This is a genomic window from Fulvivirga marina, assembly GCF_016775155.1.
GTDB classification, from domain to species: domain Bacteria; phylum Bacteroidota; class Bacteroidia; order Cytophagales; family Cyclobacteriaceae; genus Fulvivirga; species Fulvivirga marina.
Genome location: NZ_JAEUGD010000019.1, coordinates 57,672 through 150,087, shown reverse-complemented (window position 1 = coordinate 150,087; position 92,416 = coordinate 57,672). Strand labels below are relative to the sequence as shown.

Below are 92,416 nucleotides of genomic sequence, written 5' to 3'. Positions count from 1 at the left end.
AAAACATCTAAATCTGTTGAAAAAGAAAACCGTCCCAAAATGACTTTTGAGACGGCCTCTTTTTTTATAACAAGTCTTCCTTTTTGCTTAAGGAATAGGCAATGCATTACCTGCATAGTCATTTGGATTAGCAAATGGGATTAATGCATTAAACTTTGCATTGATAGCTTCAATGAATTTGTTAGCAATAAATGCATTTCCTCTGGAATTGGGGTGCACCCCATCCAGTGAGAAGCCTCCAAATGGAGGAGTAACGGATGCATTTAATGTACTGCCGTTGATTACAGTTCCATTTTCTGCTAAATCTTCTAGAATAGAATGAATATCAATTAATACAAGTCTATCGCTATTAGCTGTTACAGTGTTTGCAATAGTCTGGTTAAATACTGCAGTTCGAGACTGTATAACGCTTAGCTCAGCAGGAGTTAATAAATATTGATCTCCCATGGCTACACCTACTCCATAAACAGAGGTAGGATCATTTGGATCTTGCAGTGTACCTAATACAGATCCTGCTGTTAGGGGAACAAGGTCAGTACTTTCTGCATGCCTATAGTTAGGAAGTACTACTGACCCAGGAGGGAAACCGTAGGCTGCGGAGATATCCGCAGTTGTAAGTTCATCATCCTCAACGATAAAGCCATTTTGACCTTCTACAAACTCTACTAGCCTTCTGTCGTGTTCAGCCTGATCAATTTCTCCTAGGGCTAAAGCTGCTGCTAAACCATCGTTGTAATCCTGATATGAGCTATTGGCAAAAGCGGCTGTAGCAGCATCCAATGGTATAGCATTCCAAGGCACTAGTTTGAAAAAAGGAACAGATAAAACATTAGGAATATTTGCAACTGCACCTTTTGCACTGGTGTTAGCCTGAAGCAAAGAGCCTAGAGCACCATTAAATCTGGTTTCAAAATCTCCTTCACTGGTTAATATAGCTTCATTGGCAGCACCTCCAATAGCATAACCTAATACGTCGTTGCTACCTAACCAGAATAATAGGAAGGTGGCTCCGTCAGCAAAAGCTGTTGTAGCATCTCCAATTATTGTTGATGTTCCAGGATTAGATGCTATTCTTGCATAATAAGGATTAAATGCAGGGTTTGCTGGATCTGCAGGAGCTCCTGCTAAAGGTGTTAATGCTGTAGCCAGTGTAATGCCTGGTACGCCAAAATTATTTAATGCTCCTTTATCTCCACCGTAAGGTGCCAGAGCATTTGGATCTCCAGGCACAGTTGGACTTGGAGTCGGATCTTCTAATCCTTTAAGCACTAAACGACCAGCAGTACAACCCTCAGAAGGGTTGTAGCACCCTACGGTTGACCCTGTCATTGGGGTATTAAATGTTCCTCCACCAACAAGTTGCATTTGCGTAGATAAAATAGCAGCATATGAGGTGCTTTGACCTGCATCATAAAGTGCGCCATTCATGAAGCCAGCAGTAAGTGAATTTCCTACTGCTACTACTTTTGAGAAATCTGCGGTTCCTGAGTTAGGCTCAACCTGTTCTGGTGCGTCATAGGTACAAGACCATAGGAGCGCAACAGACAGACTTAACCCGATATATTTTTTGAAGTTTTTCATAATCGTCAAATTATTGTCTTTCATTAATTCATCAACTGGTCAAAAGTGATAGATACGTAGTATATAGCACCTATTGTTGGTCCTCCATAGTTAAGCACATAACGTTCATTAGTAATATTAGATCCTCCTAATTTTACAGATGACTTAATGTTTGAAAGTTTGTAGCTTACTTGAGCATCCATGGTGCCTATTGAAGGAACTGTACCTCTGGCAAATGAACTTTCCCAAAGGAATTCGTTCTGCCACCTGTAAGTCACGTTGAAGCCTAGTTTGTCGGTCAACTTTCTGTTGCTTAACGAAACATTGAACTTATGCTCAGGAGTGTTGAACTCACTTAAAAAACCTTCACTCAACTCATCTTTAAGTTTATTCCAGTTATAATTACCACCAATTTTATATCCTTTTCCAAGGCTATATTCAGCACCAAAAGCAACACCATGTGCAGTTACTGTCTCATCCACATTGGTATACGTTTGGAAGGTGTTTTCCTGACCAGGAGTTGAGATAGGAGTAAGGAGAGTTTGAGCGTTTCTAATGTTTTGCTCCGTAACAGTTGTAGCGTCAAGATCGATAAAACCTGCTGCTTTTCTCAGCCTCACCTGCGCAATAAAGTCATTGTAGGTATTGTGATAGTAAGCAAAGTCAAGCAAAAGCTTTTTACCTAACAAACTTTTGTAACCAATCTCGATAGACCTTACTTCTTCAGGTTTCACAGGTTCGTAAGTATCAGCCCTCTCTAATAAAGCCAGGTTAGCAGGATTACCTAAGGCAGCTGCTCCAGAGGGGTCGGCAGCAACTGCTGCAACAAAAGCCTCAACTGAACGAGCGGTGAAGGCATTCTCATAAATATTATAAGCTTGTGCATATTGAGGCAAACCTCCTATTAATCTGGCAGAAACTACGTTCAAGTCAATATGTTGACCTTGAGTTGTTGGGTTCCTGAAACCTGTTTGGTATGATACACGAATGTTATTGTTATCGGCAACGGTAAGTACACCAGATATTCTAGGGTTAATCTGGGCATCAAAGTTTTCGTTTTTATCATAACGGGCCGATCCTGTTAATTTCAGTTTATCATTCAAAAGCCTTTTTGAAAGCTGCACAAAAGCACCTACTTCCTGAATGGTAATGTCATTACCTGAAGAGTCCGCAAATACAGTTCCGTTAGATTGCAGATCGTAAAGCTTGTAACTGGCACCTACCTGTACCCCCATGAAATCAATTTGATTTTTGAAGTCATACTGACCTTCAACATGGTACATGTTAGTAGCATCATCAAAAAGTGATCCTGTAGGAATAACTTCGTTTTCTGCTTGTTTTTTTGCTGCTTTGAAAGCATCAGTTCCTGGCTCTAATCTTCCAACATCTGCAAATCCTCTGGCAAACATGTGGGCAGCCATTTGCTGAGCAGTAGTAGGAGAACCTGGAGTTGCACCTTGCTGCGCAAGAGATGTCAGGTATGCTGATGTATATTCACCATACCACTGAGTATTACTCTTCCAGCTGTCATTAATTAATACACCGGTTAAATCAGCAATATAAGAATCTCCTGAATTTTCACGGGTGGTATAACCTCTAACGAAGAAATTATCACCTTTTAATTCTAATTTATGTTGGGCAACACTAAAATTTTTCAAAGAATATCTTTGAGCACCTGTATAGACTGTTGTTCCATAACCATAGTTGAAACTATAAAGGATTTCCATGCGGTCGGTAAGTCTATAATGAAGGCTGGTATTAACCTTCATATTTTCAGCACCATAATCAACAAGGTACCTTTCTGCGTAAGGAGTACGGGTTACTACCTGGTTAGGTATATCACCAGCATTGTAGTAAGTTTCTAATGGAGTACCTGCTATGCTACTTTGAAATGTAGAGGATAGACCAACGAGTGCAATATTGTTAGCTACTTCGTCACCAAAGGCATGTACTTGGTCTCTTCCGGGGTTAAAGTCAAATCCACTTGGTTGTCTAGTACTTGCCTGATCAGACAGGTTAGTGCCATACCAGTCTTCGGCTTGGCTGTACGAGAAGTTAACTTTAAAAGCAAATTTATTATTAAAGGCCTTTGCGTAACGAACGGAAACTTCGTGCATTGGCTGAGCACTTCCCGGACCTATTTCGCCTTCTCCTTCACTATCAAGGTCTGAATCGCCAAGGTGGTTAACACTAGCCTTATACATAGCACTTAATCCTTGGTAATCAAATGGGCTTTTGGAGTTTACTAAAAGAATACCGTTAAAAGCATTAGGGCCATAAAGCGCTGAAGATGCACCTGGGATAAATTCTATGCTTTCAACATCCAATTCAGAAGGACCATTTAGGTTACCTATTGGGAAATTTAGAGCAGGGGCCTGAGTATCCATACCATCAGTTAACTGAACAAAACGAGTATTACCTGTTGAGTTAAACCCACGTGCATTGACAATTTGAAAGTTTATACTACTCGTAGTTACGTCAACCCCTTTTAGGTTTCCTATACCTTTATAATAAGAGTCAGCAGCAGTATTTTGAATGGCTAGTACATCCATTTTTTCTATAGAAACGGGTGACTCTAAAATACTTTCCTCTACTCTGGAGGCTGATATTACGACTTCCTGACCTAACAGAGATGCTTCTATCATTGCAACATCTAGGGTTGTGTTTGCCTCTGTTATTTCAATCTCCTGAGTATCAAATCCAATAAATGAGTACACCAAAGTAAGTGGAGGAGGACTACTGACAGTGAGTTCATAGCTTCCATTTCCATTTGTTATTGTACCGATAACTTTACCTTTTACCACAATATTAACGCCTGCAAGGGGTTCACCTGTGCCAGAATCTGTCACTTTACCAGAAATTGTGGTTTTTTCCTGGGCAAATGCAAAACAGACACACCCTACTAAAAATAGGGATAACAGCGTTGCTTTCGTAAAAATTTTCTTCATAGTTTTAAGTTGATTAGGACAAATAAAATTCTGTATATGTCATATGCTTTGATAGAATTATTAAAAATATGCACAATGTACGAGATTTTATTTTAAATATTAAGCATGCATACCTTTTTTTCGAAATCGGTTGCAAAGAGCTGATAAGTGGTTATTGGCCGCCCTCAGATTCTTTTCTTAAATATTCAGCCAGTTTTTCGCAAAGGTCATTCATTTGATTGGCCATAAATTCATCTCCTGTGCTGTTGAGTATGGTTTGGGCCATACCTCCAAGACAGTCGACATAAAATCTTTTCATTTGATCTACGGGCATTTCCTTGGTCCACAGATCAATGCGCATGGTGTTCATTTGCTCATGGTCCCAAAGAGAAACGGTTATTGATTTTGTTTCTGAAAGGTTCCCATCAGGTTTTTCTGTTGCATTCCAGGTTATCTTTTCCGGAATATTGTCGTTGTCTAATTCTACTGTAAAATTTATTTCTGACTTTTTCATTTAAATTCTTGTTTTCTGGTTACTGTCCATGGTTAGGTTGTGGTTTAATCGTAACCGGAGTCATTCTATATGGGAGTCTGAGTGGGGTGGTAAATTGGTATATCAGGTATTGGCTACAATTTACCATCCCGCTCCGCCATATGATGATTATAAACTATGGATTTAGATTACCATCTCAGGAATATCGCCCTCCACGATTAGCTTGCCTTCTGTTGCTTCTTTGATTTCTTCCACTGATACACTAGGGGCTCTTTCTAGCAGTTTAAACCCACCTTCAGGCATTACTTTTAGTACTGCAAGGTCAGTAACGATTTTTTTAACACACTTTATGCCTGTAATAGGGAGTGTACATTCTTTTAACAGCTTTGATTCGCCGGATCGACTTTTGTGTTGCATTGCTACAATGATATTCTCTGCAGAGGCTACAAGGTCCATTGCACCTCCCATACCCTTTACCATTTTGCCGGGTATTTTCCAATTGGCAATGTCACCGTTTTCAGAAACTTCCATAGCTCCGAGTATGGTCAGGTGAACATGTCCGCCCCGGATCATGGCAAAACTCTCCGAAGAGTTGAATAAAGATGAACCAGGCAACATGGTGACCGTTTGTTTACCTGCATTGATTAGGTCTGCATCCACCTGTTCTTCATGAGGAAACCTGCCGATACCTAGTAAGCCATTTTCTGACTGGAGTACTACTTCTATATCATCAGGAATATAGTTGGCTACCAAGGTGGGGATACCAATACCTAGGTTTATATATGATCCATCTTTAACTTCCTGAGCTATTCTTTTTGCTATTCCTATTTTATCTAGTGCCATTGTTTTGAGTTTAATTTCCGGGAGTTACAGTTCTTTGTTCAATTCGTTTTTCATAATCTTTGCCTTCAAAGATTCGTTGAACATAAATACCTGGTGTATGGATGTGATTTGGGTCCAACTCACCGGTGGGTACAAGTTCTTCCACTTCTGCAATGGTAATTTTTCCGGCTGCTGCCATCATGGGGTTGAAGTTTCGGGCAGTCCCTTTAAAGATAAGATTGCCTGCAGTATCTCCTTTCCAGGCCTTTACTAAGGCAAAATCAGCTTTCAACCATTCTTCCATCAGGTATTTTTTGCCATGAAACTCCCTTACTTCCTTACCTTCTGCTACCTCCGTACCGTATCCGGCAGGGGTAAAGAATGCAGGGATTCCGGCACCACCTGCTCTTATACGTTCAGCAAGTGTGCCCTGCGGTAACAGGTCAACTTCTAATTCTCCTGCGAGTAATTGTCTTTCAAACTCAGCGTTTTCGCCCACGTATGAGGATATCATCTTTTTTACCTGTCGGGTTTTTAACATCAGGCCAATTCCGAAATCATCTACACCGGCATTGTTAGAAATGCATGTCAGGCCTTTTACTCCTGTTTTTAATAACGCACTAATGCAATTTTCAGGGATACCACACAAGCCAAAGCCTCCTAGCATAAGCACGGCATTATCTTTAATGTCTTTAACGGCTTCGTCGGCGCCGCTCACAACTTTATTAATCATAACCTGGGGTTTTAATTATGAACTAAAATTTACTCATTTAATATTTTAATTGCCAAAGATTTGTCCGAGGCCAGTTGTTTCTTTAGCTCTTCTACGTCACTAAATTTAATTTCATCTCTTATTCGTCTAATGAAATCGATACATATAGTCTCACCATAAATATCCTCATTAAAGTTGAAAAGATGAGCTTCAATCGTTCGGGTTTTTCCATTTACGGTTGGCCTGTAACCAATATTTAACATTCCTTGATAAATTTGATCTCTATGATGCACTTTTACTGCATATGATCCGTCAGCAGGAATGAGTTTATGTTGCGAGTCTACTTCGATGTTGGCTGTAGGGAATCCAAGAATCCTTCCGATTTTTTCTCCTTTGATCACGCGTCCGCTGATACTGTATGGACGACCCAATAGTTCTGTGCTTGTAGCTGCATCACCCTCAAGGAGGGCCGTTCTGATTTTTGTTGAACTTACGCCAACATTATCTATATCCTGTCTTGATATTTCTTCAACGTCAAAACCATAAATGGAAGAGTTTTCCTTCAAGTGTTCAAAACTTCCTTCGCGATTTTTTCCAAAACGGTGGTCATACCCTATAACAAGTTTTTTGGTACCTATTGTATTTACAAGGATATTTTTGATAAACTCTTCGGATGTTAGCTTAGAAAACTCTTTGGTAAAGGGTATCCTGAGTAGATGGTCTATACCCTGTTTACGGAGAAGATCCGCTTTTTCTTCAAAAGTGTTTAGTAGTTTAAGGTCAGTTTGTTCGGGGTACAGGACAAACCTGGGGTGAGGCCAAAAGGTGATGAGCACAGTTTCTCCATTATTTTTTCTAGCAATTTCTTTTAAACGGCTAAGAATTTTTTGGTGGCCTACATGTACACCATCAAAAGTTCCACTTGTTACAACAGCGTAATCCAAGCGTTTAAAATCTTCTATGCCGTGATAGATTTTCATGTTTTGTTGGTCAACTCTTCAATAGTTTTGGCTTCTTCAACCCTATACTCTCCGATTCTCGTGCGTCTGAGTTCGGACATGTAAGCTCCAACACCGAGAGCAACACCAAAATCTCTTACCAGGCTTCTGATGTATGTTCCTTTGGAGCAGGTCACTCTAAATGATATTTCAGGAAAATTGATATCCGTAATCTCAAAAAGTGATATTTCAACCTCACGGGATTTTAGCTTAACTTCTTCGCCTTTTCGCGCACTTTCGTAGGCTCTTTTACCTTTGACTTTTATTGCTGAATAGGCAGGAGGAGTTTGACTAATAATGCCTGAGAATTGGCTAGTTAATTCATAGACCATCTCATTTTTAAGGTGGCTAATGTCAGTTTCACTGTCAATTTCTGTTTCCAGGTCAAAGGAAGGAGTTGTTTTTCCAACAACCATTTTACCTGTATATTCTTTTTCCTGAGCCTGGTAAGTTTCAATTTGCTTGGTCATTTTGCCTGTACACAAGATCAATAGTCCTGTGGCTAGTGGGTCCAGTGTACCTGCATGACCTATTTTTTTTGTTTTCAAAGCATAGCGCAATTTCTTCACCACATCAAAAGATGTCCATTCTAAAGGCTTGTCAACTAAGATTACGCTTCCTTCTGGTTGTTGAGATGTCATTAGAAAAGTTGTGCTATTAGTACTGCCGATGCAATGATAAAGCAATATATGGCGAAATAGATTAATTTTCCTCTTCTTACAATAGCTATCATCCATTGACAGGCCAGTAATCCTGCAATAAAAGATGCTATAAAACCAGCTGCCAATGTTAGACCGGAAATATTACCGGATGCTATTTCTGGCGCTTTGGCGAACTCAAGTGTTTTTAATAAGGCTGCACCAAGAATGGGGGGGAGTACCATCAAAAATGAAAACCTTGTGGCTTTATTTTTTTCAACGCCCAAATATAGGGCTGTAGCAATGGTAGTTCCTGATCTTGAGATTCCTGGCAGAATGGCAATGGTTTGGGCAATTCCGATAATGATAGCTTTGGTAAAAGTTACTTTGTTATCCTGATCTTTGGTGTAATAGGTAATCGTCAGGAGAATTCCTGTAATCAGTAACATGCAGGCTACAAAGACAATATTACCACCGAAAAGGGCTTCTATTTTATCTTCAAACAAAACACCTACAACGCCTACAGGGATCATACTTAACACAATTTTACTAGCAAACTGTGTCGATTCATTCCATTGAAGTTTGAACAGGTCCCTGATGATCTCCCAAATGGTCTGTCTGAAAACCACAATTGTACTTAGAGCAGTAGCGGCATGAACAATGATGGAAAATAACAGATTGTCACTACTTTGAACATGAAGAAAGTAGGAACCGATTTCTATATGCCCACTACTGCTGACAGGTAGAAATTCTGTCAATCCCTGGATTATGCCAAGGATTATTGCCTCAAAAAGACTCATTTATTTTTCTTTTGGGTGATGGAGAAGGGCTAATACTTCAATGATAAATCCTACAAAAACAATGAATGGCCCCAGCGTAAGACCAAGAAAGCCAAACCCAAAAGGTTCAGAATCCAGGCTCATGATTACAAAACCAAGTACCAACACTGCGAGGCCGGCGAGCATCATTATATAATTCCTTTTTCCAAAGGGCATATTATTGTTCTTATTCATATGTCTAGTATAATTCGTCTAATGACAATTTAAGATATTTATTTATGGCTCTGAAGGTGCTGCTAAAGCCTATAAATACACCTAATACTAACAATAAAGCAAATAGAATTAGTATTTTGTCAGCATCCTGAAGAGTTTCCAGGTCTTGAATTTTTCTGTTTGCAAAATTCATTAACGCATATAACCCTGCGGATGCCAATATTCCGGCTAGAGCACCATGCATTGAGGCTCTGAATAAAAAGGGTTTTTGTATAAATGATGCTTTTGCTCCTACCAGTTGCATGCTTCTTATCAGGAACCTTTGAGAAAACAGAGCTAGTTTAATTGTGTTGTTAATAAGTATAACCACGGCAATTAATAGTATAACAGCAAACCCCAAAAGGAAGACGCTAATTTTTGTCATATTATCATTGATAGAGTCTACCAAGCTTTCTACATAAACAACCTCAAAGACACCATTAATTTTTTCTATTTCGGCTTTAATATTTTTCAGTTTGTTGCTGTCATGAAACTCAGGAGTAATTCGCAACACATAGGCGTCCCTCAATGGGTTTTCACCTAAAAAATTGGTGAAATCTTCGCCTGTTTCTTCTATAAATTTTTTTGCTGCTTCTTCTTTGGAAACGTAGCTTATTTGCACTTCATCATTCTTTTCCACAGCATAATCTTTTGATGACAGTGTTTTTTGAATCTGTATTCGTTGGTTGTCTGTTATGCCTTTGTCCAGATAAACTTGAATTTCAATGTTTTCCCGAATAAGCTGGGTGAGTTTCGTGGTGTGCAGAAGGAGCATCCCAAAAAGTCCAATAACAAATAGGGCTAGCGTAATGCTGAAAATTACACTTAAATAAGGGTAGCTTCCGAGTTTTTTCTTCTTTCTACTTACAGATTCTTTTTCCACGTGGCTTTAAGTTCAGCCAAATTTAGCAATTGTTCATTAAGTTTTAAACCTTAATTACGAAAATAAAGTGGAAGTTGCTGGTAGCAGTTTTTTGTAGATTAATTTTCTGTTTTCTTAATGCTTGGCTAATTATTTAGTGTAATGGGTAGGGAAAGCTAACTGGCTGAGAATAGCACATAAAATCCATGTACTCACTGCGAACTTTAGAGCCATAACTGTAAGTCTTAAGAAATGAAAAGCCCCTGGTTTGAAAGGCGGTATCAAAACAGGGGCTTTAACACAAAAGTTATAAACTAACCTTTAACCTTCTTCTCTTGCCTTCTCCAACTTTTCTACGAGTGAAGATTCTTTGACAGGCTCTAGAGGTACTATTTTTACTTGATTAGTTCTCAAAGGATAAAATTTGCCTTTGTAATAAAGGAATAAAGTTTTTGAACCTTTACTATTTATCTCTAATATCTCATAAAGACCTTTGTCAAAAGAACCATACAGGTGAAGTTTGCCACTTTTGAACTTGTAGTGGAACGAGAAGTTTTTATGAGTATTGTCTATTTCAACATCTAAAGTTGTGTAGTCTTCATCTGACTTGGTGATAAGGTTACCACCAGGAGCCTCAAGACTGTCATTCAGGTCTTCCTGGGTATCAAATGTGGGAACAGGGTCCGGTTTGTTGATCTCAGGTTTAGTCACTGTTGAGTTATCCGTGCTGCTCTCTGTTTCGTCCTTAACTACTTTTTCAGAAGTCTGGTTGGTTTTAGCCACTGTTTCCTTTTTATTCTCAGCTATGAGAGGTTTTTCCTCTTCATCTGTTGTTTCTGATTCCTGGGCTTGTGTATCCTCAATAGGATTAGTTACAGTTACATCAGTTTTAGGGGTGGTTTCAATGGCAATGTTTTCTTCAGGCCAAAAGTAGTAGATTCCCAATGCTACCATCCCAATAACGGCAGCGGAGGATAAAATTTTACCTATGGTGCTACCGGTTCCGCCACCAACGGGTACTTTATCCAACATAGCTTTTAGTTCGGCGGCACGTTCTTTTTTGAGTGCATCTACAATATCCCTCTGGAACTCAAACTCCTTGTTCAGCTCAGGCTCTTGCTGTAGACGCTTTTCAAAAGCTTGCTTTTCAGCAGCTGTCATTTCGTTGCCGAAATAAGCATCAATTAATTCTAAATTGCTCATACTCATTTAGTCAAGAAAGTCGCTCTCTGAATACAGAGATTTGACTAAGTCATCAAGTTTCTTTTTACACTTATATTTTTTTGTTTTGGCGGTGTTCGTATTTGCAAAACCTAACTTATCGGCTATGTCCTGCATTGATAAACCGTCAAAGTAATAATACATTAGCACTTTTTTACACGTATCACCTAATTCATTGATACACCTGTGTATAATTTTGGCGCGTTCCTTTGAGTCAATGTCGGTGTATTCAACACCATCTTTTTCTTCATGTGATAAACGCTTTTTTCTATCTAGTTCTTTTCTCCACAGGTTTTGGCAGATACTGTAAAGATAAGTACTGATCTTAGATGTAAGGACCAAGTTGCCACTGGTGGCCTTTTGCCAAAATACAACTAAAGCGTCTTGATAAATATCTTTTGCTTCCTGCTCTGTTCCGCTATTGGAGATAACCAGCTTGGTCATCATCCGATAATATTTCTTATATAGATATTCTAAACTCTTCTCGTCGCCCTGGCATATTTTTTCAAAAATTTCCTTGTCCTTCATTTGAGCTCTGCTGTTTTATACAAGTATTATATTGTAGGTAACCCTCACCGTCAGACGGATACAGAAAATATTCGCTTAAACGACGATTGGCTGGATAATTTAAGGAAAAATGTCTCTATTCAGTTTTTTCCCAAGTTTGGGTTCGGTATAAAAAACCCCAATATCCACGAACTTTTAATTTATTGTTTTCCAACCATAGCTTACATTTATATATTCTTCCTTCGTCAGGTTTTAGTACAGTACCTTCAACATATTCTTCTCCATCTTTTTTTAGGTCTTTGATGATCTCCATGCCAATTATTTTTTCCTTATATCTGGGATCATCCTCCGGACAATCATCACAAATAGGATCCGGATCTTCTCCGGAATCCCGGAACAGCCTGACAATTTTCCCGTAGTATTTTCCTTCTTTCTCGTATATCTTGACAACCGATTTTGCCTCTCCGGTTTCATCATCAATGGTTGTCCATTTTCCTGTTATGCTGTTGTTGTCTTGTGCAAAAACACACACTGGCATTAGCAACCAGATCCATATATAGTATTTCATAGTATATTAATTCAAATAAGTTGTTAAATCAAATATATTCAATTGAATGAAAACAAAAAAAGCTCCGTTTTTTACGGAGCTTTTTTATTCTATAAAAAGTTGAGCTTATTGTTCCTGAACTTCTTCAGTTTCAACTTTAAATTCTTCCTCTGTTGTGGTCTCTGCAACAGGCTCCACGTCTGTTTCTGTGGCTGTAACGGTTGTAGTTACTTCTTTACCCTCTTCAACAGTAGTTAATATTTCTGTTTTGACATTTTCTGCCTGAGTATGCTCGATATTGCTGTATACCTCTCCTAGGATAGGAGCAATAACAAGACCTACAAGGCAAGTAAGTTTAATAAGAATGTTCATTGAAGGTCCTGAAGTGTCTTTAAAAGGGTCACCAACTGTATCTCCTGTAACAGCAGCTTTGTGGGCATCAGAACCTTTGTAAGTCATTTCCCCGTCTATCTCAACACCAGCTTCGAATGATTTTTTAGCGTTATCCCATGCACCTCCAGCATTGTTTTGGAAAATAGCCCAAAGTACACCTGAAACAGCAACACCAGCCATGTAACTTCCCAGAGCTTCAGGTCCCATGATGAAACCTACAAGTATTGGCGTAATGATAGTGATAGCACCAGGTAACATCATTTCTCTAAGTGCGGCTTTGGTTGAAATGTCAACACATTTCCCATACTCAGGTTTGCCTGTTCCTTCCATGATACCAGGTATTTCTTTAAACTGTCTTCTTACCTCTTTTACCATTTCCATTGCAGCTTTACCTACAGAGTTCATGGCTAGGGCGGAAAATACAACAGGTATCATTCCTCCTATAAACAAGGCAGCCAATACATCAGCTTTGAAGATGTTAATCCCATCTATACCTGTAAAGGTTACATATGCAGCAAAAAGAGCAAGTGCTGTCAATGCCGCCGAAGCAATAGCAAACCCTTTACCTATAGCAGCAGTAGTATTACCTACTGAATCGAGGATGTCAGTTTTCTCTCTTACATCTTTAGGAAGTTCACTCATTTCAGCGATACCACCGGCGTTATCAGCAATAGGACCGAAGGCATCAATAGCCAACTGCATGGCTGTAGTAGCCATCATAGCTGAAGCAGCAATTGCTACACCATAGAAACCAGCAAATTCATAAGCTCCCCAGATGGCACCAGCGAATAGCAGAATAGGAGCAAAGGTAGATATCATACCTGTAGCTAGACCGGCAATAATATTGGTAGCAGCTCCGGTGGCTGATTTTTGAACGATGTCAATGACCGGTTTTTTACCTAGTCCGGTATAATATTCTGTAAAGTAAGAGATCAATCCTCCTACAGCCAGACCAATAAGTACAGCGTAGAATACATCTAAAGAAGTGACATCAATCAAGCCTTGGCCGAAGAAGTTCATTTGCATTGTTGCAGGAAGCATCCAGTCAATAATGAAGAAAGCAGCGACACCGGTAAGTATGATAGAACCCCAGTTTCCTCTGTTGAGCGCTCCCTGCACCTGTGGCTCTTTTGCGTTATTATCGCTGATGTTAATGAAGAAAGTTCCAATAATAGAAAAAACTATACCAAGACCAGCAATGACCAAAGGAAGGAGGATAGGGCCTATGCCTCCGAATTCGTCAGTGATGGAGCCTCCCATGTCACGGATTACATAGTTACCTAACACCATAGAAGCTAAAACGGTAGCTACATATGAGCCAAAAAGGTCAGCACCCATACCGGCAACATCACCCACGTTATCACCCACGTTATCAGCAATTGTAGCGGGGTTTCTAGGATCGTCTTCAGGGATACCAGCCTCTACTTTACCTACAAGGTCAGCTCCAACGTCAGCGGCTTTGGTATAAATACCTCCACCAACACGGGCAAAAAGTGCAATTGATTCAGCACCCAAAGAAAACCCTGCAAGCGCTTCCAATACGATAGTCATATCATGAACTCCATTGGCTGTCCACTGCCCGCCCATGAACCAGGTAAAAAGAATAGTAAACAACAAACTAAGGCCAAATACAGCAAGGCCTGCTACTCCCAGCCCCATTACGGTTCCGCCGGTAAAAGATACTTTAAGTGCCTGTGGAAGGCTTGTTCTTGCGGCCTGAGTTGTTCTTACGTTGGCAGCAGTAGCTATACGCATACCAATGTTTCCTGCAAGGGCAGAGAAGAAAGCCCCTATAACAAAGGCTATGATAATAAACCAGTGAGTTGTGGCAACTAATGATGAAATAACACCTAGAAGTATACCTGCAACTATTACGAAAATGGTTAATACTTTGTATTCGGCGTTTAAGAATGCCAATGCTCCTTCTCTAATGTGGTTGGCAAGAACTTGCATTTTTTCATCTCCGGCATCCTGTTTTTTAACCCAGGAGGATTTTACTGCCATAACAATGAGCCCTAAAAGCCCAAGCAGTGGAACTACGTAAATGACGTTATTCATTTTTAATTAATATGGTTTAGTTTAATTATTATTCGCTTTAAAATTAAAAAGGGCGAAAAGCCCCTTATTAAAAACCTGCGCAAAGATAGAAGAACATATATTATTTAAAAATAAAATAATTAAAACATGATATAGGTAAGATTATAGAAACATCTTTTGTAGCGCTGTCCATAATAGCTTTTTTTGAGAGGGATCACTCGCAATAGTTGCCAATGCGGAACAGATTAATACTTGCTTGTTATTCCCTATATCCATGATTTGGTAGGGGGGGAAGTTACCTTTGAGTAACTTGCTGTCGTCTATACCAAACATAAGGTATCTGGTGGCGCTAAAGTCTAATAAAAGCTCTTTGTTCAACTCACTATTATTGGAAAAGTTGATAATGGCAATGTCGTTGATATCTAGCTTGATAGCTCCCATTATCTTGCTCAAAAAAGACTCGTCAGCAGCGTTGATAAACTCTTCTCCGGGCTGGTCTACGATTACTAATATTTGCTTCTTGTTGCTTCCTTTAAATGTCACTTCCTTAGCCTTTTTCTTGGTGGCTTCTTGCGACTGATATATTGCAGGAGCCTCTTCTACGATGGCTTCAGCTTTTTCCTCCCTGGACCCGGTAATAGAGGCAACTAATTCTTCTCCAGGGATTACAAATACAGGTTCGGTAATAAAATGTTTAAGAAAACTATTGTCACCCATTACTCTCTTCAAATTTGAATATTGATTTCAACTCAACGGCCTCTTCAGGCTTCATTCTTCCCGCAAGCACTAGTCTCAACTGTCTTCTTCTTAGTGCGCCTGCATATAGGTCTTTCTCTTCATCAGTTTCAGGTACGGCTTCAGGTACATCAATAGGCTTACCAGACTGATCCACGGCAACAAAAGTAAAAAAGGCACTATTGCTATCAAATTTTTTGTTCCCAGGAATGTCTTCAGCTTCTACCTGGATATGGACCTCCATGGATGAATTGAATGATCGTGTAACCTTGGCCTTCAATGTGACCACATTCCCGAGTTGGATGGGTTTGCCAAATGATACGTTGTCTACTGAAGCTGTTACTACAATTCGGTTGGAGTGTTTCTGAGCAGCAATGGCAGAAACAATATCCATCCAGTGCATGAGTTTTCCTCCCATGAGGTTATTCAGTGTATTGGTGTCGTTGGGTAACACAAATTCAGTCATAGTTACGAACGACTCTCTTACGAATTTTTGTTTTTTGGACATATCTGGATGTTTGTAGATAAATTAGAAGTTAGAAACAGTACATTAGGTTTTGGAATGAGAGGTTGGTCGAATTTCCACTCTTAGCCTTCCTATTTTTCATTTTTCAAATCACCGTCCCCAACCTTCTTCACCTTTCAAAGGTACAAAGCTGAAGAAATCAAACTCCTCTTTTTTTATCTTTTTCTCATCTATTCGGGTGATCCTTAGCATCTTTTGTCTTTCGTTGTTCCCAACGGGAATGATTAATATACCATTGATATTTAACTGTCGTATCAGGCTGTCAGGCACTGAAGGTGCTCCTGCAGTTACTATGATTCTGTCAAATGGTGCATGCCTTGGGAGACCCTTGGATCCATCTCCTTGAAAAAAATGAGGCCTATAGCCCATTTTTGGCAGGAATTTCCGTGTTCTTTCATAAAGGATCTTGTTATACTCTATGGTATACACGTTAGCACCCATCTCGAGAAGTACGCAAGCCTGATAGCCGCTTCCGGTGCCTATTTCCAGCACTTTGGAACCTTCTTTTACACTAAGTTTTTCTGATTGAAATGCTACGGTATAGGGTTGAGAAATGGTCTGTCCTTCGCCAATAGGAAATGCTTTATCCTGATAGGCATGTTCCAGTAATGCATTGTCAAAAAAGAAATGCCTTGGTACCTTTCCTATCGCAGCCAATACTGCTTCGTCAGTAATTCCTTTTCCCCTGAGTATTTTGAGTAGGGAGCGTCTCATGCCTCGGTGTTTGTAGCTGTCTTCCATATTTAATAATTACAAGCGTGAAGTTATAAAAGAATTTTGCCACATAGAATTATCATGAGAAAGATGGAATAAAAAAAATGCCAGGTATTTTAAGCTAATAATTTTAGTAATTAACTTGTTTTGTATTTTTTAACTTTTTATGTTTACTAAAAAAATTAGTAAACGCGGGATATGGTACGAGATTATAAATTGAAGCTGTACAGTAAAAAGCTAAAATCAGGAAGGTGTCAGATCAAGTTTTATGTAACTTCTTCTACTCAACCACACCTGTATGGTTATATGTTAGCGAAATCCGGTTCAACATTGCGTGAAGTAGTGCGCACTATTGAACATGAAGTAAGATATATTGAGCAGGGGGATAGTTATTATCATTCTCATTTATATAATTTAGCAGCCAGTCATAAACGCAAAGACCCTATTTTAATATTTAATAATTGAATCCGATATGAGTCTTATCAGTGAAAACATTAAATACCTGAGGAAAAAGATAGGTTTAACTCAGGAGCAGTTTGCTGAAAGAATAGATATAAAAAGATCGCTGGTTGGTGCATATGAGGAGGGAAGAGCTGATCCCAGAATTAGTAATCTCATACGAATGGCCGAAGTATTTGGTACCTCTGTAGACATTCTTATCAATAAAGATGTAAGCCGACTTTCAGAAGAAGAGCTTAATGTAAGCAAATTTAAAAGAGGGAAGGAGGTGTTGGCTATCACAGTAGATGAGCATCAACGAGAAAACATTGAGCTTGTTCCTCAAAAGGCTGCAGCAGGCTACCTTAATGGCTATGCAGACCCGGAATATATTCAGGAGCTTCCAAAGTTTAAGCTCCCCATTTTACCTTCCAATGCAACTTATCGAGCTTTTGAAATTTCAGGTGATTCCATGCTTCCAATTTTGCCAGGTACTATTATCATAGGTGAGTACATAGATGATGTAAGGGATATTAAGAATGGTAAAACTTATATTCTTGTTACAAAATCTGAAGGCATTGTTTATAAGAGAGTTTTTAATTATATAGATGACAACGGAAAGTTGTTTTTGGTCTCCGATAATCGGCAGTACTCTCCTTATCAGATAGGTATAGAAGACGTATTAGAGGTGTGGGCAAGCAAAGCGTATATCAGTGTCCAGTTTCCAGACGCTGATGATAGCAAAGAAGTATCGACTGAGCAGTTGGCTTCAATAGTGCTCGATTTACAAAAGGAGATTATCAGGTTAAAAGAAAATAAGAAATGAAATAGCAACTTTTGCAATGCTATACTGTCTTTTTTGTTATGCCATTCGTCGGTTGAAGACCTGTCTTATTTTGGCCAAAACGCTGATTCAAAACAAAATATCGTTAATGCTTGTTTCTTTGGTCAAGTAAGTTTGAATTAATGGGCAAAATAATTGAAATTTGACAACAACTAAAATCAATTAAATTCATGGACAGTATATTAAAGAAATGTTTATTGCTTGCCTTATTGTCTGGCGTCAGCTTTTTGGCAAAAGCTCAAGGGTTTGGGCCAAACCCTGGTATGAAGCAACTTAACTTTGGTTTGGGTGCTTCTGTATATGGGGTTCCGGTATATGTTGGTATGGACTTTGGGGTTTCAGATAAAATCACCATAGGACCAAGAATTAGTTATCGAGGCTATAGCGAGAGATATGGTATATACGGTAAAATCAGATATTCAGTAACAAATATTAGCTTTAGAGGCGACTATCACTTTGGAGGGCATATCAGTGGTTTGCCATCTGAGCTTGATCTGTATGGAGGACTTTCTGCGGGTTATACTATATGGAGTGATAATTATAGTGGTCCTTATGCTGATTTAATAGATATAGAGTCCTCAAGAGCATTTTTAGCAGCACAAGCAGGGGCTAGATGGTATTTTCACCCTAATTGGGCCGCCAATGCGGAGTTTTCTGGTAGTTATTTAGCAGGCTTGGAAGTAGGCCTTTCCTATAAATTCTAATTAGACAAAAGATGCAATAATAAGAGCAAAACGCTCCATCTCAAGCGAGATGGAGCGTTTTTTATTGGTGAAATACCACTATTACTACTAGCTAGGTTATTGTCTGGCTACAGTAGTTTTTTTATTGTTTCTCTTCTATTAACCTTTCCTGTCGGTGTTTCGGTAAATTGAGGTACTAATGTAATGTCTTTAGGCACCTCATATCTGCTTAATTTCGCTTGAAGTAGGGAAAGTATTTTCTCCTTGTCATTATTTAGGTTATCGGGAGACTCCATGACCAGATACACTTTGTGGCCAAGTTTTTCATCCGGTATACCAGTGACAAAGAACCTATTGGAGAGCCCGAGCTCATCGAGAATCTGAGCCACTGCTTTCTCCACTTTTTCACTTTGCACCTTGACTCCTCCGCTATTGATGATGTTATCAGCCCGCCCAAGCCACTCGAAGTGGTGATCACTTATCAGCTCAACGCGATCATTTGTTGTTAATGTCTCGTGATTGGTAAGGGCTGACTGGATAGTGAGACAGCCTCTATCGTCAAGAGCAAGTTTTACTTCTTTAAAAGCAGTAAATGTTGCAGACCTTTCAGGGCCGTTAAGCCTTTTGAGGGCAACATGAGAGACCGTTTCCGTCATACCATAGGTGGCGTAAATAGGGGTAGATACTTGTTGGAGCTTTCTCTCCAAAACTGGACTTACTGGTGCTCCACCGACGATAATTGCGCTCATTTTGTTGAGGAGCATCTTGGTTTTTTCGTTGTTGAGCATTTCTTCGAGTTGCAAAGGTACTACAGCGGCAAAGTCTGGCACCTTGTCCAGGTTCGTTAGTGGGTTAGAGGATGGAGCAATTGCTATAATGTTCATATGATTGATCATGGCGCGCACTAGCATCATTTTTCCTGCAATGTACTCAGTGTCCAGGCATACAAGGGCTGTTTGTCCAGAGTTGATTTTTAGTGCATCAATAGTTAATCGGGCACTGATTTCCATTTGCAGCCTGGAGATGTTTATTTTTTTTGGTTTGCCGGTTGAACCAGAAGTATGGATGTTGAACTCCTTCACTTCGGATAACCATTGCTGTATAAAATCAATAGTGCTTTTTTCAAATGGAGTTGACGGTTTGAACTGGTGAAGTTTAGCCCAGTGAACCAACTGGCCGTTGATCTGAAGTAAAGATTTCATTTTTAAAGTACCTTCAAATAGTGCTGCTGTCTGTTAATGACCAAATCTTTGTCCTGTTGTTTAGTGAATTTCTGTTTTCCAACTGTTGACATACTATTTGGGGTTCAATATCAGTTCGATCCGAGCTTCTATATCCTTCAGGTGATAGGTCGTTATTTTATCGGTAATTGCCGATCTTCTGATCCTACTTTTTAATTCTGTTAGTTTAGCTCTGGTCAGGGACCTGATGTCAGATTGATTCACATTTACATCAATGCGGTTCATGTATTTTCTCCAACGCTTAGGCAATGGACGTTGTTCTTCTGTCATTAAATATTCAAGACGTTCCACATAAGCTTTCTGGAGAGTTCTTCTGTAAACATTAATAGCCTGGTTCCTTTTTAGCTCGGACCATAGGCCATTTTGCAGGTCATCCATCATATTAATGGCTGTATAGGTGTTTTTTCCAAGAAATGCTTCAGCTTCAATTAGTCTTTGAATAGTTTCGAAACTTAGCAAGTCATTCAGATGTCTTACCTGTAGACTGCGAACTCTTTCAATAGCTCCTGCATGTTCGATCCGTCTTAAAATATCTTGTCTGATAAGCCAATCCGGAGTTGAAAAGGCTTCAGAGAGCAGGAAGTTCATGGCTTTTTGTTGATCCTTTTTAGGAACAATTTGATAAACTACACCTGGCTGATCGTGTGTTTTAAGGGTTTCAATCACACCACCAATATTGGAAGTTACATGCCCTATATACCTTCCCCAAACACTTATAAGCTCTCCATATAACTCTTCCAGTTCACCATAGTTTTCGTTTTCATCAGTGGTCCAGGCTATTAGATTTGGAGCTACAATTTTTAAGTTAGCAAGCCCATACTTGCTGGCTTTAACAGGGTCGGCCCCTATGCCCTCTGTTTGTGAGGTAGGGTCATAATCTCCATATCCGCTGCCAAACTGGTATGTTGGATCACCCGACTTTTCCTTTATCCATTGTTTTAAGGTAGCTTTTTCCTGTGTGGCAGTGTGTGCACCGGGTATTACCCTGTAACCCCAGTTTATGGCATAATGGTCATATGGGCCGAGCTGACGAATAAACCTAATGTTTCTGTCTCCGGGTTGGGCAACATAATTATATCGGGCATAATCCATAATAGTGGCAGCGATACCATACTTTTGGGTAAATTTCCCTGATCTAAGGGAGTCGGTAGGGTAGGCTGCACTCGCTTTCATGTTGTGCGGTAAGCCTAAGGCATGGCCCACTTCATGGGCAATTACCATTCTCATCATTTCACCAATATCTTCTTCAGGAGTGTCTAGTGTACGGGCTTTTGGGTTGGCTGCGCCTGTTTCCAACAGATATCTGTTTCTATATGATCGTAGGTGATTATGGTACCAGATGATGTCACTTTCTATAATTTCACCAGAACGGGGATCTGATACGCTCGGGCCGATGGCATTTCTTGTGGTGCTTGCTACATAGCGAACTATAGAGTAACGTACATCCTCAGGGCTGAAATCGGGGTCCTCGAGAGGAGAAGGAGGGTCTTTTGCAATAATGGCATTTTTAAACCCAGCTGTTTCGAAGGCTTTTTGCCAATCTTCAATTCCCATTTTAAAGTATTTCCTCCATTTCATTGGGGTCGCCGGATCGAGGTAATACACAATAGGCTTTACAGGTTCTACTAACTCCCCGCGTGCATAGGCCTCCAGGTCTTTGGGTTCCAGCCTCCATCTTCTTATAAAACTCTTGGAATCAGCTTTGAGAGCCTCCGATCCGTAGTCGATCTGGCTAACAGTAAACCAGCCTACACGTTCATCGTATAACCGTCCCATCATAGGTTTTTTAGGCAGTAAAATCATGGACTGGTTCATGATCATGCTGATTGTGCCGGTTTTCGTGTAAGAGGGAGGCTCGTCAGCAACATATGTCATTTCATGTTTTACTTCAATGTTGAGAGGGAAACTTTTAGCACTTTCAATGAATGATCTTTCAGCGTCCAGTTTTTTAATTTTATACTCTTTGCGCATTTCTGAATTAAGAGCACTAAGGCTGGGGATGTCTGAAGTGAAGAGGTCGGTGGCATCAATAACTACAGAGGTTGAGTCAGGGGAAAAAGCCTTTATCTTAAAGCTTTTGAGTGTAGGAGCATAATTGTTTGATTCAACAGATAAATAAATAGGGAGAGAATCACTGGCAATAGCATTGTAGGATATTGATTTTAAAAGAATGTTGTTATGCTTTTTATACCATCGTACTATCATCTCGCCGGTTTTTGAGCCGGCGTTGATGTATCCACCTTGAAAGTTTGGGGCTATTTTGGATATTCTGCTAACGAGCAGCATATCTCTTCCTAAAAGAGAGTCAGGTATTTCATAATATACCTTATCATCATTTTGATGTAATAGAAAAAGCCCTTCGTCAGAGATTGTATTGTTAGTAACAATCTTATCATAGGGCCTTGTTTCTTTCTTTTCTTCTTTTCCTTCGCTTGAACGGGTTTTTGAAATCTGCCTGGTGGATTGGCAGCCTATTAACTGGGCTATAGCAAATACAATGAATAGAATTCTTTTCATGCTCTAAACTACAAAATTAACAGGCTGCCTTATATTAAAACTGTTCCAATGGCAACATAGTTTTGTTAAGGGAATTTAGGGTATTTCTTGAAGTCAGGGTCACGTTTTTCCAGGAATGCGTTTTTCCCTTCCTGAGCTTCTTCCATCAGATAGAACATCAAAGTGGCGTCTCCTGCAAATTCCATCAGTCCTCTTTGTCCGTCAAGCTCAGCATTAAGACCTCTTTTGATCATCCTTAAAGCCATAGGGCTTCTCTGCATCATGATCTTACACCATTCAACAGTTTCATCTTCTAAGCTTTCTAAAGGAACCACTTTGTTTACCATACCCATGGTCTCTGCTTCTGCTGCTGTATACTGTTTGCAAAGGAACCAAATCTCTCTTGCTTTTTTCTGCCCAACGTGTCTCGCAAGGTATGATGAACCAAATCCAGCATCAAAGCTGCCAACTTTAGGCCCTGTTTGTCCAAATCTTGCATTTTCAGAGGCTATGGTCAGGTCACATACCACATGCAATACATGCCCTCCGCCGATGGCGTATCCATTAACCATGGCAATTACGGGCTTAGGCAATTCCCTTATGCGTTTGTGAAGGTCAAGCACGTTAAGTCTGGGCACACCATCTTCACCAATATAACCACCACTACCTTTTACATTTTGATCTCCTCCAGAGCAAAATGCCTTGTCCCCTTCTCCCGTAAGCACAACCACGCATATATCCTGTCTTTCACGGCAGATGTCCATGGCCTCAAGCATTTCTATATTGGTTTCGGGACGAAATGCATTATAAACCTCAGGTCTGTTGATAGTGATCTTTGCGATGCCCTCAAAGAACTCAAATTTTATGTCGTTAAATGATTTAATGGTTTCCCATTTTCTATTTTCTGCCATAGTATTTAGTTGTTTTGATCTTTGTCTATTTAATATCTTTAAATGTGTTTTTAAAAGCTTTCAATGTGTTAGCATTTTCTTCACTTAGTGTCTCCAGTTCCAGTATCTTGGGCCTGTCGCTATCTTCATAAAACTCTTTTAGATAATTTGTTAGCTTACTTCTTTTGTTGCAGTGGAGGTATTCAAAACCAAATTCTTCGGCTGTTAATTTGGCTGTAAGTTTTTGGTGGGTTTCAAAGAACTCTTCCAATTCAGGTAGTTTATTGGGACCTTTGATTATTCTGAATATGCCTCCGGCATGGTTATTTACCAGTACCACTCTAAGGTTTTTTATGTCATAGTTATGCCAAAAAGCATTTCTGTCGTAGAAGAAAGCCAAGTCTCCGGTAATAAGTATATTGAGCCTTTCTGAAGAAAGGCAGTGCCCAACTGTGGTGCTATTACTGCCATCGATGCCACTGGTGCCTCTGTTTGCGAATACTTCTACTGTAGGGTTTTCAAGACCGTTGAAGTTAGCATACCTCACGGCCATACTATTAGCCAGGTGAAGGTTTGAATTATCGGGAAGGGCATTAATGACTTCTCGAATAAACTCAAATTCTCCAAATGGCTCGTTCGGGAAAAAGGTTTGTAGTAGCCGTGTTGATTTTCTTTCCTCTATTTGCCATATATGGTAATAATTCTCCTGCTTCTGATTGTCGAAGGTAGGGGGGAGTTCAATTTCAGCTATCTTTTTGAAAAAGGTATCTGGTTCTACTCTTATAACCTTTGTTAGTGATTTGAAGGTGTCTGCCACATATCCGCTAGCCTGGATGTGCCAATGCTCCTGTGGCTGATGATTTCTTAATAACAATTTTACGTTTTTTGAAATTGTAGAATTGCTAAACGTTACTAATAATTCTGGTTGCAAGCTTGCATGTAGGCCGGTTTTATCTTGCCCCAAAAAGAGGTCAGCATGTTTTATCAGGTTTTCAACAGGGTGAAGGTTGGATATAATGTCACCAATAACTGGAATTTTCTGTTCTTTAATAATCCTGTTTATAGGCGTAGTAAGTCTGTTATCAATGTTGCCTTGGCCACCAATAACCAGTATTCTGTTGAATCTTTTCCATTTCTCGATTAAAACCTCCCAGTCTCTGTTACTTAAGTCTTTAATGGAGTTGGTTTCTGTAATGGTTTTTATGTCTTCATCAAACTTAACCTCAGCTTGGCTTGTTGGGTAAAAGGGCTCTCTTAACGGAACATTGACATGAACAGGACCAGCGGGAAACTCTTCAGCAGTGTTTATGGCTTCTGATATCAGGCGCTGCGCGTGCCACTGGGAATCGTTATGGTTCAGGTCCGCAGGGAGGTTAAAGCTCTTTTTTATATGCTTTCCGTATAATTCAGGTTGTCGGATGGTCTGGCCATCTAGTTGATCAATCCATTCAGGAGGTCTGTCTGCAGTGATCACCAACAAGGGGATCCTTTGGAAAAAGGCTTCTGCTACAGCAGGGGCATAGTTGTAAGCCGCTGAACCTGATGTGCAGACCAGCACTGTTGGCTTTTGGAGTTGTTGCGCTATTCCCATCCCGATAAATGCAGCGGACCTTTCATCTGCAATAGTGCGGCAGTTGATTTTTGGGTGTCTTGCAAATGCCAGTGTTATGGGTGCACAACGTGAGCCTGGTGACAGTACGGCCTGGCTTATACCATGCTTACTGCAAATTTCGGCTATATTATAAATTGGTTGGAGGTTCAATTATTTAATGATGTTTAATAGGGTGTTCATTTTAATTTCGGTCTCCTCCCATTCTTTTTCTGGCTGAGAGTCTTCTGTAACTCCGGCACCTGCAAAAACTGTTGCCTTATCCTCTTCAATATGCATACATCTGAGGTTTACGTAAAGCTGGGTACTGTTATCAAAATTGGCTGGCCCTAAATAACCCGCAAAGTATTTTCGGTCATAATGTTCATGTTGAAGAAGAAACTCTCTGGCCGGTGAGAGGGGCATTCCACAAATGGCAGAGGTTGGGTGGAGTAGTTTTAACATAACTTCACCAAGGTCGGTGAAATTAGTAGCAACCATATTTACTTTATATTCTGTTTTAAGATGTAGCAGGTTGCCGGCGATTACAGTTTTTGGGCCAACTTCTTCAAACTCCCTCAGTCGTATTTTCTTAAAGCAGTTAATAATGTACCTGCTTACTAAGGCTTGCTCTTCTATTTCTTTCTGAGTCCAGGCTACGTTAGACAGACTGGTTCCATCTTCATATTTTTGTGTGCCGGCAAGTGCTACGCTTTTGAAAATATTGTCCTTAACACTGATCAGTAACTCTGGAGTTGCACCCATCCATATGCCCGCCTGAGGGACAAATACCAAAGAGATAAAGGCTGAAGGGTATGCTTTGGTTAGTCTTAAAAAGTTGTTGCCAACATTTAGAGGTTTGTCAAAGTGGATTTCTTTTTTTCTTGAAGGGACAACCTTTTGGAACTGACCATTCTGAATAGCTTTTACAGAAGAGTTTACCAGTTGAATAAACTTGTCTTTATCTTCTTTGCTTTCAGATACCCCGATGTCAGAATAAGAAGTTTTGGGAGACTTTTCCTTTTCCAGGAAGGTTAAGAGTTTTTCTGTTTTTGTGCTGACACTGTAGTCAGGCCGAGTTGTTATTTGATGATTTCCAAGGTTGATGTGCAAGTCTGCCTTAACCAGGTAAGTGTCTTCTGAAATATCGAAAGGTGCAAATACAAATCCCGGTGCCTTTGAGTCAAGTGGATCTTGAGTAGGCTGTAACTCTGCCGAAAAATCAACGATCAGTTGAATGTTGTCCTCCCCTGGGGTTCTCCAAACTGCTACTGCACCACCTTCTTGCTTCCCAAAAGCAATGGCATTATTAATAACTTGCTCTATGGGTTGGATCTTTATTTCTTCTGAGATTGTCAAATTTTCTGTTTTTTTTGTTCCAGAACTGCCATTGTTATTCTGCTAACACATACCAGTTCATCCTGTTCATTGGTTATCCTTATTTCCCAAACCTGGGTAGATTTTCCAACGTGTATTGGTATTGTTTTTCCAAAAACATAACCTGATCTAACCCCTTTTAGGTGATTTGCATTGATTTCCAGTCCAACACAAAAGTATTTTGAGGTGTCAATAGAGCAATGTGCCGCTACACTCCCCAAGGTTTCTGCCAATGCGACACTGGCACCGCCATGTAACAGCCCGTAGGGTTGGTGGTGTCTGTTATCAACTGGCATCTTTGCGGTAATGTAGTTCGGGCCAATCTCTGTAAACTCAATACCAAGATGTTCCATCATGGTATTCTTGTTCATTTTATTGATATCCTCAAGGGTTAACTCCGGATTGATCATGCTAATTGGTAAAAAAGGTTATTTTTGCAGGCCAAAAATACAGACAAAATTGAAAAGCAAAAAAATATATTTAATACGACACGGACAGACTGATTATAACCTGAAGAAAATCGTTCAGGGGAGTGGAATTGATGCTCCATTAAATGAAACCGGTAGGAAGCAGGCTGCAAGTTTTTATAGAACATTTCAGAACATTCCTTTTGACAAGGTTTATACCTCTACACTTCAAAGAAGTATTCAGTCTGTAGAAAAGTTTATAGAAAAGGGTATCCCTCACCAGACTCTCAGCGGGCTGAATGAGATTAACTGGGGCACTAGAGAGGGAATGGAGATTACCCCTGAAGAGGATGCATACTATCATGATGTGATCCATCAGTGGCAAACAGGTAACATTACTTTACGAATAGAAGGAGGGGAGAGTCCTCAAGATGTATATAACAGACAAAAGGAGGCGCTTGAGGTGATACTGTCCAATAGTGATGAAGAAAATGTATTGATCTGTATGCATGGCAGAGCTATGCGTGTATTGCTTTGTCAGATGCTTAATTACCCGTTACAGTGTATGGACCTGTTTTCTCACTCTAACTTGTGTATGTACAAATTGGTTTATACCGGAGAGATGTTTCTAATAGAGAGTTTTAATGATGTAAAGCACTTAAACGGTTATTATTCATAATTGGCCAGGGCTGCTTTGGCTTTGTTATCCAGGCTTGTTTTGTACTCGTGGTGTTTGTATCCCAATACTTCATTGAAATAGTATTTGGCTAGAGCCGAATCTCCTGTTTGATGATATATGTACCCTAGTTGCAGACAGGAGTTTGGTGCGAAATACCAGTTTTCCCCTGAAGTTTCATTAATAGTGGTAGCATATAATTTAATGGCTTCTTCTATATCTTCTGTCTTGTGAAACAGTCGCGCCTTTCTGTAGGAGAATTCAATCTTGTCTTTTTTTGAAGAGAATTCATAGTCTTTTGAAACCAGTGTTTTTGCTTCTGTATAAAACCCACCATCGGTGAGTAGTCTGATTTTCATTATGACTTTATTGGGGAATTGAGGCTGACCTAGGCTTTTTGATGCATGTTTATCTGCTTCTACTTTTGTTTGTCCCGTTAGTTGAGCTTTTAGGTGCGCTTGAGTTGCTTTATTTTCTTTGTTATCAAGCCAATAAGTTAAAAATAATTTGTATTGAGCATCTTTGGTGAAATTCTTCCCTTTGGTATTGTTGATAAATTCTGTGAAATACGTTTCTGCTAAGTCGTATTCGCCTTTTTGAAGGTATATTTCCCCAGTAAGGTAATTTAAAAAATTAAATTCAAGGTAGCCCTCTTTGAACTTTTTCAAGTGTTGGTAGGCTTCCAGGGCTTTTTGACTTTGGTTATTTTTGATAAGTAGTGACATATACAGATAACCAAAGAGAAGGTTGTTTTTGTTGTTTTTATAGAGGTTAGTGAAGTTTATGACAGCCTCATCAGCCCTGTTGAGAAGGTATGCTTCTAGTAAATAGCTAACAACAAGAGCCTCTTTGTTAAAGAAGTGATCTGAATTAGCTATTTTCTCAATTTCAGCAAGTCCTTGTTTTACGGAACCTTGCAAGCCTAGCAGGCCAACCAGCCATTGGTGTCGCTCAGGAACTGAACCAATCATAACATGAAGCAGACCCATGGCTTTGTAATTAGGGAGGAAATCGGGATACTTTTGGGTGTTGGTGTCAATCAGTTTGTAAGCGCGGCGGAAATCCCATGCTGCGGTCCAATCATATCCCATTTTCAGGTTAGTGAAGGCCCGTTGCAGGTATAGTTCGGCCATATAAAATTTCTTAAAACCATCCTTGCTTTCTTTTGATTCTATAAAGTCGAGCCGGTCATTGAACGCGTCTTCATAATCCTCAAAAAGGGAAGGGTCTTCGGTAATGATCAGGCGTATAGATTCGCTAAGGTTCTTGAGGTATGCGGACGCCGGACGTTTGTCATTCAGTAGCGGGGTGGCTTTGTCCAGTCGTAGAGAGATAATGTGGTTATAGGCCTGTTTTTCATCGTTATTAAAATCCCAGTCGGAGCTACTGCCTAGTATGGTGCCAGGCAGTAAAAAGCATAAAAAAAGGTAAGTGAATAAACTTACCTTTTTTAAGAGAATATTTTTGTTTAAAGCCAATATTAAGCTTTTTTCTTTCTTCTCGTGGTTCTCTTAGGCTTTTCTTCGGTCATAGACTCCATGTCTACATCCGCTAATATTCTGCCTGAATGCTCGTCAATTACAATCTTTTTCTTCTCTCTGATCTCGGCGATTTTTTGAGGAGGGATAACGATGTTACATCCTTCAGCCGCACCTCTTTTTACAGTTACTACAGCCAGACCGTTTGAAAGGTTAGCTCTTAGTTTTTCGTAATATTTAAGGAGTTTAGGCTCAATCTTCTTTGTAGCCTTTTCTCTATCGTTTTTTAACTGGCTTTCTTCCTCCTGGCTGTCTTCCAGAATCTCTTTTAACTCTTGTTGCTTGCTCTCCAAGTCAGCACCTCTCTCATCTATCAGGGCCTGAATGTCTGCAATCTCTTCCTTCTTTCTTTCAATAGCCTCTTGAGCTTCTCTGGTTTTCTTTTCCAGTATCTGTATCTCAAGTTCCTGCAACTCAACCTCTTTGGTGATAGCGTCGAATTCCCTGTTATTTCTTACGTTATTTTGCTGGTCGTTGTACTTTTGGATTAGCTTTTCAGCTTCTTTAATTCCAGTCTTATTATCTTTTATAGATTGTTCCAGTTCTTCCAGTTCAGTGTTAAACCTTCCATGCCTGGTTTTGTACCCTTCGATTTCGTCCTCTAAATCTTGAACCTCATCAGGAAGGTCACCCCTTAATTTAATTATTTCGTCAAGTTTCGAATCAATAGATTGTAATTTTACGAGAGCTTCGAGTTTTTGTGCAACACTAGTGTTTTCCATGTAATCTATAAGTAACTAATTGGATTTGTTACAGTTTCTGATAAATTGAGTGCAAAGGTAGTAAATTTTTTACTTAATATCTCATTAATTAATTCTTTTGTAAATACCTCGCTTTCATAATGCCCGATATCTGCTATTACTATCTTGTCTTCAGCATCAAAAAACTCATGATATTTAAAGTCAGCAGTGATGAAAATATCGGCTCCTTTGCTTATAGCATTAGCTAGTAGAAAGCTTCCAGACCCTCCGCAAACGGCTACTTTTCTAATGCGCTCAGGCAGTATTTTTGTATGCCTGATACATGTTAAACCCATACTACCCTTTAAATGTTTTAAGAATTCAAAAGATTCCATTTCTTCTTCTACTTCTCCGATCATTCCGGAGCCGACTTCCTGGTTGCTGTTGCTTATTGAAGTCATAAAATATGCTACCTCTTCATAGGGGTGAGCGAGCTTCAGTGCAGACAGTACTTTTCCCTCCATGTGAGTGGGTAAGATCATTTCTATACGATCTTCAGCGACTTCTTCCTGCAAGTTGGCTTTGCCAATGTGTGGGTTGGCCTCTTCATTAGGCTTAAAAGTGCCAGTGCCCTCAACTTTGAAGCTACAATGGGTGTAATTACCAACATGGCCAGCACCTGCCCGATGTAATGCTTCCAACACATGAGAAGTATCATTTTTAGGAATGAAAGTTACCAGTTTGGAGAGTGTTTGTTTTTTAGGCACTAAAACCCGAGTGTTTTTAAGTCCGATCTTGTCAGATATCTTCTTATTAACTCCGTTAAAGACGTTATCCAGGTTGGTATGAATAGCATAAATGGCAATGTCATGCTTTATGGCTTTGATTACAGTGCGCTCAACATAGTTCTTGCCGGTAAGGGACTTCAATCCCTTAAATACTATAGGGTGGTGGGCAACAATCATGTTACAATTTTTGTCGATGGCTTCTTGAACCACATCTTCTGTAACATCGAGTGTAATTAACAGGTTGGTGATAGGGGTATTGCTGTTGCCAGTGATCAATCTGGCATTATCGTAACTTTCCTGATAGGCAGCTGGAGCAATGCCTTCTAAATATTGGATTATGTCTTTTATTTTAGTCATAAATAACCAATTTTGCGGTCATTCAAAGTTATATAAATTATTATACCTGATAAGCTATTCATGAATTTTTTAGGGATTTTGCTCTTTCCATTTGCTTTGATTTATGACCTCATCACCAGGTTTAGAAATTACCTTTATAACAGCGGGTATAAACATTCATTTGAATTTGAGGCTAATGTTATATCTGTTGGCAACCTGTCAGTAGGGGGGACTGGTAAAAGCCCTATGGTAGAATACTTGATTCGACTGTTTAATGATAAAAAAGTAGTGACGCTTAGCAGAGGATATGGCAGGTCAACCAGAGGCTTTCGTCTGGCTAATGACGATGATTCTCCAAAAACCATAGGTGATGAACCTTATCAGTTTTTCAATAAGTTTAAAAATATTCATGTAGCGGTTGGCGAGCAAAGGGCAATAGCCATACCTTTTATTCTTGCGGAACAACCACAAACAGAGGTAATATTGCTTGATGATGCTTTTCAGCACCGTCCGGTGAAGCCTAGTCTTAGTATTTTGTTGACAGATTATAATAAGCCATTTTTTAATGACTTTGTGTTACCGTCAGGTAGATTAAGGGAAAGCAGGAAGGGAGCTCAACGAGCAGATATGATTGTGGTTACTAAATGCCTTGATAGTGTTGATTTTCAGTATTATGAAGATAATATCAGGAGGTATAACAGCCGCGCTCATATTGCCTTTGCTTCAATCAAATATATGGAACCCGAGCGCATTTCCGGAAGCCGCGAGTTCAGCAATGAGGTATTTCTTTTTAGTGGTATAGCTAACCCAGCACCTTTGAGAGCTTATGTTTCATCACACTATCGTTTGGAGGGGGAACACCATTTTAGAGACCACCATCGTTACAAGCTGGAGGATATTGCCATGTTAATCAATGCTTTTGAAGAGGTTGGCAAGGCCAAATGCCTGATTACTACAGAAAAAGATATGGTTAAATTATTGCCTTTTATTAAAGAGGGGCATTTTAAAAATATCCCTGTATTTTATTTGCCAATAGAGACAGTGTTTATTAAAGGTGGCAAGAGATTTGATGAAACGATTTTGAATTCCCTGAAGGCTTATTCATATTAGTTGTTTTTACTTAGTTTTGCGTGTGGACTTTAAAAAAGTAGTACTTATTTTGACAGGCCTTAGCCTGGTTGTTAATATTGGTTTTTCCCAAATTGTAGTTCCTGAGGAAAAGGAAGAGACCGAGCGTATTGGATCTGGTATACTTGACGATTCTACTAAGCAGGTATATGGGCCAACTACCAGTCGTTTTACATATGAAGGAAATATAAAATACAATAATCCGCAATATTGGAATATTGACACCACTGTACTAAATCTTCATAGGTATCAGTATGTGGCCAGAGAATCGAACTTATACCAGGACCTGGGTAATATTGGTACAGCTATTTCCCCTATCTATCCCCAATTACCGCATCGGATTGGAGCTACTTCCGGTTTTACAGTTTATGATATGTATTATGAAGGTCCGGAGGAGGTCAGGTACTTTGATACTAAATCTCCTTACACCATGTTTGGTGTTATATGGGGAGGAGAAGGCCGGGCCATAACGGACGCCAAATATTCGAGAAATATTGATGAGCGAGCAAATATTGGTTTTGACTTCAAAGGCTTGTTTATAGATAAGCAGATACAAAGGGTAAGGAGAGGGGACAGGCATGTGGAAGGTATTTATTACAGAGGTTACGGTAGCTATAGCACCAAAAATGGTAAATATACTTTGTTGGCCAATTTTATTCGTAACAGGCATAAGGTAGATGAATATGGGGGGATATTACTGGAATCGGATGACTTGTCTCGAGCTGCTTACTTTGATGAGAACAGGCAAACCATACTCACTAAAGCTAAGACGGATGAGCTTCGTACCAATTATCATTTGTATCACCAATATAAGTTGAACGATTTTATTCAGTTGTATCATTCATTTGATCGTTATAAGCAACAAAATGATTTTCTCGATGAGCCTGATACTACATCTTCTTTTTACGACTTTTATGAGGTTGACTCCTCTGCTACAAAGGACCGTTCAAAGCTAACGTATATACAGAATGAGTTGGGTCTGAAAGGTGATATTGGTAAGACCTTCTACAACTTCTATTACAAAGTTCGCAAGGTTGATTTTAAGTATAAATACATCAACGAAGATACGCTAGGGTTTGATACTGATTACCTGGAAAACTATGCAGGGTTCAATTTGCGTTTTGGCAATGACTCTGTGAGTTATATCAGCGCTTATGGAGAGTATTTGCTGGGAGGAGAGTATAAACTGGGAGGTGAAATAAGGAACCGATGGTTTTTTGGAGAAGTAGCAAGTGTTAAATATACACCCGCATACATCCAAAGGGCGTATAGAGGAAGCCATGATGTGTGGAGTAATGACTTTGATTCCCCTATTTCATCGAGCTTGAGAGCAGGGTTGAACCTCAAGCTTGGCCCTGTTAGGTTAATACCTTCTGCTGAATACATGTTACTGACTAATTATATTTACTTCAAAGAATATGATATTACGGAAGGACAGCGTGTTCTGCCAACACAAACATCAGGGGACATCAATGTGCTTAAGGGGCAACTTGACTTGAACATTGACTTCCTTAAGGTCTTTAATTTTAATACCAAGTTGATATATAGCAATTTGTCTGGAGGTTCGTCAGAGGCTGTTAGTATCCCTGAACTATTTGGTAATGCACAGATCTCCTATCATGAAATACTGCTGGATGGAAATCTGGAATGGCAAATAGGGTTTGATTTGCATATGCGTAGTGAATATTATGCCCAAGCTTATGATCCGATCACTATGCAGTACTACATCCAGGATCAGTTTAAAGTTGAACCCTATCCGGTGTGGGATGTTTTTGTGAATGCAAAGATCAATAGGGGCAGGTTCTTCCTGAAATATAACAACATTGTCAGGGCGTTTCGTCCAACGGGGTATTTCATGACTCCGTACTATCCTGCGCAGGATGATATTTTTGATTTTGGATTTAGCTGGTCTTTTTACGATTAATTAATCATGGATAAACACGTACTAGGTTTAGAACTTCCCACCGATCCGAGGTGGGTAAATATTGCCGAAAAGAATATTGAAGAGATATTAATTGATCACGCCTATTGTGAGCAGAAGGCAGCCAGTTCGTGTATTTCGCTCATTATTAAATTTCCTGAAAAGCAGGAGTTAGTAGATATGCTCACACCTGTGGTAGCAGAAGAGTGGAGTCATTTTGAGCGGGTAATTGAGGAAATGAAGAAGCGAGGCTATTCTTTGGGGCCAATGAGGAAGGATGAGTATGTAGCGCAGCTTAGTAAAGTTGAGAAAAAAGGAGGGAGCAGGGAAGAACAGCTTGTCGAAAAACTATTGTTTAACGCGCTGATTGAAGCAAGAAGCTGTGAGCGATTTAGATTACTATGGAAAAACATCGAAGATGAAGAGCTTCAAAAGTTTTACTATGAGCTGATGGTTTCAGAAGCAGGTCATTATAAGAGCTTCCTTAAATTGGCCAAGACTTACCTTCCAGAGGAAACTGTAATGACCAGGTGGCGTGAAATACTAGCAGCCGAAGCGGAAATCATTGAAAACCTTGAGGTAAGAGGGGACAGGATGCATTAGACAGGTAGCTGATAAATTAGCCATCATCAGGTTTTTTGTTTCTTCTTTTTAGCAGCAGGGAACAGAATATTATTCAGGATCAGGCGATAGCCTGGTGAGTTGGGATGAAGGTTAAGATCTGTCGGCTCTTCATTGACGAGGTGCTGATAATCTTCAGGATCATGACCACCGTAGAAAGTCCAGAAGCCTTTGCCAAATACACCATGAATATATTTTACTTCTTTTATTGATTTGTTTTCTCCCATGATCACCACATCAGGTTTTACAAGCTTCTTTTTATATCCTGTAGTTTGCCCATAGAAACCTTTGATTACACGGGTATGGTTCTGAGTAAGCATTGTGGGGATTGGGTCCCATTTGGCGGAAAACTCAAACAAGTTAAAGTAATCATTCTCCTCCCGAAGTCCTCTTTCTGAGAATTGATTGTCAATATTGGAGAATTCGTATTCGTATGGGTCTCTGGAAATTTTGAAGTTGTCAAAAGCGAAAGTATTTTCAAAGTTCAGCTTTTGCTGTGCCGTAGGGTCGGCAGGGTCGCCGTCATACATACGTTCTACAATATCCAGGCCTTCCGCAGCCAGAGCTATATCGTATGTGTCAGTAGCGGAGCACATAGCAAATAAAAAACCTCCACCGCTCACAAACTCTTTGATTCTTTTGGTAACTACCAGTTTGAGGTGGGAAACCTTGTTGAAGCCATGTTTTCTTGCAGACTCCTCAAACTCACGTTGCTGTTCTATATACCAGGGCATGTTTTTAAAAGAGCGATAGAATTTTCCATACTGCCCCGTGAAATCTTCATGATGAAGGTGAAGCCAGTCATACTTTGGAAGTTCTCCGGCCAAAACCTCGTCATCAAAAATAACGGTATAGGGTATCTCTGCATAGGTCAAAACCAGGGTCACGGCATCATCCCAGGGCAGTTTGCTTTTGGGAGAGTAGACCGCTATTTTGGGAAATTTCTCCAGTTTCATAATGTCCGTGTTGGACGATGGGCTGGCTATTGACTCAATGATAGAATTTGCTTGGGCATCAGAGATTACTTGATAGCTTACACCTCTGATAATCAGTTCATTTTCGAATTTTTGGTAATACTTACACATGAAGCTTCCACCTTCGTAGTTCAAGAGCCAGTCGACTTCTATGTCGTTTTGCAATACCCAGTAAGCTATGCCATAGGCCTTTAAATGGTTGGCCTGCTTTTCATTCATAGGGATATATATATAGCTGGCATAGGTATAACCAAAGATGATGAATACTAAAAGGGTAGTGAAAATGGTTCTCTTCATAAAAGTCTGACTTTTCCTTGATACCGGTATAGAACTAATAGTTTATATACTTTCAGTGTTGTGTTGAATTGTTTAAATATGCTTCTGCCTAACGGTCAAAATTTCAACTTTCTAAATTACCGATAAAACGCCATATCAACTAATCAGATAATTTGTAAATGTATCAACGATTTAATTAATTACTTTAGTTTCACAAAAGTAGGATTTTCATGGATTTACAAGAAAATATAAAAGAGGGATTAAAGTCAATCAACGCCAACCTGCTGAGAACTATACTTACCGCATTGATTGTAGCGATAGGTATTACCAGTCTGGTTGGAATCCTAACGGCCGTTGATGGTATTCAGTATTCGGTTAAAGATAGTCTGGCAGAACTGGGTGTGAATACTTTTGATATTTATTCCAAAAGAAACCGTGGAGGGAGGAATCAGGGAAGAACAGAGCGGGTGGCTCCACCGCTAACCTTGAAAGAGGCAGTAAGATTTACAGAGGTATATGCATACCCTTCCAGTGTTAGCCTTTCTACTTCTGCATCCTGGAGTGCGGAACTAAAGCATAAGTCTAAAAAGACCAATCCTAATGTATGGGTAGTGGGGGCTAATGATGAGTATGTGGCCCTTGAAGGGCTTAACCTTAAAAAAGGGAGAAATTTTTCTAATATAGAAGTGGAGTATGGTACCAATGTTGCTATTATTGGCCCTGATGTGGTGGAGGCACTTTATTCTAACGATGAAGAACCTCTTAATACTGAAATATCCATATTGGGTAGCAAGTATAAAGTGATAGGCATACTGGAAGAGAAAGGGCAGATAGGAGGAGGTAGTGGTCCTGATAATTCAGCGATTATTCCGATTATTAATGCTAGCAGGATGTCTTCTGACAGGCAGCTTAAATATAGTCTGACCGTAGGTATTAATAATCCTGCTGAAATGGATATGGCTATGGGCGAGGCTACGGGTATTATGAGGAAGATCAGGCAGGACAGGCTGGGAGATCCTAATTCTTTCGAAATCTCTAAAAGTGAGTCGCTTGCTGATACCATGGGAGAGTTGTCTGGCATATTGAGGGTTGCTGGATTTATAATAGGATTTATCACTTTGTTGGGGGCATGTGTTGCTCTGATGAACATCATGATGGTGTCCGTTACAGAGAGAACCAGAGAAGTAGGGGTGAGAAAAGCTCTTGGAGCAACTCCACTAAGAATCCGTCAGCAATTCATTATTGAAGCTATAGTAGTATGTCTTTTAGGAGGTCTCGCAGGAATCATACTGGGCGTAGGTATTGGTAATTTATTTGCCAGTATTCTTGGTATTGATGGTTTTGTTATGCCTTGGCTTTGGATTGTAGTAGGTCTGGTAGTTTGTGTGGCTGTAGGGTTAATTTCAGGCTATTATCCAGCAAATAAGGCTGCTAAGCTTGATCCTATTGAGTCCTTACGTTTTGAATAGGCCCTTGAGCCGCCCTTATACATTTTATAGAGAGACTTGAGGCTTCGGTTTTTTGCATATTTGATATCCTGTCTTTTTGCTTAACACGGGATTATTCATTAAATAGTACCTGACTATTGATGAAAAGGATCGTTTTCTTTAGTATCTGGCTTTTAATAAGTGGTCCGCTTTATAGCGGGGAAATTGTGCTTTCTGGTACATATCAGGGTAAGTCTGTATTTGTTCAAAATCCTTTCAATCATAGTAAAAATACTTTTTGTACCAAGGAGGTGTTCGTTAATGATAGAAAGCTGTTTGATGTCCCTCAAATATCGGCTTTCAAAATTGACCTGAGCCATTTGCAACTTAATGATCTTGTAGTGATTAAGATTACTTTCGATGATGGTTGCACGCCCAGGGTTGTTAACCCACATGTCATACAAAACCCAAAACAGTTTAAGTTTATTTCAAGTCAGTCGGATAATCAGTCGATTAGTTGGAATACGGCGGGGGAGAAGCCTGGCGGGCAGTTTATTATAGAGCGGTATGAGGCTAAAAGGAAACAGTGGGAAGTTATAAGGTCATTGCTGGCTAAAGGCCGTGTCGATAACAATCAATATGCCATACAGGCGGAGCATCAAAACGGAGAGAACACGTACAGGGTTCGCTATGAAGATGCCGAGGGTAATATTGTTTATTCCCTGGAGCTTGACTATACATCAACCGATGAACCAATTACATTTTATCCTTTAGTTGCAACTAATAAACTTACACTTTCCGATACTACCAGTTATGCCATTACTGATTACTATGGAAAACTTGTAAAGCAGGGGGAAGGGAAGGAGATCACAGTTTCGGAACTGAGCCCTGGAGAATACTATTTGAATATCCAAAATAGAAAGGAAAAGTTTGTCAAGAGATAAACATGGTGTGCTGACAATGATATGACCTACAATCAGCTGATCACCTGAGTTCCAAAGGTTGTACTTAATAAAACCTTTGGAGATATCTTATGGTGTTAATACCTGAGTTTAAGTGAATATTATGAAAAAGGCTGTTCCAAATTCGGAACAGCCTTTTCTTTATATCAACTTTTGTTGTCGGCTTTAGTTATGAATAATCAACACTCTTTTTCTTTCAAAGTATCCATCTTCGGTTTCTACTTGTACATGGTACATACCTGCTGCCATATTTTTAGTGTCTAGGTCAAACCTGTTTTCAGTTGCCTGATTGTCAAATATAACCTTGCCAAACATATCAAAGACCTTTATTGTTGGTTGTTTCAATCCAACCGGTAATATAATCGTTAGCTTGTCATTGGCAGGGTTAGGGAAAAGCCTGAAGCTAACCTCCAAAGGAGAATTGTTTATGCCTGTTACTTTATCAGGTAGCGTAAAGTTGTCAACAATACTTGACTGATAAACTTCACGGGTATCTTCATCCTGAATGAATGCAATTATTGCAACAGAAGCAGGGTTATAAAAATCCAGTTGAGGTATCCACGAATGGTTGATGTTTATGGTTTCTCCCTGAGCTATGGAGCTTGAAATTTTTGTGCCCGATGCTGAAGGCAACATTTTTCTGAGCACATACTCAAAGTTTTGCTCGCCACTAGCAACATTGGTAAGGCCTGTCTGGGCGAGGTCAACCGACTTTTCTACAACAGCTATATGTACCACTGAATTTGGAGCAATATCTACGAGAGCCTTGAGAGCTACCGATACATCCAATGCGTCACCATTTACTGCCGAGGTTATGCTGATGTCAAAAGAAGCATTGCTTAATGTTCTGGTGCCATACTCTTTGTCACCCCACTCTGAGAATAACGTACCCAGATCTTCCCTGATTATACCATCAAGTCTTGCTCTTGGTGTATGAGCAATGTTATAATACAAAGCTCTGGCACTAGGGTCGGCAGTATTGGTACTATTAAAAGGGTCATCTCCAGGGAATGCAGTATGGTAATTTATTTTAACCAACTCAGTTGACCCGCCAAGGTTAAAAGTTTTGAGGTAGTCGGCTTCTGTTTTTGTATTTTGAGTTTGCGCAGTATTGGTAAAATTCTCAACCAATACTATTCTGGTTCTGTTGCCGATGAATACATTATCAATAGCAAAACCATCTGGTTTGCTTACTTCAGCCGAACCTGGTGTACTTTTAAAGGTAAACCTGAATATAACATTTGACCTGTCAGCTACCGGAATATTATCAAGTTGATGTTTAGAGTTAATCCATCCGCTATTAGTCCCTGACCAGCCATAGAAACCCACAGATTGGTTACCTGGGTTGGACGATATATCACGTTGATTATACCAGTTTATACCTGATTGGATACCATCATCAAAATTACCTAATCTGGTCCAAGGGCCATTGATGCCACCAACTGAGTACTCAATAATAACCCCATCTTCTTTATCTGCTGTATTCGTCCAACTGTCAAATGAGATCATTGGTCGGTCAATACCTGATATGTCAAAGCAAGGGCTGTACAGGTATGATTGCTCATTTTTGTTGTATGACCCATCAAGACCGGTTATCCAGATGATGTTACCGTTGTTATCTCCGAGTACGATATCCTGGTTGGTTGGAGTTCCATACTCCCAGCTGGAATTGCTACCATTAGCGACCCAACCACCTCCATCATTTGATTCGAAATTTTGGAAATAGACATCAGCATTGCTTGCCACTTTCTGAGGTGTGATGACTACGTTTTTGCTAAGTTCATTAATACAGCCATTTTGACTTTCTATTTCTAATGCTACAGCATATAGGCCTGGAGAAGTAAAGGGGTAGCCAAAATCATCTACAATACCCGGGGCAGTTTGAGTACTTTCTATGCTTCCGTTAACTTTCCATCTGATACTTTCCAGGTTGATACCTGTGGTATTTTTGGTAAAGGTAATCGGTGAACCAGATTCGATACAGCTGGTATTAACGGCAAAGTCAAAAACATCAAGTTTTTCCACAACGACTTCCACTGTAGGGCTGAAGCAGTTGTTACCTCGGAATGCCTGAGCTACATAGAACTGATCAACGGTGCTTACTCCTGCAATGATATTTTGATCCAGAACAGGACCAGTCCATATCGGTGTCCCATCAGTGCCGTTTGTTTCAAACCATGCAAAATCCACTCCTCCGGGAACCGTACCCGTTATGCCTTCAGCCCTGATTTCAGGTAAACTAGCTTCTATTATACATGCACTTACTGATGGAGACATATCTCCATTAACAGATGGAGCAGTAGGTTGATTAAATATATCAACCTTTAAAGTGTCGCTGTTCGAGCAGAATTTTGAACCTCCGATATTTTGGTCGAATGTATAGACCAAAAATAGTGAATCTACATAGGTGTTGACATTCATAGGGAAATTGCCCGGGTAGAAAAAGAAGTTACCACCTTGCTGGATAACAGTGTTTGTGCCATCATTAACATCGAAGTCAGAAGTGAAATTAAAGGTGTTTGTACCACTGGCCAGGTCATTGTTTGGAGTTAGTTGTACTTCAGCATCGGTAGAGCAATAAACCCTTTGATTCCCTTCAATAGAAAATAGCGGTGTTGGTGCTTTGTATACCGTGGTTTTTTGGCTTCTAGCCTGAATGCTACCGAGACTGGTCGTATACCTGTAACGAAGCTCCAACTCGATGGAACTCGCAAGTTCAGGAATACTATCAGCGGCATTACCAGGTGCAAAAACAAATGGACCCAGATCTGTACCACTGGTACTGATCAGGCCTAGTGCTTCAGCTTCAGGGGTTCCTCCTGCATACCTTTGTGAACCTGTAGTGTTGATTCTGATATGCATGGATAAAAGTGTTTCCGTGGGATTTAAAAAAGGAGTTAATGTTGCTGTTTGAGGCTCGTCTTCACAATATTCTGGATCTAGGTTACCAATGAGACTACTATTGTCAAACACTTCAAAGGTTTCACTGCCTGTGGTTGAGCATCCGTTATTATCCACATATATATACTCAACAACATAGCTGCCTAGATTCAGGTCTTTTGAGTCAAAGTACCACTTTCCATTTTCCCTGATGATACCACCATCATTGCTATAAAATTCAATATATGGAGCTACATTTAAGGTTCCCTCAGGGATGGTATCAGTATTGGCCGGTGGTTCCAGAAGAGCCAGACGATACTTGTTAGTTTCTCCTTGAGCATGGTTGATTTGAGGGGTGAAGGTCACAACAGGTTTATTATTAACTGTAACGGGTAAAATAATAGGATTACTCTGACAACCATTGGCATCTGTTTCAACCACCTCAATGCTTTGGTTACCTGAGGCTGTACCCCAATCAACAATAATGGTACTCGTACCCTGGCCAACAAAGCTGGTTCCACCGGCTGTAGGTACAGTCCATGAATAAGTACTTCCTGTATTATTACTCACTTTGTATGGTACTGATGATTGTGCCAGACAGACCTCATTGTTAACTGGAGGTTGGAATGAGTTGGTAGGCAATGGTACAAGGTTGATTACGAGGTTGGAGGTTACACCGGCTCCACATGTTCCTCCTGTTGGAGTAAGAGTAACTTCTGCCGTTTGGTTAGCCTGTTCTGTTGAACTGAAGGTGTATACCGGATTAGAGATGGTCTGGTCAGAAAACTGGGTATTGCTTGTGCCCGTTACCGTTTCCCAAAGGTATCCGGTGGAGTTCCCTGATACGGAACCATTGAGCTGAATCTGGGCTGGATTTGATCCGTCCCAGCAGTAATCCAGTACATTGCCAAAACCTCCTGGATTAGCTGTAGCATTGGAAACGAAATTAATGGTCAGTACATCAGTAGCTTCCGAGCATGCCGTTGGGTTTCCGGTAGTTGTGATGGTCAGGTTTACTGTATTATTAAAAATGTCTTGGGTACCGACATGGTATACAGCATTGAGATTAGTACTGGTATTGAAGGTTCCATTGCCATTGGTTGACCAGACTATACCTCCGGCATTCGCACTGAATGAAGGGCCTGTGCCTAAGGTGGCAGCATCTAAAGTAATGTCAACACCATCGTCAAGACAATACGTCAACTGTCCTGAGGCATCACCGCCGGCTTCGACGGTGGGCCTTTCATTTAAGGTGACATTATAAGAGCCGGTGAGTTGTCCTGTGGGGACATCACAACCATTAGCGTCTGTTACGGAAACCAGTGTATAGGTGTTGAGACCAATTACCGAGGGGTCTATCGTGATGTCTGTGCCGCTGGTGTAGCCTGTTGTACTTCCCAGAGAGTAGACAACGTCATATGGGGCTGCACCACCTCTGATATCCACTTTTATAGTAGATGTTTGGGTTGCCCCACTTGTACAAACTGTACTATTGTTGATACTACCTACAGAGAGTACGGCCTCAGAAGGTCCTATCTGAACAGTTTGAGTTGTTGTGATGGTCACTTCAGGGTTTGAGCCAACAGCGCTACCATCATCCTTAGAGAGATCCAGGGTGCCGCTTAGAGAGGTTATAGCTCCGGAGTAGGATGGTACTACAACCGTAAGTTGTGTGTCACTGTTTGTAACTATTGATGGAGAATTTAGACTCCCGCCGGTGCCATTGAAGGTTACTGTGGTTACACCGGTAAGGAATGTTCCTGAAATGGTAATCGTACCACCAACACACCCGAATGGTGAAATGCTGGTGACTTGAGGGGGAGCAAATGTGGTGAAATTCCAGCTTGTTTTATCACTGATACCAGCAAACGCATTCCCTGCAAAATCGTTTACAACACCTGGATCCATTTGTATGTAATAACCTGTACCCTGAGTAAGTGGTAAGGTTGGTGTGGCAGTGAACTGGTTTTGTGATTCGAACAACAACGACGAAATATCAAAGGCTTGCACCAATGCATCTGAGGCATCATATAACCGGACAAATCCTGACCCAACCTGAACATTTTCGTTAAATTTGAATACCAGTTTAGAGCCTGTCGGGTTGTTGAACGAATTATCAGCAGGGCTTAGTGTTAAGAATAATGGAGGCGCGCTATCTACAATATAGCTTTCGCCACTATTATAAAGTGAATTATAAGTATTACCTGCGAGGTCTTTAATGTCCGCAGCTACCGGCACGGTCAATTCAAGGGTGCCTGTTAGTCCGGTAAGGTTATCTACTGTTACGGTATAGGTGGTTCCGCTTCCTGTTATCGTACCCACCGTACCTAGTGTGGCAACAAAATCCGAGGCGTCGACATTGACCACACTTTCGTTGAATATTACTTCAAAAGACACACTGGCTGCATTTGTAGGGGAGGGGTCCAGTCTGTTGATCTGAGTCACTATAGGAGGACTGTTATCAATAATATAAGTTGTTCTTCCCGTAGTAGTTGAGACACTGTTGCCGGCTTCATCGGTAGCCGTAATAGTTACCGGAGCGGTTTCATTGATAGCTCCGGGAACATTCCAGAAATATGTCCAGGTTTTATTATCAACTTTTTCCATAGTGCCATTAGTTACTACAGAACCAATAGTTATTACCGGAGGTACGGCTTCATCAATATTGTGGTTTTCCGTAAATGTTATGGTGATATTAACATTATCAAAATTGCGAACAAGGTTATCACTTTGGTCGTCTGTTATATTTACCGTAGGAGCTTGCCCATCTATAAATACATCGTTGCTTACTGCATTAGCTATTGTACCGTCAGCAACGGTCAAGGTTCCGTTGTTCGGCTGGTTGTTATTAAATGAAGTATATTGAAACCCCGCAGGGAAAGTAAGACTACCATTGGTAAACGCTGTTGGCGTATTGACCATGGTCAGGCCATCGGTGTTTGTTACTGTAATTGATGAATTGTAATCAAGGTCCATGATACTATTGGCGTCCCGGGCTTCCAACTGTGGCTGTGGGGTTACATTAACATTGGGCCTGAACAAAGCAGGTGGCTGAGTAGTGAAAACAAGTTGTGTGGCAGTTACCTCAATAGTATTGTCCCCAGTTGTGAGTGACGATGTAGCACCACCGGCATTGGCAGAGCCAAAGTTTGATGATGCTGGGTTTGCCGTAGCAGAGGATACCGTGAAAGTTACCTGGGTATTATCAACTACGGTGGTAGTAAAGCTAACCCTCAAGGCAAAGGTAATCATGCCGTCCGAAGGTGCTGTAACTGATAATGATGAGAAAGTCACCGTGTTGCCAACAGGAGCTGCTTCAGCAATTTCATCATCAAAATTACCATCGAGATTATTGTCAGCATAAAGAGCGACACTTCTGATAAAAGTAGGGTTATTGATAGTGAACTCAATGTCTGTTAATTCGGTTGCAAAAACGTCTCCGTCTGAGGCGGTGCTACCTCCATCTCTTATGTCAAATCTGGCTATTTCAAGGCTTGTTGCAGCCGTAGTTATATCTGCAGCCTGGTAGTTGGTGTAAAGAATGTCTGTAGGAGGTGTGAAGGAACCGTTGGCAAAAATATCTGATACTGCTGCTGGTCCGGTAATGTCAAAAGTTGTTGATGTTGCATTACTCAGCGCAGGTGAAGAATTGGTGGTAGACAATTGAAGACCTGAGCCTGAGGGGTTATGTACAATATTGTTGTAGGTACCCAGCCCTGCGCTGAAGCTTGCTGAAGGAGTTGATGCCAGCGTGCCTGTCGACAACAGGTCTACGGAACCTGTATAATCCAGATCGCGATTGCTATTGGCATCTGCGGCCTGTACGGTAACGGCCGGGGTCATTGACGACAGTACAAAAGTATTGCTAGGCTGACTGATGAATTGCAGCTCGGTGGCGACAACAGTCACCTCATTGTTTGTGCCACCACTAGTGTTGGAGTTTGTTGTAGTACCAGCCCCGGTACCAGGTTGCATGCCTGATTGATTGGCATCGGTAACTATATCAACATTAGACAGCGAAAATGCAAAATGAAGCCCGTCTATAGTTACCGGTAGGGATCCTCCCATATCGGGTTTTAGCCATATGTACAATGTATAATTTTTTGTGCTGTTATCAGATACTTCACCCAGCGCATTATTAAAATTAATCTCGATATTGGGAATTTCAATACTGTTGCTACTGATAATAGCAGGGGCATGAACCCCGTATGCATTACTATCACCATCTCCCAATTTTGCTCCTGCTATGGCCTGAGTCCAGTCTGCTACTTCATTGCTACTCCCAACAGCCCTAAAGGTCATTTGGGATATGTCTGTTTGTTGTCCATCGGGTCCTGTATCAGAAATCGTAAAGGTAAAGGCTGCGACTCGTTCAGCTTCTGTATCTGCCAGAGAAGAGATGGTTGCGACGCCGGAACCATTGGTGATTGTTGTACTGTTATCAGCCGCGGTGGTGGCCTTGTTTCCACTTGCGGGACTAGTAAGATTATAACACTGATTAGTGCTGTTGTACTCATAAATGGCAAAGTGATAAGTAGTGCTTGATTTCAGTCCTGTTACGATTACAGAAGAACCAGCCCCCTGGAATACAGCCCATGTTCTGCCTCCTCCTGATTCAATGTCTGGCGCCGACGCTATGTTCGCATTGGCAGTGTATGAATTTCCATTGGTCGGATCAATAGGTGTTGCTGCCTCTTTTACCAATACCAAAGCTCCACTGGCTGTGCCGGAAGGGGTCCAGTCAACCTGTATAGAATTAGCATTAATAGAGGAAAAAGTAATGCCACTGGCCTGGCCGGAAGGTGCTGTACAGTCAGTAGTGCCAGATGTTTCAGGAACTGTTCCGTTGGTCTTATAATCTATATCGCTGGCGTAATTGGTGTACGGGTAAATTCTGAAAGTGTAATCAGTCAACTCGTCCAGTCCAGTCCATGTGTATGTATTGGTGCCGGACTGGTGTAAAACTGTAACTGCACCGTTGGCACTGGCACCGGAGAAATCAAAGTCATCAGCAACGGGGGTTCCATCAGAAACACCTGCAAATGTACCACCAGATGTCTTTTTGGCTACAATCAGATAGTATTCAGGTAACTGATTTGATGTTGCGCCAGTCCAGGTCAGTTCTATTGATGTGGTGGTAATGTTGGTAATACTGAAGCCAGTAGGGTAACTGGCAGGCTCACTCAGTAGAGCAGTCGTGATAGTCGTATTATCGGCAGGAAGGTTTATACTGGCAGTCTGAGTTTCTATCACATTACCTGCAATGGCTACATAATAATTTCTGGATCCAAAAAAGTTGTTGCCGAGATTATTATCTGCAGGATTTATAGTAACTATCGTTTTCCCACCATCAATTGTTGCCGTGAAAGGGATGTCTGTACCAGATGCATTATCATATTTTAAAGTGAGCATAGCGGCAAGATCACTATCTGTTAGTGGTGATCCTCCTGATTTCTGCATGGCCTCACTGAAGGTAAGGGTAATATTGGCAGCAACAGAGGCTGCAGCAACTGTGCCTGAGGTTACACCAAAAGCTACAGAAGGAGCGTCATCGTCTGTAATGCTGGCAGAGACTTGTTGTGTGCCGCTTTCCGTGCCATTATTTACTGTATTGATGTCAACTATAATGTTTTCACCACCTTCAACATTGCTATCGTCAACACCCGTTATATCTATGCTGCCAGAAGTAACCCCTGGGTTGATCACAATGCTGTTGCCAGTCACCGAATAGTCTGTACCTCCTCCTGTTGCGGTACCTGAAAAAGCGAGATCAACCGTTATTACCCTACCTGATACAGCGGCCAGCGTAGCAGTTACTGTAGCTACACCACCATTTTCAGCCAATGGAGACCCTGAAATACCTAAAGTGACTTCTACAGGAGGGTCGTCATCATTGATCAAAGCGGTTACGGATTGAGGTGTTAACTCTGTGCCGTTGGTTACTATATCTACATCTACAATTACACTTTCGTCGCTTTCATCCAAAGCATCATCCACTCCGGTGATGGTCATGCTTCCGGAGGCATTACCTGCTGTAATAACAATACTTGTGGCAGATGCGGTATAATCACCTGGTGATGATGCTCCGGAAAAAATTAGGTCAACGGTAACATCAAGTTCTGATAGAGGGCTTATGGTAGCCGTTACAGTAGCTACACCTCCATTTTCTGCCAGAGGACTCCCGATAAGGCCCAGGGTTACGTCTGGCGAGGCCTCATTATCGGTGATAGCAACGTCCGCCGAAGTTGTTGTTCCCAGGGTAATTCCGGCACTGGGATTTGAAATGCTAATAGAAGCCGTTTCTGCCCCTTCATATACCGCATCATCTACAATAGTAAAGGTTACAGATCCAGTACTTGTGCCATCTGCTATGGTGATCGTTGTGCCGCTTAGGGTGTAATCTCCTGCCGTAATATTGGTTCCGGAAATAGCTACGTCGACGGTCTGGTCTCCGGTAACATTTGCCGAAGCTGTGGCTGTAACGGTAATTGCCGTTGTAGAAGCTTCCGTTCCGCTGCTGGCCGATAAGGAGAGATTTACCGTTTGTGCTTGTAAAGTTGCAGAACAGAAAATCAGAAATACGATAATGTAATTTTGTAAAGCCTTTTTCATATAAACACGCGTTGCTGTGAAACACAATTAGATAGAGTTGAAAATTGTCAACTCAAGTTGATTTTATTATTTTAAATATTTCCTTGACTATCAGTTTTGATCAGTACCATCGTATCAACATTTCCAAACTTGGTGGAGCCCAGTATAAGAATATGACCGGTGGAAGTTTCCAGTACTGTACTTCCTGCGTCCATATTTACACTACCAAATATTTTCCCGTCGATCCCAGCACTTTCTGTCCAAATCGGGGTGCCAAACATATCGGTTTTGATCAGGTAAAAATCACGTTCGCCTCGTCCGAAGCTATCCGTTGAACCTAGTATTAATAAACTCCCGTCTTTCGTAACCGTTAAGGCATCGCCAGTGTCACTTTTCAGACCTCCAAAGGTTGTACTTCCCAATAGCTTACCGTTTTGGTTTACTCTAGTCAATAATATATCCAGGTCACCAGCGGTGGTGTTATTAGTAGATCCGATTATGGCATAACCGAACGGGGTTCGCTGAATATCAAATCCCAATTCATTTTTGCCATTATTCAGGCCAATGGTTTCATCAAAAAATGTGTTTTTCGAATCTGCAGGAGTAGTTATTACTCTGATATCATTTTCCCCATTTCTAGAAGTGGTACCACTCCATGTTACATGGTTGTTTTCGTCAGTTAGAATCGTTTTGGAAATGTTGACATCATCACCAATGCCATAGGTCTGACTCCATACCACACTTAGGTCTGCACTGCTTATCTCAGCCAGATACATGTTCTCAGGAGTAGCGTTGCCTTTGATGGTGGCCAGAACAAAGTAATTGCCCTGATCATTCGGGGTAACGGTGTAACCATGCAAAGACGCATTATTGAAACTAATGCTGTTACCTGCAATGGTATTGCCGTTTTGGTCTACGGTTAGGATGAACATGTTGGTTAGGTCTTGGTTGTTTTCCTTATAGATACTATCGCCTACTACCAAGTAACCGTTGTTGATCTCAATTAATGATCTTCCTAAAATACTATTATGTATACCTTCTGTCTGAGTTTCAGGATAGGTTTTATCCCACATCACGTTGCCATCAATATCGGTTTTTAGCAATCTTATTTTTGATATCTCTTCTTTACTTGCAGTTTCTGCCACGGTTGTCCCCAAAATGATATAACTACCATCTGAGGCCTCTTTCATGTCCGAGGAGATGTCGGAATTAATGCCGCCATAATACTTTACAAATGTTTCTGCTTTGCCAGCGGAAACATCCTCTTCATTAGCACATGATGCAACCAAGAGGCTTAAAATCAGGGTGATAAAATGTCTGTTCATTGAATCTTAGTTGAGTTTTTTAGGATTATATTTTGGTAGCAGGTAACCCAGTGAGATTGAGATGCTATTGAGCTTGAAGTCGTTGTCTACATAACCATAGTCAAATATAAGCTCCTGATTTTTGAGCCTGTTTTCTTCCTTGACCTGATTAAGGATACCGTAGTTAAAGCGAGCTTCTGCTATGAAGTGGTTTTTACCTACTTTTATTTTTATTCCCGCCCCGGCAATTGCTGAAAAATTTATCTTGTTTCGTTGGTCCAGGAGACTAACCGTGGCACCTTTAAAATTTTCTATGCTGGTTTGGGTTTCTCCTTTGAAGGATGAGGAGAGCAGGTAATTAGCTGACCCTCCTAGTAGCACGTAGGGGTTTAATTTACCCTGGGCAAATTGATATTGAACTGTGACAGGAAGGGCAATACAGGTTTGTGTTTCTGTAATATCTTGATATTCAATAAATCGGTTGATGGAATCTACATTAGAAAAGGCATTGCTGTAATCCAGATAATAACCTGCCAGTGTAAGCTCTCCGCTAAGCGTCAGGTTCTTTTTGAATATAACCTCTATCATTCCTCCTATAATATATCCGGGGGCAGGCGTGTATTTACCCATGGTGATGCGTTGGTCGTGTACACCATAATTACTCGTGATGTTAACCAGCGAAACGTTTCCTCCACCTTTCACTCCATAGCTGAAAATGGGGTTGGTCCTGAAACTGTTATATAAATTGATTAGTTCAGCGGGGTCTGCTTGCGGGTTGATCTGAAACTGGTTGTTGTGACGAAGCAGTGCCAGCATCACTTCATCAGCTTTCACTGACTCATCGAGGTATAGGTATGCCAATGCCAACAGGCGATAGGCCTCTGTTTTTTCATCATCTGTGAAGCCATTTTTAAGGCAGCTTTCCAGTAAGGCGGGAATTTCATGGATGCGTCCCTCGTCGTATACGGTTCGCGCCTGTCTTAGGGTTTGTGTACACACAGTCTGTGCTGTTGAGTACAGACTTACTAAACATAAAAATGTTGTTAATGGTAAAATTTTATTCATACGTTTATTTTTTGGATGGGAGGTTTTCGCAGGTTCTTTCGTATTTTAGATCAGGGTCATCTCCCACATAAGTTTTCCATTCTTCATCATTCATATTACGATCAATCTGTTCGCAGATCTTGTCGGCCATGGTTTCAATTTTTGTCGGCCATGCCCGTACTACAGTTTCCTGTGTTCCGGCCAGTATTTGCCCATCGTCAGGGCTAAAAGCTATTGTCCATACCCAGGTAGGGTGATCGGATAAAGTTATGGGCTGGGCATTCAGGTTTTCCCGATTCCAAAGCCTCACAGTCTTATCTTTCGAGGCACTGGCAATAAACCTTCTGTCCTTGCTGAATTTGATATCATTGATGGGCGAGATGTGGCCAATTAATGATTTGACTGGCTCGTTTGAAAAGAGCTTGAAGGTTTTTATCAGGCCCGACTCGTCACCAATGGCAACTACATGGTCAACCGGACTTATGGCTACAGCCGAGAGCGTGGTGTTATTGCTATAAATCTCTGTTGCCTTGAAATTATTTTTAACATCATAGAGCATAACCTTTCCATTGTTGGCCACACCTACCAGCCACTTACCATCACTGCTTAGGTCTATATCGTTAAGCCTGAACGGAACAGAGGCCATTTCCCTAACAGAGGTCAGGTCACTATACTTTATGCTTCTACCTTCATTATCCAAAATAATGAGTCCCTTATTGTCCGGCGTGAAGAGAAGGTTCCACACATAATCTTCAAAGCCACTGATCTTTTTAGGTGTCTCTCCCGGATTGTTGAGGTCAAATAGTTCAATGAATGGACTCTTATTACCACTTTCAAATTCTCCTCCTGCGGCAAGCCACTTGTTATCACTGCTTACAACAAGGGTTCTAATAATTCGTCCTGGCTTATTCGATCTTAAGGTATCAGCAACTCTATTCACTCCTTTTAAATTCCATCTCAGGATTTTTCCCTGGGTGTCAGAGGAGTAAATGTAATTGCCATTTTCATTGGATACGATCGCGCGTATCCCTTTATCGTGTCCGCCCAAACTTTTTACAAGAGGGTCTTGCAGAGATTTCAGTGCTTCATACAGACCATCGTATATATCATGGTCATACTTATCGCCTTCATTGTTGGTGTTGAAAATGTAGGCCTGTTGGGCCAGCAAACCTTTCAGTGTGGCTTGCTCATCCCTCATTTGCGTAGATTTAATAGCCATGGCTTTGGAAATAGCCAGGTATCTCAACCGGTCAGCCTTAGCTTTGGCAGCAATGGCTGTCTTTTCATTTTCATTGGCAATGATGGCATTATCCTCAGCTATTTTTTGAGCATCAATCGCAAGCCTTTCATTGTTTTTAGCTAAAGCTTCTCCTGCTTCTGCACGCTGTCTTTGTTCTTCAGCCTCTATCAAAGCACTTTCAGCTCTTTCCTTTTGAGTTTCGGCTCTTTCTTTTTCCTGTTCAGCTCTTTCTTGTTCCTTTCTGGCTAGTTCTTCATTAACCTTTGCTCTTTTTTCATTTTCCTTAGCTATGCTTTCTTGTGCCAAAGCCTCGTTCTTGTTTTGTTCTGCTTTCAACCGTTCCGAATCAGCTTCGGCTTTTTGAATGAAAGCGTAAATGAGAAACATAATGGAGATTACGGTGGCGCTTGCCAGAATCAAAGCTGTTATACGGGCATTTCGAAGTCGTCTTTTTTGTTGAAGCTCTTTAATACGTTGCTCGGTCTCGAACTCTTTCTTTGAATATTCGAGAAAAACGAGTGTCCTTTCAAATGCCGGGTGATATCTCTGACCCCAGATAAGTGTAGGTTTATGCTTAGCTTGCCAATTTAGAGCTAGTTGTAGGTCAGGTGGACGCCAGAGTCCTGCTTTTCCGACCTGATACATACTGGCTGCTTCGGAAAGCCGAAGGTACATCTGAACAGCTTCTGCCTCATCATCTACCCAGTTTTTTAGCCTGACCCATATCCTCATTAAGCTTTCATGAGAAATGTCGATAATGGATTTTGTGTTGAGTTCTATGTGGTGGGCAGGGGTTAGCAATGACCGGCTGGGTTCACGGAATTTATCAATTACATCGATCACCTCCTGCTCGGAAACACCTGAAATTGCAGCTATCTCACCTAGCCTGGTAGGCCTTCTGATACCAAAGTTTTCTCCACGTTTTTCAGTTATGGCCTTAAAAATGGACTCGCAAATATGCTTTTGGTTATCATTTAGCTCATCGTAGGCTTCATTTGCATGCATTGATAAAGCTTCTGACATGGTGCCAATAGCTTCGTAATGCTTTATATCAACAGGTTCTCCTTCATAATCCCTGTAATTACTCCAGTAGCTCCAGGTACGCATGAGAGCATGCTGTAATATGGGAAGTTGGTCTGGGTTATCACCCAGGTCATTTAATAATTGCTGGGTGAGCCTTTGGGTGATTTTGGCTCCACCAACTGCTACAGGGCCTTCTATGGCTCTCCTTTTCTGCTCCCGGGTCATCTGTGGGATCAGATAATGGCTGTCGTTGATTTTTTTTGTGAGGTCAGGGAACTGGGCGCAATCACCAATAAAGTCTGAACGCATAGTGATGCCAACATAGATAGGTATGTCTACATAGTTAATGGCTTCTATCAGCAGATTGACAAAGGCCAATGTTTCATTTACAGTTCCTGTATCTGCGCTATCTTTAAAGCGGAATAGTTCTTCAAACTGGTCAACCAGGATCAGGTAGTTTTTGTTGCTGGTCCTTTTGGATTGCTGTACCGCTTCTACCAGGCCCAGGGAGCTACTTCTTAGCAAAGTAGTTACTATGGTTTTCTTTATTTTTTTTTCCTCCACATCAGCTACCCAGTATGTGGGGTCTGATTGAAGTAGCGACTCTGCAAGGTTTTCAATAGGACCTGCGCCAGGTCTTGTAACGATCACTTCCCAGTCGGGACTGGTGTCAGTAAGGAAGCCTCCATATAATATAGGTAGCACGCCACAATATATAAATGATGATTTACCACTTCCTGAAGGACCGATAACACCCACGAAGCGGTGCTTCGACAGTTTAAGAAGCACTTCGTCACTCTGGCCTTCCCGTCCGAAAAAAAGGTGACTTTCTTCAATTTTGAAAGGCCTTAATCCCGGAAATGGGTTGACTGAAGTAGTAGTGGATCGAGGCGTTAGATTAAATTTTTCTTCAGCAATATCGCTCATCGTGCTACACTTTAATATCTTCCAGGAATATTTTTACATCATTGAGGGCGTCTTTTCCAGTGCCGTCAATGACCATGATGTTGTGGTTTTTGTAGGAGCTCCAATCCATCTGTTTATCCTTGTTGCTCATGATTGCTTTGCCTTGAATAGGCTTGCGTCTTCCAAAGCCCGGAGCCTTTAACAGATCAAGTAGCTTCATCCTTACCCACTGGTCATTCACATTGTTTTGGAAAACTATTGCGGCATCAAAGTCGCGTAAATTAGCAATATGGTGTTGCCGCAGGTTGAGCAGTTCACCTTTGAAAGAAGGTATCAAAACGTTATACCCAGAACCATTGATGAATTTTTTGAGAGGAGCAGCCTCTTTTTCATCTGTTTTGTCATAGAGCAAATAGACATTGGCTTTTCCGTTTTGCTCTACATTTCCGGTTTCGCGGCGGTTAAGTTTTTTATCTATTCCTATTTCTATCAACTCTTCTCTTACAATGTTTTTGAAGTCTTCGAGGGGTGTTTGCAGTATTTCAGCTCCTTCAATGGATGAAAGGTCCCTTTTGACACTTTCAATGAAGGCAAGTTGCTTTTCACTGGCGTTTTGCAATTTTGGGGATATCCAAATTAACCGGGAAAATTCAGATTTATCTTTTAGTGTGCTGCTCTTTTCCGAAGCGATCTGGTTTTGAATATCTACGATAGAGCGGTCAGAACCTCCGGGGATCTCGCCATAGGAACTCCCTATCAGGTGTATTGACAAGCTGCTTTCTTCTACATCTTTCTTGATTTCATCTTTTAGTTCGTTAATGTTCTGTGGTAAGTTACGATCGGGAAGCACTTTATACCCATGTCTTTGCAACTCACGCTTAATAATGTTTCGCTGAATAGTAAGGTCATGTCCTGTTTCTGCCAGATAGATCGACCTTCGTGAAAAGATCGGTTTTATACCTGCTCCGGAATCTTTTTGCTTTAGCAGGATCAACCCCTCATGGATATCGTAAGCCAGATCAACCATTTTCATCCAAAAATCCTGTTCAGCCTCCAAGCTAAAAAAGTCTTCATAGTCAGTGGCCTCACCTGAATCCAGGTTGATATTATACAAATTAAAGCCGATCAGGTCTCTTAACTTTGTAGGTTGCTCTTCTATAGTCAACGGCTTTTTGATGACCTTAAATACACGCTGATGTTCTGTATTAACGGTGTTGTAAAATTCCTCCAAAGTATCGAGGCACTCTCCTGATTCAATGAATGCGGGTGATATGATAGGTATAAGGGTACCTACTTCCTTCATATCTGATGCTGCTATGCTGTCGTGTTCTGACTTTAGTAATATATTGGGCTTTTCACCCAGCACTTGTATAAGCATCAACTCCAGGAATCTTTTAAATTCAGTAACCCACTGTTTGCCATGATCGTTGGGCTGGTTGTCTGCATCAGCGTAAATAATTAATATATCAATCTTAAAGGTCATGTGAGCTTTAATTTTCTACGTTTAATGAAAAAGATTTTTGATGATTATAATTAATGTTTTTTATAAGCCCTTGTGCCAGCTCATGGTGATTGGCCATTACATTATAAAAATTATAAACTGATAGATGGAAAATTACCGCATCACCGAAAGCCATAATGTGTGTAGCTTCACGGTGGTCATCCAGGTTAAAAATATGACCAAAAACTTCACCGGTTTTTAGTCTTTGCACTTCACTTTCTTCTTGCATTACTAAAGCTTCTCCTTGAGCGACAATGATAATTTGCTCATCATCATTATGCTGTATAGAAAGCGATTTGCCAGCTTTCAGATGTGTGGAGTACATTTTGTCCACCAAGTCGCAAAGGAGTATACCTTTTATATTTTTGAATACAGGCAGGCGTTTAAGGAACATGACCATTTCTATGGATAGAAAGAACCCATCTTTCATACCTTCATGCACGCTGTTGTTTTCTATAGACTCATGTATGAGTTTTAGCCTTTGGTCGGGCAAACGTTCAGATATTTTTTCAAAGGCTTGTTGGTCTTTGTGGTACATAACCCAGCCGGCAACTTCATGCAGTAATCTATCCTGGTTAAACAGTTGGGCTATCAGCCCTTTGCTTATTCTGAATTCGGGATAGTGAACCAGGCTATAGATCGCACATGCTTTAGTCCAGCGGTTGATCTGATTATAGTTTTTGTTAAGGATAAAGTTCAAAACTTGAATCAGGCTGTAATCTTCTCTGGGGAAATGAACCTGGAGTTGATGTACCTTGTCATGAATAGGTATGTCATCTATTAATGGAAACAACTTTGGTTTTAACTCAGGGTCAAGAAAAAGGTCAAGAAGTTCTATGGCAAAAGCAATACCATCACTGGTACCAGTTTCTACGTTTTCACGCACCAGTTGTACTGACTGGGGATCATACATGATAGATAAAATCATGTAGATGGTGTCTTCATTGTTACTTATTTCTTCTTTAATGGCATTTCGAAGTTGCTCAAAACGTGTTTCATTTCCGGGAATTTCGATTAGCGCGGCAAGATTCCATATTGCTTTTCCAATCTCATTTTCGAGAAGGTTGGTGAGGTTGGAAATCTCCCTGCTTTGGGCCTGGTAATTAAAATACCGGAACGAAAGCAGTATTTGTTTGACAATCCGTTTATCAGGATACTCTATTTTTTTCCATAAAAGCTCTATAGCCTCTGGACCACCAATTCTGCCCATGATCTGCACGATTTTAAGCATTACCTGGTCGCTTTGACCTGATTTATGAAAGGCTGTCTCAAGAGTAAATAGCGCAGCTTCTCCACTTTCATATAAAGCTGAGGCTGCAGCATTGCTGTATGTAGGAGAATCTAAGAGCTCGATCAGGATGGTCCAGGTCTCGGGCCTTTGTACTTTTCTGGCTGTAATGATTGCCTCCATCTTCACCCTCGGGTCGATATCCCTTAGTAGTTCGAGTAGAACAAAAATATTGTGGTCATTGATCAGTTTTCGGAGTAGCTTGGCGGCCAATGTCCGGTCTGTTGTTTTTATTGATTTACTAAGCTTGGCTAGTTTATTAGCAGGAACGGATATTACTTCGGAATCTTCTGAATCATTGGCGGCTTTTTTTGCAAGCTGGTGGAGTTCTTTATTTCTGTCAAATTCAATATCGAGGCTTTTAAGTTTTTCATTAGCATAAGCCTTTACTTTTCTTGAGTCGCTTTCTGTCAGCCTGATGATAGAAGACTCAAATAGAGCAGGCTCAAGTTTTTCCATAAGCTTCAACCCATATATTATACTTTCGTCAGCTTTGCTGTTGATTTCATTTTCAAGGACCTTATTTATAGCATACTCTTTTTGAGATACATGTTTACCTTTATTTTTTATTAATGTGGATTGCAGTGTTTCTTTGTAATTATGGTGCATTTTTCTGGTTATAAAGTACCAGATGGCGAGTATAGGTAATGTAAATATGGTAATGTGGATTAGGCTGAATATCTTGACATTGTTGATCAGGATGATCAGACCCCCTGCGACAAGTCCTGCAAAAGCCGTAATAACACCCTCTATCTTGGTTTGTACATCAAAGCGAACGGCACTGTCGATAGGCAGGAAGTATAGTTTAAATGCCGGACCGTCCAGAGCGTCCTTGAGTGAAGCTATAAATAACTTGCTCATGGATATAATTACGAAGAAGATCACAAACGTTTCACTAACTTCTGAATAACCAAAGGTGTAACCGATTGGAATGGCCATCAGGGTAAAAATGGTGATCAGCAGAGGGTTGATCAATAATGATACTTTCAAGCCATAAATGGCGATGATCTTATCGGTGACGAATGTTTGAAAAAGAAAGCTAAAAATAACTACAGTGGCTTCGAAGTAGCTTAAAAATTTAGGTAGCTCCTTTTCATTGAACTGTGTTGTTGTTACGTTCAGAAACGAATAGTCAACAAAGTTCATGGCAATCATAGAAATGATCACAAAAAGCGACATCAGCCCGATGTACTTGTCTTTGATGATCATGCCGTAGTTTATGCTTTGTGCTTTTTCATGCTCCTTTTTTATAAACAGGTTCTTTTGTGTTATAATAAAGAACATCCCAAGGTTACCTACGATGCTTACCAGACTTATGAACAGCAACTCCTGGGTGCTGATGTACTTTAACATAAGGGGGATTGAAAACAGAGCTATAATAGATGCTATGAGTTGACCGGTATCAACACTGCCTATAACTCTTTTAGCCTTACGTAGATTAAACATCCGGCCAAATGAACCCCAGAAAATAAGAAGTACAATGAAGTTCGAGGGAACAATGAAAGTAAAAGCGAAGAAATACAGGGGTTTAAGGTTTTCGGTGGTTCTAAAACCAAACTCTATACCTGCCAATATTAATGTTATTAAAAATAGTGAGCCGATAGCCAGCTTTCTAAAAGAAACCTTGTTTTGGAAATAGTTGTATATGGCTGTTGTGACGATGCCCAATATACCGGAGACTAATATAGCTACCGGTAATTCTTCTTTTTCATCAAAGTTATTCAGGAATAGGGTAGAAGCTCCAACATCCAGAGTAGCCAGGAAAATGCCAATGAAAAACCCCATACCAAGAAGTAAGAATATCTTGACGGCATCATTTTCCTCGACATTTAAAACCTCAAGAAGTTTTTTATTAAAGCCCATACTATATTTCTAAAGGAAATTACAATTTAATATTTAATAATTAGAATAGAATAGAATAGCAATTAAATAAAAAAAATGAGCAATTAGGGGAAGATTATCATTTGCAGTTAACCACTGATTTGCAGCGAAATTACAATTCTTTTGGTGATTAATTAAATAAACTGCTTGGTTATGTTAAAAAATATTGGAATAACATGTTAACAGAAAATGATTAAATTTGTATGTTAAGGCCCCATAGGTATTGCTTTATTATTGAAAAAAATTGAAATACAATTGAGAGGAATGGAACGTAAAAGATCATCAGTTACCTTATTATTAGTGTTTATGCTTTTGGGCATAACTACCGCATTTGGTCAGGATGTGGATAAAAAAGTGTACGATGCTGACAAATATTTTAAAATAAGAAACTATCAGGAGGCATTGTCCTTATATCTGGAAGCTATTGAGGCTGGAGTGGACGATCCCGTGGTTTACTACCGCACTGCGGTTAGTTACCAAAATATGTTTGAAATTAATGAACAGGTCAAGGCTATCCCTTACTTTGAGAAAGCTATAGCTAAGGGGATGGACCAACTGCCTGCCAATGTATATTATGATCTGGCTGAGGTTTACCACAAAGATGAGCAAATAGAGAAAGCCCTGGATTACTATGGTAAATATAAAGCAGCATTGAAGGGAAATCAGGGGGAAATTTCCAAGGTGAATCGGGCATTGGAAGTAGCCAATAATTCCCTTTCTCTGATGAGCAGTCCTAAGGATATTACAGTTGTTAATCTTGGACAAGTGATTAATTCGCAATATACTGAATATAACCCTGTGGTATCCGCCGATGAAAGTGTAATGGCTTTTACAGCTTTACGCCCTAATACAGGTAAAACCAGATCGAGTGATAAATTTATTGAGGAGGTTTATATTTCTTATAACACTTCCGGCAACTGGTCGCAACCGAAACCTATTAAGATAGCGTCCAATTATAATGTAGGAACTGCAGGAATTTCTGCTGATGGCCAGAAAATGTTGATCTTTATAGGAGGAGCGGATGGCACTGGCAATCTTTATACTATCGATAAAGCTGGTGATGACTGGTCTACACCTGTAACTATGGGAAATAAAATCAACTCCAGATCCCATGTAGAGACTACCGGTAGTATTACTCCTGATGGAAAAACATTGTATTTCGCGAGTAACAGACCTGGAGGCTATGGAGGACTTGATATTTACAAATCGGTTAAAACTGAGGCTGGAGACTGGGGTGAGCCTGTAAATGTGGGGCCTGAAGTAAACACTAAATATAATGAAGATGCGCCTTTCATTCACCCTGATCAGTGGACGTTGTTTTTTACATCAGATGGACATAATACCATGGGGGGAAGAGATATTTTCGTTACCCGCTTGTTTAATGGTAAATGGACTGCACCGGAGAATATGGGATACCCTATAAATACCACGGCAAATGATAATTATTTCACACTTACTGCTGATGGTAGAAAGGGATATTTTTCATCTGACAGAAAAGGTGGACAAGGCGGACAAGATATCTATTCAATTAATATGCCTGAAGAGGAGGCCAATATTCCACTTACCATGATCAAAGGGCGTATCCTGAATGGTGAAAATAATGAACCTATTCCTACAACTATTTATGTGGTAGATGTGGAGTCAGGTAAGAAGTTGGATTTTGTATACCAACCTGACCCTAAAACCGGTAATTACCTGATCATTTTGCCTCCTTCGAAAAATTATGATATGATTATTGAGTCAGAAGGCTTTTTGCCTTATACGCTGAATATTAACATACCCGGACAAACCTACTTTTATGAGTTATATCAGAAGATATATCTTAAGACTATTAAACAGTTTGAAGTGGTTGTAGGCCAGGAGGTAGAGGTTAAAAATGCTTTTTATGATACCCACGAGGACGCAGTTACAGATATCAGAAAAACACATGAAGCAACACTGGTAAAAAGTGACAGTATTGATATGTATGACCTCATGAATGATCTGATTGAAGCACAAGATCAGGAGGGTATCGACTATTTGGTTAGTCTTATCAATATGAAAAATCCTATTGAGGATGTGAACTTTGATGACGCTCGTGCATTGGAATCTGCTGCAAGAGTTTATTATTATGATGAAAGTGACGAGAGTAAGTTCGAACAGAAGGTAGTGAACGGGAAAACCATATTCTCGCTGCCTACTATGTATGTAACAGAGGAGGCTGAAAAACAGAAAAACAGAAATAAGGGGAGGTCTACCACATACGACCCTGCTTTGCTAAAAGCAGTGATAAAAGTCTATTTTGATGTGGCAAAAAGTGAATTGAAGCCGTCATATCATCAACAGCTCAATGAAATATTAGAAACGTTAAACAAATACCCTGAATTAGGCATTCAAATATCTGGTTATGCTTCTGCAGAAGGCGACGAGAAGTTTAATAGGGAGCTTTCCAATAAAAGAGCGATTGCTGTGCTTGATTATATTAATCATAAAGGGGTGGTTCGAAGGAGGATCATAGCCAAAGGGTATGGTGCTACAAAAACTGAAAGTTCAAACAAAGAAGAGAGCCGTCGTGTGGAGATTCAGATAGTTGATCTTAACGAGCACGGAAGAGAAGTGAAATAGTTAAAACAAGAATAAGTGAAAAGCCTCATTCTGATTTCAGAATGAGGCTTTTTTGTGAGCTTGATTGGGAAGCGTTACTTCCTTCCAATATATAAACTTTGTATGCTCGTGCTATTCAATGTGATCCCAATAAGTTGATTTATTATTTAAAAGTTAGCTTTGAGTGATAGGATGAAGTTTCTGCCCGGGGCTACAATTCCTGAACTATAAGGACGATACCTTTGATCTGTAATATTTTCTAACCCCGCACTGATGGACAGGTTATCCGCAAATGCATAGTTCGCCTTAAAGTTTAGGGTATACCAGCCTGGTGACCAAGGGTTGCCATCGTCATCAATAGCGTAAATATCCGTTTTTCCTTTCTCTTCCTCCGGAAGATCATCAAACACTCTTTTTCCACTGTAATGGGTATAAAATTGCATGTTAAGCTTATCAAACTTGTAGGTCAGCCTGGTTACTCCAAACCATGGAGCAGCATGTCTGGAAGGACTTTCTTCTCCATTGTCAAGCTCCTCAGTGCCTTTTTGGTAACTGAAGTCAGATGACAGTTCGAAACCATCTGACAAATTGAGTTTAAAACCGGCCTGTATACCATAAACCTGTGCGGTAGCCGCATTTTGTATAGCTTGTACCTGGCTCAGCTCGCCATCATACATGATACTGTCCTGACCATTTAGGGTATAATCACGGCGAGTGAGTGCATTTTGCAAACGGGTATAGTAGCCACTAATGTCGATTTTAAGCAGATCATCGAAGGTTTTGGCTATACCCAGGTCAAGGTTGTAGGCATACTCGGGGTTGAGATCGGGGTTGGGTATTACTATTGAACCTGGCTCTGAGTCAAATACTTTGCCCATGTCGTCTACATTAGGCGAGCGGAACGCGGTTGCTGCGTTAAGGCTGATCACCAATGTATTGGTAGGGCGGTAAACAGTACCTATACTCCCAGTTAAAGCTCCATTATTCAGTTCAGCATCGGAAAAAGGGAATGGGTAGAAGCGGGTATCAAACGAGGCATCGATTTTAACCTGATTATACCTCAGACCAGCCTGTAGCATCAGATCATCTGACAGGTCATGTTGGTCAGAAACATATAAGCCGTATGACGACCATGTGGCTTGTGGGTATCTTGCAGGCCCCGGAGAACGCTCGCCTGTGGAGATGTCTTCATTAATACCGGTTGAGGTAACATCATTTCCCACTATCTCGATGCCATAGTATAACCGGTTTTTGTCATGGATAGATTTAATGAAATCAAGGTTGGCCGAGTAAGCCTCTACTTCTTCAACACGTGTTTCTCTTATATTATCATTAAAGTTACGGCTAATACGGCTTTCCTCAAAGGATTGCCAGGCTAGCCTTAAGGTAGCTTCATCAAAGAATCTGCCAACACTGGAATAGCTAATATTCAGGTTGTTCATCAGCCACTTTTGAGGACCATAGCTCCATTCTCCATACCTGGGGAGGCCTTTCTTGTAGCGGATGTGTCTGTCATAGCGAGCATAATCCGAAGTCTCTGAATAGTGGAGGCCGTATTCAATATCCCAGTGATCATTGGGGTTGAACCGTAGCTTTTGCATCATATTGATTTGCGTATAGCCAGATGGAGCCTGTACCTGAGGATCGTTATTGGTGACCACTACATCCATACTATCTTGTCGTTGTACATAAACCGGCCGTAGGTACTCATCAGGGCCGTGGCTACCCATACGAAGGTCTCCGTAGTTGTTAGCACTGATACTCGTTACCGACGCCCACTTTTTCCAGCCTACATTGATATCAAAATGCCCCGTTTTTTCATTGTTGGCTGATGAGTATCTCGTTACCGCTTTGCCGGTTATCAGGTGCTTGTCTGAAATGGACAGTTGAGGTTTCAAGGTTTGGAAGCTCATCACACCACCAATGGCATCACTACCATAGATGATCGATCCGGGCCCAAAGAGTACCTCGGCATTTTCTATGGCAAACGGATCCAGTGAAATGACATTCTGCAGGTTTCCTCCTCTGAATATGGCAGTGTTCATTCTTACCCCGTCTACCGAGTATAGCAGCCTGTTGGTAGCAAACCCGCGGATCATGGGACTGCCTCCACCTTGCTGGCTTTTTTGGATGAAGACCTTGCCGGATATGTTAAGCAGGTCGGCCGCTGTTTGCGGGTTTTGTAAGGCAACTTCTTCCGGTGAAATTGCAATAACCTTAGAAGGTACTTCAGTTGACGATTGGTTCCACTTGGTGGCTGATACAACCACTTCTTCCATAGTGAATTCCGAATGCGCAAGGTTTAAATTAAATGATTCATGCTGTAGTTCATCATAGCTTTTTGTTACTCTTTTATAGCCAATCAGATGGATGATGATTTTTTCTGCTCCCCGGAAGGAAGAAATATCGGCTTTCCCTTCTGCATTAGTGGTGGCATAGGCTTTAGGTTGTTTACTTATTAAGGCTACCATCTCCAGTGGTTCGCCTGTTTGTTGATCTTTAATGGTTATTACCTGAGAGTATCCAAAGTATGATACACCCAGTAACAAACACAATAAAATTATTCTGTTCATTATAATGTTTTAGATAGGTAAAAAATTACGAGGCTTTCAAGTCCGTTATTTCATAAACAGCGCGTATCAATCATAAAATGAGTGAGTATCTGTTATTAAACGGTAGCCTTTAGTGCAGAAAATATTGCTGCACAACTATATCAGGCTCTTGAAAAGTCTCTAAGTACCATTGGGTAATGGCGATAATTAGCATGTTAAAGATCAGACTGCTTTAGGAGGAGGTATGGGAGGAGAAAGCGTATGAAAGTATGCTTCCCGTGTATAAGTGTAGTGCTTTTCTATTTCTTCACCATTGGATTGGAATAATAGCGCTGTATTTTGGCTGAAAAACAAAGAACTGTAAAAACGAATTGTTTTACCTTTCCTTTGCTCACGTTCCATATCCCCACCCAGGGCGTTTGCCAGTAGATTTTGCAGCTTTTTGTTGAGTTGAGTTTCTTCATGGTCCCACCAACACCAATAATGTATAACCCCGTCTATTGTATCTTTGGCAACAACATCATACATCTGGCCATTGAATTCAAACTCTTTTTCATGCTCCCAGTTCAGCTTACTGTTTTGCTTTGGTGTGAACTTAAGAAGCACAAGTTCGCTTTTGTCAATGCCAGCTATCAACTGTTTTTTTAGCTCTTTTCTTACCTGTTTTTTTTCATAGCTCAGCCACGTGAAGGTTCCGAGAAACGGAGCCACCATACATAGTAGAAGTGCTATTACAAGTAATCGTCGTTTCAATGCATCAACTTAAAGATGCAATATAAGTATAAATGATTGATTAGTAATGAGGAAAGCATCGAGTGGTGTATAGCTTATTTAGTTGGTTTATATGTAAAGCTAATTACAGTTTCACTCTCACCACCGGTTTTCTTGTAAAAATCCAGGGCGTGTTGATCTTCTGCGTGGGCCATTACGAATATTTCTCTGGCGCCAATAGACCGGCCATATTTTAAAATTTTCTCTAGCAGCATTTCCCCCAATCCTTTCCTTTGGTGTTCGCTTTTGATGGCGATATCGTAGATGAAAATTTCCGGTATCCCTGAGTAATAATCAGCCAGTTCATAAGCTGTAAGCCCACCGAGGACTTGCCCGCCATCCAGGATGACATAGACTATAAAATCAGACCTTAACAAAGGGGTGTATTGTTCCTGCTGCCCAATCCAGGGCTGGTTGTCTTCAAACACTTCACGAAAGAGTTCGATAAGTTTTTGGAATAAAAGGGTATCATGCTTACCTAGCTGTTTGATCTCCATATGGTGAAGTGATATAGTTAATAGATCTCCATTAGGTTGATTCTACCACCTTGTTTTCTTTAGGCTCGAACATTAAGACCACAATTATGCCGGCGGTATAGGCTATTAGGTCCAGCCATTCGAAAGATACTCCAATAATTATTCTGGCAATCTTATACTCTTCGAGGCCTAAGATGTAGACCAACCTGAAGTATTGAGCAATTTCTACTGCATATGCAAAAAGAAGCACAGCTAAGGCCAGCTTGAAGACAGGTACGTTGAGGAAGGTTCTGAAAAAGCTATAGATCAGTATAACCACCAATAAATCCCCGATGTAGGGTCTTATGATACTATCATGCACATATAGGGCAATAAGCACTTCAGTGATCAGCAAACCGATAGTCAGCAATAAGTATTTTATTTGAAATTTAAACATTACTGATGGTTGAGTTCAATAGAGTTTCTGATCAACTGTGCATAAAACCGGATGGCATTTTCAAAGTCATTAACGGATATACGCTCATTAATACCATGAAATGTGCTAATGTTTTCACTGTTAAGATAGAATGGTGTAAAACGATAAACATTGCTGCTTAGTGGATAGTAATAGCGAGAATCAGTTGCACCTATAACGAGGTTGGGTGTAACGACCACTTGAGGGAATATTTGCTTTATGGTAGTATGAATAGTGTTATAGCCAAAAGAATTAACACTTGATGACTTGGGTGCCTCACTGTTGAACGAACCTTCCTTTACTTCTATGCGATCATCGGCTATGGTGTTGATCACGTGCTCCTTAACATCTTCGATGCTGGTACCCGGCAATATTCTAAAGTTTATAGAAGCATGCGCCTCATAAGGGATCACGTTTTCTTTGATTCCACCATTGATGATGGTAGGAGCAGTGGTGGTCCTGATCAATGCATTACCGGATGGTTTCTTTTCCAAAGTACTTATGATCATGGGCCTGAAAATGGTGGGGTTGGCAAATGCCATTTTCTGTGTGAAAGGCATTTCAGGACCGATGTGACTCATGAAGTCCTGCACGGGTTGGGTTATTTCGGCAGGGAATGGGTTATCCTTTAACCTTGCCACTGCTTTGGAAATGGCATCAATAGCTGTTTCTTCCTTCGGCATAGATGAGTGCCCACCCTCGATGGCTATTGACAGGTTTAAGGTCACAAAGCCTTTTTCCGCCGTACCAATGAGAGCAATATCTTTATCAGTTCCAGGTATTAGTCCCTGGGTAATGGCAAAACCTTCATCGAGCACAAATTCGGCTTCTACATCTTTTTCTTTCAGGTACTTTACAATAGCTACAGCACCGTTTAGACCTCCAAGCTCTTCATCATGGCCGTAACAAAGGTAAATAGTACGTTGGGGTTTTACTCCTTCTTTCAGGAGTAGCTCTACAGCTTCCAGGTTGCCAATTACGCTTATCTTGTCATCAATGGCGCCACGCCCCCAGATAACTCCATCTTTGATGATACCAGCAAAGGGATCAATATACCATTTTTCAAGGTTTTCTGTAGCTACAGGCACTACATCGAGGTGCCCCATAAGTATCACTGGCTTGAGTGATGTGTCCGAGCCTTCCCATTTGAATATCATGCTGAACTCATTGATGTTGGTTAACTCTAAAAGCGAATCGGTCAAGGGATAGGTGTTTTTTACGAATTGCCCGAATTCGTAAAATGCGGTTGAGTCAAAATCTTCTGGGTTTTCATTCGATATAGTACGGATTGTAAGGGCCTTTGCCAGGTGCTCCTTTGCATCTGCGGGGATGCTTATTTTAGAAGCAGGGGCCACTGTAATTTGTTTGGATGGAAAAGTGAAGGTGTTGTATAAAATATAACCAACAATTACAACAATAAGTAAAAGAAGGGCGAATAGTATTTTTTTCATGAGGCAAGCTAATATATAAAATGGTTATTGACAATAGTTAACAGAGAGGTTTGATCTGTAATTTTTATTAATGTTCATGGCCATGGTAGATCCACATCGGTTCTGTAGCTCCGGCTCTTTTAAACCCTATCTTTTTATAAAAATCAATGGCTTTCCCATCTGCAGTTAGCATTTGCATATGGAAATCTCCATATATTTCCTGCATTTTGGTAACAATCATTTGCCCGATTCCCTGGCCCTGGTAATCGGGGTGTACCAGCAAGTGTGGATAATAAACAACCAGATGGCCGTCAGAAATCGCATTTCCAATGCCTGCCAGCTTATCACTATTCCAGGCAGATATCAGTGAATGAGAGTTTGTGAGTGCATTGTAAAGCTCATTAGGCTTCTCAGCTGAACTCCATTTATTGGCTTTATAAAGTTCGAGTATGTCACTGAGTTCAATATCCCTTCTGTCTGAAATAGTAATTTCCATATTTGATCAATTTTAAGCTAAGATTACATTTTGCAGGTCTTCTGGTTTTAGTTTGTTTTGGACTTGGTTTCAGCTATAATTACTCCAAAGCTTCCATCCAGTTGCTTTACACTTTTTGATGGTAGATATACTCTTGAAACAAAGCCATCCAGGTAAAGCGCGTTTTCGCAGCCTTTTTGTTTGAAGAAAGTGGCGAAGTCAAAGAAGTTAACTTTGCTTCTGGAAATGGCAAACAATATGTTGCCATTAGGGAGTATGCCAACGCCATTTCTTATATGGATATTCTGTGACCCTTTGATGAATTTGGGGTGAACTTCTCCGTCAATAACTAACATGGGGCCTGACTGAGTAGCGTATCTAATATTTTGGCGATTAATGAAGGCTTGAGAGGTGCTTACCGCGGGTTTGTTATCATCTGTCAGGTAGAATACCCCGTTTGGCTGGAGGTAGAAATTGCCGTATCCGCTTTGGACCGTATCAAGAGGCGATTTGAGTTGTCCATTCTCGATATATAGTCCCTGGGGAGACCGGTCCTGATTATACATGCCGCCATTCATGGCAAATACCAGTTCTTTGCTTTCTTTTTCTAAGTTAGCTTTTAGCCTCTGAAAGTTTTGATAGTTGGCGCCATGCTTATCCTTCCAGTAAAATTTAAGTTCCTGCTGAGTCGGGTCCATCTCATAGCTGATGAACTTAGGTTCATCAATAGCCCTTCCTTGTTTTTCAGTTAGAAGAGAGCTGGTGGATATCAGGAAAGTTAATGCAGACAAAAGGAGCCATAATTTACTCATGCTATTATGTTTATGAACCTTCAATTATTCAGTGTTTATATTGAAGTTATCAACTTCTATGGTTTGCCCGGGACTCATATGGTCGATCAATATATCTCCAATTCTGACCCGTATCAGTCGCAAGGTCGGAAAGCCCACCGCAGCCGTCATTTTGCGAACTTGCCTGAACTTTCCTTCAGTTAGGGTAATGGATACCCAGCTGGTAGGGCCATGTCTTTCATCCCTTATCTTTTTTGCACGTGGAGGAAAGTCAGGGAGCTGGTCTAGCCGAAAAGCATGACAGGGCAGGGTGTTGTAAGCATTGCTACCTGTACCTATTTCCACGCCTTTTTTTAGTTGCTCTATGGCCTCACTGGTAATGTCACCATCTACCTGGGCATAGTATTCCTTTTCTACATTTTTACCTCGTACCTGCTCACTCACCTTGCCGTCCGTAGTGATGAGAAGTAGCCCTTCAGAGCTTTCATCCAGCCTGCCAATAGCCATGGCACCCTCCGGAAAATCATAAAGGTCACCCAGCATTTTTTTGTTTCTCTGCTTATTTTGATTGCTGACAAACTGAGATAAATACCCAAAAGGCTTGTGTATAATAAAGTGACGCTGCTGATTAGTTGAGTTATGCATTATGTACTTTTGCGGTCTGATCCTTTCTGTGATTTTCAGCCATTTCAACACCTGCTTTAAGAAAACCGATAAGACCGATGCCGAAAACAACGATCCCAGGGGCTATTTCTACTAATTGCTTGTTTGCTGATAGCAAAAGACCATACAAACCAAATGAGATAATAATAACCACTGGAGAGAGTAGATAAAGAAGGAATATCCTGCTATATCTTGGGTTTTGCCATACCTTTCTTGAGAGTTTATTCTGCATCTTTTGGGTGTCTTGCAGGGTGGCCAAACTGATACCCAGCCCCATTAATATCAGTACCTTATTAAGGTTATCCCAAACAGTGCTTAAATCATAAATAAGAGGTTTGTAGAGATAGAACAGACTTATTAAAATAAAGGGATATTGAAGATAGCTGATGTAGTGAAAAATGTTTTTTGCTGCTTTCATGGTGGAATGCGGATAAAATATCGGCCAATATATGCTAAGCAGGGATGAAATTCAATAATTTTCAGGGAGTTATGTCTGTTTCGTTGTGTCTGATAGGGTTGAGAGGTGATTAGGGTAAAGGGGTGGAGAACTTTTTAACCCGTTTTGAAAAATGAGCAGATGCATCAATTATTATCTTCCAGTTTTCAAATAAAACTATCAAGTATGAAAAATATGATTTCTTTACCATAGGATAAAAATCATTGTTTTATTTGAACATCTACTGCAACTTCTTCACAACGAACTTCATATTTCCGCTCAGGCTTTGAGTATACATTTACAGTTTGATGCGAGGTGGCGAATGAGTTATCGTATATATAACTATCACTGGCAAACATAATTTCTTCGATTTTGGTAGATTCATAGACTGAGTGATTGTCAGGAGCCAAGTGATAAACAAGCCTTTCAATTTTTTTTACTTTGTATAAGTTTTCAATACCTTGGGTGCGGTCATCTGGCATCAAAATAAACAGGTAATCTCTTGCCCTGCTAATGGATACATTGAGTATATTTTGTTTATTGAGAAACATGCTCGGGTGGTTGCTAATAGAATATGGTGGATTGAAGATCGAAATGATTATATCGCATTCATCTCCTTGGAAACCATGAATTGTACCAATCAAAATTTCAACCTTCTCGGTCTCTTCAAATTGTTGTGCAAGTAATTTTTCAATAAGGGTTGCCTGGGCCTTGTAAGGACAAATAATTCCAATTCTGAACCTGTCTTTATGGTTTGTCTGAACCTGAATGGCAAGTGATTGAACGAACTCGACCGTAAATAACGCCGAGTAGACTTGATAGTTCGATTTGTTCAAAGTATTTGGCTTATAAATGCTTTCAGACTTGGTGACTGGAAACTTGATGATGTTTATATCCCTGAAGTTAAGCCCTTTTATGCTTAAAGTTTTTTGTTCTTCACCAGTCCTATGGTGTTCGAGAATCCCATTATAGGTGAAGTGGCTGAAAAGATTTCCAATGGTAGGAACTGACCTGTATTGTTTGCAAAGACTTATTATTTTAAAATCATGAGGAGTTGTCATTGGTTGAACAAACCTATCAAGGTTGATCATGCTGTAGATATTCATATCCTTCCAGTGCTCGATTTGAGTAATTGGCTGAATTTGGAATGGGTCTCCGGCAATTATAAATTTGGCATTCGGCACTTGGTAAAGTACATAGGCTATACTGGCCAAGTTAACCATTGAGGCTTCATCAATGATTATATAGTCCCATTGTAGGAATTTTAGATGTAGTCGTTCATCATGTGTTTCAGGTTGAAAATAATCGTATGCAAACCTTGCTATGGTTGTAATTGTGGTATTCTTGGGCTTAGTTCTAATGTCAAAGGTTTTGTCGATTACAACCATATTATTTTCCAACGACTCGTCACTAGTATTTCCGAAGCGGAGTAGCCAATGATAATAGGTCTCATCATCCTCCATTTCCTCAATAATCCGCTTTGTAAGAACATCTGCAGATTTATTAGTTGGGGTAAGAACAAGAACCTTTAAATTTTCATCCTGCTGCATTAAAGGAATAATTTCGTTGGTTGCTATATAGGTTGTTTTGCCCGTACCAGGAGGACCAAAGATAAAGCGAAGGTCTTTCGATAGGTTTTTATGCAAATTATAATCATTGTCAAAGCCAAGCTGGTTGAAGGCTTTACGAAGTTCTTCAAGTATGAATACCGGATTCTTTATGTCAATAGCAATTCGGGTTATTTTTGGTAGATCAATATCTGAAATGTCAGCAGCTTTCTTCAGCTTTGCCCGTAGGGTATACTCTTTTACACTTACAACCTCAACTGTTACCGTTTTGGATTCTTCGCCAGAATACAAGCGAATTTGGAGATCGCCAATATCCTCAATGGATTGAGGTATATATCTATTTGGGTGTTTGAGAATCAAAGTTCGTTCTGTACCCGGCTCTTTTTCTGCTTTGGTAAATTGAATTGATATTTCCTTTCCATGGGTGTTGGATTCAGAGCTGTTCAGATATTCCAGTTCAAGTAATGCTTTGAACCATGCATACGAGTACATTTCAGAATCTGAAACAGCTTCATTCAACTTTTCTATTCGGGTAAGGTCTTCAATCTGGGCTTCTGTCTGTTCTTTGAGCCTGTCAATTTTCTTTTGAAGGTCAACAGAAGGCTTATTGTATTCATCCTGGTCAACCATTGATTCGGGAGAGTCATGCTCTTCCTGTTTTGGTTCTTCTTTTTGATTTTCAGACCTTGTCTTACGCTTCTTTTCAATACCTTTTTTGAGGCGGTCTAAAGTGTCCTCAATAGCATCATCTATGAAGTCACTATTTTCCTTCGTATCGTTATTTTCCTGCCAACTAGCTGATTTTTTCTTAGCTTTAATCATACTCAATGCTTCAGCTAATTCTTCTTCGGTTATACCTTCTTCTTGAAGCTTCTTGCCAAGTAGGTATGTAGCTCTTTGTTCTTCTGAGAGCTCTAATTCATCTTCCGGGCTTTCGATTCCTAAGAATTCAAGAAATGCAGAGATATCATAGTCTTGGGAATAATAAATTTCATTCAGTTCTTCTCTTTGGATTTCCCTGGCAGATTTTAGATTTCCATCCTTATCGTAAAGCCACTTGTCATTTTTTAGAATTGATGATAAGGTGGACTCAAATTTATGAGATCTCTGATATTGATTCCATTTGGGAACATACAAAAAAGTGCCCAATATGATTGATTCAATTGAGTTAGTAGATTTGCCATATATGTGAAACAGCATATACTCCCAAATAAGCACAGAAAGCTCAAGGTTAATATTTGCAACAGCATCTTCTAATCCATCCAGAATTGAATCTTTAATAGTTTGATTGGAAACGTAGGTATGGGAAACTTCAATACCTGTAAGACCAAATTTTTCTTTGTTTTCATGGGTGGTGTCAACCTTTTTGTGAATAAGACGAGGTTTAGAGTTACAAAATAAGGCTGAAAGGAATGCGTAAAATGAATTTTTGCGGGGGCTATGAATAAGGTCCAAATAGTAGTCTTCGTCAAGAATATACACTTCTTTAGCATGCTCGAAGTATATATTTAGCTGCTTACTTGGAATATAAATAGATTTTGGATGACAGAAATAAATGGTATCAGGATCGCTCGCTTTTCTTGTGGCGATAAAGTGAATTTTTTGCAATTTATCTACATAATCATTTAGTAAGGATGCAGGACAGATATCAAAATAGGATAGAAAGGAATCAAAATGAGCTAATATTTTATCCTTATCATTATAGTTAAATCCATCCTTGTACTGTGGAATTATAGTTTTGAAAATTTCTGCTCGTAAATCAGGTTTGCCAATACCTAAACCTTTGAAGAATTCTAGAGCTTCTTCATTCTCAATGAAAGGCTTGTATATGGTATCGTACCCAGTTGGCCTATCCGAAGGAAGGAAAATGTTTGGTGCTATTAAGTCATCATTGAAAGGGGTAACCGCTTTTCGTTCTTGGTTGAGTAGTATTGGACGTTTTTGAGCAAGTTTATCTCTATCATCCCAAAGGGATTTTCGTCCCCCTAAATAAGCATAGAATTTCAATAGCCATTCATCAGATTGTACCTCTATAAATGAGGCGTCAATTCTCCTGAGAAGCTTTTTTGGATCTAAGGTGTCGCTGATGATTAAATTAATGTAGTTCTCTAAAGGCTTATTGGCTTGGCTTAGTTGCTTCTGTCCCTTGCTTACAAACACTAATCCCGACTCAGGATTGTTCATTAGTTTGCTTATCTGTTCATCTGAAAAGAGTTCTGCCAATTCGGGATCTGATGCCCAATAGGCTTTTGTTGATTTGTAATACTTACCGTTTCGTCCGGGTAATAATTGTTCGTTCTGAAATTTCTTGAGAATCTCAGTGTAGAAGGGTTTAAATGAAATTTTGGCTTTGCTTCCTATGTCAGCAAAGTCACTTTCTTTGTATGGTATTAGTTCTAAAATACTGTCGTTGAGCAAATAGGATTTATCTCTTTGACCAATGGTTTTCAATATTGATAAAGAATTGGCCGCTAGTTTGGCTGCAAATTGTATTATTTCCAGATTCCATTGCTCACCTGCCTTTATTCCTTCTCTACTGTCTGTTAAAAGAAAAGGTGCCTGAATTACAAAACCTAGCTTAGTTTCCTCTTTTGTGGGAAAGAAACAGAATGCTTCATAGGTATATCCGGTCTTTAATTCCTTTTGATCAAGTGCAAAGAAGCCGACATAAATGCGGTGTTGGGATTTTAGTTGCTCGTGCGAAAAGTCTGTTGAGAATAGCCAAATTAGTTCTTTGTTGCTGATTTCATTCTCCACGCTTTCAACTTCCATTAATTCTGCACGGATGTTATCAAGTTGCTCTGTTTTTAATAGATGTTTTGAGTAAACACCGTCGTTCTCGTTGGATTTCCAAGTGATCTTTTGGAGGTTAGTAAGGAAAAGGATTGGCTGAAACAGCGAGTCTAATTTGTCTTCAATTTCAGTATAAGCATCCTGCGCAGACTTTGATATATGGTTGAAAGGGAAATAGAATACAGTTTCTCCTGCTGCCCGTTGTCCATTGAGTGATTCAATTTCATTTGGTACTATATAATTCTCTAATTTAAAGTTAAAGTTGTCATCATAGATGTGTGGTGACATGCTATATGCAAAAACCGCCTTGAAGCCTATTCCAAATTTCCCAATTTTTTGCTCGTCAATCTTGGTTGAATTACCAATTGAGGTAATAGCATTGATATGGCCTAGGTTACCCATTTCTGAATCTTCATCTTCATTATCTGGGTTGGATATGGAGAAACGAACGGAGCCGTTATGCTTGAACCACAGGCCGTCGGTTTTAAGATGAAACTCAACCCAAGTGGCTTTGGTATCATCTGCGTTTTGAAGCAATTCATAAATGAAGTGAGCACTGTCAGAATACTTTTTAATTGCTGTTTCCCAAATTCCGCGATAGGCCTTCTTTAATAATACTTTAACATCCTGTTGCTTGGTTTCCTGTAGTTTTATAAAGAATTGCTTCTCTTTTTTCATAGTAAAAACGAAGTTGTATAGATTTCCAAGTTTGGTAATAAAAATAGATGAAATCAATACCCAACCTTGGGTATTTTACGTCTGCAGCTTTAGATTTTAATAGCGACCTCCAACTTGAAATACTATGTAAGCTTTCCTGATAAATCAGTGATTTACCCTCTCTTTTATACGGTATTTCGACCTTTTAATCATGAAGCATTAAGTGGCTGGCTCATATTTTATCTTTTTTTAAGAGGGCAGGTTAATTGCACTCAAGTTAAATAGTATAACTCTAACCTATTCATTACCAGCGTAACATAAGCCTGAAAGTGCGATTAGTCGATAAATACATTTAAAGTTAAGTTTGTACCTGTTGCATATCTGAAACATTCGTGCAGCAAATGTTAACCAAACCCTTTAAATTCAGAAGCAAATGAAAATTAGAAAAGTTACTGTTATCGCTCTCATGGCTCTATTTGGACTGGCTTTTACCGCATGTCAGGAGGAAGAAATTATCCCAAGTACTAATAATGTACTTAATACAGAAGGTAATAATGATGGACATGATCTGGGGCCGGAAGATGATTGATAATTAGAACTGGCGAGACTAAGAGTTTTTCTTATGCATGTAAGTTTTGCTATAGATAAGGACGTTGATTATTGTAATAATACCGACATCTTTGTTCGGTATTGTTGCAATTTTTAATCAACCTGATAAACCCACTTTTACTTATGCCGAGATTGTTAGCTCTGGCTGTTTTTAGTTTACTGCTTTGGACAGCTTGTACCCAAGAAGAGAATTATGATCCCGCCCCATCAAAACTAGAAACTTTAGAGAATACTTATCAAAACTATCTTAGCCACTATAAAGAACCAGCTATAGCTTTTGAATTGCTTGAAAAGGTGAGAACATTAGCAGTAGAATTGGACAATAAGGAATATTTGGCTAGGTACTATGAGAATCATGGTTACTTAAATAGAATGAGTAATCAATATGGAGAAGCTGTCAAATCTTACAAATTAGCTCTGATACTGTATAACCAATTAAACGACTCACTGAAACAAGCTAAGTTAGCTGTAAATTTGGGTAATGTTTACCGACTTGTAGAGAGAACGGATGAAGGTTTATATCATCTTGAAGATGCAGAGAAAATATATTCCCGATTGAATAAACTTGAAAAACTTGCAGTGGTGTATGATAACATAAGCTTATTATGCATGAATGACGGTAAGTATGTCTTAGCTGAAAATTACATTATAAAAGGCAGTCAAATCAGCAAAATAATTGCCTCTGATCATTGGATTTACAATTATCATAACTTATACGGAGAATGGTACTTTCGGAAACAAAGGTTTGATGATGCAATAAAAAGCTTTGAAGAAGGCCTAACATATTTGGATGACAAACAGCAGTTGGAAAAGGCCTACCTACATGGAAATATAGGGGAGAGCTATATGAAGGCAGGTGAAATTGCCAAAGCTGAAAAATGGTTGAATGAAGCANGGAGAGCTATATGAAGGCAGGTGAAATTGCCAAAGCTGAAAAGTGGTTGAATGAAGCGCTGGAATTAAAGAACTCTTTAGCAGATGCGGATAAGCGACCTAATTATAATTATTTAGGAGAATTGGCCGTTCTCAAGGGTGATTATAAAGCTGCACTAAACTATTATGATCAGGTGGTGGAACTGTCAGCAACAGATAATGAATTGCTTTCCAAAGAACTGGGTGTGGCTTTGAATGCCATTCAAAATCTGAGAAACAATGCGTCTCTTAGTGGAGTTGAAGTTCCGATTGAGAAGTACAGCATGATCAGGGACAGAAAGGATAAGATGCTGGAAGAACAAATCAGGCTGATACAATCTAAGTACGATCAGGAAAGTATAGAGAAAGCAGAACTGGAGATTGCTCGTCTGAAGGAATCAGAACGACATAAGGAGGATCTCGCACTATTTGAGAAAGAGACATTTACCTTTCAGATAAGCACTTTGATCACCACGTTCCTTGTGGTGTTATCCTGCTTATTGATCATATATATCATAAATAAGCATCGGAAAGATAAAAGGGCATTGGGGCGCTACGAGTCGGGTTTGCAAGTAATGATGGATGAATATGGTGCGAAGAACGTTGCAGAGCTACAGAAAATCCTTTCCCGAATGGCGGAATAACCGATAGAGGTTTATACCGGGGTGTAGCGGGGCAAGTTTTGAAGTGCTTATGCAACAAACGCTAACCAAACACTTATATAAATTCAGAACCAAATGAAAATTAGAAAAATTACTGTTGTCGCTCTTATGGCTCTATTTGGACTGGCTTTTACCGCATGTCAGGAGGAAGAGGTTGGGCCCTCAAATGATCAACTTCTAGAGACAGAAGGAGATAAAGGGGATGAGTCAGGTCCTAGAGAATTTTAATGCAGTATACAACTAACCAACCCTTTAAACTCAGAAGCAAATGAAAATTAGAATAATTGCTGTTATTGTACTCATGTCTCTATTTGTACTGACTTTTACCGCATGCCAGGAAGAGGAAGTTATTCCTGCCTCAGATCATGTACTCAACACTGAAGGCGTCAATGAAGGACATGATCATGGTCCCGAAGATTTATAACTATATGAAGTGGATTGGAAATGTACGTAAATTTAATTCATTACAAGAAACCAATAGCATCAGTCATTTCCCTCTTTAGGCACAAGCTTTTCAGCATTGCGTAGAAACTTGTTGAAGTCGGTCACAAATTTTTTAAGCTCGGTATTTTCCTTTTTATACCTCTCGTTTTCTTGCTGGCACATGGTGAGCTGCTCTCTTAGATGAATGTTTTCAGCCTGCGCGGTTTGTACAATTTCAGAGGCTTTCTCTAGTGCCTTCTCAGGATTGCTTTCTACCAATCTCCGATATTCTGCCAGACTTCCTTCAAACTGGCCGGTTTTCTCCAGCTGACCGGATTCGTAAAACAACTCATCGGTAGTGATATCAAATATTTTGGCAAATACAGGAATAAGTTCAGCCGGTACTTTGAGTTTGTTATTCTCATAGCTCCAAACCTTGTTTCTGGGGTATGGCTTACCGGTTATTTGCTCCATTTGACTTCCCACTTCTTCCAAAGTAAGGCCACGCTCAGTACGGAGAAGAGAAATTCTTTTCGAAATTGTTTTAGAAAATGACACTTATTTCTATATTTGTATTGTTATGATTTTTGTAACAAAGGTTATTTTTAGCCCAATCAAATATATACAAATCGAACAGAATTGCCATGTGTATGCTTCATCAACCCTAATAAAGTTGAACTGAGCTTTGCCAACGGTCAGAATATTGAAAAGGATATGAGGGAATACACTTGTGGAAGTCAAAAGCCTGAATAGGGTTTAGGTTGACGGGTCAGGGGAGGTGCATTTATGGTACCTCCTCCATGACCTCTTCTATAATTGTTGTGGGTTATTGAGCAGCTATGTTACAAGGCAAAAATCAATTTCAGATAAACCCTCATGGAATGATTAATGGAAAATGAAGTCAGTAAAGATCATTGAAAAGATAGAGCAGGTGGACCAGCTCTTGCAAAATGGTAACGTGGGGCAGGCGAAAGATTTTGCAGAACAACTAAATGTATCGAGAAGGACTGTATTTAACCTGTTCAAAATACTGAAAGAAGACTTTGATGCTCCGGTAGTGTTCGACAGGAGGTCAAAGAGCTACAAGTATGCTGTAAAAGGTAGTATGGTTATGGGCTTTGTAAAAGAAGAGGATATTTAGAAATACCCACGTCTATATGGGTTTGTGTTAACAGTCATCTCAGGGGAGTTGCAAGTGTCTCCCCGGGTGGTGGCTCCATTATAAATTTGAAATTATGGGAAAACAAAATACAAGGTGGGAAGAATCAGTGGAACGTTACGGTCAACTTTTACAAGCCGTTAATGACTTGGTCTGTCATACAACGCAACTGGCCAAATCTTACGAAGACATTAATATGGAGTTTGGACAGTTGATCTATGAAAACGGACTGCATGAGATCATGAATAAAGCCAATACTTTACAAGACTATGAAAGAAACTTTCAGTTCATGTATTATAGCCTGAGAGGTCAGGTGGAGCAGCTTAAACAGGTTCGTGGTGTACTACAGGTACTGCTGATCAGGGATCCTGTGAATTGTCCCTGCAACTGATTTGATACGGGTAAGGTAAAGATATACCATAGCCAACCTTTTTATTATATCCTTCAGGGAGGAAATGTAGCCGAGTTCAACAATGAAGAAAGGGTGATCCGTCGTGAAAGTGCTTTGCATTGGCTGTCGCACCTGAACCGTGCATTTATTCCTGAAACCCCACCAGGCACCAAAGAATACAGCAAGGTGCTCAATGAATATAAAGCAGTGGTTCTCGGGTTGCCGTTATTGGTAAATAAAGTATAAAGAATACTGATTGCCTATCTTAAAATACCCAGGGTTGGGTATTGACACGCGCTAATGTATTGGTCATTTTGCAAACTGCGGTACCTTAGTTTTTATGTTTTTATAACTTCCTTTAGTCGTCGATCAGGTATACTTTACCATAAGGCAGCCTTATGGATAGTGTAGATTCGAGTGTAATTAGTTGTAAATGAATAACATATAAGTGTCGTCTAACCCCGGCATAAATTATATGATCAAGGGTAGACGATTTAAAGGAATAAATAAGCTCTTTGACATGTTGTTTTATTTATAAATTGAGCCTATTTTTACTCTTAAGCCTAACGGCTGTTAATCGCACCTAGAAGGAATTGAAATGTTCTTTTTTAGTTACGATCCTACCTATAACAATAACTGTTAATCGCACCTAGAAGGAATTGAAATGTAGGGTGCTGCCTTCAAACTCTTCGCCGTTTACCTGCTGTTAATCGCACCTAGAAGGAATTGAAATATACATAGTACTCCTTGAATATCCGTTTTTTAATACTGTTAATCGCACCTAGAAGGAATTGAAATACCTCATCAACAACCTTACTTCCTAATATTTTAGCTACTGTTAATCGCACCTAGAAGGAATTGAAATTGCTTTTTTGAGATAATGATATATTCAGGCATTTGAGCCTGTTAATCGCACCTAGAAGGAATTGAAATTTCGTCCTTACGAACCTCTTTAATAAGATGACCTCTACTGTTAATCGCACCTAGAAGGAATTGAAATTCAAATAAAGAAAAAGGACTGACACGGCATTCCCGCTGTTAATCGCACCTAGAAGGAATTGAAATATATCTATACAGTCATCTCCCATATAGATCTTACCCTGTTAATCGCACCTAGAAGGAATTGAAATCAATAAAAAAGCCCGTGAGTACCATGAGGAAAAAAGTCTGTTAATCGCACCTAGAAGGAATTGAAATAAAGCCGTTTCAATTTCGTGCCAAATACTGTTTCAGCTGTTAATCGCACCTAGAAGGAATTGAAATAATACAAAATCTCCTGAGTCCGTTATTTTTATTCGGCTGTTAATCGCACCTAGAAGGAATTGAAATCTCCATATTTACCGCAATCTTGGCACTCTTCGCGTCCTGTTAATCGCACCTAGAAGGAATTGAAACCAAGCTTTGTTAATGCGGCTTGGTTCACGAGTGGTTTGTGCGGCATGGAAGTGGGTACGAGTAAATGGATTAGGAGGGATACACCCTCTGCCTTCGGCATCTCCCTCGAGGGAGAATTTAGTGATTGCACCTATGAGGAATTGAAATAGCTTACGCATATATATAAGCGTAGTATTGAAGTCTACTTCTAATCGTACCTAGGAGGAATTGAAATTTGCGGGTTAGTGCCGCAAATATGTAGCATAGTAGGCCTTCTAACCTTGCTTTACCCTTCACTTACTTCCTGAATGCTATATACCACTAGATTATAACTTGGTTGAAAATGAATTGAACCTGCATTTGATAAACTGAAGAGGAAACAGAGTCAAAGTTCCCTCTTCCGGTACGGAGAGGGCATTCCAGCCAATACCAGTCTACAGACCTTTGCCGGGTGAGGTGATACACAGAAAGTTGGCAACCTCTGCTTTAAGACTATTATTCTCAGCTGGAGCTCCGGAACGTATAGCTTTACCAAACTTTTGGAAGTTTAGTAAAGCCGCGATTTAGGTCTGCAAGCTGCTATTCTAAAATAAATTTACCAATCAATAAAGTACATGTGCACATGGAGTCTCGCATCTTAACTTAATAACAACCTTTTATTCTACCGCCAGGATTATACGGTCGACAATCTTTTTAGCTGTGGTAATGTTTTTCAGGTCGGTATATAGCTTACCATCTTTACCTGAATGATGTCCATGCCCGATAAGGTTTAACAATTTATAAGTTTTTTGCTGAAGGTCGGCAGCACTAAGATCAGTGGCATAGATCAATGAGGGCTGTCCCACCTGTCCGGAGCCAGAGTAGATTTCATCGTCAGGGAAACGGCCTTCGCTGTAGTGCTCGTTCCAGTCGTATGACTGATTGACCTCCAAAAATATTTTGTAGTATTTCAGAGCGTTAAGGTCACTTTTTGAGGTGACAATGAAGTTGCCGGTTGGAGTTGCCCCAGATACTCCATCCAAGTCAGGAGCGCCATTGAGCGGTATATAAAGACCATCAGAGGCTTTGATGCCACGCTTATGAGACCAATAGGGTAGTGCTTCGGGTCTTCTTACGACGGCAGGTTTCCATTCATTGTTTACCTTCTCTCCATAGTCGAAAGTACTTGAGGCTATAACCCGTGAGATATACAGGGTTTTGATGTAATTTCCAATGGAGTCTTCAAGCCAGATGGCAAACAGGGGATATTGAAAGGTACTTCCCTTTTTCAATTCAATGCTGATGTCATGTTGACCTGTCAAACCGTTCAGGTTGATCGTTTCGTAATTCAGGGTTTGTTCCGATTTTCCCAGTTGACTGTTTCTGAAAGTATTGCCCCAGTTATAAATACTATTGAAGAATGGGATGTTGTAAAGTATGCCGGCAGAGATCAGTATGAAAATTGATAAAATGATCATGCTTTGAAGCTTTTTAAACTTTTTCTGCCCCTTGCCACTGATGTAATTTGAGAGTGGAGTTTTATTGTTTGCAATGTGAAAGACGGCCCCGAGTAAAAATATGAGTGCAAATAAAGTATGCAGAGAGGCTACCGGTTTGCTGAAGGGGATAAAGTAAATAAACAGGCCTGAGCCTGAAAGTGCTAAAAATGACGTGATCAAAATGTTGCCCAATAATCTTCTGTCCATGATTTTTAATTTTGATGGTCAAAACTAAAGGTGTCAGGAAATAGAGGCAATAAGGGGCAAATTTGCCCCCATAACTATTTACATTTTTTCTCCAATTTTCCCGAGGGCGTTTATTACCACCATGAATTCCTTACCCAAAGGAGTGAGGGAGTATTCTACTTTTTTGGGATATACGTCAAAATCCTTTTTTGTGATAATGCCATCATCTACCAACTCGCCCAACTGCTGGGTTAGTGCCCGCTTTGAGGCTTCGGGGTTGTAAGCTTCAAGGTCTTTCAGTCTACAGGTGCCGCGGTTGAGTTCGCACAAAATAGCTAGTTTCCACTTTCCTGATATTGCATTTACCGCAGCCTCCATGGGGCAGTCATTTTTAGGCGGAGTTTTTCTATTGTAAGATGCCATATTGTTGTTTTTTTGAGCTAATGGGTAACTTATGCAAATTGGCTTATCGGCTTTAAAATTCAATCTTCCTTTTGTTTTCAACACTTATTTCTGAACCTTCTGCCAGCATCACCGATTTAGGAACAGCACAGGTTAAATCCTTAAACTCCTCACCGTAAAGGGTTTCAAAATCAACGTCAATTTCATGCTCATGGACCTTGTAAATTTGCCATTTGGGATGCCTGACCTCATACTCCATGGTGTTTTGTGCTCCAACCTTAGTGTATCCCCAGTAATGTTCGGTGATGAATTCCGTTTCTGAGCCTGTAGTCATATCTGTTGCTTCCAAGTCAGCTTTAACGAGAAATGAGTTTACTTTGCCGCTGTATTCCCAGCCATACCATACCGTATGGTGGTTTTTCAACTGCTGCCATTCATGCGACATGCGCATGGTTTGGTAGTGCTCTTTGTATATGGTGTTGGCTACCAGGGTAATGGCATGCCGGGGAACGATCTCTTTAATGAATACAACACCTCGTTTCCATTCCCCTTTGTGCTTATGGCGGACATAGAACCTTAAATTTACCTCTTCAAAGTTTCTGTGAAAGGGGATAGGGAAACCAAGCAGGCGTGTGTTGACGAACTTGAAACCTACCAGACTTACAAAGCAGATATTATTCCAGGTGTCGAGTTCGGTGCCATAGGGGAGGTGTGGCTGGAGTATATCCGGGGCTATTTCGTAGTTGGCAATGGCCAGCTTTCTCCATTCTGCTTTCAAAAAACTCATATTATACTGAAGTAGGGTTTGTGTGAAAACTTGTTAAAGTTTGCTTTTAAAAGCTTTAATCTTTGGTTTCGGTTCCTTTATAGATTCATCTGTAACTTCTTCATCTTAGAAATTCTGCATGAATGATAGAAGCGAAAAGGTTTCATTAGTTTTTTCGTTCGGGAATGGGTACAAAACCTGTTTCTCCTGGTACTTTAGCAAATTTCTGATCGCGCCAGTCATTTCTGGCCTTTTCGATTGTATGCTTATCAGAACTTACAAAATTCCAATAGATGAAGCGTTCTTCAGGGAAAGGAAGCCCTCCAAATATATAAACAGTGCTGTTGGTACCAATTTCAAATTCACACAGGCTGCTTTCCTTCGCAACGAGGATTCGTCTGGATTCATAGATATTCCCGTCACTTTTTATGTGTCCTTCGAGTATGTAAAGTGCACTTTCTCCAAACAGATGCTTGCCTATAGCTAGCGTAGCCGCATGGGTACTTTTAATTTCTAATAAGTATAGTGAGCTGTGCACGGGTACAGGTGATTTTTTTCCCAAGACTTCTCCGGCAATCAGTTTTATATCTACACCATCTTGATGCCAATGTGGTATATCTTTGGCTTCAACATGGGCAAACAATGGGGCGGAGTCTTCCAGTTCCTTCGGCAGAGCTACCCAGATCTGCAGGCCATGCAGGCTTTTATCCGAATGTCTTAAGTGTTCAGGAGTGCGTTCAGAGTGTACCACCCCTTTACCTGCCGTCATCCAGTTGACCGCACCGGGCTGTATTTCTACCTCATAACCCAGACTGTCTCGGTGCACCATGGCTCCTTCAAACAGGTAAGTAAGGGTTGAAAGTCCAATGTGTGGATGGGGAGGAATATCGAAATTTTCATGATCCTTAAGCGTGACCGGCCCCATATGGTCTAAAAAAACAAAAGGCCCCACAGCTCTTTTTTGCCGGAAAGGTAGCAATCTGCCTACCATAAAGTTGCCAATATCTGCGGCACGTTCTTCTATGATCAGATCTATGTTTGACATTGGTGCTTTGGAGGGTTTATTAATTTAAGATACGTTGCATTGCTATACTAAGTTAAGGCAATCGGCCTTTCAATTCAGTTATTAAGACTTAAAACTTTATACTGAGCATATCAGGAAATTGAGTTGATTCTTTGATGGATGAGGTGTGTTATGAACTTATTTTTAAGTTGACAAACTAATGAATAAGTTAAATAACTTAATATTAAGTTGTAAAACTTGTTTTTAAGTTGTATTCTTGAGTGCTGATTAATTTAAACTCATAAAACAATGTTGACACTTACCAAGGCAGAAGAGAAAATAATGAAGATTCTCTGGGATATTGAGAAAGGTTTTATCAAGGATATTATTGAGCAATATCCCGACCCGAAACCTCCATACAATTCTGTATCTACCATAGTGAGGGTATTGGTGCAAAAGGAGATCGTAGGCTTTAAGGCTTATGGTAATTCACATCAGTATTATCCTTTGGTGTCAAAGGAAAAGTATAGGAAAGGGCAGCTGTCAAAAGTGGTTTCAGATTATTATAATAATTCATTGAAGCAGGTTGTCAACTTTTTTTCAGAGAGTAAAAAACTCAACGAAAAAGAGGTTGATGAAGTAATGAAAATGCTGGAAGAGCTAAAATCGAAAAAGAATGATTAAGACCATAATGTATTTTTTAGAGTCGGGTGCTGTATTGGCATTCTTCTATTTGTTATATGTTCTGGTTTTGAGACGAGAGACATTTTTTAATCTCAACAGATTCTTTTTGCTGGGTATTCTAGTGTTTTCAATAGTAGTTCCATGGATGAGTTTTGATTTTAATCCTGCAGGGGTTCAGCTCCTGGAGCAGCAAGTGCAGGAGATCAGCAAATTTAGAACGTCATATTATGATGCCATGGCCAAATGGGAGTTTGAAAACTTCGGTGAAAGGCCAATGGGGAAAGGGGAGGAATATGCAGTGAGTAAGGAGACATTTGATTGGGTAGATTTGGGTGTGAATACATTGGTAGCTTTTTATATAATAGGTGTTGCAGTGTGTTTATCCCGGGTTGTTGTGGGCCTTTACAAGTTATGGAGAATGTCAGTTATCTACCCCAGGCAAAGCTTAGGCGATTTGATAGTTGTCAGGCTACCAGATCCTATCGCGCCATTTTCATTTTTGCATTATGTTTTTGTGCATGAGGATATGGTCGGGTCATCAGAGTTTGAGCAAATACTGGCACATGAAAGGGTTCATATACAGCAGCGTCATTCTTTTGACCTGATCTTTGTTCAGGTTTTGGCCTCATTTCTATGGTTTAATCCACTCATATGGAGGTTAATTAAATCACTAAAAGCAACACATGAATATATAGCAGATGAAAAAATAATGAATTCGGGTTATTCCCTGGTAGAGTATCAAACTATGCTTTTGAGTCAATTAATCAGCAACAACTCAAATGGGTTGGTACACAATTTTAATTTATCATTTATTAAAAAGAGAATAGCCATGATGAAAAACAATAAATCAGGTTGGTCAGGTAAGATAAAAGTAGCTATGACCATACTAGCAACGGTAATATCAAGTGTAATATTCATACAATGTAATTCAGGTATTGATGAACAGGTATCTGAGGCTACATCGGTCGGGACAGAGGTTGAGGGTTTAACGGATGAAGTGAATTTACCTGTTTTGCCAGCTACAAAATACAAGTTTAATGGAGGGACTGATGTGTTAAACCTGTCTGTCAGTAACGACAAAATAGCTGTTAATGGGAAGTATTACCAACTGGAAGAAGTAAAAGGTGCTGTTGAAAAGGCTAACTTACCTCATGAGGCGGTAATTATAGCAAGAATAGACAAAGATCAGAAAATGGGCTTTGTGCGGGATGTGATTTGGGAATTACGCAGGGCGGACAAAAGGAAGCTCCTTTTTTTAGGACAAACCAAAGAAGGTGAAAAGGTTGAGGTTGCTATGATGTTGCCACCAACTCCTGAAAATGTAATAAAGTTTAACTATGTGCCATTTCCGGATGCAGAGGAAATGATTGCTTCAGGAAGGGTTGATCCACTAAGAGTTAATTTTGGTGAGAGTAGAGAATACAATATGAAACAAAAAGTTTATGACTTTGTGATGGAGCATGTGAAAAAGAACTCGTCTGATTATCTGGTACTTGCAAAATATGATGATGAAGATCTTTATATCGACTATTTGAATAACTTCCTGATGACGCAGGAGGCCTTTAGGCAGATATATCAGACAAAGGCTCAGGAAGTTTTTGGAAAAGATTATTATGATATGGGGAAGGAAGAGTTTGCAAAAGTTCGTAAAAGTATACCCATGAGTATATTCGTTGACGATGAAAATGGGTAAGCACTGAGGTTTAAAGAATTAAAATAGAGAGTTTTGCCCGATGACTTTCCAGGAGCAAATAGAAAAGAAGCTGGAACGGCGTGTTACCATCGTTGGAGACAAAGTGTTTACTGCTGCTATTGATTCCTCAGTTTCCAAAGAATCGGAAATTGACTGGCGCAGAGAGGGGTATAAAACTTTGGATAACAGGAAAGTCTATGAGTTACCAGAGGATATAAAGTCAAGGATGCTGCAAATGATAGGTAGGCTGGGACTGAATATGGTGCAGCGGACATTTTGTTAACCCCGGATAACCGGTATGTTTTCCTTGAGATTAACCCAGCTGGAGAATTTTTCTGGATAGACAAGATTATGGATAATGAAATTTCCGAAGCCATAGCAGATGTTCTTCTGGGAAATATCAAGCGCAGGACCAATGATATTCTGCTGCCTTTTGAGGATTTAGTCGTTCAATAGAAAGGCTTCAGCAATACTAAGGGGCTTGCTAAGGACACCCGATCGGCTTATTCCTTAGCAAGCCTTATTTTATTCCTTTCCTTTCAAAAACTCATCGGTAAAGTGCTGCCGGTGTTTTTCCTTTGCAAACTTTTGAGTATTAAACTGTTTGGAGTGGCCTTTGGCGATCGATAATGTCTTCCAACCATCCTTACGACTCATTTTTCCGATATATACAATCTGTCCAATATGGTAGGCATAATGGGCAAGTTGCCGATTAATAGCCTCTGCAACGGTATGTCCCTGGTTGCGGATAAATATTTCTTTGCCAAGATCATGGTCAGTTAAAGGTTTAAGCGCCTGAAAAAGACATTCCCATCCTTCATTCCATTGGGTAATGAGTTCTGCTCTGCTGGTAATGTTATTATCAAACTCAGCATCACGGTTACGCCATGCTTTTTCGCCATCTTCCGTCAGGAAATTTGTCCATCGAGACAGCATATTACCCCAAAGGTGTTTCACAATAGTCGCAATGCTATTACAGTCCTTTGTATACTCCCACATCAATTGCTCGTCGGAAAGCTGTGAGAATGTCCGCTCGCCTAGTAATTTGTAGTATTCAAATTGCTTTATGATACTTTCAAGGTAATTGCCGTTCATAGGTTTATCGTTTATAATAAAATACAATAGAAGCCTTATCGATTACATTTTGATTTAAATAGTAGCCTACCAGTGCAGGATTTGCATTGCTGTCAAGTCCAAGCTTTTCAACTTTAAGTGCATATATGGTTACCGTATACTGATGAGGACCGTGATTTGGCGGAGGGCAAGGACCGCCATAACCAGTCATGCCAAAATCACTCAAACTTTGGATTACGCCTTTAGGAGCCAGGTCCTTTGCAGGGTCTCCGGCTCCGGAGAGAAGTTTGTTGATATCTTTATCAATATCGAAAATGACCCAATGCCACCATCCACTTCCGGTAGGAGCATCTTTGTCATATATGGTCACAGCGAAACTTTTCGTGCCTTCAGGAGCATTTGCCCAGGAAAGTTGAGGAGATACATTATCGCCTGTACATCCAAAACCATTAAATACCTGTTGTTTAGTTGCCTGGCCGCTAAGCTCATCACTTTTAAGAGTGAAGGTCTGCGACTTGGCTATAACAGTCGTTAATACAAACAGTAAGATCAAAATACTTCTCATAGATATAATTTTTTGTTTTTACAAAAATGAGAAGTTATATCCTTTAAAAGTTGCGCTAAAAGTCCAGACTGTTTTTCTACAAGCTCAACTTTTCGGGTCTAAACGTTCTTGGAGAAGAGCCAAAGTGTTTTTTAAACTCGTTACTGAATGCAGAAAGGTTCTCATACCCCAATTCAAGATATATCTCTGACGGGCGAAAGTCCTTTTGAAGTAGCAGAGCCGCTTTTTTCATTCTTTTGGAAATATAATATTGCCGTGGAGTAGTATCATATACTTCCCTGAATTTTCTTTTGAAAGTAGATAGGCTCATATTGCACAAAAAAGCCAGTTCTTCATTGGAAAGGAAGAAGCTGTCAGGGTACTCAATTACATTTTTGAATGCTACATTTTTATTGTTACTCAGTGCTTCATTAATAAAGCAGTTGAGTTCATCCGGATATCTGCCGAAAAGATAAAGTAGTATCTCATTCAGTTTGGAGTGAATAAGAGGAGGGCTTGGCTTATGCCCTATCAATAGAAGGGATTTTTCAAAAGTAGTGACGTACTCATCCTTAGCCAGGATCTTTGCCCTGCTTGAGCTGGAGTTTCCACGAACTAACGGAATGCTATTGGTCCTTACAAAATCATTCAGGAAATCATTATTGAAAAAGAAGAGAACGCTTTTGTATGCATTTTCAGTCGTAGTCCTTTCTGTCATTAATGTATTTCCCGGCCGGAGTAACATCAATTGATCTTTTTCAAATGCTGCCTTTCCAGAGCAACTGTAAACGGTTTTGGTACCTTTTAGCAACAGACATAACAAATTTTGGCTGAAACACACTTTGTTTTTTTGAGACGACTGCTTAGCATCGTAATAATGTATGCTTACGGCTTGATGCCCGTCATTAAATTCTTCTGGCAGATGATAGACTTTTTCGGTCATACAATAGTCAATGGTCCTGATTTTTTTTATCGATATAGAAAAATAACGATTATTTTGGATGTATTCAAGTTGAGGAGCTTTTTCCTGCATCTGGTTTATGCATGTTCTTCACTTGAACCCTGTTGCTTAATTAATAGAAAGTATCTCAATAATGATAAGGTGTTACTTTCAGGTGTAACCAGCATCAGGTTTTTAAATCTGGGTTAGTCTATTGAACTATGGCCAAAGTAAGGAACTATCACCGTAGCTTAGGAAACGGTAGTTGTTATCCAATGCTTCCTGGTACACCTTTCTCCAGTTTTTACCTATAAATGCAGCTACTAATAAAATAAGAGTAGAGCCAGGCAGGTGGTAATTGGTGATCAGGCCTTTGCAAACTTTGAAGTTATAACCAGGGAATATAAAGATTTCCGTATGACCGACAAGTGTCTGAATGTTATTCTCAGTCATCATCTTTTTTATGGCGCTGAATGCCTCCTTAGCCGAGGGAAGATCAGAGTGATCAAACTGGTAAGGCAACAACTTTTCGATATTAAAAACGGTATCATTTTTAAGTAATATTTTCACGCCATACCAATACAGGCTTTCCAGGGTGCGCATGGAAGTTGTGCCAACCGCAACAACTTTTGGGTTTTCAAGAAGGGCATCAACGTTACTCATAGTTACCACCACTTGTTCGGAGTGCATAGGGTGATTAATAACATTGTCCTCTTTTACAGGCTGGAAAGTACCTGCACTTACGTGTAGTGTAAGGTAATTAAGGGCTACACCTTTTTGCTGCAATTTTTCCAATATCTGATTGCTAAAATGTAGGCCGGCAGTTGGAGCGGCTACAGCACCTTCGTGATGTGAATATATAGTCTGGTACCTCTCTTTATCTTCCTCACTTACTTCTCTGTTAATGTATGGGGGGAGTGGTATCTTTCCCGCAGCCTGGATAACATCTACAAAGGTGTAGGTATCATTCCACGTAAACTCCACCAGTTGGGTTGAGCGATCAACGACTCTTGCTTTTAATGATATTTGTTTATCATGCATGGGCAACATCAATTCCAGTACCTGGTCATCTTTCCATTTTTTTAGGTTACCCACCATGCATTTCCATTGGCAGCTACCTTTTATCCACATGGCTTGTGCAACGTCACGTGTTGGGAGTATAGGTTCCAGTAAAAAGACCTCAATATGTGCACCCGTCTCTTTTCTGAAATGTAGCCGTGCAGGTATTACCCGCGTGTCATTGAAAAACAGCGCAGCATCATTGGGTATGTGGTCACTCAGGTGGTGAAAGGCAGAATGTTCAATATTTCCAGAGCTATAGACCAGTAATTTTGAGTTAATACGCTCATTTAAAGGGAATTTTGCAATTCTCTCTTCGGGCAGATCGTATTTATAATCGTTGAGGCTGATTGGAGGCAGTTCTTTTTCTGTCATGCTGCAAATATAGGGTGAGGTTGTTGATTAAATGGGATAAATCATTCAAATTGTGCCTTCATTTAATCACGCTATGCCATTAAAGACATCTTATCAAAAATATATTCTGAATTTTAAATTTGATGCGGGCACCTCTCGGGGTGTGCTAAAAGAGAAAGAAACATGGATTATTAAAGTGTGGGATACTTCTGCCCCTGAAATATTTGGGTTTGGGGAGTGTGGGCCTTTGAAAAAACTGAGTATAGATGATAGGAAGGATCTTGGAGAACAGATTGCAGATGCCTTGAGCAGGCTTGAAGACAGAGTTTTGCCGTCTACAGCAGAAGAAGTATTTCAGGTAGCTGGTGAATTGGCTGGTGCTGAGTTGCCGGCGGTGAGATTTGGACTGGAAACTGCTCTTTTAGATCTGCTTAACGGAGGCAGGAGAGTGATTTTTGATAATGATTTTGTACGATCCGAACTGAAAATTCCAATTAACGGGCTTATCTGGATGGGACATATGGAAGCCATGCTTCTGCAGATATCTAATAAAGTAGATGCAGGTTTTGATTGCATCAAAATGAAGATTGGTAGCCTGGATTTTGAAAAGGAGACAGATATACTCGATTATGTGCGAAGAAAATACTATCAGAATAACATTATGCTTCGTGTTGACGCCAATGGAGCCTTTAAGGTGCATGAAGCCCGACATAAGCTTGAGGTGCTGAGTAAATATAAGCTTCATTCTATAGAGCAGCCGATTGCGGCAGGGCAGCCTGATGAAATGGCCAGGCTTTGTAGTAATACGCCCGTGGATATAGCATTGGATGAGGAACTTATCGGTATTTACGGGCGAGAGGCCAAACGGCAGTTGCTTGAAAAAATCAAACCACAATACATCATTTTAAAACCTACACTGGTAGGCGGTATCCAGTCTTGTATGGAGTGGGTCGAGATTGCAGAATCGATGGATATTGGGTGGTGGCTTACTTCGGCCCTGGAGTCCAATATAGGATTAAATGCCATTTGCCAGATGTCTCCTTACCTCAAAGCCTGCGGACATCAGGGGTTGGGGACAGGGCAGTTGTACCACAACAACATTCCGTCTCCTTTAAAAATTGAAGGCGGGCATATCTTTTATGACAGTGAGGAGTCATGGGACTTTACTAATTTAGATGTATGAGTATGATCATTTCAGAGAAGAGACTCCATAAAAAGGGTAAAATATGGATATTTAATAAGGATTATATAGCTGAATTTGTCTATGGAGGTATAGATGGAGCTATCACAACCTTTGCCGTGGTAGCTGGCGCGGCTGGAGCTAATGCTGATCTGACCTGGGTTCTGATTTTTGGATTCGCCAATCTTATTGCAGACGGTTTCTCCATGTCTGTGGGCAATTTTTTTTCAGTTAAAGCTGATCGTGACAACTTTGAAAAGCATAGGGCAGTTGAATATTGGGAGGTGGATAATCTGCGTGAGCGGGAAGTAGAGGAAATACGAGAAATATATGCAGCCAAAGGCTTTGAAGGTGAGTTGTTGGAAAAAGTTGTAGAAGTCATTACAGCCGACAAACATGTGTGGGTAGATACTATGATGAAGGAGGAACTGGAGATGACCCAGGATGATAAAACACCGTTTAAAACTGCTTTTGCTACGTTCATGTCATTTAACGTAATCGGTATTATTCCATTATTGGCCTATATCTTTGCATTGCTTTTTGACTTGGCCAATGTCAACCTGTTCATACTATCTTCTGTCGCTACCTGCATTGCCCTGATGTTTGTAGGATATTTAAAGAGTATAGTTACAAGCACGAAATGGGTAAAAGGTGTTTTGGAAACGCTCTTATTAGGAGGGCTGGCCGCCTTCTTGGCCTATTTTGTTGGAGAGGTACTGGCGTCGTATTTTCTGAACTAAAGAGTTCTTCCCTGGCCATTAAGTGTATGATTTTTAGATGTCTGTTGATTTTTCTTCAGGAAGGGTTTTATTGTTTTTCGTAACTTCTATAGAACTCGTAGAAGTCAGTAGGGAAAAAGACTTTGTCAAACTCATCTTCATTGCTATTATTATTGCTGTCCCCTTTCTTGAGGAGATTATAAGGTATGGCGGAATGACCAATGTCTGGTGAGAATAAGTAATGGCGAAGTGAAGTAAATCACCTTTCCATGTGCATCCTTATTTTTTTGATTTAAAGAGACTGCCTTACTTTTGGGGAGTCTCAATGTTTATTTGCAATAACCCGGAATTTAATTCAATTATTCACTTCATATTGTTTTCCATACTAGTGTTTAAAATTTACAATGCCCACCTTTTGTGCTCAATATCTTTGCTCACCGATTTTGCTAAAGCCTTTATATAAAGACTTGTAGAGGAAGCCTTAGGATTATCCTAGATACCAAAGCAAATTGGGAATTTGAAGAAGTTAGAGTATTTGAATCTTACTGATAATAACCTTATATCTCTACCATCAGAAATAGGAAACCTGGTATCACTAGAGTCGCTCGATGTTAATAATAATGCATTAGAAGACCTGCCAGCAGAAATGGGAAATATGAGTAGCCTGAAGAGACTTTCTTTGCAAAAGAATAATTTAACACAGCTTCCTCTGGAGCTGGCAAATCTTCCTAAGTTATTAAATTTGAATATTAAAGAGAATCCGCTTACGATTATTCCGGCTCAAATATGCAACATGACAACAGGTATTGGAGACATTCTAGTGGTAATTACCAAGGATGATGAAGATTACTGCCAATAAGCTTTAAGGGTATGTTATAGAACTGGATAAACTGAAAAACGAAAAATACTACTCATGCTAGCAAGTGAAGCCTTACTAAAACGGTTGGTAAGGCTTCATTGATTATTTTTGCAAATACATCGGACTTATGAGGTTTGTGCTTGACAACCAAGTTGATAGTTTCATTTTTTCATTATGAATTCGTCATTGCACGGAGTGAGGTACGGACGACAAAATAATCTCCTGGTTTGGAAGAACTTACTAAAGTTAGCATTTAAGTTTGTTATCCATAAATAAGGAGATAGCATTCCGAATGCCACTTATTGCCCTATCAAAATAAAAGGAGCCCAGTAATACGGCTTTAAAAAGTTGCCTTTTTCAATCATTTTTAGTTTTGCCTGTCTTAAGCCCTGGCCGTAGTTACTGCCTGAAATATTGCCATAAAAGTCAATCATCAGATCAGAAGTTGAAGCATCGGCAACCCTCCATAACGATACTACAATATTATTGGCTCCTGCATAAACCAAAGCCCTGGATAGTCCAATGATACCTTCTCCTTTAGATATTTTGCCAAGACCTGTTTCACAGGCAGAAAGCGTTACCAGGTCAGCGCCCAACTGGAGGTTATAGATCTCTCCAGAGAAG

The 92,416-nt window shown here is 40.2% G+C and carries 75 protein-coding genes and 1 CRISPR repeat array (1 of these 76 running past the window's edge); of the genes, 22 read left to right on the top strand and 53 right to left on the bottom strand.

Going from position 1 to position 92,416, the window contains the following annotated elements; all coding sequences use genetic code 11:
- Positions 1–87 precede the first annotated feature (87 nt).
- From JMN32_RS06445 to JMN32_RS06365, 17 genes are all read right to left on the bottom strand, one after another.
- The gene (locus JMN32_RS06445; protein ID WP_202855486.1) at positions 88–1,581 is read right to left on the bottom strand and encodes a hypothetical protein; all 1,494 of its coding nucleotides are present in this window, start codon (positions 1,579–1,581) and stop codon (positions 88–90) included.
- A gap of 23 nt (positions 1,582–1,604) precedes the next feature.
- Positions 1,605–4,508, bottom strand: a complete 2,904-nt coding sequence (locus JMN32_RS06440) for a TonB-dependent receptor (protein WP_202855485.1) — start codon at positions 4,506–4,508, stop codon at positions 1,605–1,607.
- 151 nt (positions 4,509–4,659) lie between these two features.
- Complete coding sequence (gene gldC, locus JMN32_RS06435; RefSeq protein WP_202855484.1) at positions 4,660–5,001, bottom strand: gliding motility protein GldC; 342 nt, start codon at positions 4,999–5,001, stop codon at positions 4,660–4,662.
- A 162-nt stretch (positions 5,002–5,163) separates the two neighbouring features.
- Entirely contained in the window at positions 5,164–5,823 is a 660-nt protein-coding gene (locus JMN32_RS06430) for a 3-oxoacid CoA-transferase subunit B (RefSeq protein ID WP_202855483.1), read from the bottom strand.
- A 10-nt stretch (positions 5,824–5,833) separates the two neighbouring features.
- Positions 5,834–6,535, bottom strand: coding sequence for a CoA transferase subunit A (locus JMN32_RS06425; RefSeq protein WP_202855482.1), 702 nt, complete (start codon positions 6,533–6,535; stop codon positions 5,834–5,836).
- A 29-nt stretch (positions 6,536–6,564) separates the two neighbouring features.
- Positions 6,565–7,494 (bottom strand): bifunctional riboflavin kinase/FAD synthetase, encoded by a 930-nt coding sequence (locus tag JMN32_RS06420; RefSeq protein WP_202855481.1) that lies wholly within the window; start codon positions 7,492–7,494, stop codon positions 6,565–6,567.
- Positions 7,491–8,153: a tRNA pseudouridine(55) synthase TruB gene (truB, locus tag JMN32_RS06415; RefSeq protein WP_202855480.1), complete on the bottom strand. Its 663-nt coding sequence runs from the start codon at positions 8,151–8,153 to the stop codon at positions 7,491–7,493. The genes JMN32_RS06420 and truB overlap by 4 nt, the downstream gene beginning before the upstream one ends.
- Positions 8,153–8,950 carry an undecaprenyl-diphosphate phosphatase gene (locus JMN32_RS06410; RefSeq protein ID WP_202855479.1) on the bottom strand — a complete coding sequence of 266 codons (798 nt, stop codon included), beginning with the start codon at positions 8,948–8,950 and terminating at the stop codon, positions 8,153–8,155. The genes truB and JMN32_RS06410 overlap by 1 nt, the downstream gene beginning before the upstream one ends.
- Positions 8,951–9,163, bottom strand: a complete 213-nt coding sequence (locus tag JMN32_RS06405; protein ID WP_202855478.1) for a DUF3098 domain-containing protein — start codon at positions 9,161–9,163, stop codon at positions 8,951–8,953. It abuts the gene before it with no gap.
- Between the two features lie 4 nt (positions 9,164–9,167).
- Positions 9,168–10,064, bottom strand: coding sequence for a cell division protein FtsX (locus JMN32_RS06400; protein WP_202855477.1), 897 nt, complete (start codon positions 10,062–10,064; stop codon positions 9,168–9,170).
- A gap of 300 nt (positions 10,065–10,364) precedes the next feature.
- On the bottom strand, positions 10,365–11,246 hold the full coding sequence (locus tag JMN32_RS06395) for a hypothetical protein (protein ID WP_202855476.1): 882 nt from the start codon (positions 11,244–11,246) through the stop codon (positions 10,365–10,367).
- Positions 11,247–11,252: 6 nt separating this feature from the next.
- A complete protein-coding gene (locus tag JMN32_RS06390; RefSeq protein ID WP_202855475.1) occupies positions 11,253–11,792 on the bottom strand; it encodes an RNA polymerase sigma factor in 540 nt (179 codons plus the stop codon).
- A gap of 115 nt (positions 11,793–11,907) precedes the next feature.
- Positions 11,908–12,339: a DUF2147 domain-containing protein gene (locus JMN32_RS06385; RefSeq protein WP_202855474.1), complete on the bottom strand. Its 432-nt coding sequence runs from the start codon at positions 12,337–12,339 to the stop codon at positions 11,908–11,910.
- A 105-nt stretch (positions 12,340–12,444) separates the two neighbouring features.
- Positions 12,445–14,769 carry a sodium-translocating pyrophosphatase gene (locus JMN32_RS06380; protein WP_202855473.1) on the bottom strand — a complete coding sequence of 775 codons (2,325 nt, stop codon included), beginning with the start codon at positions 14,767–14,769 and terminating at the stop codon, positions 12,445–12,447.
- Positions 14,770–14,910: 141 nt separating this feature from the next.
- Positions 14,911–15,465, bottom strand: a complete 555-nt coding sequence (locus JMN32_RS06375; protein ID WP_202855472.1) for a hypothetical protein — start codon at positions 15,463–15,465, stop codon at positions 14,911–14,913.
- Complete coding sequence (locus JMN32_RS06370) at positions 15,458–15,991, bottom strand: acyl-CoA thioesterase (protein WP_202855471.1); 534 nt, start codon at positions 15,989–15,991, stop codon at positions 15,458–15,460. The genes JMN32_RS06375 and JMN32_RS06370 overlap by 8 nt, the downstream gene beginning before the upstream one ends.
- 108 nt (positions 15,992–16,099) lie before the next feature.
- Positions 16,100–16,750, bottom strand: coding sequence for a protein-L-isoaspartate(D-aspartate) O-methyltransferase (locus JMN32_RS06365; protein WP_202855470.1), 651 nt, complete (start codon positions 16,748–16,750; stop codon positions 16,100–16,102).
- A gap of 445 nt (positions 16,751–17,195) precedes the next feature.
- On the opposite strand from JMN32_RS06365, the gene JMN32_RS06360 reads away from it, so the two are divergent.
- Positions 17,196–17,987 (top strand): XRE family transcriptional regulator, encoded by a 792-nt coding sequence (locus JMN32_RS06360; RefSeq protein ID WP_202855469.1) that lies wholly within the window; start codon positions 17,196–17,198, stop codon positions 17,985–17,987.
- A 188-nt stretch (positions 17,988–18,175) separates the two neighbouring features.
- The gene (locus JMN32_RS06355; RefSeq protein WP_202855468.1) at positions 18,176–18,709 is read left to right on the top strand and encodes an outer membrane beta-barrel protein; all 534 of its coding nucleotides are present in this window, start codon (positions 18,176–18,178) and stop codon (positions 18,707–18,709) included.
- Between the two features lie 107 nt (positions 18,710–18,816).
- On the opposite strand, the gene JMN32_RS06350 is transcribed toward JMN32_RS06355, so the two are convergent.
- The 6 genes from JMN32_RS06350 to JMN32_RS06325 all read right to left on the bottom strand — a co-directional run bounded on the left by JMN32_RS06350 (position 18,817) and on the right by JMN32_RS06325 (position 26,690).
- Positions 18,817–19,890 carry an AMP-binding protein gene (locus JMN32_RS06350; RefSeq protein ID WP_202855467.1) on the bottom strand — a complete coding sequence of 358 codons (1,074 nt, stop codon included), beginning with the start codon at positions 19,888–19,890 and terminating at the stop codon, positions 18,817–18,819.
- 93 nt (positions 19,891–19,983) lie between these two features.
- Positions 19,984–22,446, bottom strand: a complete 2,463-nt coding sequence (locus tag JMN32_RS06345) for a zinc-dependent metalloprotease (RefSeq protein ID WP_202855466.1) — start codon at positions 22,444–22,446, stop codon at positions 19,984–19,986.
- A gap of 65 nt (positions 22,447–22,511) precedes the next feature.
- A complete protein-coding gene (gene menB / locus JMN32_RS06340; protein ID WP_202855465.1) occupies positions 22,512–23,336 on the bottom strand; it encodes a 1,4-dihydroxy-2-naphthoyl-CoA synthase in 825 nt (274 codons plus the stop codon).
- Between the two features lie 25 nt (positions 23,337–23,361).
- Positions 23,362–25,077 carry a 2-succinyl-5-enolpyruvyl-6-hydroxy-3-cyclohexene-1-carboxylic-acid synthase gene (menD, locus tag JMN32_RS06335; protein WP_202855464.1) on the bottom strand — a complete coding sequence of 572 codons (1,716 nt, stop codon included), beginning with the start codon at positions 25,075–25,077 and terminating at the stop codon, positions 23,362–23,364.
- Positions 25,078–26,262: an isochorismate synthase gene (locus tag JMN32_RS06330; protein WP_202855463.1), complete on the bottom strand. Its 1,185-nt coding sequence runs from the start codon at positions 26,260–26,262 to the stop codon at positions 25,078–25,080. It abuts the gene before it with no gap.
- On the bottom strand, positions 26,259–26,690 hold the full coding sequence (locus tag JMN32_RS06325; protein ID WP_202855462.1) for a hotdog fold thioesterase: 432 nt from the start codon (positions 26,688–26,690) through the stop codon (positions 26,259–26,261). Before JMN32_RS06325 ends, JMN32_RS06330 begins: the two co-directional genes overlap by 4 nt.
- A gap of 49 nt (positions 26,691–26,739) precedes the next feature.
- On the opposite strand from JMN32_RS06325, the gene JMN32_RS06320 reads away from it, so the two are divergent.
- Complete coding sequence (locus JMN32_RS06320) at positions 26,740–27,366, top strand: histidine phosphatase family protein (protein WP_202855461.1); 627 nt, start codon at positions 26,740–26,742, stop codon at positions 27,364–27,366.
- On the opposite strand, the gene JMN32_RS06315 is transcribed toward JMN32_RS06320, so the two are convergent.
- From JMN32_RS06315 to JMN32_RS06305, 3 genes are read right to left on the bottom strand one after another with little or no spacing between them, the layout of a single operon-like run.
- Complete coding sequence (locus tag JMN32_RS06315; protein WP_202855460.1) at positions 27,357–28,841, bottom strand: tetratricopeptide repeat protein; 1,485 nt, start codon at positions 28,839–28,841, stop codon at positions 27,357–27,359. The two genes, JMN32_RS06320 and JMN32_RS06315, sit on opposite strands and share 10 nt — an antisense overlap.
- A 2-nt stretch (positions 28,842–28,843) precedes the next feature.
- Positions 28,844–29,623, bottom strand: a complete 780-nt coding sequence (locus JMN32_RS06310) for a zinc ribbon domain-containing protein (RefSeq protein WP_202855459.1) — start codon at positions 29,621–29,623, stop codon at positions 28,844–28,846.
- Positions 29,624–29,628: 5 nt separating this feature from the next.
- Complete coding sequence (locus tag JMN32_RS06305) at positions 29,629–30,726, bottom strand: Nif3-like dinuclear metal center hexameric protein (RefSeq protein ID WP_202855458.1); 1,098 nt, start codon at positions 30,724–30,726, stop codon at positions 29,629–29,631.
- 60 nt (positions 30,727–30,786) lie between these two features.
- On the opposite strand from JMN32_RS06305, the gene lpxK reads away from it, so the two are divergent.
- Genes lpxK through miaE form a run of 3 tightly spaced genes read left to right on the top strand, consistent with a single transcriptional unit; the run spans position 30,787 to position 34,357 of the window.
- Positions 30,787–31,815, top strand: coding sequence for a tetraacyldisaccharide 4'-kinase (lpxK, locus tag JMN32_RS06300; RefSeq protein ID WP_202855457.1), 1,029 nt, complete (start codon positions 30,787–30,789; stop codon positions 31,813–31,815).
- Positions 31,816–31,837: 22 nt separating this feature from the next.
- The gene (locus JMN32_RS06295; RefSeq protein ID WP_202855456.1) at positions 31,838–33,757 is read left to right on the top strand and encodes a putative porin; all 1,920 of its coding nucleotides are present in this window, start codon (positions 31,838–31,840) and stop codon (positions 33,755–33,757) included.
- Between the two features lie 6 nt (positions 33,758–33,763).
- Entirely contained in the window at positions 33,764–34,357 is a 594-nt protein-coding gene (gene miaE, locus JMN32_RS06290) for a tRNA-(ms[2]io[6]A)-hydroxylase (protein WP_202855455.1), read from the top strand.
- 26 nt (positions 34,358–34,383) lie between these two features.
- Here the strand turns inward: miaE and JMN32_RS06285 are convergent, their stop codons facing one another.
- On the bottom strand, positions 34,384–35,646 hold the full coding sequence (locus tag JMN32_RS06285) for an asparagine synthetase B (RefSeq protein WP_202855454.1): 1,263 nt from the start codon (positions 35,644–35,646) through the stop codon (positions 34,384–34,386).
- A 209-nt stretch (positions 35,647–35,855) separates the two neighbouring features.
- Between JMN32_RS06285 and JMN32_RS06280 the strand changes: the two genes are divergently transcribed.
- Together JMN32_RS06280 and JMN32_RS06275 are read left to right on the top strand one after the other, a co-directional pair.
- Positions 35,856–37,094: an ABC transporter permease gene (locus JMN32_RS06280; protein WP_202855453.1), complete on the top strand. Its 1,239-nt coding sequence runs from the start codon at positions 35,856–35,858 to the stop codon at positions 37,092–37,094.
- 119 nt (positions 37,095–37,213) lie between these two features.
- Complete coding sequence (locus JMN32_RS06275) at positions 37,214–37,996, top strand: T9SS C-terminal target domain-containing protein (RefSeq protein WP_202855452.1); 783 nt, start codon at positions 37,214–37,216, stop codon at positions 37,994–37,996.
- 183 nt (positions 37,997–38,179) lie between these two features.
- On the opposite strand, the gene JMN32_RS06270 is transcribed toward JMN32_RS06275, so the two are convergent.
- The 6 genes from JMN32_RS06270 to JMN32_RS06245 form a co-directional block, all read right to left on the bottom strand.
- Positions 38,180–47,506: a Calx-beta domain-containing protein gene (locus JMN32_RS06270; protein WP_202855451.1), complete on the bottom strand. Its 9,327-nt coding sequence runs from the start codon at positions 47,504–47,506 to the stop codon at positions 38,180–38,182.
- Positions 47,507–47,577: 71 nt separating this feature from the next.
- Positions 47,578–48,810 carry a hypothetical protein gene (locus JMN32_RS06265; RefSeq protein WP_202855450.1) on the bottom strand — a complete coding sequence of 411 codons (1,233 nt, stop codon included), beginning with the start codon at positions 48,808–48,810 and terminating at the stop codon, positions 47,578–47,580.
- Positions 48,811–48,816: 6 nt separating this feature from the next.
- Positions 48,817–49,854, bottom strand: a complete 1,038-nt coding sequence (locus JMN32_RS06260; protein ID WP_202855449.1) for a porin family protein — start codon at positions 49,852–49,854, stop codon at positions 48,817–48,819.
- A gap of 4 nt (positions 49,855–49,858) precedes the next feature.
- Entirely contained in the window at positions 49,859–53,023 is a 3,165-nt protein-coding gene (locus tag JMN32_RS06255) for a WD40 repeat domain-containing protein (RefSeq protein ID WP_202855448.1), read from the bottom strand.
- A 4-nt stretch (positions 53,024–53,027) separates the two neighbouring features.
- Positions 53,028–54,485, bottom strand: coding sequence for a hypothetical protein (locus tag JMN32_RS06250; protein WP_202855447.1), 1,458 nt, complete (start codon positions 54,483–54,485; stop codon positions 53,028–53,030).
- A gap of 7 nt (positions 54,486–54,492) precedes the next feature.
- On the bottom strand, positions 54,493–57,654 hold the full coding sequence (locus JMN32_RS06245) for a cyclic nucleotide-binding domain-containing protein (protein ID WP_202855446.1): 3,162 nt from the start codon (positions 57,652–57,654) through the stop codon (positions 54,493–54,495).
- A 282-nt stretch (positions 57,655–57,936) separates the two neighbouring features.
- Between JMN32_RS06245 and JMN32_RS06240 the strand changes: the two genes are divergently transcribed.
- The gene (locus JMN32_RS06240) at positions 57,937–60,276 is read left to right on the top strand and encodes an OmpA family protein (protein WP_202855445.1); all 2,340 of its coding nucleotides are present in this window, start codon (positions 57,937–57,939) and stop codon (positions 60,274–60,276) included.
- Positions 60,277–60,422: 146 nt separating this feature from the next.
- On the opposite strand, the gene JMN32_RS06235 is transcribed toward JMN32_RS06240, so the two are convergent.
- From JMN32_RS06235 to JMN32_RS06190, 10 genes are all read right to left on the bottom strand, one after another.
- The gene (locus tag JMN32_RS06235; RefSeq protein WP_202855444.1) at positions 60,423–62,828 is read right to left on the bottom strand and encodes a TonB-dependent receptor; all 2,406 of its coding nucleotides are present in this window, start codon (positions 62,826–62,828) and stop codon (positions 60,423–60,425) included.
- Between the two features lie 201 nt (positions 62,829–63,029).
- Positions 63,030–63,560: a hypothetical protein gene (locus JMN32_RS06230; protein ID WP_202855443.1), complete on the bottom strand. Its 531-nt coding sequence runs from the start codon at positions 63,558–63,560 to the stop codon at positions 63,030–63,032.
- 74 nt (positions 63,561–63,634) lie between these two features.
- Positions 63,635–64,075 carry a GNAT family N-acetyltransferase gene (locus JMN32_RS06225; RefSeq protein ID WP_202855442.1) on the bottom strand — a complete coding sequence of 147 codons (441 nt, stop codon included), beginning with the start codon at positions 64,073–64,075 and terminating at the stop codon, positions 63,635–63,637.
- 31 nt (positions 64,076–64,106) lie between these two features.
- Positions 64,107–64,490, bottom strand: coding sequence for a ribosomal maturation YjgA family protein (locus JMN32_RS06220; protein WP_202855441.1), 384 nt, complete (start codon positions 64,488–64,490; stop codon positions 64,107–64,109).
- Complete coding sequence (locus JMN32_RS06215) at positions 64,490–65,959, bottom strand: M20 family peptidase (protein WP_202855440.1); 1,470 nt, start codon at positions 65,957–65,959, stop codon at positions 64,490–64,492. The genes JMN32_RS06220 and JMN32_RS06215 overlap by 1 nt, the downstream gene beginning before the upstream one ends.
- 67 nt (positions 65,960–66,026) lie before the next feature.
- Positions 66,027–66,434, bottom strand: coding sequence for a GNAT family N-acetyltransferase (locus JMN32_RS06210; RefSeq protein WP_202855439.1), 408 nt, complete (start codon positions 66,432–66,434; stop codon positions 66,027–66,029).
- Positions 66,435–66,481: 47 nt separating this feature from the next.
- Entirely contained in the window at positions 66,482–67,225 is a 744-nt protein-coding gene (locus JMN32_RS06205; protein ID WP_202855438.1) for a phosphodiester glycosidase family protein, read from the bottom strand.
- A gap of 24 nt (positions 67,226–67,249) precedes the next feature.
- Positions 67,250–67,849, bottom strand: coding sequence for a pseudouridine synthase (locus tag JMN32_RS06200; protein WP_202855437.1), 600 nt, complete (start codon positions 67,847–67,849; stop codon positions 67,250–67,252).
- Positions 67,842–68,285 carry a hypothetical protein gene (locus JMN32_RS06195; protein WP_202855436.1) on the bottom strand — a complete coding sequence of 148 codons (444 nt, stop codon included), beginning with the start codon at positions 68,283–68,285 and terminating at the stop codon, positions 67,842–67,844. The genes JMN32_RS06200 and JMN32_RS06195 overlap by 8 nt, the downstream gene beginning before the upstream one ends.
- Before the next feature lie 239 nt (positions 68,286–68,524).
- Complete coding sequence (locus JMN32_RS06190; RefSeq protein ID WP_202855435.1) at positions 68,525–73,342, bottom strand: DEAD/DEAH box helicase; 4,818 nt, start codon at positions 73,340–73,342, stop codon at positions 68,525–68,527.
- A gap of 412 nt (positions 73,343–73,754) precedes the next feature.
- On the opposite strand from JMN32_RS06190, the gene JMN32_RS06185 reads away from it, so the two are divergent.
- From JMN32_RS06185 to JMN32_RS06165, 4 genes are all read left to right on the top strand, one after another.
- Positions 73,755–73,910, top strand: coding sequence for a hypothetical protein (locus JMN32_RS06185; RefSeq protein ID WP_202855434.1), 156 nt, complete (start codon positions 73,755–73,757; stop codon positions 73,908–73,910).
- Between the two features lie 925 nt (positions 73,911–74,835).
- On the top strand, positions 74,836–75,486 hold the full coding sequence (locus JMN32_RS06175) for a hypothetical protein (RefSeq protein ID WP_202855432.1): 651 nt from the start codon (positions 74,836–74,838) through the stop codon (positions 75,484–75,486).
- A 93-nt stretch (positions 75,487–75,579) separates the two neighbouring features.
- Entirely contained in the window at positions 75,580–75,732 is a 153-nt protein-coding gene (locus tag JMN32_RS06170; protein WP_202855431.1) for a hypothetical protein, read from the top strand.
- A 40-nt stretch (positions 75,733–75,772) separates the two neighbouring features.
- Positions 75,773–75,928: a hypothetical protein gene (locus tag JMN32_RS06165; protein ID WP_202855430.1), complete on the top strand. Its 156-nt coding sequence runs from the start codon at positions 75,773–75,775 to the stop codon at positions 75,926–75,928.
- Positions 75,929–75,987: 59 nt separating this feature from the next.
- Here JMN32_RS06165 and JMN32_RS06160 read toward each other — a convergent pair whose 3' ends face one another.
- Positions 75,988–76,485: a helix-turn-helix domain-containing protein gene (locus tag JMN32_RS06160; RefSeq protein WP_202855429.1), complete on the bottom strand. Its 498-nt coding sequence runs from the start codon at positions 76,483–76,485 to the stop codon at positions 75,988–75,990.
- Between the two features lie 337 nt (positions 76,486–76,822).
- On the opposite strand from JMN32_RS06160, the gene JMN32_RS06155 reads away from it, so the two are divergent.
- Entirely contained in the window at positions 76,823–77,068 is a 246-nt protein-coding gene (locus tag JMN32_RS06155) for an HTH domain-containing protein (RefSeq protein WP_202855428.1), read from the top strand.
- 94 nt (positions 77,069–77,162) lie between these two features.
- On the top strand, positions 77,163–77,477 hold the full coding sequence (locus tag JMN32_RS06150; RefSeq protein WP_202855427.1) for a hypothetical protein: 315 nt from the start codon (positions 77,163–77,165) through the stop codon (positions 77,475–77,477).
- A 570-nt stretch (positions 77,478–78,047) separates the two neighbouring features.
- Positions 78,048–78,872: direct repeats of the CRISPR family, unit length 30 nt; unit sequence CTGTTAATCGCACCTAGAAGGAATTGAAAT.
- Positions 78,873–79,507: 635 nt separating this feature from the next.
- Here JMN32_RS06150 and JMN32_RS06145 read toward each other — a convergent pair.
- The 4 genes from JMN32_RS06145 to JMN32_RS06130 form a co-directional block, all read right to left on the bottom strand.
- Positions 79,508–80,536, bottom strand: a complete 1,029-nt coding sequence (locus JMN32_RS06145) for a hypothetical protein (RefSeq protein ID WP_202855426.1) — start codon at positions 80,534–80,536, stop codon at positions 79,508–79,510.
- Between the two features lie 78 nt (positions 80,537–80,614).
- A complete protein-coding gene (locus tag JMN32_RS06140) occupies positions 80,615–80,938 on the bottom strand; it encodes a winged helix-turn-helix transcriptional regulator (RefSeq protein WP_202855425.1) in 324 nt (107 codons plus the stop codon).
- 52 nt (positions 80,939–80,990) lie between these two features.
- Positions 80,991–81,704, bottom strand: coding sequence for a YqjF family protein (locus JMN32_RS06135; protein WP_202855424.1), 714 nt, complete (start codon positions 81,702–81,704; stop codon positions 80,991–80,993).
- Positions 81,705–81,849: 145 nt separating this feature from the next.
- Positions 81,850–82,728, bottom strand: a complete 879-nt coding sequence (locus JMN32_RS06130; protein WP_202855423.1) for a pirin family protein — start codon at positions 82,726–82,728, stop codon at positions 81,850–81,852.
- Between the two features lie 267 nt (positions 82,729–82,995).
- Between JMN32_RS06130 and JMN32_RS06125 the strand changes: the two genes are divergently transcribed.
- Genes JMN32_RS06125 through JMN32_RS06115 form a run of 3 tightly spaced genes read left to right on the top strand, consistent with a single transcriptional unit; the run spans position 82,996 to position 85,346 of the window.
- Positions 82,996–83,370, top strand: a complete 375-nt coding sequence (locus JMN32_RS06125; protein WP_202855422.1) for a BlaI/MecI/CopY family transcriptional regulator — start codon at positions 82,996–82,998, stop codon at positions 83,368–83,370.
- Positions 83,363–85,063, top strand: coding sequence for a M56 family metallopeptidase (locus JMN32_RS06120; RefSeq protein WP_202855421.1), 1,701 nt, complete (start codon positions 83,363–83,365; stop codon positions 85,061–85,063). Before JMN32_RS06125 ends, JMN32_RS06120 begins: the two co-directional genes overlap by 8 nt.
- Positions 85,064–85,103: 40 nt before the next feature.
- Positions 85,104–85,346 (top strand): ATP-grasp domain-containing protein, encoded by a 243-nt coding sequence (locus tag JMN32_RS06115; protein ID WP_202855420.1) that lies wholly within the window; start codon positions 85,104–85,106, stop codon positions 85,344–85,346.
- Positions 85,347–85,588: 242 nt separating this feature from the next.
- On the opposite strand, the gene JMN32_RS06110 is transcribed toward JMN32_RS06115, so the two are convergent.
- The 4 genes from JMN32_RS06110 to JMN32_RS06095 form a co-directional block, all read right to left on the bottom strand.
- Positions 85,589–86,158, bottom strand: coding sequence for a DUF1572 family protein (locus JMN32_RS06110; RefSeq protein WP_202855419.1), 570 nt, complete (start codon positions 86,156–86,158; stop codon positions 85,589–85,591).
- 4 nt (positions 86,159–86,162) lie between these two features.
- On the bottom strand, positions 86,163–86,702 hold the full coding sequence (locus tag JMN32_RS06105; protein ID WP_202855418.1) for a YbhB/YbcL family Raf kinase inhibitor-like protein: 540 nt from the start codon (positions 86,700–86,702) through the stop codon (positions 86,163–86,165).
- Between the two features lie 76 nt (positions 86,703–86,778).
- Positions 86,779–87,714 (bottom strand): helix-turn-helix domain-containing protein, encoded by a 936-nt coding sequence (locus JMN32_RS06100; RefSeq protein ID WP_202855417.1) that lies wholly within the window; start codon positions 87,712–87,714, stop codon positions 86,779–86,781.
- Between the two features lie 126 nt (positions 87,715–87,840).
- Positions 87,841–89,055 carry an S-adenosylmethionine:tRNA ribosyltransferase-isomerase gene (locus JMN32_RS06095; protein ID WP_202855416.1) on the bottom strand — a complete coding sequence of 405 codons (1,215 nt, stop codon included), beginning with the start codon at positions 89,053–89,055 and terminating at the stop codon, positions 87,841–87,843.
- Positions 89,056–89,107: 52 nt separating this feature from the next.
- On the opposite strand from JMN32_RS06095, the gene JMN32_RS06090 reads away from it, so the two are divergent.
- The 4 genes from JMN32_RS06090 to JMN32_RS06075 all read left to right on the top strand — a co-directional run bounded on the left by JMN32_RS06090 (position 89,108) and on the right by JMN32_RS06075 (position 91,792).
- Positions 89,108–90,217, top strand: a complete 1,110-nt coding sequence (locus JMN32_RS06090) for an o-succinylbenzoate synthase (protein ID WP_317191764.1) — start codon at positions 89,108–89,110, stop codon at positions 90,215–90,217.
- Complete coding sequence (locus JMN32_RS06085) at positions 90,214–90,954, top strand: VIT1/CCC1 transporter family protein (RefSeq protein ID WP_202855415.1); 741 nt, start codon at positions 90,214–90,216, stop codon at positions 90,952–90,954. The genes JMN32_RS06090 and JMN32_RS06085 overlap by 4 nt, the downstream gene beginning before the upstream one ends.
- Positions 90,955–90,991: 37 nt before the next feature.
- The gene (locus tag JMN32_RS06080) at positions 90,992–91,165 is read left to right on the top strand and encodes a hypothetical protein (protein ID WP_202855414.1); all 174 of its coding nucleotides are present in this window, start codon (positions 90,992–90,994) and stop codon (positions 91,163–91,165) included.
- Positions 91,166–91,429: 264 nt separating this feature from the next.
- Positions 91,430–91,792, top strand: a complete 363-nt coding sequence (locus JMN32_RS06075) for a leucine-rich repeat domain-containing protein (protein WP_449528501.1) — start codon at positions 91,430–91,432, stop codon at positions 91,790–91,792.
- A gap of 299 nt (positions 91,793–92,091) precedes the next feature.
- Here JMN32_RS06075 and JMN32_RS06070 read toward each other — a convergent pair whose 3' ends face one another.
- Positions 92,092–92,416: the final stretch of a CHAT domain-containing protein gene (locus JMN32_RS06070; protein WP_202855412.1), read on the bottom strand. Its footprint extends 2,207 nt past the window's final position; 325 of the gene's 2,532 nt are visible here — the last part of the coding sequence; its start codon lies beyond the right edge, outside the window — the gene reads right to left on this strand; the stop codon is at positions 92,092–92,094.

Bases quoted from the DNA above. Each gene is read 5' to 3' on its own strand.
- JMN32_RS06445 (WP_202855486.1), bottom strand. From the start codon at position 1,581: ATGAAAAACTTCAAAAAATATATCGGGTTAAGTCTGTCTGTTGCGCTC.
- JMN32_RS06440 (WP_202855485.1), bottom strand. From the start codon at position 4,508: ATGAAGAAAATTTTTACGAAAGCAACGCTGTTATCCCTATTTTTAGTA.
- gldC (WP_202855484.1), bottom strand. From the start codon at position 5,001: ATGAAAAAGTCAGAAATAAATTTTACAGTAGAATTAGACAACGACAAT.
- JMN32_RS06430 (WP_202855483.1), bottom strand. From the start codon at position 5,823: ATGGCACTAGATAAAATAGGAATAGCAAAAAGAATAGCTCAGGAAGTT.
- JMN32_RS06425 (WP_202855482.1), bottom strand. From the start codon at position 6,535: ATGATTAATAAAGTTGTGAGCGGCGCCGACGAAGCCGTTAAAGACATT.
- JMN32_RS06420 (WP_202855481.1), bottom strand. From the start codon at position 7,494: ATGAAAATCTATCACGGCATAGAAGATTTTAAACGCTTGGATTACGCT.
- truB (WP_202855480.1), bottom strand. From the start codon at position 8,153: ATGACATCTCAACAACCAGAAGGAAGCGTAATCTTAGTTGACAAGCCT.
- JMN32_RS06410 (WP_202855479.1), bottom strand. From the start codon at position 8,950: ATGAGTCTTTTTGAGGCAATAATCCTTGGCATAATCCAGGGATTGACA.
- JMN32_RS06405 (WP_202855478.1), bottom strand. From the start codon at position 9,163: ATGAATAAGAACAATAATATGCCCTTTGGAAAAAGGAATTATATAATG.
- JMN32_RS06395 (WP_202855476.1), bottom strand. From the start codon at position 11,246: ATGAGCAATTTAGAATTAATTGATGCTTATTTCGGCAACGAAATGACA.
- JMN32_RS06390 (WP_202855475.1), bottom strand. From the start codon at position 11,792: ATGAAGGACAAGGAAATTTTTGAAAAAATATGCCAGGGCGACGAGAAG.
- JMN32_RS06385 (WP_202855474.1), bottom strand. From the start codon at position 12,339: ATGAAATACTATATATGGATCTGGTTGCTAATGCCAGTGTGTGTTTTT.
- JMN32_RS06380 (WP_202855473.1), bottom strand. From the start codon at position 14,769: ATGAATAACGTCATTTACGTAGTTCCACTGCTTGGGCTTTTAGGGCTC.
- JMN32_RS06375 (WP_202855472.1), bottom strand. From the start codon at position 15,465: ATGGGTGACAATAGTTTTCTTAAACATTTTATTACCGAACCTGTATTT.
- JMN32_RS06370 (WP_202855471.1), bottom strand. From the start codon at position 15,991: ATGTCCAAAAAACAAAAATTCGTAAGAGAGTCGTTCGTAACTATGACT.
- JMN32_RS06365 (WP_202855470.1), bottom strand. From the start codon at position 16,750: ATGGAAGACAGCTACAAACACCGAGGCATGAGACGCTCCCTACTCAAA.
- JMN32_RS06360 (WP_202855469.1), top strand. From the start codon at position 17,196: ATGAGTCTTATCAGTGAAAACATTAAATACCTGAGGAAAAAGATAGGT.
- JMN32_RS06355 (WP_202855468.1), top strand. From the start codon at position 18,176: ATGGACAGTATATTAAAGAAATGTTTATTGCTTGCCTTATTGTCTGGC.
- JMN32_RS06350 (WP_202855467.1), bottom strand. From the start codon at position 19,890: ATGAAATCTTTACTTCAGATCAACGGCCAGTTGGTTCACTGGGCTAAA.
- JMN32_RS06345 (WP_202855466.1), bottom strand. From the start codon at position 22,446: ATGAAAAGAATTCTATTCATTGTATTTGCTATAGCCCAGTTAATAGGC.
- menB (WP_202855465.1), bottom strand. From the start codon at position 23,336: ATGGCAGAAAATAGAAAATGGGAAACCATTAAATCATTTAACGACATA.
- JMN32_RS06325 (WP_202855462.1), bottom strand. From the start codon at position 26,690: ATGATCAATCCGGAGTTAACCCTTGAGGATATCAATAAAATGAACAAG.
- JMN32_RS06310 (WP_202855459.1), bottom strand. From the start codon at position 29,623: ATGGAAAACACTAGTGTTGCACAAAAACTCGAAGCTCTCGTAAAATTA.
- JMN32_RS06305 (WP_202855458.1), bottom strand. From the start codon at position 30,726: ATGACTAAAATAAAAGACATAATCCAATATTTAGAAGGCATTGCTCCA.
- lpxK (WP_202855457.1), top strand. From the start codon at position 30,787: ATGAATTTTTTAGGGATTTTGCTCTTTCCATTTGCTTTGATTTATGAC.
- miaE (WP_202855455.1), top strand. From the start codon at position 33,764: ATGGATAAACACGTACTAGGTTTAGAACTTCCCACCGATCCGAGGTGG.
- JMN32_RS06285 (WP_202855454.1), bottom strand. From the start codon at position 35,646: ATGAAGAGAACCATTTTCACTACCCTTTTAGTATTCATCATCTTTGGT.
- JMN32_RS06280 (WP_202855453.1), top strand. From the start codon at position 35,856: ATGGATTTACAAGAAAATATAAAAGAGGGATTAAAGTCAATCAACGCC.
- JMN32_RS06275 (WP_202855452.1), top strand. From the start codon at position 37,214: ATGAAAAGGATCGTTTTCTTTAGTATCTGGCTTTTAATAAGTGGTCCG.
- JMN32_RS06270 (WP_202855451.1), bottom strand. From the start codon at position 47,506: ATGAAAAAGGCTTTACAAAATTACATTATCGTATTTCTGATTTTCTGT.
- JMN32_RS06265 (WP_202855450.1), bottom strand. From the start codon at position 48,810: ATGAACAGACATTTTATCACCCTGATTTTAAGCCTCTTGGTTGCATCA.
- JMN32_RS06260 (WP_202855449.1), bottom strand. From the start codon at position 49,854: ATGAATAAAATTTTACCATTAACAACATTTTTATGTTTAGTAAGTCTG.
- JMN32_RS06255 (WP_202855448.1), bottom strand. From the start codon at position 53,023: ATGAGCGATATTGCTGAAGAAAAATTTAATCTAACGCCTCGATCCACT.
- JMN32_RS06250 (WP_202855447.1), bottom strand. From the start codon at position 54,485: ATGACCTTTAAGATTGATATATTAATTATTTACGCTGATGCAGACAAC.
- JMN32_RS06245 (WP_202855446.1), bottom strand. From the start codon at position 57,654: ATGGGCTTTAATAAAAAACTTCTTGAGGTTTTAAATGTCGAGGAAAAT.
- JMN32_RS06240 (WP_202855445.1), top strand. From the start codon at position 57,937: ATGGAACGTAAAAGATCATCAGTTACCTTATTATTAGTGTTTATGCTT.
- JMN32_RS06235 (WP_202855444.1), bottom strand. From the start codon at position 62,828: ATGAACAGAATAATTTTATTGTGTTTGTTACTGGGTGTATCATACTTT.
- JMN32_RS06225 (WP_202855442.1), bottom strand. From the start codon at position 64,075: ATGGAGATCAAACAGCTAGGTAAGCATGATACCCTTTTATTCCAAAAA.
- JMN32_RS06220 (WP_202855441.1), bottom strand. From the start codon at position 64,490: ATGTTTAAATTTCAAATAAAATACTTATTGCTGACTATCGGTTTGCTG.
- JMN32_RS06215 (WP_202855440.1), bottom strand. From the start codon at position 65,959: ATGAAAAAAATACTATTCGCCCTTCTTTTACTTATTGTTGTAATTGTT.
- JMN32_RS06210 (WP_202855439.1), bottom strand. From the start codon at position 66,434: ATGGAAATTACTATTTCAGACAGAAGGGATATTGAACTCAGTGACATA.
- JMN32_RS06205 (WP_202855438.1), bottom strand. From the start codon at position 67,225: ATGAGTAAATTATGGCTCCTTTTGTCTGCATTAACTTTCCTGATATCC.
- JMN32_RS06200 (WP_202855437.1), bottom strand. From the start codon at position 67,849: ATGCATAACTCAACTAATCAGCAGCGTCACTTTATTATACACAAGCCT.
- JMN32_RS06195 (WP_202855436.1), bottom strand. From the start codon at position 68,285: ATGAAAGCAGCAAAAAACATTTTTCACTACATCAGCTATCTTCAATAT.
- JMN32_RS06190 (WP_202855435.1), bottom strand. From the start codon at position 73,342: ATGAAAAAAGAGAAGCAATTCTTTATAAAACTACAGGAAACCAAGCAA.
- JMN32_RS06185 (WP_202855434.1), top strand. From the start codon at position 73,755: ATGAAAATTAGAAAAGTTACTGTTATCGCTCTCATGGCTCTATTTGGA.
- JMN32_RS06175 (WP_202855432.1), top strand. From the start codon at position 74,836: ATGAAGGCAGGTGAAATTGCCAAAGCTGAAAAGTGGTTGAATGAAGCG.
- JMN32_RS06170 (WP_202855431.1), top strand. From the start codon at position 75,580: ATGAAAATTAGAAAAATTACTGTTGTCGCTCTTATGGCTCTATTTGGA.
- JMN32_RS06165 (WP_202855430.1), top strand. From the start codon at position 75,773: ATGAAAATTAGAATAATTGCTGTTATTGTACTCATGTCTCTATTTGTA.
- JMN32_RS06155 (WP_202855428.1), top strand. From the start codon at position 76,823: ATGAAGTCAGTAAAGATCATTGAAAAGATAGAGCAGGTGGACCAGCTC.
- JMN32_RS06150 (WP_202855427.1), top strand. From the start codon at position 77,163: ATGGGAAAACAAAATACAAGGTGGGAAGAATCAGTGGAACGTTACGGT.
- JMN32_RS06145 (WP_202855426.1), bottom strand. From the start codon at position 80,536: ATGGACAGAAGATTATTGGGCAACATTTTGATCACGTCATTTTTAGCA.
- JMN32_RS06140 (WP_202855425.1), bottom strand. From the start codon at position 80,938: ATGGCATCTTACAATAGAAAAACTCCGCCTAAAAATGACTGCCCCATG.
- JMN32_RS06135 (WP_202855424.1), bottom strand. From the start codon at position 81,704: ATGAGTTTTTTGAAAGCAGAATGGAGAAAGCTGGCCATTGCCAACTAC.
- JMN32_RS06130 (WP_202855423.1), bottom strand. From the start codon at position 82,728: ATGTCAAACATAGATCTGATCATAGAAGAACGTGCCGCAGATATTGGC.
- JMN32_RS06125 (WP_202855422.1), top strand. From the start codon at position 82,996: ATGTTGACACTTACCAAGGCAGAAGAGAAAATAATGAAGATTCTCTGG.
- JMN32_RS06120 (WP_202855421.1), top strand. From the start codon at position 83,363: ATGATTAAGACCATAATGTATTTTTTAGAGTCGGGTGCTGTATTGGCA.
- JMN32_RS06115 (WP_202855420.1), top strand. From the start codon at position 85,104: ATGACTTTCCAGGAGCAAATAGAAAAGAAGCTGGAACGGCGTGTTACC.
- JMN32_RS06110 (WP_202855419.1), bottom strand. From the start codon at position 86,158: ATGAACGGCAATTACCTTGAAAGTATCATAAAGCAATTTGAATACTAC.
- JMN32_RS06105 (WP_202855418.1), bottom strand. From the start codon at position 86,702: ATGAGAAGTATTTTGATCTTACTGTTTGTATTAACGACTGTTATAGCC.
- JMN32_RS06100 (WP_202855417.1), bottom strand. From the start codon at position 87,714: ATGCAGGAAAAAGCTCCTCAACTTGAATACATCCAAAATAATCGTTAT.
- JMN32_RS06095 (WP_202855416.1), bottom strand. From the start codon at position 89,055: ATGACAGAAAAAGAACTGCCTCCAATCAGCCTCAACGATTATAAATAC.
- JMN32_RS06085 (WP_202855415.1), top strand. From the start codon at position 90,214: ATGAGTATGATCATTTCAGAGAAGAGACTCCATAAAAAGGGTAAAATA.
- JMN32_RS06080 (WP_202855414.1), top strand. From the start codon at position 90,992: ATGTCTGTTGATTTTTCTTCAGGAAGGGTTTTATTGTTTTTCGTAACT.